Source organism: Mesorhizobium sp. M1295, assembly GCF_040318135.1.
GTDB lineage: Bacteria > Pseudomonadota > Alphaproteobacteria > Rhizobiales > Rhizobiaceae > Mesorhizobium.
Genome location: NZ_JAMYLU010000009.1, coordinates 55806 through 164060 on the forward strand (window position 1 = coordinate 55806; position 108255 = coordinate 164060).

Genomic DNA, 108255 nt, shown 5'->3' on the forward strand with positions numbered 1-108255 from the left:
TCACTGAGCACTGCCACCGTGTCGATCATCATGCGCATTCCGGGCATGCCGCCGAGATGGTCCCATACGGTCGCCGCGACCACGCCGCCCGGCCGCACGACGCGTCGCATCTCAGCGACTGCCTTGCCGGTTTCGGGCACGAAATGGAGCACGAGCAGCGCCAGGGCGCGGTCAAACGCGCCGTCCTCAAAGGGCAGGGCGCAGGCATCCGCCTGGCGGATTTTTATCCGCGGGTCGGTGTTGCGCCGGATTGCCTCCTCGACGAAAACGGCCGAAAAATCGATCGCGGCGACCTCACGGAGTTCAGCGGCCTTGACGAGCGCGAAGGTCACGCTGCCTGTGCCACAACCGACGTCGAGGATCTTTTCGCCGTCCTTAAGGCCCGCGAAGTCGATGAACAGCGGCGCGAGCTTTTGGCTCCAGCGACCCATGAGCTGCTCATAGCCGGCAGCATGGTGAACATTGAAACTTGAAGTCATCGAACCCTCCCTTAGCATAAGCTAAACCTCGACACAGCGATTGCCAAGGCGGGCGAGCATTCGTCCCACCGTGAGGCGGCTGCTGGCGAAAGCCACCTTACGGATGCCGGGGCGCGAAGACTTCGCCGGCATCGTAGATTTGATGCGGCCGGCGAGCCGACCTCGATCAGTCTGGGCCACCCATTTGGCGGGCAGTCCGCGGCGCTGGCACTGGATCTCCAACACGGAAGGCGAACGACACGACTTTCGTCGCATCCGGATCGACCTCGCAACGAAAGCTCAGAGCGTACCACTGCCCGCCGGCGCGGAACTCGGTCCTGGAGACTTGCATGATATTGCCGGCCTTCAACCTGAAGGGACGCAAGACGTCAGGAAAGTAGGGGGGCGAAGCATGGCGCAACTGTTCGCGCACTTCCCAGAAGCAGAGCTGACCGATCCGATCGGGGCGCGGCACATTTCTCATGGCGGTTGTCGCGATTGGATCACCGGTTGCTGTTTGCGAGAACAATCTTTTCGCTTCTTCAAGCTTCAGCGGCTTTTGCACCTTGGCCGCTCGCTTGGGCTTAGGCGGCGCGGATGCGCCAGGCGGCGGAGCCGGGTCTTTGCCGTCTACCGCAGTCACGGCAGGTGGCTGCGCAAGATCCTGTTTATTGGGATCTTGCGGCGCCGTCGGTTGTTCCGAACCATCCTCCGCACTGTTGCCGTCCAGAGACTTGCGAGGACCAGCGTCCTTCTCGCCGAATTGGAAGACAGGCCTCTGAGGGCCGGCTTCCGGATGCGCCGGCGTCTCGATCTTTGCTTCCGGCGGCTTTTCGGGCTTGGGCGGTTTCGCAGGAGGCGGAGGTTTGGCTTTCTCCGATGGTTTGGGCGGCGGCACCAGATCCACCCCGATGGCCTGATCCTTCTGCGGCTGCGGGGGCGACACCGGCAGCGCGGACAACAGAAGCGCCGCGGCGAGCAAATGCAGGACCGCGGAGGCAGGCAAGGCCCACCTGAACACCTGGCGCTGATCCCGTATCTCGTCCGTCATCGTGACCGGTGTGTGGAATGAAATATTGGCGGCATCAAGCACCGATGCCGCCAGACGTCGAAATAACCGGTTCATGTCGAGCTTCGACGGTTTTGCGGCGGCCGAGCAGATGCCGCCCAACGCGTTCGTTGGAACTGTCGCCGTCGCTACGAATCGCGCCATCGGCGACTGCCGCGAGGCGCGTCATTCAAATACACGAGGACAGTGGCCGAGCCTGTCCCTAGCGTGGCGTCGGCCAGAGCGCACGGTCAGGGGTGAACCCGTATTCGGGGGAGGCGAATGTTCGCTCCTTAACGGCGCTGCACGAGAGGGATATTCAGTCATGAATTTCAAAGGTTTGATCAAGCGTGCCGAGACTGTGGAGAGGGCGTTCAAGGAGCTCGAAACCGATTTGGCGGATGCGTTTAGCGAATGTCTCAACGTGGACGATCAGTCGCCGTTGAACGACGTCACTGTCCCGGATGAGACTGTGTCGGATGGGAATCTCGCGGCAATGGATGACAGCTCGCAACTTGAGGCCAATGCGGATGCCTTCGAGACCGCGCGACGGCTGACGCCCCACACGCAAACCCGGCTCGCTGCCTTAAGTGCGGTCGATGGGCTCTTTCACGACGCGCAGGAGTATCTTGGGGAGATCCATGCGAAACTGTCGGAGATCGCGACCTCGCATCATCTGACAGGCGAATTCCTGAAACTCCTCCACGGCGACATTCTTCGCGCCAACGAATTGGAGCTGGCAAATACCAGCTTGACCGCGCAACAAAGAGCACTATCCGAACAGCTCCACGATGCAACCAGAAAGCAGCGCGAGCGCGACAGCGCTATCGAGGCGCTGCAGCAGCATGAGGCGAGCCTGGTCGAGGACAAGGAAGCACTTCGCGGCGCGCTGGCTGCAGCAAGGCTGGAGCTCGTCGTGGCAGGCAATGCGAGCGCAAAACGCGAGGCCGAGTTCGGCGAGCTTGTCAAAACGCTCTCGGCCAGAGCGGTCGAGGCCAACAGACGCTCGCGCGAGAACGAGATGCTGCGGGAGAAACATGTTAGCCTGTCGATCGACCTCGACAAGGCGCTGAAACGGGAGGCCGAGGCCCGGCACAGGCTGGACGAACTCTCGACTGTCCACGCCAATGACGCCGCACAGGTTTCGGAACTGCTGGTCGCGCTTGGCAAGAGCGAGAAAGAGGAAATGCGGCTGCAGAAATCGCTCGACATGGCGCAGGCCAAGCTGTCGGAAATGACGGAAGCGGCCCGCATCAGGGACGGGGACAGGGAAGCCGAACTTGCACGCGGTGTCGCGGAGATGACCGGCTTGCGTTCTGAGATCGAGGATCTCCGATCGCGACTGGAAGCCGCCTCGAACCACAACAGCGAAGCCGTCAGCGAGATCGCCAGGCTCAAGGCTCAAGCGAGCGACGCGGTGGCCGAAAAGCAAATCGCCGAGGAAAAATTGTCTGCTCTCATGAAGGAGAGCGAAAGCGACAAGATGAACCTTTCCGCGGTCAGCGCGAATTTTTCGCAGCTTTCCCTGCAGCAGGCATCCGAACAGATACAGTTCGACGTCCAGCGGCAGGAATGCGAGGATCTGCGTGCCGAAGTCGCGTCGCTTCAAGCCCGGGTCAAGGAACTGTTGCCCTATGAGCGGCTCCACAAGGTCACCAACGCCAGACCGCGTGAAGACGGCGTGGTCGAGATCACCGCTGCGGTGGCGGAGAAGGCCCGCGCCAGCAGGCGGCGCCTTCGCCTGCGCGCGGCATCCTAGCTCAGGCGCGGCTGTCTGAATTTCGACTGGTGCGAAACCGACATCCGTCAATGGATGGCGGGTCGAGCGTGAGGCTGGCCTTCCCTGCGTCGGCCTGCAATAGTGCACGCCGGTGAAGCGGAGGGGGCTGAGCATGCGGCTATTCATAAAGCGGAACCACCTCCGTTGGAGGATGTTGGCCTTCATCGCTATCATGGTGCTTTTGCCGAAAGCGGCGTCGGCCGATACCATCCCACCCGACAGGATCGCCGCGGCCCTTGCGAAGCTCGAACTACTTGCCGAAGGCGTCGTCGCGGATGGTAGCGTGCCCGGTCTGGCCATCGGCGTCGTGCATGGCGACGAGGTGATCTTCCTCAAGGGGTTCGGGCATCGCGAAGCCGGAAAACCGGAGACCGTCGATGCGGACACGGTCTTCCAGATCGCCTCCCTCTCCAAGCCGGTCTCCGCCACCGTCGTGGCGGCGCTGGTCAGCAACGGGGTCGCTTCCTGGGATTCGAAGATCGCCGACCTCGATCCGGCTTTCCGGCTCGCCGAGCCCTATCCGACCAGCGAACTCACGGTCCGCGACCTGTTTGCGCACCGCAGCGGGCTTCCCGGCACGGCGGGCGACGACCTCGAGGACATTGGCTATGACCGCGGGGAGATCCTGCGCCGCCTGCGGTTCGTGTCGCCGTCGTCGAGCTTTCGTGCCGGCTATTCCTACAGTAATTTCGGACTGACCGAGGGTGCCGTCGCCGCCGCGAAGCCGACGGGCAAGCCCTGGGAAGAGGTCGCCGAAGAGAAGCTCTATCGTCCGCTTGGAATGGCCTCGACCAGTTCGCGTCATTCGGACTTCATCAAGCACGCCAACCGCGCCGAACTCCACGCCAAGATCGATGGCGCCTGGGCCGCGAAGGTCCAGCGCTATCCGGATGCGCAGGCGCCAGCAGGCGGCGTCAGTTCCACCGCACGCGATCTCTCTCAATGGATGCGCCTTGTGCTCGGCAACGGGGCCTACGCCGGCAAGAGACTCATTGCCGCCGATGCGCTGGACCAGACACATATTCCCTTGATGGTTCGCGGCAAGAACCCCGTCTCCGGAGGCGAGGCCTTCTACGGCCTCGGCTGGAATGTCGAATTCGGCCGGCACGGGCTGGTCTGGGGTCATGCGGGCGCCTTCAGCACCGGCGCACGCAGTCTGGTGATGCTCTTCCCCGAGGAGAAGCTTGGCATCGTCGTCATCGCCAACGCCTTTCCGACAGGCGTGCCGGAGGGACTGTCCGACAGCTTCGCCGATCTCGTCTTCGGCGGAACGCTGGGGAAAGATAAGGTAAAGGCATGGAATGATATCTATGCAGGCATGTTCGGGCCGGTGATTGCGGCGGCCAAGGCCACCTATGCCGTGCCGCCCTCTCCGGCAAGTCCGGCCGGGCCAGCCAGTGCCTATGCCGGCCGTTACTTCAACGACTTCATCGGCGATGCTATTGTGTCGGGCGAAGGAGAGGCTCTTGTCCTCAAGGTCGGGCCCGCCGGTGCGCGGTCCTATCCACTGAAGCATTTCGACCGCGACCTCTTCGTGACCTTCCCCGATGCCGAGATGCCGGACAGGCCCTCGGCCGTCAGCTTTGTCATCGACCCCGACGGCAAGGCGTCGGCCGTGACCATCGAGTTTCTCAACGACAATCATCTCGGCACGCTGCAGCGCGAGGGTGATTAGCCGTCGCGGGGCGGGCGAGCCTTTGCCGGTTCAGGATGCCGGGCCGAACTGGAGCAATTTGAAGCAATCGCCGCTGCCCGGCGTCGCTTGCGTCAGGAAGGGTTTCGACCGGTCGATCCATTCTTGGTGCGACCTGGCATCGGCTTCGATCTCATTGGCCGGTGCAAGCTTGACGAAACCGCGCCCCTTGCTGAACAGCCAGCATGCGCGGCCGAGAAACCGCCTGCTGCGCTGGCGCAGGAGGTCGGCATCATAAAAAATGTCGAGCACCTCCTGCTTGATCTTCCGCTCCTTTTCGGGATTGGCGATCGCAACCTCGATCGCCTCGCCGCCGATCGCATCCTGCAGGTCCTTGTAATCCAGGGCGATCTGAGTGGTGGCATATTTGATGTCGCTCTCGTCCCGGACGATGTTGAACCATAGCGTTGGGTTGAGCTCGTTGACGACGAACGATGCTTCGAAATCGCGTGATAAATTCAGGGTATCGAACCCCTGAACATCGACGTCGCGTTCGACCAGAAGGATCTGCGAAACCTGCTTGGCGAGCGCCGTCCCGTGGGCGCTGACCGCGGCATTGTTGCCGCCGAGTTCCGGACTGACATAGGCGCCGCCATCATCCAGCAGCGCATCGAATTCGCCAAGGGCCTCCACGACGGCGCCGCCGCGGGCAATACGCGCCGCCAGTTTGGCGAGAACCTGCTGGAGCTCCGTTTCGCGTTTACGCTGGTCCTGATAGTTCTGCTGGAAAAAGAAGATGAACAGGGACACGCCAATGCCGATCAGGATCACGCCCAGCTGCGAAAAGATGTTGCGATAATATTCCAGCAGCTTTTCACGATGGCGTACGTCGTCACGCACACTGTGCGCCACACGGAGATTGACGATCAGCGAAACGACCAGGAGCCCGGCACCGACCAGGATCAGGCCGCCGATCAGCAGGTAGCCGTAGCCAGAGTTCAAATCCATTCTTTGCCGCGCTCCCGAAACCCCAGACAGCGCAGACTAATACCGTTCGGCTTCAACACCTACGTTTTCATAGGAGCGCCGGCGAAGGATTCCCACCATTCGGCCGCTGTTCTTACAGCCAGGTCTATGCTCGCCGTCCGCCTCGTTTCGTAGCTGTCTTCTCGCAGCCGAATTCAGGCCGCGTGCTTGGAACCAATGACGGGCGAGACTGTTCAGCTATGACTTTGATACGACGCCGATGTGCCCGGTCGGCTGGGCATGCGGCGATCTTGAGGAGTTCTCATCATGAAGATTTCGTCCAGATTTCGTTCAGTCGCGGTTGCCGTCATCGCCGCCGCGGCAGTTAGCTTTGCCAGCGTCGCGCATGCCGACAGCGGTACGATCCGCTTCGCCATCTACAAGGCGGCCTTTTTCATCGGCGGCTCCGGAGGCGAGGGCACACTGACCTTCCATGGTCGCCGATATCCCATCTCGGTCGGCGGCATCTCGGGCGGCCTCGCCTTCGGCGCCTCCAAGACCTATTTCAAAGGTACCGTGCGCCACATACGCCGCGCCCGGGATGTGACGGGGGTGTACGGTGCAGCGGGCGGTGGCGGCGCGCTTGGCAAAGGAGCCCAGGTGATCGTCATGACCAATGACAAGGGTGCCCAACTCGAACTCACAGGCAGGCAGGTAGGTCTGCAAGTCAACGCCGATCTCAGCGGTATGAGCATCTCGCTGAAATAAGGGCAGTCATTGCATTCGTCATTCCCTGGATGGGCCGGATTTGGCCGCTCCAAACCGCAGCCCATCCATCAGCAGCGACACCAATCGGCGCGAGCGGTCGCGCCAGTCCTTGGTGTCCGGGGCCGAATAGATGCCGCCCAGCGCATGCAGCACGTCGGAGGCATCGACGTCGCTGCGGATCGAGCCGTTGGCGACCGCGGCATCGATCAGCCGCCGCAAAGCCAGCGTCACCCTGCCCGAAACGTCGGAGAACAGGGTGGAGTTGGTTGTGAGCAGGATGCGCAGGCTTGTCGACAGCCCGCGCTTGGTGGCGATGTAGTCGACGAAGCGCTGCATCCATTGTTCGAGCGCGACGTCGGGCACATGATCGTGGGCGAGTTCGTCGGCCGCCTGGCACAGTCCTTCCACTTCGCGCCGATAAACCACCTCGACCAGATGCTCGCGCGTTGGGAAATGCCGGTAGAGCGTGCCGATGCCGACGCCGGCCTGACGCGCAATCTCCTCCAGCGAGGCATCGACGCCATGCGCGGCAAAGGCTTTCGCCGCGACCTCGACCAGTGCGTCGCGGTTGCGCTGCGCGTCGGCGCGCAGCGGTTTTGCAGCGGCGGCTTCGGCCTTGTCTCCAGATATGACGGGCGGCTCTGCGGCCAATTTTTTCTCCAGTGTTGATCCGAATAGGGCAGGCCCCGTTTCAACAACGGAGACGCCTCCAACTTCGTTACGCCTCCGACAAATATAATCGCAAGTAAATACAATCACAGGATCGAGTCTGGGCCGGCGTTCCGCATCTTGCCTGTCCCGGTGGATGACGACGGAGGATATTTCCTGGCGCGGCCGGCACTCCTCATCTGTTCGGCCGATGCCCTGAGGCAAAAATGAGCCGACATTGAGCACGATCCCCTCAGGATCATTGGACTGTCCTGCCCCTACAGACAGTTCAGAGAGCACCACCGGCTTGGGCCGGTGGTGCTTTTTTGTCTCCAGGCATGACGGCTGGCTGCCCTGCCAATTTTCTCCAATTTTGATCATTTTCGATCCTGGGCTTGAACAGGGCCGAGCAGGTCCTTAGGTAATAAGCGGAGGCGCCTCCGATTGTGGAGCGCCTTTCTCATGTAATCACGGGATCGGGTATGTCACGTCTTTCGACCTCGCAAGCCGCAGCCTGCCCGAGGTCGCGCCAAGTCAGGCAGACCCCCTCTGCCCTGCCGGGCATTTCCCCCAAGGGGAAGATAGCCTTCACCTAGCCATAAGCTGACCTTGCCGCTCGCCGGCCGGGCACCAGATCATCCCCTCCCGCGTCAAGCAACTGGAGCCAGACGCCCCATGACAAGCAAAACCCGAACTCCAATCCAACTTCAAATCAACGGACATCGACATGAGCTGGAGGTCGAACCGCGCGTTACCCTGCTCGACGCCTTGCGCGACCATCTCGGCCTGACCGGCACCAAGAAGGGCTGCGACCAGGGCCAGTGCGGCGCCTGCACGGTGCATATCGACGGCCAGCGCGTGCTGGCCTGCCTGACGCTTGCCACTCAGGCTGAGAGCAGGGACATCACCACCATCGAAGGGCTTGCCGGGGAGGATGGCACGCTGCATGCGGTGCAGGCCGCCTTCCTCGAACAGGATGCCTTCCAGTGCGGCTATTGCACGCCGGGCCAGATCATGTCGGCGGTCGCCTGCATTCGCGAGGGCCATGCCGGTTCCGACGAGGAGATCCGCGAATACATGGCCGGCAATCTCTGCCGCTGCGGCGCCTATCCGCATATCATCGCCGCCGTGCGCCAGGCGGCCGTGGAGGCCGCGTCATGAGGGACTTTTCGTATCTCCGCGCCGGCTCCGTCGATGCAGCCCGTGAGGCAGCAGCACTTCCCGGCGCCATGCTTTTGGCCGGCGGCACGACGCTTGTCGATCTCGCGAAATGCGGCGTTGCCGAACCCGAGACCGTGGTCGACATCACCCATCTCAAGGGACTGGACACGATTGCCGTTGATGACCGGGGCGCCACGATCGGCGCGCTGGCCAGGATGAGCCGCGTCGCCGACCATGCCGATATCAAGAGTCGGTTCCCAGCCGTCTCGGAAGCATTGTGGCAGGCCGCATCGGCGCAGTTGCGCAACATGGCGACGATCGGCGGCAATTTGATGCAGCGTACGCGCTGCCCCTATTTCCGCGATCCGGCGAATTTCCCCGCTTGCAACAAGCGCTCGCCCGGCAGCGGCTGCTCGGCGATCGGCGGCGTCACCCGTGGTCATGCCGTGCTCGGCACCAGCGAAGCCTGCATCGCCACCTATCCCGGCGACCTGGCGGTTGCGCTCGTCGCCTTCGACGCGATCCTCCATCTCGGCGACCGTCAGGTCGCCGTCGATGATTTTTTCCTGCCGCCGGGCAGCACGCCCGAACGGGAACATGCGATCGAACCCGGCGAGATGATCACCGCGATCGGCATTCCCGCTTCGGCCGCCGCCCGCCGCTCGACCTATCTCAAGGTCCGCGACCGCCAGTCCTATGAATTCGCCGCGGCAAGTGCCGCGGTCGGTATCGAGTTCGAGGCCGACGGAAGGACGATCCGCGATCTGCGCGTCGCGCTTGGCGGCGTTGCCACCAAGCCATGGCGCGCCCGCGCCGTCGAAGAGGCGCTGAAAGGCAAGGTGCTCGAGCCGGAGGTCGTCAGGCAAGCCAGCCTGCTCGCCGTCGAGGGCGCCGTCGACCATGGCGCCAACCACTACAAGATCGAACTGGCGCCGCGCGTCGTCGCCCGCGCCATCCTCAAAATGGGAGAAACGGCATGACCGTTCACGAGTTGAGAACAAGACCTGGCGATGCCAAACGCGGCGACGCTTCGGACGGCGCCGTCCTCGCGGATCAGGTCGGCGGCCGGCTGTCGCGCGTCGACGGACCGGCCAAGATCACCGGTGCCGCCAAATACGCCGTCGAGCAGCAGCTCGAGGGGCTCACCTATGCGGTGCTGGTCGAGAGTACCATTGCCGCCGGCCGGGTGCAGTCGATCGACACGGCAGCGGCCGAAGCCGCGCCGGGCGTGCTGCTGGTGCTGACGCCCGACAATTTCCTGCCGCTGAGAACCGCCACGGACTGGCTGGGCACGCCGCCGCCGGCTGTTGCCTATTGCCCGCTGGCGCGCAGCATCACCTTCAGCGGCCAGCATATCGCGGCGGTGGTGGCCGAGAGCTTCGAACAGGCGGTCGCAGCCGCGGCGCTGGTCAAGATCGCCTATGACGAGGCGCCGGCGATCGTCGACCTCAGCGATCCGAAAGCCGGCGACGGCATTGCGGTCGATGCGATGACCAAGGAGTGGGGTGAGGCGGAGACCGCGTTCGCCTCGGCTCCGGTCAGGATCTGCAACGCCTACAACACGCCGCGCGAATACCAGGCGCCGATGGAGCCGCATGGCCTGATCGCAAAGTGGCAGGACGACCAACTCACGGTCTGGGAGCCGAGCCAGTGGCTCGACGGCATGGCGCGGACCTATGCCGAATGGTTCGGCGTGCCGTTCGAGAATGTGCGACTGGTCTCGCCCTATATTGGCGGCGGCTTCGGCTCCAAGGCGTTCGCCTATGGCTACGGCGCGGTGGCGGCAGTCGCCGCGAAAATGCTGGGACGGCCGGTGAAGCTGGCGGTCAGCAGGCCGCAGACCTTCACCGCCTATGGCGGACGGGCGGCGACGCGCCAGACCGTGGCGCTCGGCGCCAACGCAGAGGGTCAGATCCAGTCGATCGTGCATCGCGGCGTCAACGAGACCTCGGTCGACGGCATGTGGGTCGAGCCGCTCGGCTCGGTCACCTCGGTCATGTACGCGACGCCGAATTTCTCGTCGCGGCAGAACGTCGTGCGGGTCAACACGGTGGTGCCGGGGGCATTGCGCGCGCCGGGCGAGAACCCGAGCGCCTTCGGCATCGAAAGCGCGATCGACGAGCTCGCCTATGAGGTCGGTATCGACCCGCTGGAAATCCGTCTCAGGAACTATGCCGAGCAGGATCCGCATGCGAAGAAGCCGTGGTCGACACGGCAGCTGCGCGAGGCGTTCGCGGCCGGCGCTGAAGCCTTTGGCTGGTCGAAGCGGACGCCCCAGCCGCGTTCGATGCGCGACGGCAACCAGTTGATCGGCTGGGGCGTCGCCGCCGGCACCTACCCGGTGCGGCGCGCCTATGGCGAGGCGGTCGTGCGCATTCTCGCCGACGGCTCGGTTGAGGTCGAAAGCTCGTCGATCGACATGGGGCAGGGCACCTACACGATCTTGGCGCAGACCGCCGCCGAGGTGCTGGGCGTGCCGGCGGAAAACGTCATCGTCAAGCTCGGCGATTCCCGCTATGCCCGTGCCGGCGTCACCGGCGGTTCGCGGCTGGCCGGGGTGATGACCGGCGCCGTCCACAAGGCGGCGAGTGCCGCGCTCGACCAGTTGGTCGGGCTCGCCATCAGTGACCCGGCTTCGCCGTTCCATACGCTGCAGGCCAACACGCTCGTCGTCGCCAATGGCCGCATTTCGTCGCCGCGCGGCAACGGCCCTGAAGTTTCCATCGCCGAACTGCTCAGCAGCGTCGGGCGCCAGCATATCGAGGCCAAGGGCGACACGATGCCGGCCAATTCGACGGTCGAGGACCGCTACAAGAACTACACCACCATAGCCATGGCGCTGCCGCACACCGAGGGCGACTATTCCCGCCACAGCTGGTGCGCGCATTTCATCGAAGTGCGCGTCGACGAGGACTTTGGCACGGTTCGTGTGTCGCGCGTGGTATCGGCGCTGGATTCGGGCCGGCTCTATAACCCCAAGCTCGCCGAAAGCCAGTGGAAGGGCGGCATCATCATGGGCATCGGCCAGGCGCTGCTCGAGGAAGGCATCGTCGACCGCCGCCACGGCCGCATCGTCAACAACAACCTCGCCGACTATCTCATCGCCACCAATGCCGACATTCCCGACATCGAGGTAATCTCAGTCGGTATTCCCGACCCGCATTCCTCGGTGCTTGGCGGCAAGGGGGTCGGCGAGCTAGGCATCGTCGGCGTGGCGCCGGCGATCGCCAACGCGGTATTCCACGCCACCGGGAAACGGGTGCGGGATCTGCCGATCACGCTGGAGAAGCTGATTTAGGCGGACGCGGTGGAACTGCCAATCTCCCCCCTCGTGGGGGAGATGCCCGGCAGGGCAGAGGGGAGCGTGAAGGATCGCCAGCGTTCAGTTCAACTTTGATGAGCTGAGAACCTTACGTGGGTGCGCGAACTGCTTGATAGGCTGGAGGGACAGCGCCCCTCTCTGTCCTGCCGGACATCTCCCCCACGAGGGGGGAGATCGGCAGCTTGAACGCCCTGCCTTTTCAGGCTCACCACGACAGACTGAACGCAAGCTTGCCGAAATGCCGGCCGCCGGCCGCCATGTGGGCGTAGGCCTCGGTCGCCTGGTGCTGGCTGTAGATTGTGTCGATGACCGGATCGATACGGGCGGCGCCGATAGCGCGCGCAGCGTCGCGCAGGTCGGATACCGAACCGGTGTTGTTGCCCACTACCTTGAGCGCCTTGATGATGATCGGCAGCAGGTTCGTGGTGGCCTCGGCGCCGGTGACGAAGCCGATCGCGAACACCGTGCCGCCGGGCGCCGCGGCATTGATTGAGCGGGCGAAGGTGGCCGAGCCGCCGGTCTCGACGATCAGATCGGCGCCGAGGCCGTCGGTCAGCTCGAGCACCTTGGCGTCCCAGTCCGGTGTCTCACGATAGTTGATGAGATGATCCGCACCCAAGGCCTTGGCGCGGGCCAGCTTTTCGTCCGACGACGAGGTGATGATGACCGTGGCGCCGGCTGCCTTTGCCAGCTGCAGGGTCAAGATCGACACACCGCCGGTGCCGAGCAGGACGACGACTGATCCGGGCCCGGCATCGGCGGCGCGGATCGCGTTCCAGGCGGTGGTGCCAGCGATCGGCAGCGTTGCTGCCGCTTCGAAGGACAAGTGAGCCGGCATCGGCACGACGGCATTGGCCGGCAGCACGACATATTCGGCGAGCGAGCCGGGCAGTGTCAGCCCGCGCATCTCTCTGGTCTCATAAGGCCGCGGACGGCCGCCGATCCAACGCGGTTTTGCATGGGCGATGATGCGGTCGTTGACGGCGAGCCTCGACACGCCCTCGCCGATGCCGACGATCTCGCCGGCGCCGTCGACGACGGGAATGAGCGGAAAGCTCGGGCCTGGATAGTTGCCGCTCGCGATCGCGACGTCGACAAAGTTGAGGCTTGCGGCGCGCAGGCGGATCAGCACTTCGCCGCGCTGCGGTTCAGGCGTGGGAACGGTGGCCGCGCGAAACGCGTCCAGTCTCGGGGCAGTCAGTTCGATCGCTTTCATGTCTCACTCCGGTTGATGGGCCGATTGACGGGCCGGGATTGAGTGAAACTAGCTGCTGCGCTATTGGTATATAATCCTTGGCTTTTACATTTGAGCTCTGCGCCAGATGCAGCAATCGCACGAACCGGCAGCATTGGCCGAAATGGCCGCCTTCGCGGCAATCGCCGAAGCACGCTCCTTCACCAAGGCGGCGGCTCGCATCGGCCGCGACGCAACGATCCTGTCGCGGCGCCTTGCCTCCCTGGAAGAGCGGTTGGGCGTGCGCCTGCTGCACCGGACGACGCGAAGCGTGTCGCTGACCGAGGCGGGTTCGGAGTTCCTCGTCCGCATCCGCGCTATCCTGGCCGCCGTCGACGAAGCCGAGGCTGTCGCGTCGGCGCATGCCGGCGGCGGGCCGCGCGGCGTGCTGCGGCTGGCGCTGCCCGGCTCGTTCGGGCGCATGTGGATCGGCCCCCTGCTGCCACAGTTTCTCGCCGAATTTCCCGACGTCCGTATCGAGGCCGAGTTCTCCAACCGCTTCGTCGATCTCGTCGCCGAGAATTTCGATGTTGCCGTTCGTCTCGGCGCGCTGGAGGATTCGCGGCTGGTGGCGCGCAAGGTCGCGACACGGCGGCGGCTGCTGTGCGCCGCGCCGTCCTACCTCGCCCGCCGGGGCACGCCGGCTGCGCCGGAAGCGCTGCTGGAACACAGCTGTCTCGGCTTCTCAGGCTTCCAGACCTTTCCGGCCTGGGAGATGACCGACACCACGGGCCGCCGCGTCAGTATCGAGGTCTCCGGCCCGCTGGTCACCGACGACGCCGAGGTCCTGGTCGAAGCCGCCGTGCAAGGCGTCGGGCTGATGATGAGCACGGATTGGCTGGTCGGACGCGAGCTCGCCGACGGCCGGCTGGTGCCAGTGCTGGAGGACTGGACCCTTGCCGACGAAGGGGCCGTCTATGTCGTCATGCCTTCGGCCAAGGGGCAAGCCGCCAAGACACGTGCCTTCGCCGACTGGATCGGCAAACGCTTTGCGCCGGTCCCGCCGTGGCAGAGGTGAGGGTGCTGATCTCCCCACGAGGGAGATTATGCGCTCCTCCCTCACTTCCCGCCCTGCTTGATGAAATGACCGAGCAGATCCATTGGCACCGGAAACACGACCGTCGACGAGCGCTCGCCGGCGATGTCATGGAGAGCCTCGAAATAGCGTAGCTGCATGGCTTGCGGTGCTTCGGCCAGCATCTTGCCAGCCTCGACGAGCTTTGCCGCCGCCTGTTGTTCGCCGTCGGCATTGATCACTTTCGCACGCCGCAGCCGTTCCGCCTCGGCCTGCTTGGCGATGGCGCGGACCATGTTCTCGTTGAGGTCGACATGCTTGATCTCGACATCGGAGACCTTGATGCCCCAGGCATCGGTGCGCTGGTCGAGAATCTCCTGGATATCGCTGTTGAGCTTGTCACGTTCGGCCAGCATTTCATCGAGCTCATGCTTGCCGAGCACCGAGCGCAGCGTGGTCTGTGCCAGCTGGTTGGTGGCGGTCATGAAGTCTTCGACCTGGATCACCGCCCGCTCGGCGTCGACGATACGAAAATACAGCACCGCGTTGACCTTCACCGAGACGTTGTCGCGCGAGATCACGTCCTGCGGCGGCACGTCCTGGACCACCACTCGCAGGTCGACCTTCACCATCTGCTGCACGAAGGGGATGAGGATGATAAGGCCGGGGCCCTTGACCCCGGTGAAGCGGCCGAGCGTGAAGACCACCCCGCGTTGATATTCCCTCAGGACGCGAATGGCCGCGGATAAGAACATGACCACGACGAGCGCTGCTGCCAGATAGGCCACATAACCGATGATCATTGCCTTGCTCCATCGCTTCCCACATTGCGGCGCCGTATCGTCAGCACAAGACCCCTGACATCAGCCACCTCGACGCTGTCGCCCACCGCAAGCGGTTCGTCGGCTTTTGCCCGCCAGCGCTCGCCCCGGGCGAGCACGTGGCCCTCGCTGCCCTGCCAGTCGAGAATCTCCGCCGGCAGCCCCTGCATGGCCTGTGCGCCAACACGCGGAACGTTCTTGCGGGCCGCCCACAGATAGCTGCCGGTCAACAGCGCCAGGCCGAGCGTCAGGACGGCGGCGGTGCCGATAACGGCCCACGACATCTCGAAGCCGGGCCCCTCGATCTTGAGCAGCATGGCAGCGCCCAGCAGAAACGCAGCCACGCCTCCCAGCCCAAGGACCACTGTCGGGTTCAAGGCTTCGACGACGAGAAAGATGATGCCAAGCAGCATCAAGGCAAGGCCGGCATAGCTGATCGGCAGGAGATTGAGCGCATAGAGGCCGAGCAGAAGGCAAATCGTGCCGATCACGCCAGGCGCGACCGCGCCCGGGCTCGTGAATTCGAAGACGAGGCCATAGACGCCGACCAGCATCAGGATGACGGCGATGTTTGGGTCCGTGATGACGGCGAGAAGCCGGATGAGCCAGCCTGGTTCGAGCGTTTCAACCGGCAGCCCTTTCGTCGCCAATGCCTCTTTCTTGCCGGCGATCTCGACGGTCCGGCCGTCGGCCAGTTGAAGCAACTCGGTGGTGTCGCGGGCGACGAAGTCGATGACATGCTCCTGCAGCGCCGCGCCGGCCGACAGGCTGGCCGCCTCGCGCACGGCCTTTTCACCCCATTCGGCATTGCGCCCGCGCAATTCAGCCAGGCTGCGGATCAGGGCAACGGCGTCGTTCGTCGCCTTGGCGATCATCGCATCGCCCGCGGGTGCGTTCTTCTTGTCCTTGTCCGCCTCCGGGCCATCGTTCTTGTCGCCGGGAAACGATGGCAGCGGCCCGCCCATCTCGATCGGCGTTGCCGCGCCCAGATTGGTGCCGGGCGCCATCGCCGCTACATGGGTAGCGTAGAGGATGTAGGTTCCGGCGCTCGCCGCGTGCCCGCCGGCGGGCGCGACATAGCCGATGACGGGAACCGGCGAGGCGAGGATAGCGGCGATCATCTCGCGCATGCTGGTAACCAGCCCGCCGGGCGTGTCCATCTGCAGGATGAGAGCCTGGGCGTTTCGGTCCGCGGCCACCGCCAGCGCTTCCTCGAGCTGCCTGGCACTCGCCGGACCGATGGCGCCGTCGATCTCGACGCGCAACACAATTTTCTCCCGGCCGTTCGCCTCTCCGGTTGCGGAAGAGGGACAAACGGCCGCAGCAGCCACGAAAGCCGCGGCAAGCAGGACCGCACGCGCGAGTTTCACGCTCAAAGCTCCATATCTAGGATATGGGCTGGATTTTGCCGAAATCCATGAGAACGCTCATCAAACCGGCCTGGGTGCGGGGTGATGCTTCGCTCTGTCCTTCAGGCCCGAAGCAGCGCCAGCTCTTCGGCGGTCAGATGGCGTGTCTTGCCCTTGGCGAGGTCGCCGAGCTGCAATGGGCCGATCGCAACGCGCACCAGGCGCAGCACCTCGATATCGTGGGCGCCGAGCAGCCTTCGGATATGGCGGTTGCGGCCCTCGTCGAGCACGATCTCCAGCCAAGCGGTGCTGGTGCCGCCGCGCAGCAGCTCGATCGACCGGGCCGTCAGCAAGTCGCCATCGACTGTCGCGCCGGCGCGCAGCCGCGCCAACATGGCCTCGTCGGGCAGGGCGCCGATCTGCACGTGATAGGTCTTGGCGACATGCGAGGCGGGGTCGAGCAGGCGCTGCGCGAAGCGCGTGTCGTTGGTCATCACGAGCAGGCCCTCGCTCGCCTTGTCGAGGCGGCCGACCGGCGAGACGAAGGGCAGGTCGAGCCCTGCCAGGCAATCATAGACGGTGCCGCGGTCCTGCGGGTCGTCGCGGGTGGTGACCAGCCCGCGCGGCTTGTTGAGCATCAGATAGACCTTGCGCTCGGCAGCGACGCGGTGGCCGTCGACCTCGATGCGGTCGCGGCCGGGATCGACGCGCATCGAGCCGTTGCGCACGATCTTGCCGGCAACCCGCACGCGCCCCTCGGCAACCAGAAGCTCGGCCTGCTTACGCGAGCACAGGCCAAGCTTCGACAGGGCGCGGCACAGGCTGACGCCGGGAGGCTGGGTCCCGGGGGCAGGGCGTTGCCGGGCAATGTTCGGTCGCGGCGACATGGCGTTGCCTGTGGATTCTTGTATACGAGCATCCCACTATAGCCGGCCGCAGGCTATGTCCACGGAAGGGAACTGCATGTCTTTTGCATCGTGCGCAGCGGCTGCGAGGACTTGCATGAAAACAGCCATTCGCCTTTGCCTGCTGCTCGCCTCTCTGCCGGCATCGCCGGCGCATGCCGGCTGGCAGGCAGTCGAGAAGGTCGAGACCTATGCCGTCTCAGGGCAATCCGGGCCGGAGCTCTATGCCTCGATCGGCGGGCGCGGGCCGCTGCTCGGCGAGCGCCGCGTCATCGCGCATACCAATTTCAAGCTGACCTGGGTGAGGGACTACCAGCCGCAAGGCGACGCCTGCGTGCTGGTGTCGGCGCGGCCGAAGCTGATCATCACCTACACCTTGCCGAAGCCGGCCGCGCGGCTGCCGGGCGCCATCCAGAAGAACTGGGAGGTTTTCGCAACCGGCCTCGCCGCCCACGAGAAGGTGCACGGCGCCAGCATCATCGACATGGTGCACAAGATCGAGGCGGCCACGATCGGCCTGACCGTCCCCGACGACCGCGGCTGCAGCAAGATCAGGACGGAAGTGACGAGACGGCTCGCCGGAATTTCGCAGGCACAGCGGCAGGCGAGCCGCGATTTCGACCGGGTCGAATTCGGCCCGGGCGGCAAGCTGCGGCAGCTTGTGTTCACGCTGATGACCGGGGGATGATGCTGCGGGGCGGCGCAGGGCACCATATCTGTCGGCCAAGCTCATGCCTGCTCGGTCGGATAGAGCGTCAGGATGTTGACGTTGACCCGTGGCGGCTGCGTCACCGCATACTGGATGGCGGCGGCGATGTCCTCGCTTTCCAGCTGCTCCATGTCGCCAAGCCTTAGCTCGACCGCCTGGCGCACATCGGCGCGCATATTCTGGGTGAACTCGGTCTTGACGGCGCCAGGCTCGATGCAGGTCACGCGGATGCCGTCCTTGCCGATCTCGCGGCGAAGCGATTCCGCCATCGCGCTTACCGCGTGCTTGGTGCCGGAATAGACCACCGAAGGGTGGATATAACGGCCGGTGCCGGAAGAAACGACGACGATGTGGCCGGCGCCTTGCCGTTGCATCGACGGCAGCGCCGCATGGATCGGATAAAGCAGGCCCAGAATGTTGACGTCGACCATCCGGCGGTATTCTTCCGGCGTCGTATTGCGGAACGGCGCGGCGACGCCGACGCCGGCAACCGCAAGCAGAATGTCGAGCCGGCCGTACTCCTGCAGGACCCGTTCGACCATCGCCGTGGCTTGCGCTTCGTCGGTGACGTCGACGGCAATCGGCAGCGCGGTGCTGCCGGTCTCACGGATCCGCCTCGCCAGATCGTCCAGGCGCTCAGTGCGCCGCGCGGCAATCGCCAGCGTGGCGCCCTCGGCCGCCAGCGCCAAGGCGGTGGCCTCGCCGATGCCGGAGGAGGCGCCCGTCACCAAGGCGATCTTGCCGCTCAGTTTTCCTGTCTGCATCGTTTTCTCCTGACGCTTTGAACACGCCCTGAAGCTAGGGCGCAGACATTCTGGGAACAATGCTGGGAGTTCTTGGGCATGATACTCCGCAGCGCCGCATCCCGCGGAGTACCTCAAGGCATGCGGGACAGCGCCCTCCAGCAAGCCCATGTCTGCGCAATTTTCCTTGAGCGAACGAGCGGGGCTTGACGCGACTGGAGGTGTTGCGTCTTGATATGGGGCTGCGGGGCTTCGCATGAAAACAGCTGATCGACTATGTCTGCGGGTGGCTTGTTTGCATGCGACGCGCTTGCATGCAGCACCGCGATCCTCTGGCGACCGACCGGGCTGAGCGCAAGATGAAGGTCCTCGTCGTCTATTGCCATCCCTGCACCGACAGCTTCAACGGCGCCGTGCGCGATACGGTGCTGGAGACGCTTGCCGAAAGGGGCAATCAGGTCCACCTGCTCGATCTCCATGCGACCGGCTTCGATCCAGTCATGCGCACGCAGGAATGGCGCGGTTACCACGACAAGGCGGCGAACCTGCAACCGGTGCACGAACATGCGCAGGAGCTGATCTGGGCCGAGGCGGTCGTCTTCATTTACCCGACCTGGTGGTATGGCGTGCCGGCGATGCTGAAAGGCTGGCTGGAGCGTGTGCTGGTGCCGGGCTTCGCTTTCGAGATGCCGACCGCACGACGCGGTCCGCGGCCCAAATTGCGGCACATACGCCGGGTGGTGGCGATGACCACATGCGGTGCCACGCCGCTGATGTCGTGGATCATGGGACAGCCCGGCCGGCGAACCCTGCTGCGCGGCTTCCGCTCCGTCTGCCATCCGCTGTGCCGGACCAAATTCCTGGCGCTCTACCGGATGGACAGCGTCTCGGCCGCCGGACGCCAGGCGCATCTGCAGCGGGTCAGGAAAGCGGTTGCCGGTCTTGGCCGCGCTGATGCCATTGCCGCCACGGTGCCTGGCTGATTTGGTCGAGCGAGCCGCCGAGGGCTGCTGGCATCGCTTCGATGTGTCGGATACGATCAGTTGTACAAGTCGGCGCCGCCCCTCATCGCCCTGCCGGGCACTTCTCCCCGTATAGTGACGGGGAGAAGGGGCTGGCCGCAGCGTTGGCGTCGTTTCTGCACCGCCGATGTTTGGCGAAATCACCGATGACGAGGCCCCTCTCCCCGTCACTATACGGGGAGAGGATGCCGGCAGGCAGGTGAGGGGCAACGCAAACGCTTAGAGGGCGAATTCAAAACTGAGAGATTGCCTTGGGTCGCTGGCAGAGGCGCGTTGACTCTCTTCGCCATTTCTGGAATCCTGGAATTATGGACAAGACACTCGCCCTTTCGGCGCTTGCCGCGCTCGGCCAGGAAACCCGGCTGGACGTTTTTCGCCTTTTGGTGCGGGCTGGAGCCGACGGCGTGCCGGCGGGCGAGATCGCTTCGCGGCTCGCCGCGTTCCCGAATACGATGTCGGCCCATCTCAAGATCCTGTCGCATGCCGGCCTGGTGCGGACCGAACGGGAGGGCCGCAGCGTGCGCTATTTCGCCGATATGGCCGGCTTTCGCGATCTGCTGGCCTACCTGATGGAGGACTGCTGCAATGGCGCGCCGGAACTTTGCCAGCCTGTGATCCAGGCTGTGACCTGCAACTGCTAGAAGGGAGGTGCGCGATGAGCGAGCCATACAATGTTCTTTTTCTCTGCACCGGCAATTCGGCAAGGTCGATTCTCGCCGAGGCGATCCTGAACCGCGTCGGCGCAGGCAAGTTCAAGGCCTATTCGGCTGGATCGCATCCGAAGGGAGAGGTTCATCCTTACGCCCTTCAGCTTTTGAAAAGCCTCAACTACGACACGTCGTTCGCCCGTTCGAAAGACTGGCAAGAGTTTGCGGAGCCAGGTGCCCCAGAGATGAATTTCGTCTTCACGGTCTGCGACAATGCCGCCAACGAATCCTGTCCGGTCTGGCCCGGGCAACCGATGACGGCGCATTGGGGCGTACCTGATCCTGCAGCCGTCGAAGGCACCGAGGCGGAAAAGCATCTCGCCTTCGCCGAAGCCTACCGCATGCTCAACAACCGAATTTCGATCTTTGTCAGCCTGCCGATCAATGCGGTCGACAGACTTGCGCTGCAGAAGCGCCTCGACGAGATCGGCCGCAATCTGCCGAAGGCCGGCTGAGGTGGTTCAGCTTTCCCGGCGCCTTGTTGCCGAGGCCCTCGGCACGGCTCTGCTGGTCGCCACTGTGGTCGGTTCCGGCATCATGGCTGACAGGCTGAGCAACGATGTCGCCGTCTCGCTGCTCGGCAACACCTTGCCGACCGGGGCGATCCTGGTCGTGCTCATCACCATATTCGGGCCGATCTCCGGAGCGCACTTCAACCCGGCGGTGACGCTGGTGTTCGCGCTTCGGCGTGAAATCGAAACGAACGCAGCGCTGGCCTACGTCGCCGCCCAGATTGCCGGCGGCATCGCTGGAACGTTCCTGGCGCATGCAATGTTCGAATTGCCGATCCTGGAAGTGTCGGCGACGGTGCGGACCGGAGGCGGCCAATGGATTGCGGAGCTGGTCGCCGCCTTCGGGCTGGTCTTCACCATTCTTGCCGGCCTGCGTTCGCGCCCGGATTCTATCCCTTGGCTGGTTGGGCTCTATATCACCGCCGCCTATTGGTTCACCGCGTCGACATCCTTTGCCAACCCGGCCGTCGCCATCGCCCGCGCGTTCTCCAACACTTTTGCCGGGATCCGTCCCACCGATCTGCCGGGCTTCATCGCCGCCGAGCTTTTGGGCGCGTTGCTCGCCATGGCATTGGCAGGGTGGCTGCTCGCCCAACCGAAACCAGTCGGACAGATGAAAGCTGCGCAATGACCGTCACCATCTACCACAACCCCGATTGCGGCACCTCGCGCAACACGCTGGCCATGATCAGGCAGTCCGGCGAGGAGCCGGAGGTGATCGAGTATCTGAAAACCCCGCCGTCGCGCGAAAAGCTCGTCGAACTGATCGCAGCGATGGGCATGACGCCGCGCCAATTGCTGCGCGAAAAGGGCACGCCTTATGCCGAGCTTGGCCTGGGCGACCCGAAGTGGAGCGACGACGAGATCCTCGATTTTATGCTGGCGCATCCGATCCTGATCAACCGGCCGATCGTGGTGACGCCGCTCGGCACCATGCTCGCCCGACCCTCCGAAGCGGTGCTCGATATCCTGCTCAATCCGGATATCGGCCCCTTCACCAAGGAGGACGGCGAGGTCGTCGTCGACGCCAGCGGCAAGCGCGTCGCCTAGAGTATTTCGACATTTCTCGAAATTTGCTTTGACGCCACGACGTATCACGCCTATCTATTTCGATGAAACTCGAAATAAGAAAGCTTTGAAGCCATGAAACCAGTCGATCACGCAGGGTCCCTGCCAAACATAGATATGGAGCAACTCCCGGCAATCGATGCATCTGCGCTGTTCGATGTGGCCGCCTCGGCCCACAAGCCTCGGATCTTGATGCTCTACGGCTCCTTGCGGGAGCGTTCCTATTCCCGCATGGCCACTGAGGAAGCGGCACGTATCTTGACCTGGCTTGGCGCTGAAGTCCGTATCTTCAACCCTGCCGGTCTGCCGCTGCCGGATTCGGCGCCCGCCGATCACCCCAAGGTGAGAGAGCTGCGTGAGCTCTCGCTCTGGTCCGAAGGTCAGGTCTGGTGTTCGCCCGAACGTCACGGTTCAATGACCGGTATCATGAAATCGCAGATCGACTGGCTGCCATTGTCGTTGGGCTCGGTGCGTCCCACCCAGGGCCGGACGCTTGCCGTCATGCAGGTTTCCGGCGGCTCACAAAGCTTCAATGCCATCAACCAACTGCGTATCCTGGGCCGCTGGATGCGCATGTTTACGATCCCCAACCAATCGTCGGTGGCAAAGGCATTCAACGAATTCGATGCGGCCGGGCGCATGAAGCCCTCGCCCTACTACAACCGCATCGTCGACGTGATGGAGGAGCTGATGAAATTCACGCTTCTTCTGCGCGACCGGTCGGCCTATCTCACCAACCGATATTCCGAACGCGTCGAAAGCGCGGAAGAGCTTGCCAGACGGGTAAATCAGCGGTCGATTTGAGGCGGGCGGTTGGCGCAAACGAGACGGCGATTGTCCGGTTATTCGAGAATGTTCGAAATAAGCGTTGACGTCGTGGGCTCTCGGAGCTAAGGTGTTTCCATGATACTCGAAAAAGCAGCCTCGCAACTGGAAGCCCTCGGCAGCCCGACGCGGTTGCAGCTCTATCGGACGCTTGTGCGGGCGGGCGATGAAGGGCTGCCGGTCGGGCGCATCCAGGACAGGCTCGGCATCGCGGCCTCGACGCTGTCGCATCACCTCAAGCGGCTGGTCGACACCGGCCTGGTGACACAGGAGCGGCAGGCGACGACGCTGATCTGCCGGGCCAACTATCCCGCCATGAACGGGCTCATCGGATACCTCGCGGACGAATGCTGCGCCGACGCCACCTGTGCGCCGGCTTCGGTGGAAGCGACGGCCAAGACGGCGGCGTAATTTTTTGGCATTGTAATTCGAAACTACCGGAAGGACGGAAGATATGGAGATGATCGAAAGGCTTCCCGTCGCGGTGATCGGCGCCGGGCCGGTCGGCCTGGCGGCAGCGGTCCACCTCATCGCGCAAGGTATTCCTGTCAAAGTCTACGAAGCCGGCAATAGGGTTGCATCCAACCTCAGGGATTGGGGCCATGTCCGGGTGTTCACGCCTTGGCGCTATTGCGTCGATCAGGCGTCTAGAAGCCTGCTCGAGGCGCGTGGCTGGCGGATGCCGGAGCCTGAGGCATTCCCGACCGCGAACGACCTCGTCGCGGATTACCTCGAGCCGCTTGCAAAGCTTCCGCAATTGTCGCCGTCGATCGAAACCGGTGCCCGGGTCGTCGGCATCTCGCGCTGGGGCGCCGACAAGGTGCTGAGCAAGGAACGCGAAAACCGGCCGTTCATGCTGGTGATCGAAACCGCCAGTGGCACGCGGCGCGACAGCGCCCGCGCCGTCATCGATGCTTCGGGAACCTGGCAGATGCCGAACCCGCTCGGCGCCGGCGGAATTCATGCCGTAGGCGAAGCGCAATTTGCCGATCGCATCGCCTACGGCATCCCCGACATCCTCGGCCGCGACCGCAGCCTTTATGCCGGCAAGACGACGCTGGTCGCCGGCTCCGGCCATTCGGCCGCCAATGCCTTGCTGGATCTCGCCAGGCTGGCGGATATGGAGCCCGGCACGGCCTTCATCTGGACAACGCGCGGCACCGACCTGGTGCGCATCTATGGCGGCGGCGATGCCGACCAATTGCCGGCACGCGGCGAACTCGGCGCCGAAGTGCGCGAACTCGCCGAGAGCCGCGGCGTCAGACTGGTGACGGGCTTTGCAGCCGTTTCGATCCGCGATGCCGACGGCCGGCTGGTCGTCGAAGGCCAGACCAAGGACGGCTTGCAGCGGATTGGCCCGGTCGACCGCATCATCGCCGCGACCGGACAGCGCCCCGATCTGTCGCTGACGCGCGAGCTTCGGCTCGAACTCGATCCGTGGCTGGAAAGCGTCAAGGCGCTGGGACCGCTGATCGATCCCAACGAACATTCCTGCGGCGACGTGCCGCCGCACGGTCACCGCGAGCTCAGCCATCCCGAGCATGGGTTCTACACAGTCGGCATCAAGAGCTATGGCCGCGCGCCGACCTTCCTGCTGCTGACCGGGTATGAGCAGGTGCGCTCCGTCGCCGCGGCGATTGCCGGCGACATGGTTGCGGCCGACAATGTCCAGTTCGTGCTGCCCGAGACCGGCGTCTGCACCGTGCCGAGGATCGGCATTGTCGACAAGGGTTGCTGCGGCGGTCCGGCGCCGGCGGCTTCGGGCGCCTGCTGTGTCGCCGACGCCGAGGCGAAGGCGGTCGGCAAAAGCGGCTGCGGCTGCAGCGTCGCGGCATGAGCCTTCTGGCGCCTTCGCCCACCATCTTGCGCAGCCGCGGCGCGATCATCACCGCGCTTGGCCTGACGCAGATCATGGCGTGGGGGTCTTCCTACTATCTTCCCGCGGTCATCGCGCCGGCGGTCTCCTCCGATACCGGCTGGCCGCTGGCATGGGTTGTCGGCGGCCTGTCCCTCGGCTTGCTCACGGCAGGATTGATCTCGCCGCGCGTCGGGTCGTCGATCGAGCGGCATGGCGGCCGCAACGTTCTGGTGTTCAGCGCCGCATCCATCGGGCTCGGCCAGATCGGGCTGGCTCTCGCCCCTAATCTTGCGGCCTATATCGCAGCCTGGCTGGTCATCGGACTGGGCATGGGGGCTGGGCTCTACGATGCCGCTTTCGCGACGCTTGGGCGCCACTACGGCCACGGCGCGCGCTCCGCCATTACCACGCTGACGCTGTTCGGCGGTTTTGCCAGTACGATCTGCTGGCCGATTTCGGCCTGGCTTCTTGGGGAGGTCGGCTGGCGCGGCACCTGCCTGGCCTACGCTGTCTTTCAGCTGGTGATTGCGCTTCCGCTCTATCTCGTGATCCTGCCCCGCGAGGCGCCGCAACCGGCAGTCGGGCCAGGATTGCCGGTCGGGCCAGGATTGAAAGAGGTGACGCCGGCCGGCGAAGGCAATCCCGATCCGTCGATCATCATCGTTCTGGCCGCCACCCTTACGCTTGCGGCGGTGATCTCCTCGACGGTGTCGGTGCATCTGCTCACCATCCTGCAAGGCAGCGGCATGGCGCTGGCCGCGGCCGTCGGGCTCGGCGCGCTGGTCGGCCCGTCCCAGGTGGCGGCGCGCGCGATCGAGATGACCATCGCGCGCTACCACCATCCGATCCTGACCAAGTTCGCCTCGGTTACGTTTGTGGCGATCGGCGTTTCGGCGCTCTGGGCCGGCATGCCAATCATCCCGCTGGCGCTCGGCTTCTATGGCGCGGGCATCGGCCTGGAATCCATCGCGCGGGGGACGTTGCCGCTCGCGCTGTTCGGCTCGAACGGCTACGCGAAGCTGATGGGCCGCCTCGCCATGCCGAGCCTGATCGCCCAGGCGGCGGCACCCTCGGCCGGCGCATTGCTGCTGGAGCGCTTCGGCCCGCATGGGACGTTGGCCGCGCTTTCTGGTCTGGCGCTGGCCAACGTCATCCTCGCATGCGGCCTGGGCTGGCGGATGCTCCGCTGGCGGCAATCGCAGGTTCAAACCCGATAGGATTTCGACCCGCGTTCAGCGCCGTCAACTGGAGAGCGGGAGATCTTCCACGGGATCGACAAGGAAGGATGCGGCAATCAGATCGTCCGCATCGAGGCGCAGTGAGCCTTTGGCGCCGCCCATAATGGCGGCAACCTTTTGAAACGTCTTGATTTCGTGCTCGGTAATCTGGGCAGTTTGCATTCTGGATTTGAGGTCAGCGACGCGCAGCCCCAAACTGTGGGACATTCCGATTTTACGGTTCGACATGGTAAGATGCTCCTCCCCGGCCCATGTTTGTTTTGCCACCCGCCCTTATTCGCATATCCTCCGCCTGCCTAAATATGAGGCAGCGCGAATACAGCGCCCGAACGCCCGATGCAAGGGAAGGTTCCGGCGCGCAGCGGTCACGAAATAATAATACGAAGGAAGCACGGCCGATGGTCCGGCCGGAGGTAGGACTTAGGTAGGACGCCCCCCGGACAGAGGGCTCCGGTGGCTTATCGGCTGGCGAGGACCATGCGGTTGCCTTCGCTGTCGCGAAACTCCGCCACCGTGCGCCCCGGCTGCCACGGCGCCTCATGCGGATCGGTGATGATTTCGACGCCGCCCGCCTTCAACGCCGCGCTCATTGCCCCGACATTTTCGTCGACCAGCACCAATACGGGCTCCGCGCCGGGGGCGTCGTCGGCGCGCCTGATGAAATGCAGGTTCGTCACGGCATGCGGAAATGCCAGCTCGATCCAGCGCCAGCCGCCATCGCCCATCTTCTGGTCGGCCAGGACCTGACAGGCGAGATGCCTGGTGTAGAACGCCTTGGCGCGGTCCTGGTCGAATACCGGAAGCTCGGCAAACTGGATATGCATGATCGTCGCTCCTGCTTGATGGCTGCCGCGCAGCCGCCCACGCGGGAAAGACGATGCGGGCAACCGAAAAGATTCTTCCACAAGGAGAATCTTTTCAGCGCAGCCGGTCGTCCTTCGTTCATACCAACCAGTCAGGAGACGACAATGGACTACGCGCTCATTCGATACGGTGTGAACCAAGCCGACCTGGAAGATAACCGCGCGCTGGTCGAAAAAGTGTTCGAAGCGCTGGGCGAGGCGGCACCGCCGACGGTGCGCTATCTCGTGCTCGAGCTGGACGACGGCTCGTTCGTCCACATCGTCGGCCAGAACGGCGATTCGTCGGCGCTGACCGGGCTTGCCGCCTTCAAGGCATTTGCGGAAAACCACGCCGAACGCCGTTCGACCCCGGCAATGCGATCGCCTGTCAAAGTCATCGGCAATTACCGTATGCTGGCGGATCAGAAGGCGGGATAGCGCCTGCCATGCCGCTCGCGCAGAAACGGGATGCTATGCCGAAAATGAACAGGGCGACTTTGGAGGCGATGCTCGTCGGGTTGCGGCCAAGGCTGCATCGCTACTGCGCGCGCATGGCCGGCTCGGTGATCGACGGCGAGGACATCGTCCAGGAGATGCTGATCAACGCGCTGCAGGCGATCGACGGCGGTGCGATGGTCGAACGGCCGGAGCAATGGCTGTTTCGCATCGCCCACAATGCCGCGCAGGATCATCTGCGGCGGCGCAATCGGGAAAGGTCGCGCATGACCGAGGCCGACATGAGCGTCATCGAGGATCCCTCCGGCAGCGCCGACAGCCGGCTCGCCGCCCAGACCGGCCTGCGCTCCTTCATGCAGCTTTCGGTGCCGCAGCGCAGCGCCGTGATCCTGGTCGACGTGCTCGGCCTCAGCCTGCATGAGACCTGCGAGGTGACCGGCGCGACGCTCGCCGCCACCAAGGCCGCGCTGCATCGCGGGCGGGCGCAGCTCAAGCTGCTGGCGCTGCAGCCCGAGCAGGCGCTCGCGCCGAGGCTCGACGCCGATGACGAGCGCCGGCTGCGGCGCTATGTCGACCTGTTCAACGCGCGCGACTTCGACGCGGTCAGGGCACTGATCGCAGAGGACGTCCGGCTCGATGTCGTCAACCGCGTCCGCCTGCGCGGCAAGGCCCAGGCGTCGACCTATTTCGGCAATTACGATCGTATCAGCGACTGGACATTGTCGCTCGGCTTCGTCGACGGCAGGCCGGCGATCCTCATCCGCGACCCGCAAGCGGCCGACGGCGCCGTGCGCGGCTTCGTGCTGGTTGAATGGGCGGGCGAGGAGGTCATCCAGATCCGCGACTTCCGCTATGCACCGTGGTGCCTGGTAGATGCGGAAATCAGGGCCGTGGAGAGGTGAGGCGAGCGCTGGAAATGGTGCGGAAATGGCGCGCGGAGGCGACAGGGCCAAGGTTGCGCCACCGGCTTCGCTATTATTGAGGTGGCTTCTGGCACAGCCACCCGTTGCGGTCGCGGGTGGAACCTTCCGCTTGGGGCCTAGAGTCGACGCCGAAATCTCCGGTGAATATGTCTGCTTGCGCCGAAAGCAGACTACGCAATGGCGGTTCGAATCTCGTTTCGTGGGCCACTTACTCTGCCTCTGAAAACTGGATCGTTCGAAACTGAAGTTTTCCGCGCTACTGTCCCTTGGCTGGGAGGAGCGGGGAACGACGCGGCATCGAACCGGTCGCTTTCGATGTGGGTCAGACGATTGACCCATGAGTAATCATTCCCGCGTCACGCGCCGCCGCTATCGCAGTATTCGGAGTTCCGCCTCTGTTGATGGCCACGACAACCCGGAATCGGGCGCGCGACACAGTCAGGTAGATTTCTCGTAGTACCTGCTGCTCAAGGGCAGCTGCAAGCGGCGGGTTATTAACGACTCGTGGCGGCATAATCCCTTGCTCAAGTCCGACCAGTACCACCGCATCGAACTCCTGCCCACCAACGAAGGATGGGCGGCTAAGCACAACAAGGGGTTGGTCGGGTACAATCTTTTCCCCTCTCTGCGTTATCACATGCAGTGGGAGTTTTGACTCTGTAAAACTATCTAAAATATCTTTCCAATATGTCTCCGAATGACAGATGACGGCAATCTGTCTAACATTCTTCGAGCGAAGTTTCTGTACTGTCTTTACCAGGAATTTTGCGAAGGTCTGATCTTCATTGCGCGTCACAATGACCGGGGGGCTTGCTAGCGGGTGATCTGACGGAACAGAGGCATCATCCGTGCCCGTGAAGTCTGGGAACTCGCTACCAAAAAGGTCGGTGGTCCTTTGGATAACGAAGAAGGCGAGACTTATGATTTCTTTTGTTGAGCGATGGTTCGAGGGCAGCTTCTCGTTCTCAATGTCTGAAATTCCCAACGCGCCCAAGCCAGCGGCGGAAAGACCGAACGGCTCTTGCGCCTCGTCTAGCGCCAGCGCTATCGGAACGTGCTTTGCCGAATTGCTCGTTAAGAGCGGAAACACTCGTCTTTCGTTTTCGTTGAAGAGTTGCGCCTCGTCTACCAAAACGAGATCATACCCTTCGGAGCGCCTTTTCAACTCCCACACCGGCGTTTTAAGCCGACCAGCCAGCGACAATGCTATGTCATCAGAATCCAGCATACCGTACTGCTCAAAAACAACAGCGTGATAATTCTCAAAACAGTCAAAAACGACAGCGCGCTCCGTTTGGTTTAGGATTCTATGAAATCTACTAAAAGGGACCTCTGCGTTTATATACCGGTCCCTTTCGTCAGTTAGCCCTCTGCCTTTGATGACTGCTGATATTTCAGCAGTAACTAGGACTGCGAAGGCAATAAAAAGCTCATCTTCTTTCCATACTTGCTTTAGAAGTTCGCTTTCCTCGAAAAGCTGAGGACGAGTGTTCATAACCTTCTGCAGAGCGCTCCGCACTTGCAAAAATTGGAACTCTTTCGTTTTCTGTGCATCGCGGTCGATCACCATCTGCTCGTCTAGTTCAATACGACGGCGACCGTACTCTCCTAAAGTCGTGACGATCAATTCCTGATCAGTGCCGGTAAGGTATTCCTCGCCTCCAAGGGCCTTGAAACGATCTAACACTGTAGCAGCCATTGCCGCATTGTGGACAATATAGGCCACCTTCAAGGGCTGCCCATTGGCCCTGTGTTCATTGAGGTACCGCAACGCTATCAATTGCATCAGCAACGTCTTGCCTGAACCAGCAGGACCGATGATCCTGACTGGGTGCGAATGCAGAATGTCAACAGAAATGGCCCGACGTTGAGCCGGGTTCAGAACGCCGCTTCGTAGCCACTGATCAAAAGTCCAGTGCAGTGTTTCGTACGGATTTACGACACGATCTTCATACGTGCTCGTTGTCACGGTGATGCTGCTCAGGAACCCCGAGTCCGCATCAGCGGGCATAACAGCATTCCGAAGCTGGGCGAATTGTTCATCCTCCAGCGCCGGGCGCCTTACCTGCCGATCTACGAGCGAATTGCACTTTTCCACCAGAGATACAATCCGGAGTATTTCCGGCTCGATTCCCTTCGTCAACTCGTCGAAATCGTGCTCAGGCCCTATGCCGATAAGCGACCGCGAAGTGAGACCACTGAAGCCTGGCGCCGCTTCATAATAACAGACCGAGTAGTGCCTTGCGTCGTTACCGCGGCCGGCGAGGCAAGTATGGGATCCATTCGGCCGCGCGCGATGTATGAAGTCGCCTTCGATCATGAGCCCTTGCAGGCGCTGGCTTATAACATAGACAAAACGCTCGATTACCTGCGGGCCTATTTTGGGATGCGAAGCAATCGACAGGGCACCTTCTAAACGGAAGATGCCCCAGCTTTCGCTGCCGGTGTTCGAGAGGTACTCTGCATTCCAGATCGCAAGTATCCGACCATCCTCCGCCCCGGACAACCTCAATGGGCCTGCCGCTAAGTCGGCTCTGGCGAGTCCAGAAAGATCTCCATTCAAGAGGATATCTGCCAATGCACTTAGCGCCTCAGGATGTGTTAACAACCAAGAGCAAGTTTCTCGAGTAAGGCTGACGTATTCCATCAAATGTCCACCTGCGATGAGTAAAGATCAACTGTTTCTTTGGTGAAATCAGGCGATCCAATGCGGTTGTATAAGGCAGAGAACCGGGTGAGAAGGTCGGAAAGAAATGCCGCCTTTAATGACAGCATCTTGACCGGTCGCGCCGAAAAGAACGCGTTTTTCATCGTGCTAGACAGGTTCAGAGATTCAACGCGATCAGCCCATGCGGAGTCGCTAGTCTCTTCTGCATAGTTGAGCATCTTTACGGGTACCGTGATAGGGTAGCGGAAGAGTACAACCGAATGCTCTCGGACACCGCTGAATACCGCATTCTGACCATCATGTGGAAGAAAATGAAGAGCAGGAGAGTAACTGTTCCGTATCAATCGATCCTTTATCTTGGCCCATTCAGCACCAAAATGGACGCTTAGTTTCTCGCTTGCGATCGGGTTCAATTCTGAGTGCGTGATAGCATGCAAAATCTCAATGCCCGCCACGGTGCGGTCGATTGCCGCCAGCACCTTCGCCGGACGCTGTTGCGCTGAACGATACTGCTCCAAACCCGTCTGTAGGGACGTCAGTTCCTCGCCAGATGGGGGCACGTACGTCTGAGCTGACCACTCAGGCCGCAACTCGTACCCGATGGTCTGAAGGTTTGCGCATACCCGCTCAATAACCGCCGGTAAAGCCGCTTCCATCGAGAAGAAGGTCCGAATGGGGACAATTGGCAGGTAGGTCAGGGTGTCGGATTTCTGCCAACTAAGATCACATGCTGGAGTTATGACTATGCCAGCGCACGGGGTCTCGCCGAGCATTCCGAACGAAGGCAGGTTGCGCCAGATGTCACCACACTCGTGTCCGAGCGGCGGAAGAGTGTTGTAGTAAGATTTAGAATCAACCTTCGTGACTCTGGCCATTGCGCTGCTTGCCCCCTACCCCGGAGTATGACGACCACACGCGGATGGCAACGTCAACGCTGCGTGATGCGATCTCGACCGATTCGCCGGGCGGACATCCACTCGCGCAAACCGCTGGTCAACCGCGTCCGCCTGCGCGGCAAGGCCGAGGTGTCGACCTATTTCGGCAATTACGACCGCGCGACCGATTGGGCGCTGTCGCTGGGCTTTGTCGGCGGCCGGCCGGCGATCCTCATCCGCAACCCTGGGAGCCGGACGGCGCCGTGCGCGGCTTCATGCTGGTCGAATGGCGGGACGAGCAGGTCGTTCAGATCCGCGACTTCCGCTATGCGCCTTGGTGCCTGGTCGATGCGGAGATCAGTACGATAGAGCGGTGAGGGGGCTTGCCGAGATGGCGCGCGGAGGCGACGTGGCCAAGGGTTGCGCCACCGGACAAGTCTGCCATCGCCTCCATCACCAAGCTGAAGGGCTCCGCTGCCGATTTCGGGGAGCGGTATCGTCGCGAAGAGGATCTACGGCCTACACCCGTCATGCTCGATATAGAGCGGTGCCAGCTTTCGGATCAGGCAGCCTCCTCCTGGGTGACCCAAACGCAAATTGTCACACGGCAGCAAGTTCTTAGACTGGTTCCGGTTCTCTGGAACCGGTAACCCGCTCTAACTATCTGTTTTGCCGCATTTATGCGGACGCCAAATGATTCCATGTGGCTGCAAAATGCGCTAGCCGATACGCACGCGGCGCGTCACCTGGCCATTGCTTTCCCAGTATGTGTGTTTCTTGGCAATCAAGGGATCGTCCATCGCCGGTTGAATTTGTCCCGTGGTGCTGACCGCGCGCGAGGTCACCGTGTGTTCTCCAGGAGAGGGATTTGCCCAATCCAGGGACCAAATTTTCCAGGCGTGTTCTGCCTCCTCACTGTGGTCAATGGTCGCTGGTGCCCAAGGCCCCTGATCGATTTGCACTTCGACCCGTTCGATCGGCGCCCCCCAGCCTGCTCCAATGATGGAGTAATCTGAATCTTTCCGGGTAACCTTCGCGGGCGCGGACTTTATCAGCGCTCGCCCGACCGAAGTCTCGGCCCATACGGTCTCGCCGTTGTGGTCCTCCTCCCGGATGGTGACATAGTCACGGGCCATCAGAAGGCTCATGAACCGCGTATCGCGAACCTCGATGCGTTTTAGCCACTTGACGTTGGCGATCCCGTACCAGCCTGGAGCAATGAGCCGTACCGGGAAGCCATTGGCCGCCGGCAAGGCGGCTCCATTCATTTCATAGCAGAGGAGATTGTCGGGGTTCATCGCGTCGGCGAGCGACATGCTACGAGCGAAGTTCTGCTGCATCTTGACGTCGCGTATCGGGACCTCGCCTGTGTCGGTACCGAAAAAGACGACCTCGATGCCCTTCTCCAGAACACCGGCTTCCTCGAGGATCGGGGCGAGCGGCGTCCCTGCCCAACGGGCATTGCCGATGCCGCCGGTGAAAAAGGGAAATCCGTGGTTGCCCGAGCATTCCACTGTGAAAACGACCTCCTGCCGCGGTCGCGCCCTGATGTCGGCGAGCGTTAACTCCAAGGGCTTCTTGACCAAGCCTCCGATCTCCATCGACCATGTCTTCTCGTCGATCGTTGGTCGGTTGAAATGCGAGATGCTGAAGAACTTGTCGTTTGGCGTTATCCAGCTATCCAAATCCTCCCAGACAAGCTGCTTCTGGATACCCACCGGATCGGGATTTTTGGTCGGCTGATCCAGCCACGGAATAACTTCCTCGCTCGGCCGTGTTGGAAAAGCGTAAGCCCGACGCGAGGTATAGAGAGCAGCAATTGCGGCAAGAGCCGCGCTTCCTTGAACAAGAAGTTCTCTGCGCTGAAAATCAGGCATGTTGTTTACCTCCCAGTTGATCCGGAACGGGCTGCAACGTGCCTTAGGCCGTAGCCTGATCACGGATAGGCGACACAATGTGAGGTCTGCCCATCCGGAAGTATCCGGATAGGTCAGACAATCACCGACGCAAGTCAGGCATGTGAAGCGTTGGACGAAACTCTGGCTCGCGTTTCGCATGCCAAGAGTGCGCCTTTGAGAAGGAAGTGTCCACAACTTGGACGGGACATGATGATGATTGCGGCATTCCATGCCGATTTCCGGTCCTGCCAAATCCTTGCTGCTCGGATCGCTGCCGAACGCCCCTTCTGGGGTCATTTCCGGACCTTGGCGGGTTGCGCTCGGAAACGCTTGTTTCGACCCACGTCTGCCGTTCCGATATCGCCCCGCCATCTCCGGGGGGTATGTTCACCCAAATTCGACAAGAAACCGCATTGGCCTGCCGCCTCTTGTCGCGATCACTCTTGGCGCCACAGGATGGCGGCACGGCCGGCGCAGGTGTATGATGATGGTCTAATACTTCGCATCAGGGAGGACAGCATGACGTCTTGGGAAATCAAGGGACGGGAACTCGTCAATTGCACCTGCGAATATGGCTGCAACTGTCAATTCAATGCGCTGCCCGACAAAGGCCATTGCCATGCGGTGGCGGGCATCCAGATTGACGAAGGTCATCATGGCGAAACCGCTCTCGACGGCCTGCGGATCGCCGCGATCTTCAAATGGCCTGGCGCGATCCACGAAGGCAATGGCGAAGCCATCGCTTTCGTCGACGAGAATGCAACCGACCGGCAGCGTCAAGCGCTGCTGCGCATCATGACCGGCCAGGACACCGACCCGTTCGCGACGATGTTCGCCGTCTACGCCTCAACCGTGACAAAAATGAATGAGCCGGTTTTCACCAAGATCGATCTCGACCTCGATATCGACGGCCGCAGGGGCCGCATCTTCGTCAAGGACTACATCGAAACGGTCGGCGAACCAATTCGCAACAAGGTGACGGGCGCGGACTCGCGCGCTCAGATCGTGTTGCCGAACGGCTTCGAATATGCGGTCGCCGAGATCGGCAGCGCTTCAAGCACAACCAGCGGGCCGGTTCAGGTGAATATGAAGGACAGTTACGGCCAGTTCGCCCGGCTGCATCTCAACAATCACGGGGTGGTGCGGGCCTGACGCGCCGCATGGACGGTGGGTCGCCACTGGAACGGCTGCTCAGACGCGACCGCGTCATCACGATTGCGGGCGTGGCGGCGCTGTGCCTGCTGGGCTGGCTTTATATCGTCGCCGGTGCAGGGCTCGGCATGAATGCGTGGGAGATGACGAGGGTCGCGCTATTCCCCCACCAGCAAACCGCCGACATGACCTCCGATATGTCTGGCATGGACATGCCCGGCATGGACATGAGCGCAATGGCCACGGCGACGGAACCGCGGGTCTGGGGGGCGGCGAACTGGGCGCTGATGATCGCCATGTGGTGGGTCATGATGATCGCCATGATGTCTCCGAGCGCGGCGCCGACTGTCCTGCTCTATGCGCGCGTGCATCGCCATGCGCTCGCACAAGGGCAGATCCAGGACAAGCTCGCGCCCACCGGCGTATTCATGGCAGGCTATCTCCTGGTCTGGCTGGGGTTCTCCGTCGCGGCAGCTGCGTTGCATTGGCTGCTCGAACGCGAGGCATTCGTTACCGCGGCGACGATGAGTTCGCAGAGCCGCTGGCTTTCAGGCATCGTCCTGATCGCCGCGGGCCTGTATCAGCTCTCGCCGCTCAAGAACGCCTGCCTGTCGCATTGCAGGAAGCCGACGGCGTTCCTTTCCCGCCACTGGCGTCCCCACACACTTGGCGCGCTGCGTTTGGGCGCGCTGCACGGGGCGTTCTGTGTCGGATGCTGCTGGATGCTGATGGCGTTATTGTTCGTGGGTGGCATCATGAACCTGGTGTGGGTTGCCGGGCTCGCCATTCTGGTGCTGGTTGAAAAGGCGTTTCCTGCCGGCCAGTGGGTCGGCCGGGCAGCCGGCATCGCCCTGATCGCCTGGGGCAGCGCAACGCTTTTGGTGTGACGGCCACGTAAAGTGCATCGCACCGCCCCAGCCAGGCCGGCTCACAACGCGTCGGGGCGGACCGGCGGTGACGTCAAGCTTACGCAGGCATTCAGGCGTCAAGGAACTTTGAATCCTGGCGTCCGTTTATCCGAATGTCGGGTATGAAGGGCTCCGCCATGAATGTCGGCGACGAAAGGACTGTATCCGTTTGGGCGAGAACCGAAGTCGCGCCTGATGCGGTTCCGCTCGAGCGGAGTGAACAGGTCGATGTCGTGGTCGTCGGATCTGGCATTGTTGGACTGTCGGTCGCCTACGAACTGGCCATCGCCGGGCAAAAGGTGGCGGTGCTCGATCGCGGCCGGATCGGAAGCGGCATGACGGCCCGCACCACCGCGCACCTGTCATCGATCTGCGATGACTATTTTTCGGAACTGATCAAATTGCGCGGCGAGGAACTGGCGCGGATTTACTATCAAAGCCAGTCGGCCGCTATTGGCCGTATCCAATCGATCCTGGAGGCGGAGGGTATGGCGTGTGATTTCCGCCGCCTCGACGGTTTTCTGTTTCCGGCGTCGGGCAGGAAGGAATCCGTCATCGAGCGCGAACTGGACGCCGCTCTGAAGATCGGGGTCGACGTCGAGAAAACCGCAGGCGTGCCGTTTGCAGGCTTTTCGGATGGACCGATCCTTCGCTACGCCAATCAGGCGACATTCCACCCGCTCAAATATCTCCGCGGGCTGGCTGCCGGCATCCGCGCGCACGGCGGCGCGCTTTATGCGGAGACCATCGTCGATAAGGTCGAGGAGACCGACGGCGGCGTGCGCGTAAGCACGGTCTCGGGCTTTGCCGTGTCTGCCAGGTCGGCCGTTGTCGCCACCAACTCGCCGATCAACGATCGGGTCGCGCTCCATACCAAGCAGGCGCCGTATCGGACCTACGCCATGTCGTTCGAGATCGCGCGCGACGTTTTGCCGGATGCACTCTATTGGGACACGCTGGACCCCTATCACTACGTCCGTCTGCAGCCTGGCGAAGGCAAGACCGACTTTCTGATCGTCGGTGGTGAAGACCATAAGACAGGGCAGGCCGACGACGCCGACCACCGCTTCACGGCCCTGGCGGCCTGGATCAAAAAATTGGTGCCCGATGTCGGCGCGGAAGCCAATCGATGGTCCGGGCAGGTGATGGAGACGGTCGACTATGCCGGGTTCATCGGCCGCAATCCCGGTGATCGGCGAGTCTTCGTTGCTACCGGCGATTCCGGCCAGGGCATCACCCATGGGGTCGTGGCAGGCCTGTTGATTTCGGACCTGATTCTGAAGGGGGAAAGCCCCTGGCGGGAACTTTACGAACCCTCTCGCAAGACGGTACGGGCGATCGCCGATTATCTAGCGGAGAATGCGACAGCGATCAGGAGTTTTGCCGAGTATGTCGCGCCTGGTGAAATCGATTCCGCCGACAAGCTGCGGCCGGGGCAGGGCGCCATCGTCCGCGAAGGTCTTACCAAAGTCGCGGCCTTTCGCGACGAGGACGGCACGCTCTACAAACGCTCGGCCGCATGTACCCATGTCGGCTGCCATGTCCATTGGAACTCGCTGGAACGCTGCTGGGACTGCCCCTGCCACGGCTCGCATTTTGCCGTCGATGGCACGGCTTTGAACGGGCCGGCCGTATCGCCCCTGGCTCCTGCCGGATAATCTTTTTTCGCCCCGGCCGCGCAGCTCACAATTCCTTTTCGGCGAGCTCGCGAAACGCGTCGGGAACGGACCGCGACAGTCCGAGCGCGACCGAGGCGTAGCCGACCGCCTCCCAGCCGAAGCGGTCGCGGATCTTGTCGACGGCGCGATCTGCGGTCCAGCGCGCCGCGCCCTTCCTGGTGCCGGGGCGGCGGCGGTCGTCGGCGAGCCCGAGCGGCAGTTCCAGTTGCAGGCCGGCATGCTGCTCCAGATGCGAGACAGCGATCGCCAGCAGCGAGATTGTCTTTTCGTGCGGATGGTCGATGAGCACCTTGCGCACCAGCGCCTCGGCGATCTCGGCCAGCATGGCGGTTGCCGATATCGGCTGGTCGAGCGTGATCGAGCGCGTCACCGAGCGCAGGTCGGCAAAGCGGACGCGAACCGTCACCGTGCGGCCGGGGCGGGATTTCGCCCGCAATCTTGTGGCGACCCTATCGGCCAGATGCAGCAGCGCAGGCACGAAGACCTGCTCCTCGGCCGGTTTTCGGCCGAGCGCCGATTGCGCGCCGGCCGAGCGCGCCCGGCGCTGCGTCTCCAGCTTGCGCGGATCGCGGTTCCACGCCAGCGCGTTGAGTTTTTCTCCCGCCGCCGGCCCGAGCAGGCGCTCCAGCGCGCCATCGTTGGTCTTCGCCAGCTCGCCGATGGTGTTGACGCCGATGCCGGCCAGCCGCTCCCTGGTGACCGGGCCGACACCCCACATCAGCTCGACCGGCAGGTGGTGCAGGAACTCCAGCTCGTGGCGCGGATCGACCACCACCAGCCCGTCGGGTTTTGCGACCTGTGAGGCGATCTTGGCCAGATGCTTGGTGCGGGCTACGCCGACCGAGATCGGCAGGCCGAGCTCTGCCCGCACGCGGTGGCGGATCTTGCCGGCGATCTCGGCCGGCGAGCCGAACAGGTGGGTGCAGCCGGCGACGTCGGCAAAGGCCTCGTCGATGGAAATTCGCTCGACCACCGGCGTGAAATCGCCCAGCACCTTGATTGCCGCATCGCCCAGCCGCTGATAGTCCTTGAAATGGCCGCCGACGAAAATGAGTTGCGGGCAGAGTTCCCGCGCCCGCCGTCCCGGCATGCCGCCGCGCACGCCGAACGCCTTGGCTTCATAGGATGCGGCGAGCACTACCCCGCCGCCGACGGCAATCGGCTTGCCGCGCAAGGCCGGGTCGAGCAGTTGTTCGACCGAGGCATAGAAGGCATCCAGATCCGCGTGGAGGATGTTGGCTTCCATCCGGCCCGTTCGCCCGCGGCGGTTCGAACGCCGCCTTGTCTAGAGTTTTGATGAGAACATAAAGAGAACATTGTGGGCGGATTGTCAAGCGGCGCGGAGGGCAGGTGAAGGGCAATTGTTTCAGTTTGGCGCCCTCTGTCTGCCTGCGTTCCAGCGTTGGTGGTTGGCGAAAGTCGAAGCAACATCCAATCTCCCCCCTTGCGGGGGAGATGTCCGGCAGGACAGAGGGGGGTGGGACGGATCGCCAACTTCGACTTCAGTTGTTGCCAACTCGAATCAGCCTGAGGGTTTGGCTCCGATTGGTTGACAGGTCGGAGGGACAGCACCCCCCTCTGCCCTGCCGGGCATCTCCCCGCAAGGGGGGAGATCGGCAGCTTCGCCGACGGCGCCTGCTGCAGCGACCTACAGCGCCATCTTGTAGCCGAGATGGCTGGCGGTGAAACCGAGGCGCTCGTAGAAGGTGTGCGCTTCCCGTCGACTGTTGTCCGTGGTGAGCTGAATGAGGCTGCAGCCGCGCGAACGGCACGCTTCAATCGCCCATTCGATCATCAGCTTGCCGACGCCGCGAGAGCGCCATTGCCGGGCGACGCGAACGCCTTCGATCTGGCCGCGCCAGGCGCCTTTCCTCGAAATGCCTGGAAGGAAGCTGAGTTGCAGCGTTCCGACCAATTGCCCGGCCTCGACGGCCACGGCCAGCAACTGGTTGGGATCGGCATCGATCGCGCTGAAGGCATCGAGATAGGATGGCGCGAGCGGCGTGGACGGGTCTTCCCGGTCTGCGCCGAGCGCATCGTCGGCAAGCATTGCAACGATCGCCGGCAGGTCGGGCGCCTGGGCACGACGGAATTCGATCTCGCTCATCGCGCGGAGACATACGGCGCAGTGTTGGCGATCGCAATATTCGTTTTGACTGCAAGGGGGCGCGCGTCTTCAGGCGGCCTCCAACGCCCAGAGGCGATAGCCGTAGCGGCGGAAGAAGCGGGCGAAGAGGCGCTGCTGCCTGGCGCGGGCGAGGTCGGCGCTGCGCCTTTCCTGTCGCCAGTGCGGCATGTTGCGGAACATCGACAGGAAGCGGGCGGCGTCCTCGATCGCCTCCTCGGCCGACTGCGCCGGGCGGATCGCCGCCAGGAACAAAGCGCGGCTCGGCTTCATCCGGTCGATCGCCGCCTTGCGCTGGCGATGGCCCTGGCGCGCCGTGCGGATGCCGTCCTGGCGGATGGCCGCGAAGGCGGCAAGCATGGCCGGGCTGTCGCCGGCATAACCGCAGGCCTGGGCGAACTGGGCGAGGTCCATCGTCACTCCCTTGCATTCGGTGGACGGAGCGGCCGCGGCTGCGCCGATTCCAGCTTGCATGGCATAGAAGCATAACTCAAATAAATGAACAAGTGAAACTTTCACGTTGGTGTAAGCGGAACCGACTCGACTCCGCCTCGAAAACCGATAATGTGAACAAAGCAGGAACAACGATGGGGATGGCCATGGCATTAGCGGGCAAGGAAGCGACGATCGCCGATGTCGTCTCGATTGCCGTCGAGTGCATCGATTGCGGCCGCAACAGGTGGTGGAAGCCGGCCGAGCTCAAGCGGCATGGGGTGAGGCCGGAGACACCGCTATCAGCACTTTCCGGGCGCCTGATCTGCAAGGCCTGCCGGGCCGACGGCCTGCCGGGCGCCGCCGTTTCGATCCAGGCTGCCTTCATCGACGACCGGCAGCGAGCCCGCGCCGAGGCGCGCCTGCTCAACGGTCGAGAGCTGGAGCAATCGAGGCGGGCTTGAGGGGGAGGGCGTGCTGCTCTTCCCTTCTCCCCTTGTGGGAGAAGGTGGCCGAGCGAAGATCGGTCGGATGAGGGGTGTTGGACGGATCGCTACCTTGATGGCGTAAGTGCTTAAAATCGCGTCTACATTTCCTCCGCCGCGTTCCTTCCAGCACCCTCATCCGGCTCGGCGCTGTGCGCCGATCCACCTTCTCCCACAAGGGGAGAAGGCAACAAGCGCCCGTCAATACCCCAGCAGTTCCTTGAGCGGGATGACGCGGAAGACGTTCTTGATGGCGTAGCGGTTGAAGGTCAGCGTCTTGGGCGGATTGTATTGCTCGACGATCAGCTCGGCGGCGGTGCGCTTGACCAGCTTCTTGATGAAGGCCTTGCCGTTTTGCTCGTTCTCCTCGGGCAGCGTCTCGATCACCACATGGTCGCCGGGCACGGCCTCGCGGCCGCCGCAATAGATCATCTCGCCGGGCTCGTAGCGCGGCACCATCGAATCGCTCAGCACGTGCAGCGCAAACACGTTGCGCAGATGCCGGATCCCCGGCGGCCGCTGGACATAGCCGGCCGGCTGGCCGTTGAAGGTGAAGTCGCCATCGTCGCCGCCGACGGCGGTGCCGAGAAGCTGGATGTCCATCGGCCCGGCGGGCAGGGGGCCGGGATCGGTGACGATCTCGGCATCGGCGACCGGCCCGGCATCTTCGAGGAAGACGACCTCGCCCTTGCCGAGCGCCACCGGGTCGACGCGCAGGAAGGCGGCGGTCTTCAAAAGGTTCTCGGTCTTGGGCAGGTTGCGCCCGGTTTCCCAATTGCCGACGGCAGCGACGTCGGTGTCGTTGTGCTCGGCAATGTGGCGCATCACCAGGCCGCGCTGCTTGCGCGCCCGGCGGATCGCCGCCCCGACCTTGATCGACAGTGCAGTTTTCACCATGGCTCCATCTGAGGCACAAGATTCGGTTTCGTCTATGCAAGAATCGCTTGCATTATGGCTTAAGTTATGCTCTTATGTGGCCATGCACAAGTCGCTCCGCCAGCTTTCGGTCCTCGAATCCGCCCCCCAGCGCCAAGGAGGCGGCCGCGGTAGTCATGTGCCAACCTTTTCCCCTTCGTCCTGGCTGTCCTCCTCCCCGGCCGGGACGATGCCCGAGGCTCGCGCCTCGGATCCGGCAGCGCAAGCGGCCGGAACGGCCGGAGCCGTTCCCCTCACGGCTCCGGCCACGAATTGCCTGCCGGCCGGCAATGCGGATGCCGCGGTTTCCTGCATCCGCACCGAAGACGGCACGGTCATCGCCTTCGACAAGCGGACGGGCAAGGCAGTCTCCGGCGCAACAAGGCAGGCGGCCGGGATGAAGCTCGATCGCAGCAAGCCATGCGAGGGCTGACCGCCTTTCGAGCCTGAGGCCGGCGAAGCCGGCGCCGCACACAACCACCTTTGCAGGGAATAAAACGTCATGGCCGCCCGCTATTCCCCCTCCGAATTGGAACAAATCGAGAACTGGCTGATGAGTGGGCTGTCGGCCGCGAAGATCGCCGCCCGGCTGAGTGCGCAGCGCGGCCGCCCGGCCTCGCGCGCGGCGATCATCGGCATCGTCCACCGCACCGCCCGTCTGCACGCCATCGGCCTTGCCAGATCCAAGGGCTGGCGTAGCGGACGGTCGGGCGGCCGGCATGGAAAATCGGCGCCAGAGCCGTCGAACCCTGCCGGCCAGGCAGGGGCAGTACCGGCCGAGCATCACTGCCGCCCGGCAAGGCTGTCGGCCAGGCTGGCGCCGCCGGCCTGGCAGCCGGGTCCGGTTCGGATCACGGGGTCCGATGGCGAGCCGCTCGAAATGCCGGCGCCGCGCCCGATCGCCGCCGGCGGCCGCCAGCCGCACTTCGTCGCCATGCGCTTCATCGATTGCCTGTTCGACCGCTGCCGCGCGCCGCTCGACACGACGCCGCAGGAGGATGCGGGAAACGACGCCCCCGGCAGCCGCCCCGGTTTGGACATGCTGTGCTGCGGGCTGCGCACAAGGCCTTCGAAAAGCTACTGCGCCTATCACGCGGCGCGCTTCCTGCGCACGCTGCCGGCCAAAGCTATTTGAGCCCCGCTGGATACGGAAATTCGCCAGAGCCCGACGACAGACCAGGAGGACAGAGCCGATGAGCAACAAAACCGCCCAAAAGACCAAAGCCAGGCTACCGCGATTGCCGAAGGGCGAGGCCGAGCAGGTGCGCATCCGCAAGGAGATCGGCCATGATTTCGCGCTGCAGGACGACCGGTTCGGCCGCAAGCGGCTGGCCAAGGGAACGCAGGAGGCGGCGCGCCTCTATGAGGTTTCCAATGACGGCCACACCGCGACCGGCGGCATCGTGCGGGTGCGCAATGTCGACCCGCTGACCGGCCTCACCTCATTGTCGCGCCAGCAACGCGAGGCAGGCATGCGCTACCGCCAGGATTTCCGCAACTCGTCGGAGGCAAGCGCCAAGCCGATGGCCTGGGCCGAGCGCGTCGACGGCGGCCGCACTGGCAGCGGTGTCGCCGATCACATCCTGTCCGCCGGCCGCGACCATGCCGAGGCCACGAGGGCGCTTGCCCATTGGGAGATCGCCGGCATCGTGCAAAAGGTCTGCTGTGCCGACGCAACGGTGAAGAGCCTGGCCGAACAGGCCGGCGAGCCGCGCGACGTGGTGGTGAAACTACTCAAGATCGGGCTCGACATTTTGGCCGTGCACTACGGCATGATGCTGATGCGCAAGCCGCGGTGAGGAGCTCCACCGATCCGGCCGGCACTGCCGGCCGGATCGATCCGTCAACGACGGCAGACACGGATTCTTTCGATAACCCGGTGGTGATGACGCCAGTGCTTGACGACTTCCGTGTGGCAGCGCCGGTGATACCGGTAGCGTGGCCTGTAGTCCTCGTCATAGACGTCATAGCGGTAACGGGGGACGTACTCATCGTCGTAATCGGAATACCGATGATGGCGATAATAATAGTCGTCATCATAGCCGTTGCCGATGCCGATCGTGACACTACCGCCGGCATTGGCCGGGCCGATCACGGAAGCCGCCGAGGCGATGGCGATCACCGAGGCAAGCAGGAGCTTCTTCATAGCTACCTCCTTCTTTAACGTCCCTCTAATAGAAAAACCCCCGAGGGGCAGGCTCGTTCCACAAATTTGCAAGATGCCACGAACCGAGAGCCCCAAATTAGCGCCGGCGGGGGCGAAAACGCGTCTGGCTGTGCGCCAGGGTGGGGCCGCCGACGCAAGCCCCGAGCGGGTTGTGGTCCGCGCCCTATGTATCCCGTCAAACAGCGACAAATTGGCCAGCGCCAGTCCCGTCACCTTGCCGATCTACAGAACATGGCCCAGTTCCAGCAAAACGAAGGCGGTCGCACCCAGCACAGCGAGGGCGTAGGCCGCATAAAGAACAAGCAGCATCACCTCAAAGTCCCGGACGAAACTTGCGGCAATCCTGGTCTCCTGAGGTTCCGCTTTCTCGATGCTGTCGGTTTCCAGCTGCTCCGTTGCCACGACGAGGCAGACGATCCTGTCGTTTTCGGCCGCCTGTAATATTCGTTCGGTCAAATCGACGGCAATCACTGGATCATCGGCCAACTGATCTCGCGATAGCCAGCTTTCAGTGACAGTCTGGATTTCACGCTTTTTCACGCATGCATAATTGCGCCAACTAAATTAAGTTCCACTAAAATACATGGAATGCGTCGACCCGATCGCGATGTGATGAGGCGTGGCCCTCCTGGGCGGCGAACTGCCGCCTGAGGCCCGCATTTGCCGACCGTCGAGGCGAATCTCGATCCGCATCCTCCGATCAAAGGGCGCCGGCTTCTTCATAGGCTGCTACGGTGCGCCATTGCTGGTAGGTCGCAATGCCAAAGCAGCCAAACTCTCATATCGCGAACGCAGCGCCGACGTCTTCAGTGCCGACCGGCTATGACGAGGATCGCATGCTTACTTATATCCGGCTGCTCGACGCGTCGGCTGAAGGGACCGATTGGCGTGAGGTCGCCCGCATCGTTCTGCACATTGATCCGGAGCAGGAGCCAGACAGGGCTTTCCGGGCGTGGGCGACACACCTGGCGCGTGCACGATGGATGACCAGGAAGCGGAGCGAGTTGCGTCAATTGCATGATGAGTGGTGGGGATGAGCACCATCTAAGCGGAACTGCCGTCCCGGTCTGGCCGTTGAGGGAGGAGGCCAACATGGAAAAGCGCCCAATGACTTCTTGGCGAGCCAATACTTTCGAGCTGTGCTGCCTTCTTGCAGTTCCGCTGTCGCTTATCCTTACCGTTTTCCTCGCGGGTCTCATCCTTAGCTGACCCCGGGATGGTTGCCGTGTCGGTCAACGTGGCACCAAAGCCCACCTGAAGGATTCGGCGGGAAAGGCTGCCGGCACCGTTACTTCACAGCCGCCGCCATCACATCCGAAAACAGCGCCCGCTCCACCGCCGGCTCGAGCGTCTCGGCGAAGGGCGTTGCCAGATGGTGGCGGTCGCGGAAGGCGAGTTTGCCGTCGATGAAGACGTGGCAGGTGGTCTGGTCGCAGAAGCGGTCGGTCACGTCGATATAGCTGGCGTTGGGTGTCGAGCGCACGATGTCGCGCTCGATCGTGGCGATGTCGTCATTTGCCGCCATGATCCTCGGCGTATCGCATGTCGCGGGCGTCTGTCCCCGCCACAGCGCCCGCGCGACGCATTTGTCGGCGTAGCTTGCGTTATAGGGCACGTCCCTGATGACCGCGACCTTGATACCGGCCTGGCTGAACGCTTGAAGCGTCCAGGTCAGGCCCGTCCGCCACTGCTCTTGCCAATCGGCGTGCTTCAACTCCTCGGGCGATTCCTTGATCACATTGCCGATCGAGAATTCTGAGATCACCACCAGTTGCGGGTGGAGCGCGATGATGTCCTTGACCGACTGCTCGCGCCATTGGTCGCACTCGGTGTAGTCGCGCTTCAGCCGCCAATTCCAGGTCGTCACCCGCGAAGCCCGGCAGGAGGATTTGAGAAAGGTGACGACGCGAAAGTTGTTCTTCTCGGCCGCCTTGATCAGCGGCGTCGACCAATGGTCGGCATGCGAGTCGCCGAACAGCACGACCGAGCGCTGGGCGTCCTTGCGGCCGAACATGCAGGGTTTCGGCTTGACGGTCTCGAAATCGAGCACGCAGCCGCCGTCGCTCGCGCGCACGGTGGAGAGCTGCGCGGCGCTGTCGGCGATGACGTGCTGTTCGGGGCTGAGATTGTGCTCGGCAAAGCGCGCATTGCCGTAGGCCGCGACCACGCCGGCGCCGGTTAGGGCGACGGCGGGCACCAGCGCCCGCGCTGCTCCGGCCATCAGCCAGCCGTTGCGGCGGATCGGGTTCTCGATGAAATGATAGGTGAACATCGACAGAACCAGCGTCAGCGCCGCGCAGGCAAGCCGGTCAAGCGTGGACAGGTTGGGAACCATCATCGCCGCATAGACGATGACCGGCCAATGCCAGAGGTAGAGCGAATAGGAAAGCCGGCCCAGCCATTGCAGGGGCGCCAGCGCCAGCACGGCGCTTGGCAGGTTGCGGCCGCTGCCGCTGAGCAGCAGCAGCACGGTGCCGGCGACAGGCGCCAGCGCATTCACCCCGGGAAAGGGCGAGTCTTCGTCCAGCATCAGATAGGCCCACGCGATCAGCGCCAGCCCGAGGCATGCCTGGAGGGTGGCCAGCAGCGGCCGGTCGCGCCAGATCCTTGCTGGCGCCATGGTGGCGAGGCCGCCGGCGGCGAATTCCCAGGCCCTGAGCGGCGAGAAGTAAAAGGCCCAAGGCTGCGACACTTCGGTCAGCCAGGCGCAGGCGGCGAAGGAGGCTAGGCCTGCGACGCCGATGACGATTATAGCGGTGCGCTTGCCTGGGCGCAGCCATGCGGCGGCAAGAAGCAGCGCCGGCCATGCCAGGTAGAACTGTTCCTCGACCGAGAGCGACCAGAAGTGGATGAAAGGGTTGTTGGTGGCGTCGGCGGCGAAATAGTCAAACGACCAGCGGATCAGCCAGAGGTTGATCATGTAGGCGGAGGCGAACATGGCGCCTTTCGAATAGAGCGCCTGTTCCTCCGGCGACAGGATGAAATAACCCGCGAACAGCGTGGCGAGGATGACGAACAGTGCCGCCGGCAACAGGCGCCGGGCGCGCCGGGCGTAGAAGCGCCAGAGATTCAGCCGCCCGGTTTCGGTGATTTCCGTAACCAGGTGTTTTGTAATCAGGTAGCCGGAGATGACGAAGAAGATGTCGACGCCGGCAAAGCCGCCGGGCAGACCGGAGAGACCAAAATGAAAGGCAATGACACCCGCCACCGCCAGCGCGCGCAGCCCTTCGATGTCAGGCCGAAATGATGCCGACACAGTCACCTCGTGCAAGGAATACCCACCTCGCAGAGGCTCGACCCGATGCGCCGATATTGCAATGCAACAAATCTAACGCAGTGCAACATAGGGGGAGGGCGCGGCTCCTCCAGCTTCTGGCGTGGGCGGTTCACTCACATGAGCGATTCAGTGATGAGAGCGATTGATATTGAAGCGAAACGAAGGGTGCCGAGGCACTCACGCCTTTTTCAAAAACTCGGTCATCAGCACCAGGCCCTTTACCTGCCTGGTGCTGCATTCGATCTCGCCGGGATTGCCGGTGAGGCGAATGTTCTTCACCAGCGTGCCGCGCTTGATCGTCTCCGAGGTGCCTTTGACCTTGAGATCCTTGATCAGGGTCACGGAGTCGCCCTCGTGCAGCGCCGTGCCATTGCTGTCTCGTACGATCGCGTCGGTCATGGCAGGTCTTTCGTAGGCTTCGGTGGGGGATGGTTGGGCCAGTCCCGGCCTATCCCACGGTTGGCGGCGAGGTCAAGCGTGCTGGGTCAAGCCGCGTTGCCGGGGTCAGGTGCATCAGCTATTGACCGGCAGCCATTCCGGCACAATTCAAGACGGAGCCGACCATGACAGACAAGACCATCCTCAAATTCGGCGCCGTCGAGAACGCCGAGACCGGCGATCTCGCGGGATGGGTCGTGGTCGAAGGCGAGCCGACCATGAAGACCGCCGTCCAGCACATTACCGAGGACGGCAAGGTCATGTCGGGAACCTGGCAGGCGAGCCCGGGCACCTATCACGCAACCTACAGCGACTATGAGTTCGTGCACATGATAGCCGGCCGTATCGTCATCACGCCGGATGGCGGCGCGCCTGTCGAAGTCGGCCCCGGCGATGCCTTCGTGGTGGAAGCCGATTTCAAGGGGACGTGGAAGATCATCGAGCCGGTGACCAAGCACTTTGTCGTCAGGATCGGCTGACGCCGAATAGTGCGATTGACGCTTGCGCCCGACTGAACCGAGGGTCCCAAAACGAAGATGGCGGGCATCTCTGCCCGCCACTGCGATTGTGCTGAACCGACGTGCCTAGTTGGCGCCGCCGAGTTGCTTGGTCATCTTGCAGAAATCGTCATGCTCCTTGGCAATGGCCTCGTCGCCGCATTCCTTCATCATCATCGCCTGGTCCTCTTTGGACATGGCCATCCATGCGGTCTTGAATTCGGCTGCCGGCTTCATGGTCTTCATGCCGGCATCGGTAAAGAACGGCGACATTTTCTGCGGATCGTCGAGCGCCGAAGTGCCAGTGGCACCGGCGGCAAGCGCTGCGCCGGTCATCATTGAAAGCGCCATCGCGCCCATGCAAAGCATCTTGATGTTCATGATCATTCCTCCTGAGCTGCTGCTTTGAGGTTGTCCATCAGCGATCTACGAAGGAACGGCGTTTTGACCCAAAAGTTCCAGGTTCTGGCGCAAGCATGGAACAGGATTGCTGGTGCCGCCATTTATGCAAAAAATTCTACCGTGACGGAGCTGCCGCGCTGCCGGCAGCAAGCCAAACGACGGCAAATCAAAGCTTCGCTGTAGGAGAGGCTGCGAAGTTGCACGCCGGCTCAATATGCCCGATCATGGCAATGGCGGGGCGGAGGTATCAAGTGGCGGCAAATAGTCGAAACGGCGCGCACCTGTCGGAGACCCGGCGGGCGAGCATTGTTTCCGCGGCCAGGGCGCTTCCGCGCACATCGTTGCCCAGCGTAGCGTCGGTCGTGACGGCCGTCGCGGCGCTCTATTTCGGGCGCGAGGTCTTTCTGCCGATCGCAATCGCCCTGCTGCTTACCTTTGCGCTTGTGCCGATGGTGTCGGCACTCAAGCGAGCCGGCATTCCGCGTCTTCCTGCCGTGATCGCCAGCGTGCTCGGCGCATTCACGGCGCTGGCGCTGTTCTCCTTCATAGTCGCCACACAGGTCAGTGAACTGGCGCAGAACATCCCGCTTTACCAGGCGAATATCCTGACCAAGGTCCGGTCGCTCAAGGAAACCGGCGTCGGCGGAGGCATCGTTTCCAGATTGAGCCGGGTGATCGAACGCGTCGGCCAGGAACTCGACAGACCGGAACCCGCGCAACCCGCCGCCGATCAGCCTCCGCGGGAGCCGATCCCGGTCGAAATCGTCGCGCGCGAACGACCGCTCGAGGTTCTCCAGAATCTGATCGGCCCGCTGCTGAGCCCGCTGGCATCGGCCGGACTGATCGTCGTGGTGGTCATATTCATGCTGCTCGAGCGGGAGGACCTGCGCGATCGCTTCATACGCCTCGTCGGCTACGGCGATCTGCATCGAACCACCGAGGCGCTGCAGGATGCCGGCAAGCGCGTCGGCCGCTATCTGCTCATGCAATTGGTCGTGAACATCGTCTATGCCGTTCCGATTGCAATCGGACTTTGGCTGCTGGGCATACCCAATCCATTGCTGTGGGGTTTGCTGGCGCTGGCGCTGCGCTTCGTTCCCTATATCGGCCCGGTTATCGCGACGCTGCTGCCTCTGTTCCTGGCGCTGGCCGTGGCGCCCGGCTGGTCGCTCGTGCTATGGACCGCCGGGCTTTTCGCGGTGGTGGAACTGATCACCGGCAACGTGATCGAACCCTGGCTCTACGGCTCGCGCACCGGGCTGTCGCCGTTGGCTATTATCGTTGCGGCGATCTTCTGGACCTGGCTCTGGGGGCCATTGGGCCTCGTTCTGTCGACGCCGCTCACGGTCTGCCTCGTCGTGCTCGGCCGACATGTGCCGCAGTTCGAATTCCTCGACGTTCTGTTCGGCAACGAACCGGTGCTCGAACCGCACGCCCGGCTTTACCAGCGGCTGCTGGCCGGCGATCCCGAGGAAGCGACGGACCATGCCGAGGAGATGCTGGAGGAAGAATATCTCGTCGAGTTCTACGACAAGGTCGCGATTCCCGCACTTCTGCTCGGCGAGCAGGACCGTGTGCGTGGTGTGTTGAGCGATGAGCAAAGACAGCAGGTCGCGGGCAGCGCGCTGACGATGGTGGCGAACCTCGACGACAGCGCGCAGGAGGAGGCGGAAGCGGGCGACACTGCCGCGGCCGAGGACAACGGCTCACACGAGGACAAGCAGGTTCAGGGGGAGGTTCAGGGCGGGGACGACACCGAACTACCGGATGGCACGGGCATGTCGGTGCTGTGCGCCGGAGGGCGCGGCGAACTCGACGACGCGGCTGCCGCCATGCTCGCACAGGTGCTCGAAGTCCAGGGCGCCACGGTGTTGAGAGCGAGCTTCGCCGATATGGAACCGGGGAGCATTCGCCGCCTTGAGCTCGACGCTATCGATACCGCCGTCGTCGGATTTTTGAACCGGAATTCCGTCAAGCACGGCCGGTTCCTGGTCCGTCGGCTGAAACGCGCCAAACCAAGGTTGCGGGTGGGTATCGTGTTGTGGTCGGAACCCGACAGTGACAACCAGGAGGCAGCCGCCAAATTGGCCAATGAGATCAACGCTGATTTCGTCGCACACGGAATGGTCGGTGCGGTGCTCGGTGCGTTGTCCAGCAATCCGCCGGTGGCGCTGAAGACCACCGCCAAACGCCGCATGCGCCGCCTGGCGCCGGCGCGCAAGAAAGAGCCGCTCGCCGCGGCAAAATGAGCGCGGCCAACGACCGCGGCAGTGGTGTTATTACCGTTTTCGCGAAAACGGTAATTAGCGAAACGGATCAGGTGTCTTCGCAAGGATTGCGCTGAACCGTCCGGACGGTGCCGCGGCAAACGGCGCCAACCCTCATACTGTCCAGAAATAGCGCACGGTATGGAAGAACACCGGGGCGGCGAAGACCAGGCTGTCGGCACGGTCCATCATGCCGCCATGGCCTTCGATCAGGTGGCCCCAGTCCTTGACGCCCTGATCGCGCTTGATGGCGGAGGCGACCAGCCCGCCGAAGAATCCCATCAGGCAGGCGACCAGAGCGACGCCGGCCGCCTGCAGCGGCGAAAACGGCGTCAGGAACGACAGCAGCGCGCCGAGCAGGCTCGACGCCGCCAGCCCGCCGACCAGTCCCTCCCAGGTCTTCGACGGCGAGACCGTCGGCGCCAGGAGGTGGCGGCCGAACAGTTTGCCGAAGATATATTGCAGCACGTCGCTGCCTTGCACGGTGACGATCAGGAAGGCGATCAGCAACAGGTTGCGGCCTTCGAAACCGGGTACTTCGAGTGTTAGCAGCGCCGGCACGTGGCTGACGCAGTAGACCGAGATCATGACCGCCCATTGCTGCGCCGAGACGCGCTCGAGAAAGCGTTCGGTGTCGCCGTGCAGTGCGGTGATCGCCGGCATCAGCAGGAAGCAGTAGACCGGGATGAAGATGGTGAAGAGCCCGTACCAGGCGGTCCACACCAGCCAGTACTGGAACGGGATGACGATGCCGAACATGCCGAGCAGCACCCAGTGGTCGCTGCGGCGGCTGTGTGTCAGCGTCACGAATTCGCGCAGGGCGGCGAAGGAAATCAGCGCGAACAGGATGGTCATGCCGGGGCGGCCGAAGAAGAAGGCAACGGTGATCGCCACCACCATCACCCACCAGGCATTGATGCGCTGGGTGAGGTTGACCAGCGTCGGCGACAACGGTTTTGGCGCGCGCCATGACAAGACGCCGGCGACGACGCTGGCGCTGATCAGCACCGCCAGCAGGCCGACAATCAGAATGAGGGTTTCGTGCATCATCGGCAGCATTTTGCCTTGGTTCTCAATCGTCTCGCTGCGGCCGGGGGTTCAGCGCCAGCAGCGTTTCGCGGGCGCGGTCGAGAAAGGCGCGGCGTTCCTCACCCGGTTGAATAGCGATCGGCGCGCCGAAGACGACACGGCAAAGCAGCGGCACCGGCACGAATTGCCCCTTGGGCAGCACCCGCGACATGTTCTCAATCCAGCACGGGATGAGTTCGACATCGGGCCGCGCCATCGACAGATTGTAGAGGCCGGAGCGGAACGGCAGCAGCGGTTCGTCAGTCATGTTGCGCGTGCCTTCGGGAAACAGGATCAGCGAATGGCCCTGATCGAGCACTGACAGCATGATCGAGATCGGGTGCTGCGTTTCATCCGTCCACTGCCGGTGGATCAGCACGGAAGACAGCATGTCCTCGGCAATGAAACGGCGCAGCCGCGTCTTGCCCCAATAATCGGCGGCGGCCACCGCATGGGTACGGGCGCGCTCCTTCTCGCTGAGGCAGGCCGACAGCAGGATGAAATCGCCGTGGCTGGCATGGTTGGCGAAGTAGATGCGCTGCCGGTCCGATGGCTGGCTGCCGTTCCAGATCGGCCGCACGCCGGTGACCGCCCAGGCCAGCGCCGACAGGCCGACCGAGGTCACCGTCTGCAGCAGGGTATAGGTGCTGACACGAAGCTTTGTCATCGACGGGCTCAAAAGAATGCCGCGACGACCGAGGCCGCCGCGAACAGGCCGAAGGCGATGCGCTGCTTGGCAAGCAGGCGGCGCGTGCCGGCTATCCGCTGGTCGAGCGAGCGGCCGCCGGCCGCCGTGGGTTTCAGCCGCATGCGCGCCAGCACATCGTCGACCGCGGCACCGCCGCCTGCCTCGCTGGCGTGGCTGGCCATCAGCCGGAACAGCAGCGCGTCGAACAAAAGCAGGGCCGAGAGAATGATTGTGGCTATGGCACCCGCTGCGGCGATCAGCCAGGCTACCGCCGACAGCGACGATGTTTGCGGCACTGCCGCCAGGCCGACGACCGGCGCCGCCAGCAAGGCAGCGGCAACCAGCAGCAGCGGCCATGCCACCTGCACCATCAGCCCGGCGGCGAACGTCTCGGCCCTATCTCGAAAGGCGGTCATGCCGGTGCGTCCACGCCAAGATGCACCGGCCGGCCCGCGGCGGCGAGCTTGCCTCGCGCCTGAGCCGGCGTGTCGGCCCGGCCGCTGGCGACCAGCCATTCGGCGACGACGGCGGCGCTGCGCTGGAAGCCAAGCGCACAGCAGACCAGCACCGTGCCCTGGCCCCGCGCCGTCTCGATCGCCGCCACCGCTTGCGCACGCGCCTCGCGAGACGGCGGCAAAAGGTCGACCATGGGCAGGCTTACCCAGCGGATCGAGGCGCCACGCGGCCTTTCCAATTCGCCGGCAAGATCGACCACCGTGCCGAAGGCGTCGGCCTCGGCGGCGGTCGGAAAACGGCCGAGGCAAACACCGTCGGCGATGACGATCTGCGCTGGAAGCTTTCGCGTCCACGCCCACACATTGACCCTGGCAACAAGGCGGTAGGGCCAAAGCAGGAGACGGCTGGCCAGCGACACGCGGCCATCAGCTGTTTTCTGGAACACTTTGGCGCCGGCGCCGGCATAGGCGAAAGCGACGATGGCCAGCGCCAGTGCCGGCCACAACAGGATGAGCCACAGCGCCGAGACCAACGCGCCGGCAGCGGCACTGGCCAGCGCAAGGCTTGCGCCGAGCGCATAGAACAGCGCCAGCCGCCGCGCTTTCGGGTCAACGCTCAGGCGGAAGCCGTCGAATGGCAGCTCGCCGTCGCGCGGAAACAGCCACAGAGCGAAAAGGCCGAGCAGCGCGCCGGTCGGAATGTCGATGAAATGGTGCTGCCACGTCGTCAGCACCGAGGCGCCGATCAGGAAACACCAGACATGCCAGGCGGCGCCGGCGATGCCGGTCAACCTGTGACGCCAATGGTCCCAGATGATGACCAGTAGTGCGATGTGCAGCGACGGCGCCTGGTTGAAGGGCTTGTCGAAGCCGCCGAGCACGGCGAACATGAAACCGGGCAGGCCGCTTGTCTGCGGACGCACGAAGGTCGCCGTCAGCGGGAACAGGATAAAGCAGGCGACGGCGATGATCTGCGCCGTCAGATAGCGGCCGGCGAGGCGGTCGACGCCGTTCTTCGAATTGTTCAACAGCAGCGACAGGCCGTAGAATAGATTGATCGACCAGTAGGGCACGATCGTCCAGGCAAGGAACGGGATGCCATGCTCCCAGCCGAAGACGATGCTGCCGACATCGTCGCGCCGCGACGCCAGCCAGTTGGCGAAGCCGTAGGTGGAGTAGAAGAACGGCGCCAGAAATGCCAGCCACAGCGCGGCGCGCAGGACTATCCCGGGATACGGCTCGCGCGGCAAGGCCGGAAGGGCAGGGGCATCGCGAGGCAAGGCAGAGGCAGGCAAGTCCATGCTCAGACGCGCCGGGCGATCGAAACGGTGAAGATGCCCCACTGGTCGATGCGCTGGTCGAGCTTCTCGAATCCGGCGCCCGCCACCAGCTGGTCCATCTCGGCCTGCGTGCGCCGGCGCATCACCCAGGCCTGGCCGCCGCGATGCGAGGTCAGGCTGCGCGCGATCATCTCGAGCTGCGGATGCCAGGGCTGGTTGGTGTAGACGAGCAGGCTTCCGGGCTGCATGGCGCCGGCCAGTCCACCGAGCGAGCGGGCGATCATGGCATTGTCGGAAAACAATTCGTAGAGCCCCGAGACGATGGCGAGATCCGGCGCCGGGTCGAGGCCGGCCAGCATCGTGGCGTCGAAGGCGTCACCTTGATGGAACGAGACGCTCGCCGGCAGCTTGCGCTCGGCGATCAGCTTGCGGCCGAGCGAGATGTTGAGCTCGGAGAAATCCTGCAGCCGCACGCTGGCCGGCGGCTCGGCGCATTTCTGCACAGCATCGAGCACGTAGCGGCCATGGCCGGCGGCGATATCGACGATATGGACCGGCCGGCCGGCGGCCTTCAGCGTCTCAGCGGCACTGCCGATCAGCTCTTCCAGATGCAGCTTGCGCTGGCGGATGCCGCGCCAGCCAATAGCATCGAGAAAGGTGCGGTCGATCATGCGGCCGCCGGGGCCGATGCCCCGCGCATCGTTCTCGTAGACATAGTCGAGCGTCGAGCCGGAATCGAAGCCGGTGGCAATCCCGGTCTTCATGCCGGACGACAGCCATGCGCCCATGCGGATCGAGGCGCGGCTCATTGCCCAGTAGAGACCTTTGGGTGACAGTAGCGGCAGCGGCGAGGCCAGCCGGTCGGCCTCGTCGCGTGTGTAGCCGGCGCGGTCGGCCCCGGTCAGGTCGAGCGGCTTTTCCGGCGCCGCGAACTGCTTTTCGAGGAAAGGCCTGATCAGGTCGAGTGCCTTGTGGCGGTCGCGCTCGCCCAAAGTGTCGTGGAAGAAGCCGGGCAGCACATGCCGCTCCTTGGCCGGGCTCGCCAGATTGACGAAAAACTCGTGCTGCGGTCCATGCCGCACCACCCAGTCGCTGCCGGAGATCAGAAGCTGTGTCGGCACGGTGATGGCGCGGGCATCGGCGACGATGCGCGCTGCGTGGTCGTAGAGTTCGACCAGGATGTTGGAGGCGATCGGCCGGGTGATCAGTGGGTCGGCGTCGAAGGAGGCGATGCGCTCGGGATCATGCGTCAGGAATTTCGCCTTGACGTAGGAATTGACGAAGAAACGGCCCTTCAGCTTCTGCCACAACGCAATGCCTTGCTTGGCGAAGGGCACGTAGAGCTTGACCGAGAAGGCCGGCGAGGCCAGCACCAGGGCGCGAATGTCAGGCGCATAGTCGTGCACCCAGGCGGCGGCAAGCACGGCGCCGAAGGATTGCGCGATCAACGCTATATCGCGCCGGGCAAAGCCGTCACTGCCGATCTCGCGCACGAAGCAATCGATGTCGCGCACCAGCGCGGCAAACGACGGCGCATAGCCGCGCTCGCCGGCGGAGCGGCCATTGCCACGCGCGTCCCAGGCATAGAAGGCGTGGTCGGGCATCTGGAGCTCGTCGACCAGATGCGCCATGCGGCCGCCATGCTCGTGGCCGCGATGGAACAGCAGGATGGCACCCTTGCGGTGTTCCGACGGCGCCGGCCAATAGCGATAGAAGATCTCGGTGCCGTCATGGCTCTTGAAGCTGCGCTCCTGCGCCACCCGCTCGATGTTGGCTGGAGCCACGGCGGCAACCGTCTGTTGGTGAAGCATGTTGTTCTCCCTGGCGAGACCGGAATTCAGCTGCCGCTCCCGTTAAGGCCGCCGCGTATCCGGTTGATGGCGGTCACCAGCGAGAGTGTAGCCATGGCTGGAAACACGAGCGGCGTGAGCGCCGGGACCCACAGGCCGGACGCGATAAGCACCGCGAGGATGCCAAGCGCCAGCGCCCGATCGCTTTTGCCGAAGGGGCCGGCATAGTTGCGCCCCGCTCCGGCCGCGATGCCGAGCACGCCGGCGAATTCCGCAATCACCGCCGCGATAGCGAATGCAACGACGCCCCAGGCAGGAAAAATGACGGCAAAGGCCAGGATCAAAGCGAGATCGGAGACAACATCGCAGAGCTCGTTGAGATACATGCCGAGCTTCGAGGCCTGGCCATGTTCCCTTGCCAGCATGCCGTCGATGGCATTCAGCGCCATTCGCGTAAACAGCACGAGCGGCATCAGCAGAAAGACCATGCGGTGGCCGGCAAGGGCTGCCACCACAAGGCCGGTGAAGAGCGAGAGGGCAGCGGCCAGCAGCGTGATCTGGTTGGCGGTGACGCCGGCCCTGGCCAGTCCGTCGGCAAGCGGCCGCAACCTGGCCTGAAAGGCCGGTTTCAGCGCATAAAGCGTCGGCATATGCGAACCCCCCGGCCGCGGTGCAAATAATGTTGGCGAGGATGGTCAATTGGCGCGCAAGACGCAAGGGCGTCGCCCTGCCACTTTTCGACATCCGGATGTGTCGGCGCTAGCTTTCGCTGTTGACATTGTCGCCCGGGAACAGTGCGGGCAAGCTTTGTTCGGCCGCCGCCCAGGCGCGACTGTGGTAACGCCGTAGGATGAGAATGCATGCGGCGAAGACCAGCAGCCCGCAAATCACGCCGAGCGTCATGCCCCCGCCAAACGCGGACTTTACAACGATGCCGGTGAAGACGCCGGCGATGGCGCCATTGATCGTGCCCACCATCCCCGCGGTGGTCATGAAATATTGCAGCGGTGAGGGCCTGAGGCCCTTGTCGACCAGCACCGCCGAGGGATCGTCATGGGTGGAATTGACAAGGTATCTTTGCAGGACGGGCGTCAGCTCGACGAAATAGTGGCGGATCCTGGCCATGCCGCGGGCATGCACCATGTCCTCGATGGCAACCTGCACCGCGCGCGCGAAGGTGACCAGGCCGATGAAGAAAAGGCAAGGCAGCAAGATCAGGCTGAACAGTACGAACGGCCTGCCCATCTCCGTGACCTGCGCGACGAAGGACAAGGCAATGGTTGCGCTCGAGACCGAGGTCAGGAACAGATCGGCTCGCTGGTTCGCTTCCTGAATGGTCGCGGCGCGAGCATTTTGCAGCACGAAATGCTCGGTCGTCAGGCACTGCAGGGCTTGCTGCGCCTGGTCAGGCGGAACCGGAGCGTCGGGAGAACGGGTCATCGACAGTTGCCCCCTCTGCCCGCCGGAACCGGCAGGGCAGAAGGGAGGGTCGTCGTCCTGATGCGAGCCATCAGGACTTGCCGTTGCCGTCGTTGATGGCGATACGCTTGGCCTTGGCCTGGGCGCGCTCCGTCTTCTGCAGCGTCACGCTGAGCACTCCGTTCCGGAACGCGGCGTTCACCTTGCCTTCGTCGACTTCGTAGCCGAGCGGGATACGCCGCTCGAAACGGCCATAGAAGCGTTCGGAGAACTGCCTGTCCTTGTCCTCGGTCTCTTCACGCTTCTCGCCGCGCAGCGTCAGTACGCCGTCATCGAGCAGCAGCTCGATGTCCTTCTCGTCCATGCCGGGGATCTCGGCGGTGACGCGGATCTCCTTTTCGCCATCGGAGATTTCGACACTGGGCCAGCTGGCGCGGGCAGCGGAGAAGCCACCGAGCGACGGCAGCCGCGTGTCGAAGCCGCGGAACGCCTCGTCGAACAAGCGGTTCATCTCGCGATGCAGCGTCAGGAAGGGATCGCGATCGCCGTCGCGGAACAGGCTGGGGGCCTGATTGTTCTCCCGGCCCCAGGGAATGAGATCACGAATAGCCATTGCATAGTCTCCTTTCTCGACTGGTGCATTCAGGCAGCCTGCTTGTTTGCTTCGTCTTGCGCGACCTTCGGCCCGGTCTTCGGCGAGGCGACATCGGTCGCGATGGCGATGCGCCGAGGCTTCATCTCCTCGGGCACCTCACGTACCAGATCGATGCTGAGCAGGCCGTTGTCGAGCGTGGCGCCCGCGACCTTGACGTGATCAGCAAGCTCGAAACGGCGGGTAAAGGGCCGTGCGGCGAGGCCATGATGCAGATACTCCGCGTTATCCGGCTCCTTGTGCTGGCCGGAGACAATCAGGAGGTTGGGTTCATGGGTGATTTCGAGGTCGTCCTCGGAAAAGCCAGCGACGGCGATGGTGACGCGGTAGTTGTTCTCGCCGCTGCGCGCGATGTCATAGGGCGGCCACGCGTCGAAAGCCTGCGGGGCATTTTCCAGCAGGTTGAAGACGCGGTCGAAGCCGATGCTCGACCGATAGAGCGGGGAAAAGTCGAATGCGGTTCTCATAGCTACATCCTCCATCGAGCAACATAGATACGAGGAGCGCCAAAGAGCTGGCGCTCCCTGGTTTCGCCGGCCCCATTTCGGCGACCGGTGCCATCGATCTGGTTATTGTCCGCCGCAAGTCAAGACCCGGCGGCTTTCGCGTTGCCGGTTTTTCGGTCGGTTCGGCGAGGCTGCCAATCTCCCTATCTGCGGCGAGATGTCCGGCAGGAGATTGCCTGTTTGCCAGCTGGCTTCAATCGCCAACGCCGAGTTCCCCGGCGGGTTATTGTCTGCCGCAGGTCAAGACCCAGATTCCTCTGTTGCCGGGGCTCCGTTCCCGGCAATCGCAGATGGAGCTGACCATGACACGCGACGAGATCATTTCTGTGGTGGGCCCGGTCGACGACGCCGTTATCGCCGACATTGCGGCGACAGACGGGACGGTCCAAGAATTGCGTGAGGCCCTGGCCTGGATCGCCGCCGACGAGGCGCTGGTGAACGAGGGCCGACCGCTGCCGACGGCAAGAGTAGCGATGCTGATCGAACTGCTGCAAGGGCCGGACGAGGAGGAATAACCGGCCATTTCCGCGATGCTCTTGAACCGCGCAGAGAGACGAACCATGTCCTTCAGCGGCGCCGGCCGGCCGCCGGCGCCCGCCAGCATGACGTTGCTGCTCAAACAAGAAGACGATCACAAGACACGGAGGAAGTGATGGACGACGTCCGCTTTGCCGAGCCGATCACGTTGAAATTCCAATCCAGCGAGCGCAAGGTCGCCAGCAGTTGGGAAGCCATCGAATGCATGCGCCAGCAGTGGCCGGACTGTGCACGCGGCCGGAGTTGGCGCGCTGCCTATCGGACCTGCCGGGACGCGCTCGACGGTTGGCACACCGCGCGTGATGCGCGCAAGGCCTTCGCCAGGGCGGCGCGCAAGGCCGGGTTGCTCGCATCGGCCCGCAAGCCTGTCGACCACGCCGGCTAGTCCGGACCCCTCCGATATTGTGAGATCCAAAACAAGTGGGGAGAGGCAGCTGCCTTTCCCCCACTCCGGAGACTTTGTCCGCTGTCTAGTGGTACCCACCTGACTTGTACCCACTGACATAAGAGTCCGGCTCGGGATTTCCCTTGGCTACACGCGAAGGAGCGGGATTTTGCTTGGGCCAACTCAGTTAGTCACCGTCGTGAAAAGTTCGAGTACCAATTCCATTCCCACGTTCTGCCTGCATCAGCGGAGAACGCACGGCTGTAAATCGGGGTTTGCGGGTTGCGCTTATCCCAGTGGAATTTTACGATAACGTCCTTGCCGGCCACAACCTCACGGCCGAAGAATTCGCCTTCGTCGCCATTGAACGAGCCCACCTTTCCGTCGTCGAGTTTGCCCGCGTTGCTGTCGGCCCAGTAGATCGTCCAGAGACGCGTCTTTGGATCGAACAATCGCACGGTGAGGCCCTCGAACGGCTTTCCTCCCAACTCCGTACGAAAAATGTCGAAGTTGCCCAAACCCACCAGGATTTGGCGGAACTCTTGGGTCGCGTCGAATTCCTCCCACTCGTCGCTGCCGGCCAGCGGTTCCTTCAACGTACGGTTCCTGATGTTCCAGTTGCCCACCAAATAGTCGAAGTCATTTTTGGACGACGTCTGGCTCGCCGTTATCGCAAGTTTCCCGTCCGATGAAAGAGAGAACGCACTCATCTACTTTCCTTTGGATCGACGTCGTGCCAGCACTGCCATCGCCGCGGACATGACGAATGTATGGGCGTTTCTGCGATGACTTCGGCGCGCTTCGCATGTCCAATCGCGGCAACAAGTGGATGGGACCCAACCGCGCGTCGTGAGGCACGCCCGCCGTCGCCTCCATGTTGCAACGCGTAAGCCGAAGACCCGTTCCGGACACGATCCGCTTCGGTTAGCTCCGCCACTCCGTCGCGAAGTCGCGTTGCTCCGCGCTCCACACAGGATTTGCTAACCGCCTTGAACCCCTGAACCGACCGCCCAACCGGATACCAAGTGTCAGATTCTGACCACTAGCGGCTGATCGGCTTGCTCTTCAGTGGACGGTGATGATGCCGTTTACGGCCCGCCATTCGGAGGGCTGGATCAGGTGATGATGGGCGACGCGCACCGAATGCAACGGGCCTTCGATCTCGCGCTCCCAGAAATCAAGGAAATGCTTCAGCGTCGGGAAATCAGGGGCGATATCGTATTCCTGCCAGATATAGAGCTGCAGCAGGCTTCGATGATCGGGTAGGCGGTAATGGATCTCCGCCGTGGTGAGGCCAAACCCTTGCATCTGGAGCTGAAAGTCCCTGCTGGTCATGCAATCTTCCTTCCGTTGAAATCTCCGTCCGCGAAAACGCCTCTTGTTCCACATAGGTTCCAGTCGCGTTCGGGAGAGCGACGAATGTGCAAGCAATTACAGTACATTGGCACTCTCATTGGTCGAGTGCTAAAATTTTTGCGTGACCCTCTTGAAAGCAGAAAAAAGCGCGACTAGTTCGTATGCACGCGATGCCTGATGAAGGGGTCGCGCACCCCGTGCCGGGCCGATATTGCCGGTCCGGTCAGGAGGATCTTCGAAAATCTGTTTGTCCCGAGAGGAGAACGACATGACGTTCCGTCCATTGCACGACCGTATCCTGGTCCGCCGTATCGAGGTCGACGAGAAGACCGCCGGCGGCATCATCATCCCCGACACTGCCAAGGAGAAGCCGCAGGAGGGCGAGGTCATTGCCGCCGGCCCCGGTGCGCGCGACGACAGCGGCCAATTGCAGCCGCTCGATGTCAAGGTCGGCGACCGCATCCTGTTTGGCAAATGGTCCGGCACCGAGATCAAGCTCAATGGCGAGGATCTGCTCATCATGAAAGAGAGCGACGTGCTGGGCGTTATCGAGGGCGCCGGCGAGATGAAGAGGGCTGCCTGAGGGGGGCCTGAACAAGCATTCCAGTCAACGAAAAGCTGCCTATTCGAAGGAGTGATCCAATGGCTGCCAAAGATGTGAAATTTCATACCGAAGCCCGCGAGAAAATGCTGCGCGGCGTCGATATTCTCGCCAATGCGGTGAAGGTAACGCTCGGTCCAAAGGGCCGCAATGTCGTCTTCGATAAGTCGTTCGGCGCGCCGCGCATCACCAAGGACGGCGTGACTGTCGCCAAAGAAATCGAGCTCGAGGACAAGTTCGAGAACATGGGCGCGCAGATGGTGCGCGAGGTCGCCTCGAAGACCAGCGACACCGCAGGCGATGGCACCACGACCGCGACGATTCTTGCTCAGGCCATCGTCAGGGAAGGGGCCAAGGCGGTCGCTGCCGGCATGAACCCGATGGATTTGAAGCGCGGCATCGACAAGGCGGTCGACGCCGTCGTCGCCGACCTGAAATCCAATGCCCGCAAGGTGACCAGGAACGACGAGATCGCCCAGGTCGCCGCCATCTCTGCCAATGGCGATGCCGAGATCGGCCGCTTCCTCGCAGAGGCGATGGAAAGGGTTGGCAATGAGGGTGTCATCACTGTCGAGGAAGCCAAGACCGCTGAGACTGAGTTGGAAGTGGTCGAAGGCATGCAGTTCGACCGTGGCTACCTCTCGCCCTATTTCATCACCAACCAGGATAAGATGCGCGTCGAACTCGAAGAACCCTATGTGCTGATCCACGAGAAGAAGCTGTCCAACCTGCAGGCCATGCTTCCTGTGCTCGAAGCCGCCGTGCAATCCGGCAAGCCGCTGTTGATCATCGCCGAGGACGTCGAAGGCGAGGCGCTGGCGACGCTGGTCGTCAACAAATTGCGCGGCGGCCTGAAGGTTGCGGCCGTCAAGGCGCCGGGCTTCGGTGACCGCCGTAAGGCCATGCTCGAAGACATCGCCATCCTGACCGGCGGCACGGCGATCTCGGAAGACCTCGGCATCAAGCTCGAGAACGTCACGCTGGAGATGCTCGGCCGCGCCAAGAAGGTGCTGATCGAGAAGGAGAACACCACCATCGTCGACGGTGCCGGCCGCAAGGATGAAATCCAGGCGCGCATCAGCCAAATCAAGGCGCAGATCGAGGAAACCACCTCCGACTACGACCGCGAGAAGCTGCAGGAGCGGTTAGCCAAGCTCGCTGGCGGTGTCGCCGTCATCCGCGTCGGAGGCTCGACCGAGATCGAGGTCAAGGAGCGCAAGGATCGCGTCGACGACGCCATGCATGCCACACGCGCGGCGGTCGAGGAGGGTATCCTGCCCGGCGGCGGCGTGGCGCTGCTGAGGGCGGCGAAGGCGCTCGATAACGTTGTCGTCGACAATCCCGATCAGAAGACCGGTGTCGACATCGTGCGTCGCGCCATCGAAGCGCCGGTGCGCCAGATCGCCGAGAACGCCGGTGCGGAAGGTTCGATCATCGTCGGCAAGCTGCGCGAGACGACCGACTTCGGCTATGGCTGGAACGCCCAGACCAACGAGTTCGGCGACCTGTACGGGCAGGGCGTCATCGATCCGGCCAAGGTCGTTCGCACTGCGCTGCAGGGTGCCGCCTCTGTTGCCGGCCTGCTGGTGACGACCGAGGCGATGGTGGCCGAGAAGCCGAAGAAGGAAACGCCCATGCCTCCGATGCCCGGCGGTGGCGGCATGGACTTCTAAGATCAGGCTTTCAAAGCGAGATTTCGAAACGGCAGATGGGCCGTGTCCGCCAACGCGGGCACGGGCTTGCCGGTTCGGGTCGAATGCTGAGCAGGTGTTGCCATGGATATGACGGACAGTTTTGGGAAGATCGCGGCGCCGACCCGCCCGAAGAACGATTTCAACTATGAAACCGATTGCAGGGCGGCGCTGGCGCCTTTGGTCGACGGCCTGCTGGATATGGCCGAGTCGGCCGGCTGGGACCGCCGCAAGGCTGCCTACACGCTGATGTTTTTGTCGGCTCAACGCGTGGGAGCCGGCAAGGAAAGAGCGTAAATGATCGCGGCGCGGATGCGCGATTGCCTGCTCTAGTGGGGAAATTGGCAGCTTCGCCGACAGCGCTCTAAGCCATCGGTAGTAACCGGCGCATAATCAGCGAGGCGTGGCCGCCCACCCCGTGTGCAGCCGGCCGGCGCTCGACCACTTCGAAACCGTGCTTGCGATAAAAGGCGATTGCCCGGTCGTTGCCCTCGATCACCTCCAGCGCGATGCTGGGAATCCCCGCATGCGCTGCAAGAACCGCGTGCAAAAGATCGGCCGCCAGCCCGGTGCCGTACTCGCTTTTGTCGATATGGAGCCGCTCGAGCATGACATCGCCCTTGTTGCCCATCGCGGCCATCGCGTAGCCGGCGAGCGAGCCGTCCGCCCGCTCGGCCACGAACCACATCTTGCTGTCGTCCCCGAGCTCGGTCACCAGCCGCTCCGGCGCGTGCTTCTCATCCGACAGCCGTGCCGTGGTCTCGGCACCCAGGATTGGCGAATAGGTGTGGCGCCAGGATTGGCCCAGCAGCCGCGATACCGAGGGCACGTCCTGTTCGGTCATGGTTCTTATTTGGGTCATTGGCACCTCGCCTCAGAAACCTGCCCCTTTTGAGCGGAGATGTTCGGCAGGACAGAGAGGTGCTGTCCCGCCGATCCTGCACGGCCGAGTTCAGCGCACATCCGCGCCGGCCGTCATGACTATGTGCTGGCAGACATTGTCGATATCGCGAATGACGTCGTCGTTCCAGAAGCGCAGGATAGTCCAGCCCAGCGCTTCAAGGCTCGCGCTTCTTGCTGCATCCGATGCCGAAGCTTCGGCCTCAGCATGCTGAGAGCCGTCCAACTCGACAATGAGTTTTTTGTCCGAACAGGCAAAATCGACGATAAAGCCGGCGATGGGCATCTGGCGCCGAAATGGCAGTCCCATGAGACGATGCGCCCGGACCTCATTCCAGAGCTTCAGCTCGGCATCCGTCATGGCCTTGCGCATCTTGCGCGCATTGCCGCGACTACGGGGAGGTACGGGATAGTGGTTCACTACTTCTGTTCCTCAGCGCGAAACTTGCCTATCCCTCTCCGCTGCGCTTGAACACCCCCCTCTGTCCTGCCGGACATCTCCCCCTCAAGTGGGGAGATTGGCAGCTTCGCCGAAAGCGCGCTTCTTTGGAGAGTGGCGAAAGCTGGAGCGACATCCGATCTCCCCCCTTGAGGGGGAGATGTCCGGCAGGACAGAGGGGGGTGCTGTCCCGCCGACCTGACCTGGATCACCGCCTTACCCGCGATTTCAGCCAGCGGTCGAAGGCGACGGCGAGGATGAGGATCAGGCCGATGACGATGCTTTGCGTGTATGACGAGACGTTGTTGAATTGCAGCCCGTTCTGCAGGACGCCGATCAGCCCTGCACCGACCACCGTGCCGCCGACGCTGCCGATGCCGCCGAACAGCGAGGTGCCGCCGATGACGACCGCCGAGATCACCGTCAGCTCGTAGCCGATGCCGGCGACGGCTTCGGAGGAGTTGAGCCGCGCCGACAAAACGAAGGCGGCAAGGCCGGCGAAGAAGCCGACGATGATGTAGACCGAGATCAGGATGCGGTCGACGCGCAGGCCGGAGAGCCGCGCGGCCTCGGCATTGCCGCCGACGGCGTAGACGGCGCGACCGTAGCGCGTGTAGCGCAGCACGATGTGGCACAGGATTGCGGCAATCGCGAAGATGATCGCCGGCACCGGCACCGGGCCGATCAGGCCGGTACCGAACCAGCGCATCGAGGCGTCGAAGCCGGAGATCGGGCCGCCATTGGAGATCGTCAGCGTTAGGCCGCGAAACACGGTGAGGCCGCCGAGCGTGACGACGAAGGGCGGTACTTTCAGCCTGGTGATGGCAAAGCCCTGGACACCGCCGGCCACGGCGCCGACGACGACGGCGGCGAGAAGGGCGGCGAACCAGCCATAGCCCAGCGTGCCCGTTGTCGACAGCGACAGCGTGTTGGCGGTGCCGCCCTTGGCCACCACCGCCGCGACCATGCCGCAGAAGGCGAGCAGCGAGCCGACCGACAGGTCGATGCCGGCGGTGAGGATAACGAAGGTCATGCCTAGCGCGATCAGGCCGGTGATCGAGATCTGGCGCATGATGTTGAACAGGTTGATCGGGTCGATGAAGCTCGGCTTCAGCACGGTGAAGACGACGATCAGCACCGCCAGGAACATCAGCGGGCCGAAGCTCATCAGCAGGCGCGCAAGATTGACGCCGCCGCGCTGGCTCCGTTCGGTCGTGCTGGTCATTGCGTTGCTTCCTGATTCTGGGCTTCCTGCTTCTGGTCGAGCGCCATCAGTTCCATCAGTTTCTCCTCGGTCGCCTCGATGCCAGGCATCTCGCCGGTGATGCGCCCGCGCCGCATGGTGACGATCCTGTCCGACACGGCAAGCACTTCGGGCAGCTCGGACGAGATCATCATGATGGCGATGCCGCGCGCGGCGAGCTCTACCAGGATCTGATGAACCTCCGCCTTGGCGCCGACGTCGACGCCGCGCGTCGGTTCATCGACGATCAGCACCTTGGGATCGCGTGCCAGCCAGCGGGCAAGGATGACCTTCTGCTGATTGCCACCGGACAGTCCCTCGATCGCCTGCTCGGGCGAGGCCATGCGGATCGACAGCATCTTCCTGTAGTTCGCCAGCGCTTCTCGCTCGCGCCGCTCGGCCATGAAACCGACATTGGAGTAGCGGTCGAGCGCGGCGATCGAGAAATTGGTGAGGATGGCGAGTGCGGCGAAGATCGCCTGGTGCTTGCGGTCTTCCGGCACCAGGCCGATGCCGAGCTCGATGGCATCGGCGGGTGAGGCCGGCGCGATCGGCCTGCCATCGAGCCTGATGGTGCCGGCGGCAATGCGGTCGGCGCCGAAGATGGCGCGGGCGAGCTCGGTGCGGCCGGAACCGACGAGCCCGGCGACGCCGAGGATTTCGCCCGCCTTGAGGTCGAGATCGACGCCTTCGAGCACGATGGCGTGCGGCGCCTGCGGATCGCGCACCGTGCGCAGGCCGCGCACCGAGAGCCGGACGTCGCCGGCGACATCGCGCTGCGTCGGCCTCGCATAGAGCTCGGAAGCGGCGCGGCCGACCATCTTCTCGATGATCTTCGGCAGTTTGATCGGCCCACCTTCGCGGTCGAGATGGCCGGCCAGCCTGCCGTCGCGCAGCACCGTCATACGGTCGCAGATTGCCGATGCCTCCTCCAGCCGGTGGGTGACGAACATGATGGCGACGCCGTCTTTGCGCAGCCGGCCCATAATCGCCATCAGCTTCTGCACTTCGGTTTCGGTCAGCGCCGAGGTCGGCTCGTCCATGATGATCAAGCGGCTCTTCAGCGATAGCGCGCGGGCGATCTCGACCAGCTGCTGTTCGGCCACCGACAGTGCGGAAACCGGCGTCGCCGGGTCGAGATCGAGGCCGACACGAGCGATGATCGCGCGGGAATCTTCCTCCATTCGCCGCCAACTGACCAGCCCGAACCGGCCGAGCGGTGCGCGGCCGATGAAAATATTCTCCGCCACGGTCAGCGTCGGGATCAGGCTCAGTTCCTGGTAGATGGTAACGATGCCGTGGCGTTTCGCATCCTGCGGATTGTGCGGATTGAATTCGACGCCGTCGAAGACGATGCGACCGCTGGACGGCGGCATCACGCCGGACAGGATCTTGAGCAGCGTCGATTTGCCGGCGCCGTTCTCGCCGAGCAGGCCGAGTATCTCGCCGGGGCGGACTTCGAGCGAAACGTCGTTAAGCGCGGTGACGCCGGCAAAGCGCTTGGTCACGCCCTCGACGGTGAGCAGGGCGGGGGAGGGCACAATAGCGGCTGCCTTGGGCAAAGTTTGCTCCTCGATCATTCGGTTGTACGCAAGGCTGGCGGGACAGCACCCCCCCTCTGTCCTGCCGGCCATCTCCCCCTCAAGTGGGGAGATTGGCAGCCTCGTTGGCCTCGCTTCTTCTGCAAGATCGAAAATTAGCGAAAGCCCGGGTAACATCCAATCTCCCCCTTGAAGGGGGAGATGGCCGGCAGGCCAGAGGGGGGTGCTGTCCCGCCGGCTTCGCCTACTTCGTCTCGCCCAGCCTCTCCGCCTTGTCGAGATTGTCCTTGCCGATGACGATCGGCGTCAAAAGCACCAGCTTTTCCTTCGGCTCGGTCTTGTCCCTGGCGTAGGCGACCGCGATCTGCACGGCGGTGCGCGACTGCTCGCCGGGGAATTGCTCGACCGTGCCGGCCAGCTTGCCGTCGCGCACAGCGACCAACGCTTCGGGAAGCGCGTCGAAGCCGTAGATCTTGACGTCGGTGAAGTTGCGCGCCGCGCAGGCTTCAACCGCGCCAAGCGCCATGTCGTCATTGGCGCAGATGATCGCGTCGGGCTTGCCGTTGGCGGCAAGGCCGGCCTCGGTGACGGACAGCGCCTCGGCGCGGGCGAAGTTGGCGGTCTGCTCGAAGATGATCTGGTACTTGTCCTTCATGGGATCAAGGACGTTGTGCACACCCTTGTTGCGGTCGATCGCCGGGCCGGCACCGGGCTGGCCCTGCAGATGGAAGATCTTGGCGCCGTTCGGGAACGCCGCCACCATGGCCTGTGCTTCGGCCTCGCCGCCCTTGACATTGTCGGCGCCGACATGGGCGAGGATGCCTTCGACGCCCTCGACGCGGCGGTCGATAGTGACGACGGGAACGCCGGCCTTCACCGCTTCCTCGATGGCTGGGGCCAGCGCGTTGACGTCGAGCGGCGAGATGACGATGGCGTTGACCTTTTGCACCAGTGCCGCCTCGATGTCGGCGGTCTGCTTGGGCGCCGAATTCTGGCCGTCGCTCTCGACCAGGTTGACGCCTTGCGCCTGCGCCTCAGCCTTGATCTGGTTCAGCATGTGCACGAAGAACGGAAAGCCGAGGCTCGGCACCGAACCGAGGATGGTCAGCTTGTCCTGGGCGAAAGCCAATTGCGGAGCGGCCAGCGCCAAGGCGCCCATCGCCGCGGTCGACAGCAGGAATTCACGTCTGTTGATCAATTTAGTCTCCTCCCAGATGAGCGCACGACCCCGAAACCGGAATGGGTTTTCCGGAAGGTTCCTTGCGTCGATTCAAAAATGGAGTGTCCTTCGAGCGCCCAACTCGTGTTTGAAGGGACGCAACGGCGCTCCAGCCGGTCCACCGCGACGTTCTCCTCCGCTCGGTGCCTGCCGGCGGATGCTAGCCAAGGCCGGAGCTTTGCGCAAGAACGGGAGAAGGCAAGACCTACCGATCGATCATCACCATGGTGCGCTCGCCGTAGCGCGGACCGGCGACCTTGCCCGGCGCCAGCGCGTCGTCGAGCACCTGCATCTCGGCGGCGTCGAGCCTGATCGAAGCCGCGGCGACGTTCTCCTCGAGATATTTTCTGCGCTTGGTGCCGGGGATCGGCACGATGTCGATGCCGAAGTCGCTCCCCTTGTGGAGCAGCCAGGCCAGCGCGATCTGGCCTGGCTTGACGCGCTTGGCCGCGGCGATGTCGAGTACCGTGGCTGCCGCCTGCATGTTGGCGTCATAGTTGGCGCCCTGGTAGCGCGGATCGCCGCGCCGGTAATCGCCCTCTGGATAGTCTTCGGCGCGCCTGACATCGCCGGTGAGAAAACCGCGGCCGAGCGGCGAGAACGGCACCAGGCCGATGCCGAGCTCCTTCAGCAGGGGAATGATTTCCGGCTCGAGATTGCGCTCCCACAGCGAGTATTCGCTCTGCACTGCCGACACCGGATGCACGGCATGCGCCCGGCGGATATTGGCGGCGCCGGCCTCCGAGAGGCCGAAGAAGCGGACCTTGCCCTGAGCAATCAGCTCGCCGACAGCACCCGCCACCTCCTCGATCGGTACCGCCGGATCGACGCGGTGCTGATAGAGGAGGTCGACGTGGTCGCTGGCTAGCCTCCTCAGCGAACCTTCGACAGCCTCGCGGATATGCTCCGGCCGGCTGTCGCGCTCGGTGCCGACTTGCTTGCCGTTTTCGATGCGAAAGCCGAATTTCGTCGCGATCGTCACCTCATCGCGCCGGCCCTGCAGCGCGCGGCCGAGCAGTTCCTCGTTAGCGTGCGGCCCATAGACTTCCGCAGTGTCGAGGAAGGTGCAGCCGAGTTCGATGGCGCGGTGCAGCGTGGCGGTCGATTCCGCCTCGTCGGCCGGGCCGTAGGACTGGCTCATGCCCATGCAGCCGAGGCCGATCATGGAAACCTGCAGCCCCTGGCCGCCGAGTTTGCGTGTCGTCAACGTCATGTGAAGTTCTCCAGGTCAGCATCGCGTTCCAAGCCGCCACGTTCAATATAGCGCGCCGGCTCGGTTTCCACAGAGCGAGAGACGCCACCGCGCGAGGGCTCGCAGCGGCCGCCAAATTGACAGCCGACCCGCTCTCGGCCATCCTTAGGCATGCCGCCTTGCGGCTTTGTGCGTGAGTAACCAGCATGGCCAGTTCCGTCACCAGCCAGAAATCCAAGCGCGCCGCGGTGCGCAAGGCGCTCGACCGCCACAAGGTCTACATCACCGCGCAGCGTTTTTCCGCCGGCGGCTACAGTGCGCGAGTGCTGGTCGACGGCGAGGCCTATTGGGTCGACGAATTCCGGCTCAGCCAGCTGCAGCAGGGCCTGTCGCCGGCCGAGCTCGAATTGACGCCGGCCACCGACGATTGAGCGGCGTGACCTCCCATCCTTCGTCATCCCAGGGCGGAGCAGGAGCGAAGCGACGTCGCGGAGAGCCTGGGATCCATGCCGTGACATTGGAGCGCCGCTGCGATGGGATTTTGATGCTGCGCTCGTTGCTTTTGCCCACCACCTACGCCTAGTCCATGCCAGCTCCTTCGAAGCTCAAGGCCTATCGCGCCAAGCGCGAGTTCACGAGGACGCCGGAACCGGCCGGTGGCCTGGCTGCCGGTGAAGGCAACCGCTTCGTTGTCCACAAGCACCACGCCACCGCCGATCACTATGATTTGCGCTTGCAGGTCGGCGACGTGCTGAAGAGCTGGGCGGTGCCGCGCGGCCCGTCGCTCAACCCGGCCGACAAAAGGCTGGCGGTCGAGACCGAAGACCATCCGCTCGAATATATCGATTTCGAGGGCGTCATTCCCGAAGGCGAATATGGCGGCGGACCGATGATCGTCTGGGACACCGGCGTGTGGGCGCCGATGGACGATGTCGAAAAGAGCCTGCGCACCGGCTCCTTCAAGTTCCGGCTCGCCGGCGAGAAGCTCAATGGCGGCTGGATGCTGACGCGGCTGAAACCGAAGCCCGGCGAGGATGAGGGCAAGAAGAACTGGCTGCTGTTCAAGGAGCGCGATCTCGCCGCCGATGCCACGCTCGACATACTGGAAGCCCGGCCGGAAAGCGTCAAATCCGGCCGTCGCATCGAGGAACTGGTGGCACCGCCGAAGCCGGCCGCCAAACCTGTCAGGCCGGTGGTGCTGAAACCCGGCGCTTTGCCGGGCGCCGTCAAGGCGCCGCCGCCTTCCCGGATCGAGCCGCAGCTGGCGACCTCCGTGGCCAAGCCGCCGGGCGGTGAGGATACTGGAGAGGAATGGCTGCACGAGATCAAGTTCGACGGCTACCGCACCATGGCGCACCTGGCCGACGGTGCGGTCAGGCTGATCACCCGCGCCGGCCTCGACTGGACGAAGCGCTATGGCGACCTGCCGCTTGCCTTCGCCAGGCTGCCGTGCCGGGAGGCGATCATCGACGGCGAGGTCGTCGCGCTCGACGCCAAGGGCATCAGCCGCTTTGCGCTTTTGCAGGACGCGCTGGCCGAAGGCGCCGGCAACAAGCTCCACTTCTACGCTTTCGACCTCGTCTATCTCGACGGCTGGGACCTGACAAAAGCGCCGCTTCGGCGGCGCAAGGCGCTGCTTTCGCAACTTCTGTCCGGTCTCGGCGCCAACTCCGCCATCCAGCTCAGCGATCATGTCGAAGGCGACGGCCAGGCGCTCTATGACCAGGCATCCGAGATGGGGCTGGAGGGTGTGGTGTCGAAACGCGCCACGGCGATCTACCAGAGCGGCCGCACCAAAACCTGGACCAAGACCAAGGCGCTCCAGACCGGCGACTTTGTCATCGCTGGCTACACCGTCTCCGACGCGGCCGAGGGACTCGCTGCACTTGGCCTCGGCGAATTCGAAGACGGCGAGCTGCACTATCGCGGCAAGGTCGGCACCGGCTTCGATGCCGCGACCGCAGGCGAATTGCTGGCGCGGCTGGAGCCGTTGCGGGCCGGTGCATCCGCGCCCGAGGGCGTTCCGCGCGAGATCATGCGCGAGATGAACTGGGTGCGGCCGCTGCTTTCGGCGCATATCCATTACGCCAACCGGACCACCGACAATGCGCTGCGCCATGCCGTGTTCCGCGGCCTGCGTGACGTCGGCCTGTCGACGCCGGTTTCGGCCAAGCGCAAGCGGCTGATCGCCGAGGCCGACCTCGCCACAATCTGGGTGACCAACCCGACGCGGCGGCTGTTCGGCAAGACCGGCCCGACCAAGCTCGACATCGCCGTCTATTACGCGCTGGTCGGCGATTTCATGCTGCCGCACATTCTCGGCCGGCCGGTCTCGCTGGTGCGCTGCCCGACCGGCAAGCCGCAGGACTGTTTCTTCCAGCGCCACGCCTTCACCGGCATGCCTTCCTCGGTGGCGACCTTCGAGGCGACGAATTCGGAGGGCGAGACCAAATCCTATCTCTCGGTGGAAGACGCCAAGGGCTATCTGGCTCTGGCGCAGTTCGGCGTCGTCGAGTTCCACACTTGGGGCACCCATCGCACGCGGCTCGACAAGCCGGACCTGATCGTTTTTGACCTCGACCCGGGCGAAGGGATCGCCTGGCGCGAGGTGGTTGAGGCGGCGGTGCACATTAAGGGCGAGCTGGAAGCGCTAGGGTTGGTGCCGTTCGCCAAGACCTCCGGGGGGCACGGCATCCACATCACCGTGCCGGTGACGCAAAAGCAGAACTGGAAGAAACTGCACCAGGCGACCAGCGCCATCTCCACGCATCTTGCCGCCACCGCGCCCGACACTTTCACCACCACCATGGGCAAGGACAACCGCAAGCGGCGCATCTTCATCGATTTTCACCGCAATGCGCGCGGCCACACCTCGGCGGCTCCCTATTCACTGCGCGCCCGCACCAATTTGCCGGCCTCGACGCCGGTCAGCTGGAGCGATCTGGAATCCATCGATGCTCCGCAGGATCTGAATTATTCCTCGCTGCCGGGCCTTCTGGCGACGTCAGGCGACCCTTGGGCCGACATGGAAGATTTCGCCAGGGATTTGCCGGCGATAGGCACCGCGACGTAGTTCTGCGAGCGCGGCCCAGACTCCATCGACGCTCCGGAAAATTTGAATTATTCTTCGCCACGGACCTCTTGCCTGCAGGCGGCTCCCAGCGGAGGAAGATTTCGCTAGGGATTTGCCGGTATTGTAAGGGGCAATGTAGGATTTCGGCAGCCGCATTCGTCCTCCGGACGAAACAGCGCTGCGAACAGTTCGACAGCACAAGGCCGCGTAGGAGTATTTCATGGCGCCCAGGGCAAGTTGGAAAGGTTACCTCAAGCTCAGTCTGGTCAGCTGTCCGGTCCGGCTCTATCCGGCGACCAGTGCCAGCGAGCGCATCAGCTTCAACCAGCTGCACAAGAAGACGCACAACCGCATCAACATGAAGCCGGTCGACCCTGAACTCGGGTTGGTCGAGCGTTCGGACCTGGTCAAGGGCTACGAATACGAGGACAAGCAATACATCATCATCGACGATACCGATCTCGACGCGGTGCGCATCGAATCCAACCATACGATGAACATCGAGGCCTTTGTCGACGAGCGTTCGGTCGACGTCATCTACCAGGACGCGCCCTATTACCTGGCGCCGGATGGCGCAATGGCCGAGGAGACCTTTGCCGTGTTGCGCGAAGCGATGCGCAAATCCGGCAAGCTGGCGATCGCCCGCCTCGTGCTGTCCAGCCGCGAGCGCGTGGTGACGATCGGCGCGCGCGAGAACGGCATGTTCGTCTGCACCTTGAGGAATCCGAACGAAGTGCGTGGCACGGCTGAATATTTCGGCAATATCCCGGCCGGAAACCCCGATCCGGAAATGCTGCAATTAGCCGAAGCGCTGATCAAGCAGAAGGAAACCACCTTCGACCCGAAGAATTACGAGGACCGCTACGAGATCGCGTTGATGACGATGATCCGCGAGAAGCTCAAGGGCCACAAGCCTATCATCGCGGCGGCACCTGAGCGCGGCAACGTCATCAATCTCATGGATGCGCTGAAGGCGAGCCTGTCGCAGTCGGCCAAGCCACCGGCCAAGTCGAAGAGCAAGGCCGATGAAACAGCCAAGCCTGCGGCGAAATCCGCCAAGGCCGGCGCTGGCGCGGCCAAGGAAAACCCGCTCAAGGACAACCTTCTCAAAGCCGTCGGCAAGAGCAAGGCGTGACGGCTCTTGCCGGCACGGTCTTCGGCATCGTCGGCGCGCTGGCGGCCTTTCCGCTCAGGCTGGCGGCGCGCGAGGTCGCGCGCCAGCACGGCCAGTTGCGGCGCGGCGTCACTCGGCGCACCACGCATGTCGTGTTGGGCCGCATGTTGCTCGCCAGGGCCGGCGACATCGAGATCGAGCGCCGCGTCGCTGCGGAACGTGCAGCCGGGCGCAGGCTGGTCAGCGAGAACGGCTTCCTGCGGCTGCTCGGGTTGATGAAGGCACCGGAAGCCTCGACGCTGTCGCGGCAGTCGCTGATCGATCAGTCGCGGCTGACCGGCGCCGATCTCGACCTTTTGTCGCTGTTCGACGCCTTCGAGCATGATTGCGAACCGTATTCCTTCCGCGACCTGATCCTCGCCCGCAAATATGCCGGGCTGGTCGCCGGCGGCGCCTCATGGGGGGCGATCGTGCGGTCGGTGCATCGCTCCGGCCCGATCGCCTCGCTCACCGCCAAATCGCTGAATGTCGGCTCGCAGCACGGGCGGGCCGACGCGATCTATCTCGAGGGCGGCCAGAGCGAAGTCAACGGCCAGCTGCTGTTCGATCTGGGAACGCAGGATGACGACACGCTGGAAGAGCTGTTCGCCGATGCCGAGGCGGCGGAAGAGGCTGAAGACCACGAGCAGGCCGCGGCACTCTACCAGCGCTGCCTAGCCATCGACCCGAGCGATGCCATCGCCGCCTTCAACCGCGCCAACTGCCTGCGCGCCTCCGGCCACGCGGCCGAGGCGGCGCACGACTATGCCCGCGCCATCAAGTGCGACCCGGTGTTCGTCGAGGCATGGTTCAATCTGGCCGGGCTGATGAGCGAAGAGGGGCGGGTGGCGTCGGCTCGGCGGCATCTGCTGAAGGCGATTTCGCTAGATGCGAAGTACGCCGATGCGGTGTTCAACCTTGCGAGGCTGGAGTTCGACGCCGGCAATCTAGCCGAAGCGCGGCGGAACTGGGCGCGCTACCTCGAACTCGACGCGGATTCCGAATGGGCACGTATGGCGGCCAAGGGTATCCAGTTCGTCGATTTGCAGCTGGCGCGGATGTCGGCGGGTTAGGGCTTCATTTGGTCGCGCTTGAACACCCCCCTCTGTCCTGCCGGACATCTCCCCCGCAAGGGGGGAGATCGGCAGCTTCTCCTTACCGCCCGCCTTCCAACGTTGGTGATTGGCGAAAGCGATGGCGACCTCCAATCTCCCCCCTTGCGGGGGAGATGGCCGGCGGGACAGAGGGGGGTGCGAAGGAACTCGGCCTTCATCTGCGGGCCACCCCATGACGACCTTCCTCTTCGATGGCCCCGACACTGCCCCAATCACCATCTTGCTCGCCCACGGCGCCGGGGCGCCGATGGACTCTGCCTCGATGACCGCGACGGCAAAAGCGCTGGCCGAGGCCGGCTTCCGCGTTGCGCGCTTCGAGTTCCACTACATGGCGGCCCGCCGCTACGGCCATCGCAAGCCGCCGCCGCGCGCCGAGACGGTTAACCCGGAATATATCAAGGCAATCGCCGATCTCAGGGCGAAGGGCGTGAAGGGTCCGCTCATCATCGGCGGCAAGTCGATGGGCGGACGCGTCGCTTCGATGATCGCCGACGAGATGTTTTCAAAGGGCGAGATTTCAGGGCTGCTGTGTCTCGGCTATCCCTTCCATCCGCCGGACAAACCGACGCAGCTTCGGACAAAACACCTCGCCGACCTCAAGACGCCGACATTGGTCTTCCAGGGCACGCGCGACGAGTTCGGGACCAAAGACGAGGTCGCGACCTATGCTCTGTCCGACGCAATCGAGATCTTCTGGCTGGAAGACGGCGACCATGATCTGAAGCCGCGCAAAAACATCTCCGGCTTCTCCACCGCCGATCATCTGAAGACGCTGGCTGATGCAGTGAAGGCGTGGACCGAACGGATCGTGCGCTGAAGCAGGCCGATGAAGATCGCCACCTTCAACGTCAACAACATCAACGGCCGGCTGCCAAACCTGCTCGCATGGCTGGCCGCCGCCAAACCCGACATCGCCTGCCTGCAGGAGCTCAAGGCCAGGCAGACGCAGTTTCCGCGCACCGCGCTTGCGGCGGCCGGCTACGGGGCGGTGTGGGTCGGGCAGCCGACCTGGAACGGCGTCGCCATCCTTTCGCGTGGCTCGGAGCCGGTGCTGACCCGCGAGGCGCTGCCCGGCGACGACGGCGACCAGCAGGCGCGCTACATCGAAGCGGCGGTCAACGGCATCGTCGTCGCCTGCCTCTACGCGCCGAACGGCAATCCGCAGCCCGGCCCGAAATTCCAGTACAAGCTGGCCTGGCACGAAAGGCTGGAGACGCATGCGGCGCAGTTGCTCGACACCGGCCTGCCGGTGGTGCTGGCCGGCGACTACAACATCGTGCCCGAGCCGCGCGACATCTACCCGACCCGCTCCTATGACGACAACGCGCTGGTGCAGCCGGAAAGCCGGGCATCGTTCCAGCGGCTGCTCGACCAGGGCTGGCTTGATGCGCTGCGCAAGAAGCACCCGACGGAGACGCTCTACACATTCTGGGACTATCGCCGCAATCGCTGGCCGCGCGATGCCGGCCTGCGCCTCGACCATATCTTGCTCAGCAAGAAGCTGTCGCGCCGGCTGGTAGCGGCGGGCATCGACCGCGACGTGCGCGGCGAGGTCGGCGCCAGCGACCACGCGCCGGTCTGGCTGGAGTTGAAGTGAGGCACGAAAGCTGGCGCCGCCTTTCCGGGCGGCAACCAGTCAGGTTGGCCGCGCCGCTTCGCGGGCGAACGCCTCGATCAAAGGGGCGTATCCCTCAAGGTCGGGCTGAGTAGCGAAACTGTAGGTAGCGGCGGTCGAAGCCCAGGGCAGCTTTTCCGAAGTGAAGACTTCGACGAAGGGCACGTACCAATGGTGCTCGTCCAGCATGGTCGCGCGCACGTTGACAAGGAAATCCAGGCCATGCGGACGCGTGAACATCCAGTTCTTGCAGTGCGGGCAATAGAGCTGCCGGTGCGGGCCGTGCAGGCCGCCGACCACCGGCTCGCCTTGCGTTATGGCGAAACCGTCGCTGGGCACGGCGATGGTCAGGGAATACGCGCTGGCGCTCAGCTTCTGGCAGCCGGTGCAGTGACACGCCGTCGTCAGCAAGGGCGGCGCGCTGATGCGAAAGCGTATTCCACCGCACAAGCAACCGCCGTCCCAAGGTAGCTTCCAATCGTCCATCGCTGGCCTCGCCTTAGCCTCTGCCAGCGATCTAGCGCGCGACCGCCAAGCTGCAATCTCACCCTTGAGGGTCCCAGAAGGGAGGAGATCGGCAGCTTCACGTCCTTCCCCCAGGAATCGTGAACACCACGTCGGCGCGGCCGTAGCCGCCATCGGCGACCTCCTCGATCAGCACCATCGTGTAGGGGCGCACGCCTTCGCCGAACATCTCGACGAACAGGGCTGTGGTCTTGTGGACGAGGTCCTCCTTCTGTCCGGCGGACAGCGCGCGCTCAGGCACCTTGAAATTTGCAAACGGCATGATGTCGGTTTCCTGTTGGTTGTTGGAGGTAAAGTCAGACCGTGCCACCATTGGCGCGCAGCACCTGGCCGTTGACCCAGCCGCTGTCCGGTCCGGCGAGGAACGACACCACGCCGGCGATGTCGGCGGGCTGGCCGAGCCGCCCGAGCGGGATCATCCTGGTGATCGTCTCGACCAGTGCCTCGGACTTGCCGCCGAGGAACAGATCGGTGGCCACCGGCCCCGGCGCCACGACATTGACGGTGATGCCGCGCGGCCCGAGTTCCTTGGCCAGCACATGCGTCATCGCCTCGACGCCGGCCTTGGTGGCAGCGTAGACACCGTAGCTCGGCTGGTAGAGCCCGACCACGCTGGACGAGAAGCTGATGATGCGGCCGCCCTCGCGCAGCCGCCTTGCGGCCTCGCGCATGCCGCGGAAGACGCCGCCGAGGTTCACCGCGATCTGCTGCTCGAAACCGGCGTCGTCCGTCTGCGCGATCGGCGCGAGCTTCATGATGCCGGCATTGTTGACCAGCACGTCGAGGCCACCAAAGGCCTGCTCGGCTGCGTCGAACAAATGCGCCATCCCCTTGGGATCGCCGACATCGGCTTGAACTGCGATCGCCGTGCCGCCTGCCGCCTCGATCGCGCGCACCACGCCTTCGGCGGCTTCTGCGCCCCTGGCATAGTTGACGACGACCGAAAAGCCGTCGCGCGCCAGCCGCCTGGCAATTTCGGCACCGATGCCCTTCGAGGCGCCGGTTACCAGTGCCACCTTTCCATTCCGCGTAATCATGTCAGCTCTCCAAAATTTTTGTCGACTGAAAATAGGTGATAAATCTTGCGGGATAATCGCCCGGGACTTGCCAACACCATTCGGATATGGCGAACAATGGCGATGGACAGTCTCGACCGGATGCGCCTGCTTGCCCGTGTGATCGAGCGCGGCAGCTTCACCGCGGCGGCCGCCGATCTGTCGATGTCGCGATCGACCGCCACCGAGGCGATCAAGGACCTAGAGGCGCGGCTGGGGGTGAGGCTGCTCGAACGCACCACGCGCCATGTCACCCCGACGTTGGACGGCCAGGCCTATTACCAGCGCTGCCTCGCCATCCTTGCCGATGTCGAGGATGCCGAGGCCGGCTTTCAATCGGCGCAGCCGCAGGGCCTTTTGAGGATCGACGTGCACGGCTTCATGGCCCGTCATTTCATCCTGCCGCGGCTCTCCGAGTTCCTCGACCGCTACCCCGGGATCGACCTGCATATCGGCGACGGCGACCGGCTGGTCGATCTGGTGCGCGAGGGCATCGACTGCGTGCTGCGTTCCGGCGAACAGGCCGACAGCGGCATGATCGTTCGGCGGGTGGCAACATTGCGCGAAGTCACATGCGCCAGCCCCGCCTATCTCGAAAAGCACGGCATGCCGGCAACCCCCGACGGTCTCGAAGGCCATCTTATGGTCGGCTTCCGCTCGTCGCGAACCGGTGAGGTCATGCCGCTCGAATTCACCGTCGGCGGCGCGTTGCGCTATGTCGGCCTGCCCAACCGGGTGACGGTCAACGGCTCCGACACGATGGCGGAGCTGGCGCGCCTTGGCTTCGGCCTGGTGCAGGCGCCGCATTACCGCTTCGCCGGGGATTTCGCACGCGGCACGCTTGTCGAAGTGCTGCCGGAGTACCCGCCGTCGCCGACACCGCTGTCGGCGCTCTACCCGCAGAACCGCCAGCTCGCGCCGCGGGTACGCGTGTTCATCGACTGGGTGACCGGGATTTTTGGCGAGGATGGGACATCGGGCCGGGTGTGAAATGCACCGGGGCCGCCGGGCTACTTTGCGAAGGGCCGCGATACTTCACGCCCCCCTCTGTCCTGCCGGACATCTCCCCCACGAGGGGGGAGATCGGCGGCTTCAACGGCGGCGCCGAGCATCCTTGACCCACCTACCACCCACGCTATGCTCGCATCCATGTCAGGGACCAGCCCCGCGGCCACCGCACCGCTCATCGTGATCGACCTTCAGACCGGCATGTTCGACGGCGTTGCCGAGCCGCCGATCCATGATGCCGACGGCATGGTTGCCCGGACCCGCGCGCTGATCGAATGGGCACGGCGCAGCGGGCGCAAGGTCGCTTTCATCAGGCACGACGGCCCGCAGGGCGATCCTCTGGCGCCGGGTGAGCCGGGCTGGCCGGTGTGGCCGGCGCTTGGCCAGGCCGAGGACGAGCCGACTTTCGCCAAGCGTGTCGGCGATGCGTTCAGCAATGCAGCCCTTGCAGAATGGGTGGCCGGGCAGGGCGCCGGCGAGGTCGTTCTCATCGGCGCGCAGACCGATTTCTGCGTGGCGGCCACGGTGAAGGGCGCCTTTGCAGCGGGCCTGGGCGTCACGGTGGTTTCCGACGCCCACAGCACGCTCGACGCCGCCAGCGAGACGGCCGCGGAGATCATCGCCCGGCACAATGCGGCATTTGCCGCCACCGGGGTTAAACTGGTGACGACAAAAGCCCTGACCGATAGCTGATCCGCCGGCTCATCCCTACGCCGTCAAAGCCTGATCCAGCCGGGAAGAAACTGGCGGGTTCAGACAATTTGGCGCGGGGCACCTCACCACTTGCGGGCTTCCGCAAGCGCGGCCTATCGCGTATTGGCGCGGGAACGCTCCTTTGGCCTTTCCCGGAAAACCATGATTCGTCTCGAAAGCATCAGCAAGCAGAACGGCAGGCAGATCGTCTTCATCGAAGCTTCGGCCGCCTTGCAGAAAGGCGAGAAGGTCGGGCTGGTCGGTCCCAACGGCGCCGGCAAGACGACGCTGTTTCGCATGATCGACGGCGAGGAGCAGCCTGACGAAGGCCAGGTCTCGGTCGATCGCGGCGTCACCATCGGCTATTTCAGCCAGGATGTCGGCGACATGTCCGGCCGCAGCGCCGTCGCCGAAGTGATGGACGGCGCCGGGCCGGTGAGCGAAGTGGCGGCCGAGATGCGCGAGCTCGAGCACGCCATGGGCGACCCTGACCAGGCCGACCAAATGGACGAGATCATCGCCCGTTACGGCGAGGCGCAGCATCGTTTCGAGGAGCTCGACGGCTATGCGCTGGATGGGCGCGCCCGCGAAGTGCTGGACGGGCTCGGCTTCAGCCAGGAGATGATGGACGGCGATGTCGGCAAGCTGTCCGGCGGCTGGAAAATGCGCGTGGCGCTGGCCAGGATCCTTTTGATGCGGCCCGACGCCATGCTGCTCGACGAGCCGAGCAACCATCTCGACCTCGAAAGTCTGATCTGGCTGGAGCAGTTCCTGAAGAACTATGACGGCGCGCTGCTGATGACCTCGCACGACCGCGAGTTCATGAACCGCATCGTCAACAAGGTGGTCGAGATCGACGGCGGCTCGCTGACCGCTTACTCCGGCAACTACGAATTCTACCAGCAGCAGCGGGCGATTGCCGACCGGCAGCAGCAGGCGCAGTTCGAGCGCCAGCAGGCGATGCTGGCCAAGGAGATCGCCTTCATCGAGCGCTTCAAGGCGCGGGCGTCACATGCCGCCCAGGTGCAGAGCCGGGTGAAGAAGCTGGACAAGATCGACCGTGTCGAGCCGCCCAAGCGCCGCCAGAAAGTGTCGTTCGACTTCCAGCCGGCGCCGCGCTGCGGCGAGGACGTGGTGACGCTGAAGAACATCCACAAAAGCTATGGCAGCCGCTCGATCTACGAGGGGCTGGATTTTCAGGTGCGTCGCCGCGAGCGCTGGTGCGTGATGGGCATCAACGGCGCCGGCAAGTCGACGCTGCTGAAGCTGGTGGCTGGCGCTTCCGAGCCGGATAATGGCACGGTGGCGCGCGGCCCGAGCGTCAAGATGGGCTATTTCGCCCAGCACGCCATGGAAGTGCTGGAGGGCGAGCGCACCGTGTTCCAGACGCTGGAAGACGCGTTTCCGCAGGCCGGCCAGGCGCCGCTCAGGGCGCTGGCCGGCTGCTTCGGCTTTTCCGGCGACGAGATCGAGAAGAAATGCCGCGTGCTGTCGGGCGGCGAGAAGGCGCGGCTGGTGATGGCACTGATGCTGTTCGATCCGCCCAATTTGCTGGTGCTGGACGAGCCGACCAACCACCTCGACATCGCCACCAAGGAGATGCTGATCACGGCACTGTCGCAGTACGAGGGGACCATGCTGTTCGTCTCGCATGACCGGCATTTCCTGGCGGCGCTGTCGAACCGGGTGCTGGAACTGACGCCCGAGGGGATTCATACCTATGGCGGCGGCTATACGGAGTATGTCGAGCGCACCGGGCAGGAGGCGCCGGGGTTGAGGAGCTGAGGCGCGGACCCAGCTCTGCCGCTCGATTCCTGAGGCTAAGCACGAGCTGTTCAGCCGTGTATCGCAATTTCGCGCAGCGGATCGCCGCCGTCGATGAACAGCCGGCCTTGCGCGGTCAACACAGCGCCGAGCCGTTGCAGGGCGATTTTTCCCGCTTCGGAATGACGACCGTCCAGCGCGCCGACGCGCACCGCAACGGCAATGTCGAAGCGCTTCTCGTCGGCCTCCAACTCGAAATCTTCGATCGCGACCTGGCGAAGACTCAACCGGCCTGCCGCAATCTCGGCGCGCGAGGCGGCTCCGGCCTGTGCGATGGCCTTGGCGGAGCGATCGCTCGCCAGCACATGCCCGCCGCCGATCCGGCGCGCGATCTCGCGCGCCGCAGCACCTGGTCCGCACCCGATCTCCAGCACGCGCATGCCCGGCCGCAAAGGCAGCGCGTTGATGATCGCCAAAAGCCTTGGCGACAAGTCGTTCGCCATTCCCTGTTCTCCAGCTTTTTCGCGATCCGAGATTAGCGACCGCGGCCGGCGACGGGAAGAGACGCGGACATCGCCGATGCATTCACCCAGCTGCCGGGTCGAGGAGGGACATGATCAACATCGAAGAGAACTGGTCGGTCGCCTCAATTGCGGCGGCCGAGCGGCCCGGCGTCGTTGACCTGAGGGGTAGGGAGGGACTGGCGCCGAGCCTAACCGGTGGGGGGTAGATTACCGGCCGTTTATGTGTATACGCTCAAGCTAATATAAGAGCAAGCTAATGTTATGCGTCAGCGGGCGGGACGTTGGTTTCTGATCAGTGGACGGCCGCCGCCTCCTGGCCGCGCACTCCAACCGGCCCAACACCGCTTATTGCCTTCAAGTCGTGGCTCCAATGCTGTACCCAGCCCGAATTCAAGGAGCCTCCATGACCTCACATCCCGACATCCCCGACGCCAGCATGGCCGTCGATGCGGCCGGCATGACAGCCGATGACGAGCGTGCCGACGAGGCGGATGCCGCATGGCAGGACGATGTTCGCGAGGGCGTGCGGCACATAGGCGATCTGGATTCCCTGCCGCTGTCGCCTGCCGAGCGCGCGGCGGCCGAAGCCGCGGCCACGCGTCACAAGGTTCGCATTCCCAAGGCCTATCTCGACCTGATCGACTGGAGCGACCCGGCCGATCCGATACGGCTTCAGGTCATCCCGTCGCCCAATGAACTGACGGAGCAGGAGGGCGAGTTCGACGATCCGATCGCCGACCACGCCTTCAGTCCGGTGCCGAGATTGACGCATCGCCATGCCGACCGGGTTCTGCTGTTCCCGACCTATCAATGCGCGGTCTATTGCCGGTTCTGCTTTCGCAAGGAGTCGCTGACCTCGATCGGCCGGGGTTTTTCGCGCGAGGCGCTGGAGCCGGCGTTCGCCTACATCGAGTCCCATCCGGAAATCCGCGAGGTGATTCTGACCGGCGGCGATCCGCTCTCCCTGCCGGACAAGGCGCTGACGGAAATCCGCGCCCGCGTCGAGGCGATCCAGCATGTGCGGCTGTTGCGCATCCACACCCGCGTGCCCGTGGCGCTGCCCTCGCGCGTCACCGGCGGGCTGGTTCAAGCCTTGCAGGGCCGGCTGATGGTCACGGTCGTCACCCATTTCAACCATCCGCGCGAGATCACCGAGGCGACCGAGCGGGCCTGCCGTACTTTAAGGCAGGGCGGCTTCGTGCTGCTGAACCAGAGCGTTCTGCTGAAAGGCGTGAACGACACGGTCGAGGTGCTGGAAGAGCTGTGCCGCGAGCTGATGTACCGCCTTGGCGTCAAACCCTATTACCTGCACCACGGCGATCTCGCGCGCGGCATGGCGCACCGGCGCACCACGATCGCCGAGGGCCAGGCGCTGGTCAGCGCCTTGCGTGCGCGCCTGTCGGGCATCTGCAACCCCGTCTATGTGCTGGACCTGCCGGACGGCGGAGGGAAAGTGCCGCTCGGCCGGTCCTATCTCAAGGCGCGGGACGGGGAGACGTGGCAGATACGTGGGCTTGATGGGGTTGTGAGGGCGTACAGGGAGGTTGCTGGGGAGTAGGGGACGCGGAGCCACCGAACCGTCGAGGTCGCGTTCAGCTTATGTAGTAATGTCCCATATAGATATCATGGTCTAGACAGGACATGTTCGGTTCTGGGAATGTGCATTGGACGTTCCGCTAGTTTAGTCAACTAATATATATCGCCCAACTCATATCGTCGGTTTTGGGCTAGCGGGAAAACCTGCCTCCTGCTTGTACGACGGTGCCTGAGGCCACACTTTACAACCGGCTGGCAAAGCTCCCTTTTGTTGATGTCAGCCTAAATCCGGCTGGTGTTTCGATGCGGCGTTGAGGCTATAAAGCCGTTCAACCGGGCGGCCTTGAGATGCATTTCGGTCGGTCGAGAGGGGGTATGGTGATCGACGGAACGCCAAACGTGATTCTGCTGATCGGCAGCGCCCCCGATGTGGTGCGCTGCGCGGCCTGGCCCAAGCAGGCCTTCGGCAAGATCGTCGCCATCAACAATGCCTGGCGCGTGCGCCCCGACTGGGATTTCCTCGTCCATGCCGGCGATTTCCCGGCGGAGCGGATGCCGCAAGGCGATCCCCTGCAGCAGGCGCAGATCTTCAGCGCCTCGCATTACGCTCCGGCGCAAAACAGCTTTGGCGGCTTCGTCTATGCCGGCGGCACCATGTCGATGACGGCGGCCTACTGGACGATCCACAGCCAGAAGCCCGACGTGCTGGCATTCCTTGGCTGCGACATGATCTACGACCAGCCCGGCAACACGCATTTTTACGGCGTCGGCCGCGCCGACCCTTTGCGCAACGACGTCACGCTGCGCAACCTCGAGGCGAAGTCGGCCCGCCTGCTCACCCATGCGCTCCGGCGCGGGTGCCTGTGCGTCAACCTATCCGACCTGCCGCGCAGCCGGCTGATCTTCCCGCGGCTGACGCTCGACGAGCTCGGCGCGCTGTCTTCCTCGCAGCTTTCGGAAATGAAGGCGGAGATGCTTGCCGGCCTGCAACTCGATCAGGCGGAGGAGGCCGACAGGATCGAGAAGGAACTCGGCTATTTCTTCGAGGACGGCATGTACTGGAAGCACCTCGACAAGCTCGACGAGAAATTCCTGGCCGATATCGACCGGCTGTGGATGGCGGCGGTGGAGGCGAGCCAGCCGAAGCTGCCAATCTCCCCCACGAGGGGGGAGATCGGCGTGGCATCCGCTTAGCTTTTGGCCGCCTCGAGCTTGTCTTGCGTCTTCGTCTCGAAATCGCTGGCGTCATGGCGCTCGTGCAGCTGCATCGAAGGCTCGCCGAAGGTGCGATTGACCATGCGGCCGCGCTTGATCGCCGGCCGGGCGTCGATGGCGTCGGCCCAGCGCTGCACGTTCTTGTACTCTTCCACCTGCAGGAACTCGCCGGAATCATCATACATGCGGCCCTTGGCCAGGCCGCCATACCAGGGCCACACCGCGATGTCGGCAATCGTGTAGTCGCTGCCGCCTAAATACTCGCTTTCGGCCAGGCGCCGGTCAAGCACGTCCATCTGCCGCTTGGTCTCCATGGCGAAGCGGTCGATGGCATATTCGATCTTCATCGGCGCATAGGCATAGAAATGGCCGAAGCCGCCGCCGAGATAGGGCGCCGACCCCATCTGCCAGAACAGCCATGACAGGGTTTCGGCACGAGCCGGCTGCTCTGTCGGCAGGAATTCGCCGAATTTTTCGGCGAGATAGAGCAGGATCGAACCGGATTCGAAGATGCGGATCGGCTTTTCGCCGCTGCGGTCCATCATGGCCGGGATCTTGGAGTTGGGGTTGACCTTGACGAAGCCGCTGCCGAACTGGTCGCCGTCATTGATCCTGATCGGCCAGGCGTCGTATTCGGCGCCGCTGTGGCCGAGCGCCAGAAGCTCCTCCAGCATGATCGTCACCTTGACGCCGTTCGGCGTCGCCAGCGAATAAAGCTGCAGCGGATGCTTGCCGACCGGCAGTTCCTTGTCATGCGTCGGGCCGGCGATCGGCCGGTTGATGCTGGCGAAAGCGCCGCCATTTGGCTTGTTCCAGGTCCAGACTTTTGGCGGCGTATATTGGTCCGTTGTGTAGTCGTTCATGTCGGGAGGCCTTTGGATTGGAAGGATTGGGGATTGGAAGGATTGGGGAGGATCTCAGGGTATCAACTTGGGTGATGGAGGAGGAACTTTGCATAGGACAGCTTCGGATAGCCGTAGGTACAGATAGGGCGGCCGGCGCTGTTGCAAAACCCCGGCGCCAACGGCGAGGCGCCGGTCCACACCAAAGCCGGCGCCGCCTCTTGCGCCTGGTCACCTGCGCCATACCTATAGCCCATATCGGCCTGCGAACCTCATATCAGCCTGCGAACATTGCCAGGAACCAAAGCATGAATATCGAGCCCCTTTTGCGATCCATCGTGGCCGTCCGCGCCACCGTCCCCGAAGACGCCTTCACGGCAGACGCGCTGGGCACCCGCCGCGAAGGCAGCGGCGTCGTCATCCGCGGCGACGGGTTGGTGCTCACCATCGGCTATCTCATCACCGAGGCCGAGGAGGTCTGGCTGGCCGACCAGGACGGCCGCGTGGTGCCCGCCCATGCGCTCGCCTACGATCAGGAATCGGGCTTCGGCCTGGTGCAGGCGCTGGCGCCGCTCGGACTGCCCGCCATTGCGCTCGGTGATGCGTCCAGGGCGAAGATCGGCGATCCCGTCGTGCTCGCCGACGGCGTCGGCCGCTCGGTGCGGGCGCAGATCGTCACCAAGCAGGAATTCGCCGGCTATTGGGAATATCTGCTCGACGAAGCGATCTTCACGGCGCCGGCCCACCCCTCATGGGGCGGCGCCGGCCTCATCGGCGCTGATGGCAGGCTGCTCGGCATCGGTTCGCTGCGCCTGCAGATGAGCCGCAACGGTGAGGTCGCCGACATCAACATGGTGGTGCCGATCGATCTGCTGCCGCCTATCCTCGACGATCTCCTGACGCGCGGCCAGGTCGCCAGGCCGCCGCGGCCGTGGCTCGGCGCCTTCTCGGCCGAGAGCGACGGCAAGGTCGTGGTGATGAGCGTCGCCGAGGGCGGCCCGGCCGCCCAGGCGGGCCTGCGCCAGGGCGACGTCATCTCGGATGTCCGCGACGCGGCGGTCGACGGGCTCGCCGATTTTTATCGCAAGCTGTGGAAGAGCGGCCCGGCGGGCGCCGAGATCCCGATCCGCGTGCTGCGCGACGGCCGCGAAACCTGGCTGCGCGTCAAATCCGCCGATCGCAACAGCCTGCTGTGGAAGCCGCCGCTGCAGTGAGGCAACCGAAACCTCTCACGCTCCGCAAGCGCTGAAGCCAGTGCCTGGGGTCCACTCCGCGAACGGGATGACCTTGCCTTCGACCGATACGGTCGCGCGCCTGGTGGTGCCGTCCGCCAGCTTCTTGCTGCTTTTGCCCTTGCCGGTCAGCACATTGTAGTCGCAGTCGCCGGCAACATTGTCGTCCATGTAATCCCAATATTCGTAGGCGAAACCGGCGACGACGAACGTGCCGTTGCGCCAGGCGAGCGTCAGCGTCTTGTTGGTCCGCTCGCTGCCGATCTCCATCGCCGGAATATAGAGCTTGATCGAGCCGTTGGGGAGCGCGGTGAGTTCGGGCTCGGCGTCGGATGTGGCGGGGCCTGGCCGGTCGTAGTCCTTCCATTCCGCGTAAATCTGTTCATGCACGACCCCGGCAGGCCTGAGAAAATTGCCGTCGCGGTCCCTGAGGAACAAATGCAGGTCCATGGAATAGCCGGGCTCGGTCTCGACGATCATCGCCAGATCGGCGGCGCCATCGCCGTTCCAGTCGCCGGTCGCCGCCGTGATGATCTTCTGGGTCTCGATCGGCTCCGCCAGGGCGGCGGCCGGCAGCAACAGGACCAGACCGAATATTGTCGATCGCATGTAAATCCCCCGAGCTTGGGCAGGCCTGAGACGCACGCGCTTCTCAGGAGGCCCGGCTCTGCCGCGTCTCGGAACGGCTCGTCTCGTTGAGCAGCCGGCAGAGCGAAACCGCTTCACGACGGCTCAGGCCGATCAGCGCGATCTGCGAAAATTGCGCCGGCAGATCGTGAACGATGTCCCACACCATCCATCGTCCGTTCGGCTCCAAGACACATTCGTAGCGCAATAGTTGTTCCTGCATCCGACCCCCCGGCTTTGCTCACCGGACTGGTACAGTGTCGAGGTAAATGAGTTGTTGCGCCGCGAGAGTATTCCACGGCTATCAAAACCAGGCGTTGAATCCCGCAGCGGCGAGCCTGACACACAGCAGGCCGCCCGGCGGGGCGGATCTCGACAAGGCGGCAGGGCAGGGACGCTTCTGGCGTGAGCGGCGCCGGCCGCCAACGTGGATCAGGCGTTGCGGCTCGCCATATGCGCGTCGAGCTTCCTCCTCGAGGGGCCGTAGCGCTTGATAATGGTCGCGGCCTCGCTTTGCGGTATGCCGTATTTGCGGGCAAACGCAGCGACCTCGTATGGCTCTTCGCCGGAGACCAGTTTGCGATCCTGCTTGGTCTTGGATTTGTCGTCGGCCATGGCGTCCTCCATCACATCTGGTCGTTATAGGGCTCCTTGGTCCGGCCGACCATCCTGGCCAGTTCGGCAAAGGACGGCACGCCGGTTTCGCCCTGGGCATTGTTGGCCGCCTGCAGCAGCCTGAGCGGAAAGCAGACGGCGTCGCGGTTGGACGGCGACATGTCTTCATAGAGACGCTCGTCGCTGGTCATCGCCGCCTCGGCCCGGCGCAACGCCATGTCGACTTCGTCGACCGATAACAGGCCCTTGTGGACCAGCGCGTTGTTGACGGCCGCGATTGCCATCATCAGTCCTTCGAGCTGGAGATTGGCGACGTTCATCGTCTTGCATCCTTGCCGGGCTTCTTGACGGTAGCCTTGCCGTCTGGACGGATCGCTGCGCGCGGCGGGTTCTGGCCCTCCGAATGCCGGGTCTTGTCGTCGAAATCGTCAGCCGGCCTGGTCAATCCCATGCCGCCGGGAGGTGGCTTGTTGCCGGCCGCATCTGCGAGAATTCGTCGGCCGCGTCGGGGCTCGTCTTTGCCGGATATTTCCTCGCTCCGGTCTCGTAGCGGTTCTGGTCGTCGGCCATGTCCTGTGCTCCGGTTGCAATGAGCAGATAACTTTCATGCGACGGCAGCGGTTCCGTGGCGAAATCGACCTTGCCGGTGCCGCAGCCTTAGCAATCTGTCGGGTTTTCGTGCATTCTTGTGCATGCCAACGATGCTTCGCTCCGACGCGCCGGCAAAATGCTGCTCCTACTGCGGTGGGCGCGACCACAATTACGAGGATTGCCCGAAGCGCAAAAGCGATGCCGAACGGCAGAAGGACGCGTCAGGCAACGCCTACCAGCGCGACGCTGCGGCTGGAGTGGAAGTCCGCTAAAGCGGTTCCAGAAAAGTGTCGGCGGTTTTCCGTCCGAAACTGCGTCAAACAGACAAACGGTTTTCAAAGCCAATCTCCATTGTCCGCCTAGCCTGATGGCGAGCTACCAATCGCTACCTTGCATAAACAGGTAGCATGTTATATACAGCCATTGAATTGGAAGTTACGCATGACCGACTCGATCCAGGTGCAGTTGCGAAAAGGCGCTCTCGAGTTGTGCGTCCTGGCCGTGCTGTCGCGGGGCGAAAGCTATGGCTACGAGATCGCCAGCACGCTGGTCGCCGCTGTGAACATGGGAGAAGGCACGATCTATCCGCTGATGCGGCGGATGCAGAATGACGGCCTCGTCGCCACCCGCATCGTCGAGTCGAGCAGCGGGCCGCCGCGCAAATATTACCGGCTCACGCCGCTCGGCCAGCAGGCTTTCGAAGCTCATCGCCGCGACTGGCGCTCGCTCGCGGGCGCAGTCGACAAACTTCTTGAGGATTTGCCATGACCAGGGATGCCTTCCTGCGAAAATTGAGACTGGGGCTCGCCGGCCTGCCAACTCAGGAGATCGAGGATATTATTGGCGACTACGCCGCCCATTTCGCCGATGCCTCGGGCCGCAGCGAAGCGGAGGTCGCGGCGGCCCTGGGTGACCCGGCCAGGCTTGCCCGCGAACTCCGCGCCGAAGCTGGGCTGCGCCGTTTTGAAACTCATTGGAGCGTGTCGAACATGTTGGCGGCGACGTTCGCGCTTGCCGGCCTTGCCTTCGTCGACATCGTCTTCCTGCTGCCGCTGCTCATCACCGCGGTCGTGCTTGCGCTCGGCCTTGGCATCACGCTTGTCGCCATCGGTGCGCTGGGCATCAAGATCATTCTGACCACGCTGCTGTTCGAGCCCGGCGGCACGCTCACGGCGATGCTTGGCCGCGTCTTCATCGGCGCCGGACTGGTGTGCGGGTTCCTCGGCGGCGGCGCCCTGCTGTTGCTGGGGTCGAGCGCCGGCATACAGGTCTTCGGGCGCTATGCCCGGATGCATTCCCGTCTGACCCACCCGGACCGCAACCAGGCTTGAGCGGTGCCAAGATCGCAATTTGTCATCACGTTGAAGGAAACGGACCATGACTGGAAAACTGGCATTCGTCGCAGCGGCGGGACTGGCCGGCGCCGCGCTCTTCCTGGCCGTCGGCATCGGGCTGGCCGGGCCGGACTGGATCAACGCCGGGGGTTCATGGATTGGCGGACAATCCACCTGCGGAGCAACCACATCGACCAGAAAAGAGGTCACGCTGCCGTTCCGCAACGACGGCAGTTTCACGATCGCTTTGCCGGCTTCAGTCCGTTATCAGCCGGGTGACAAGGCCGAGGCCGCCGTCAGCGGCGAGTCGACCCTGATCGACCATGTGCGGATGGAAGGCAGCAGGCTCACCTTGGATTGCGAACCGGGCTGGTTCGCGTCCCGGTTCGATGTCAGCGTGTCGGGGCCGGCAATTTCAGACTGGAAAGTGGTCGGCAGCGGCGACCTTGCCCTGTCGCAGATCAATCAGCCCGGGCTGCAGCTGAACATCCGCGGCAGCGGCAGCGTTACCGCAACCGGAACCGCCCAGACGGTCGATCTGGATATCCGCGGTTCGGGCACCGGCCGGCTCAGGAACCTTATCGCCCAATCCGCGCGGATCGAGATCCGCGGCAGCGGCGATGCGGAGATTACCGCACAAGCGTATGCGGACGTCACGATTTCCGGCAGCGGTGACGTCGACGTCTATGGGCACCCGACCATGCGGCGTTCGGAGGTCAGAGGCAGCGGCAGCATTACGCAGGTGCCGTAAAGCAATTTCGGCGTAGGGAATTGTCCTGGCCGGCCCGAACCACCCGGCCGGTCCGACCGGCCGGCGCGAACATCCTTCCATGTCCAGAGGATTGCAATGCCGCCACTATTGTGGGCAAAACCAGCACGGGCAATCAAGTTGGGGTGGGGCAATGACCGATACGCAAGGCAATTCGGGCCGTCCGCAGGGCAAGCCGGGGACGGCGTCGATCGGTTCCGGCCTGATCGCCCTCGTCATCGTGGCGCTCGGCGTCTTTGCGCTCCTGGGATCCTGGTACACGATCGACCAGGGCGACCGCGGCGTGCTCTTGACCAACGGGGCGCTGAGCTCGGTCGTCGATCCCGGGCTGCATTTCAAGCTGCCATGGCTGCAGCGCGTCGAGAAGATCAGCCTGCGCCAGCAGGTGCTCAAATGGGGCTGCGAGAACCAGAACGATTGCAGCGGCCTGCCGGCCATGCAGGCCTATTCGCGCGACCAGCAGCCGGCGGACATGCGCGTCACCGTCAATTTCCACGTGCCGGCCGCCGAAGTCAGCAACGTCTACACCAATTACGGGTCGATCGAGGCACTGGCCGACCGTGTCATCGCCAGGAAAGCACCGCAGGAAATCAAGACGGTGTTCGGCCAGTACGACGCGGTGTCGGTGATCCAGAACCGGGCGAAGTTCAACAAGGACGTCGCCGAGGCCATTGCGGCGGTAACCGATGGCCCGGTGATGATCGACAGCGTGCAGGTCGAGAACATCGACTTCTCCGACGCCTACGAGCAGGCGGTCGAAGCCAGGATGACGGCGCAGGTCGAGGTGCAGAAGCAGGAACAAAACCTGCAGCAGGAAAAGATCAAGGCCGACATCGCCGTCACCCAGGCCAAGGGCCGCGCCGACAGCGTCAAGGCCGAAGCCGAAGCCAGCGCCTACAAGACCAGGATCGAAGGCGAGGCGACCGCGGAAGCCATCAAGGCCCGCGCCGCCGCAATCGCCAACAATCCGCTGCTGGTCGAACTGACCAAGGCGGAGAGATGGAACGGGGAATTGCCGAAGTCGATGATCCCGGGCTCAACCGTACCGTTCCTCGAACTCAGCTCGCCGGCCGCAGCATCGAACTGAGGCGCGGCATCGCGGCGCAACCAGGTCAGGGCGGCGGCGCGGTAGCCGTCCTGATGCGGTCACGGCTGAAGCACGGCGCCTCGGGCGCTTGCTTGCGTTTGCCCGAGAAAAGCCGTCAGCAGCTCCATTCCCGCCGGCCAGTCGCCGAGCCCGCTGTCGCCATTGATGTGGCCAAGCGGTCCGGCGATATGGAGATCGCTGCCCCAGCGCTCGGATTTTGCCCGGACATAGTCCAGCGAGCCGTAGGGATCGTTGGTGCTGGCGACAATCAGCGAGGGAAAGCGAAGCCGTTGTTGCGGTGTCTCGGCGAAGGCGCGGGCGGAGGAGGGGAAGGCCGGCGACGCAGAGTCCGGAACCGCAACCAGCAACGCGCCGCCGACCTCGCGGGGCGAGATCCGCTGCCAGTGCGCGACCAGCAGGCAGCCGAGGCTATGGGCGACGAGCACCGGTGGTGTCCTTGCCAGGCCTACGGCGGCTTCCAGCGCAGCCACCCAGTCGTCGAAGTCCGGCGCGTCCCAACTCGCCGGGCTGAACCGCCGCATCGCCAGGTCCGCCTGTTGCCAACGTGTCTGCCAGTGGGCTTTGCCCGATCCGCCGATGCCCGGCACAATGATGAATTCGGTCATGCGAAGCCCTTCTCTCCTGATGCAACGCGCGCAATTCTAGGTCTTCTCCCAGGCGGCGGAATGAGAGATCATCGGAAAGCAGCGAAGAAATCCGATGGATTAAAGGTGATCATGCGGAACGGCGATTATCGGCCAAGGCTCGATCCCACCGATCTGGCGATCATCGAGATCATGCAGGAGGATGGCCGCATCGGCATCTCCGAGCTTGGCCGCCGCGTCGGCCTGTCCCAGCCCGCCGCTTCGGAACGGGTGAAGCGGCTGGAGGAGCGCGGCGTCATCACCGGTTACAAGGCGGTGATCAATTCGGCAGCGCTCGGGCTCGGCACCATGGCGGTCATCCGCTTGCGCACCACGCATGAGCATATCCAGGCCTGCCTGAAGAAGTTCGCCCAGTTGCCGGAGGTGATCGAGGTACTGCGGGTGACCGGCGAGGACTGTTTTCTGGTCAAGGTCGTGGTCCCGTCACCGCCCGACCTTGAAAGCATCGTCGACAGCATCGGCCACTACGGCACGGTGACGACAAATGTGGTTCTGCGCGCCGAGCCACCGAAGCGGCTGGGGCGCGAATTGGTGACGAGGGCCTGACCGGGGCGCCGCCCCGCCGCCCGTCTATCGCTTTGTCTGCGTATGCCCGACGGCATTGGCGAACGAAATGCCGCCCTTGATCTCGCGCATCGCCATCGAGGTGATCGTGCGCCGCACGCCGGGTAACCGGCTGAGCTCCTCGCGGAGCATCCTGTCGAGCGCCATCATGTCGACGGTGACGATCTGCAGGAGATAGTCGGCCTCGCCTGTCGTGGCGTGGCAGCGGCGGATCAGCGGATGCTTCTGCACCGCCGCCTCGAAGGCGTCCGACAGCTCGAAATCGATCGACACCTGGATAAAGGCTTCGATGCCGAAGCCGAGCTTGGCCGGGTCGATGCGGGTCGAGTAGCCGCGGATGACGCCGGCGTCCTCCAGCGCCTTGACCCGCTTCCAGCACGGCGTCTTGCTCAGGCCAACCTCGTCGGCGAGCGCGGCAAAGGAGATGCGGGCATCGCGTTCGAGCGCCGCGACGATCTTCCGGTCGACCGCATCCAGCAGCATTCGTTCTTTCCTTCCGCTTCAGATGCAGTTTTTGTCCTTTGTTTCCCGCCAGCCGAATAACAGAAAGGGACAATGTTCGGCAAGAAAGCGATTAGACTCGGGGACCGGGACCCAACAAGCGCCTGCGGCCCGACGGCCGGGGCAAGGAGCATGGCCATGGACAAGCAGGACTATTATGCCCGCATCGAAACGCCTGAGATGCGCGACTATGGCGTCTACCTCAACTGCGACAGGCTGCTCGCCTGCCAGAAGCCGCTGGCCGAGATGGTCAATGCCGACGAGCTGCAGTTCCAGATCGTGCATCAGGTCGAGGAACTGTGGATGAAGCTCATCGCCTATACGCTGGTCGACGTCGTCGATTTCCTGGAAAAGCAGGACACGCATCGCATCGTCACGCTGATGGGGCGCGTGCACCGGCTGATGCGCATGATGACGGCGCAGCTCGACCTGCTCGAAACCATGTCGCCCAAGGAATACCAGCAGATCCGGTTGCAGCTCGGCAATGGCAGCGGCCAGGAATCGCCGGGCTTCAAGCAGCTGCTGCGGCTGCCGCCCGATCTGTGGCGGGCCTTCAAGGCGTCCTACCTCGATGGCCGCGGGCTCTCGGTCGAGGACGTCTACGATGCCGGCTACGATCACGGCGACAGCTATGTCGTTGCCGAAGCGCTGGTCGAGTTCGACGAGCTGTTCCAGAAATTCCGCGCCAACCACCTCTACCTCATCCACCGCACGATCGGCCTCGGCGCGAAATCGCTGAAGGGCCGGCCGGTCGAATTGCTGGAAGCCGGCGCCCGCCACCGCTTCTTCCCGGAGCTCTGGGACATACGCTGGGCGATGACCGACCGCTGGGGCAGCCAGTATGGAACGATACGGGAGCCGATCAGCAAGCCGGGGGCCAAGGTGGGGTAGTCCTGAACCTGGTTCCTCGCCCTAGTAAAGGCAGGCAATCGATAGGGAGTCCCCCTCATCCGGCCGCGGAGCCTGTCCTCGGGCTTGCCGGAGGCAAGACCCGTGGGCGGCCACCTTCTCCCCGCTGGGGAGAAGAGGCTGGCATCAACGCAGGCGACCTCCTCTCCCCTCGGGGAGAGGTCGGATTGCCCCGAATTGCACTTAGCAATTCGGTTGGCAAACCTGGTGAGGGGGCACTTGCCCATATGCGCCCTGCCTCCATTGGGCGAGGAACCAGGTTCTGCAATGTCTGGCCCGCTACGCGCTTGTATCCTGCAGGTTTTTCGGGGGATGATGTCGGGCTTGCGGCTGGTGGTGCGTCCTTGGGGCGAAACCGTCGCAACTCTTGGGAGGACATCATGACCTTGGAAACCACTCAATCATCCGTTCAGTCGCCGTGGCAGACCGCGGCAATCCTTGTCGCCCGCCTGATCTTTGCCGCCGTCTTCCTGATGGCCGTGACCTTCAAATTCATCGATATCGGCGCCACCGCCGGCTATATCGCGGCGGCCGGATTTCCGTTCCCGCTGTTCCTGGCCTGGTGCGCAGCCCTGCTCGAGGTCGTCCTCGTCCTATGCTTCCTGACCGGCGCCTTCTTCTCCTGGGCAGCACTCGTCGCTGGCGCCTATGTGCTGTTCCTGGGCTTCGCCTTCCACGGGCCGTCGCACTGGGCCGGCAACCAGGCGGAGTTCGGCTTCTTCGTCGACCATTTCACCTTCCTGGCCGGGCTGCTGTTTGCCGCCGTGCACGGGCCAGGCCGCGTCCTGGCGCTGAAGCTTGGCAGGAGGTGATGCCGGAATTTCGGATCCGGCGTCTCGATCCGCACCAGCATCGTCGTGACATCGAGCACGGCCGGGTCCCGTCATTCAGGCCATCGCAGGTCGAGTGCAATAAAAGCGACAGCTAAAGTAACGGGCGTTCTAGGTTTATGCTTTTTGTAGAGGCGCCTGCATTCCCTCTGTACTTCCAACTTTCGACGGGCTAAGCAAGACACGGGTCTTGAGGGGGAATTCATGAACATCGCCACGCGTTTTGCTGCCGCCATGATCGGCGCGTCACTGCTTGCCGGCTGCACCACGTTGACCGAAGGCGAATTCAACACGATGCATGCCACGCTTGAAGGCAGCCCTGCCGTGAAGCGCCTGGTCATCAAGGACTGCATTGCAAGAGAGAAATCCACGTCGCTCGGCGAAAAGAAGACTTACGCTGCGTTCATGAATGTGAGCGTGGCGAAGTACGAGACGGCCCTGTGCAGCCGTATCAGCAATGCCATTGCCAGTGGCAGACTGACCTACGCCGACTATGTGAAGCTGCATTCGCCAACCGCCGACAACAGCAAGGTCATCAGGATCATGCAGGGCCGCTAGCAGTCGCCGCCAGCCCGGCACGGCAGCCGTTATCGCTGTGTCAACTCCGATCGCGGCGCCAGTTATGATCGCCGCGTCACATCTGGTCGTTGTAAGGTTCCTTGATCTGACCGACCATGCGCGCCAGTTTCGAGAAGGACGGCATGTCCGTCTCCGGCTGACACTGATTGGCCAACTCCAGCAGTCGGATCGGGAAGTTGACGGCGTCGCGGCTCGACGCCGACATGCCTTCGGACCTTTCCTCGTTGGTCTCGCTGGCTTCGGCCTTGCGCAAGGCGATGTCTATCTCCTCGACAGAGAGCACGCCCTTGCGGACCAGGACCTGATTGATCGATGCGATGGCCATAAGCAGGCCTTCGAGTTGCAGATTGGCGACGTTCATGGCTTTTGCTCCCATTGGCTAAGCTTCAAACGCGCGAATGCCTGTTCTGATCCGGACGGTGGCGTCTCGCCGGCCGGTGTGCTTCGCCCACCACCTCGCATTTTTTGCCGCCGCAACGTATTTTGTTCTTGCTTTGTGCCGGCAGCTATGCTACTAATCTGGGTATGGTGCTAATTGGCTCCAACGACCCGCCCGCCGAGGCGGGTTTTTTGTTTCAGGCCGGTTTGGAGACGATCACGGCGAGCGAGGCGAGCTTTCCGTCGCTCAGGCTTCGGATGTAGTTGCGGCGGCGCTGCAGGAATTCCGCGCCCATGACGATTTCATTTGCCTGCTGCTGCGCCGGCGAGGGCACGATGCCGGAATTGGCTCTCTGCAGCGCCAGCTCAACATGTTCGCCGGTTTCGTCGACGATCTCGTCGATGCGAAACCCGGCATCTGCAAACAGGGTTTTCAATTTTTCCCGATCGGCGAGGTGACTGGTCGCCGGCGAAACCGCCCAGGGCATGGGGTAGTACGGCTCGCCGCCGGCGAGCACGGCCTCGGTCCAGATCAGCCTGCCTCGCGGTTTCAGCACGCGCCAGGCCTCGTCGATGACCGCGGCCTTATTCTCGATGTTCATGCCGACATAGAAGCAGATCGCCGCATTGAACGTGCTGTCGCCAAAAGGCAATTTCGTCGCGTCGGCCTGATGGAAGCGAACCTTGTCGGACAATCCGCTGAGTGCGGTCAGTCGGCTCGACGCGGCGACAAAGGCCGGCGTCAGGTCGATGCCGTCGACCTGGCAGCCATAGGTCGAGGCCAGAAATCTTGCCGGCCCGCCAATGCCGCTGCCGATATCCAAGATCCGATCTATCGGCGAAGGCGCAAGACGGGCAGCATGCTCCCGCGTGGCGATCAGTTCGCGGCCATGGAGCTGATCGAATGGATAGAGTTGCGCGGCGGCGAGTTTGCCGGCCGGGTCGGCGTCCGGGATCGCGGCCAATATGCGATCGACGATGCCGTCGCTGCCGTAGTGACTGGTGACATTGCCCATGACGCGTTCCCCTCAAGCGCAAACACCATCCCATCAACGCAAGTCTCACGCAATGCCCCGCCTTTCTCGCCAAAGAACCCCTCTTTCCAGCCGTCCACCGATGAAGGGTGCGAGGTCGTCAGTGCATTTTTTTCCGCTGATGCCACATTTTGTTCTTGCTTTGTGCCGGCAGCTATGCTACTAATTTGGGTATGGTGCCAATTGGCTCCAACGACCCGCCCGCCGAGGCGGGTTTTTTGTTTCAGGCTTCCTTTTCGACCAAACGTTACGTGAGCTGCCAGCTGTGGGGCCGGCAGGACAGGGGCGCGAAGGAACGCGACCTGACGATCGTCGGAACCGCGAAATCACCAACCATGAATCCCGCAACGCGCTCGTGCGCCCACCCCAGAGAACATCCCCATGTCCAACCGTTACGCCACCATCATCACCGACGATGACGGCCACGAGGTCGTCAGCGCCATTGGCGAGTTCGCCGGCGCCGCACCCTGTGCACGCATCGGCCGCTTCGAACTGGTCGCCGCCGGCGTGCGGATCGGTATGCTGCGTGGCGGTACCGTCGATGCGGTCGGCGGCTTCGGCTTCCCGTCGGAAGCACTCGACGGCAAGGCGGTGGCAATTCTCAGGGCACGGCTGAATGCCTTGCCTGACGCCGGTGCGATGAAGCCCGGCACGCTGACTGATGCGAAGCCGGCGAGCCAGCCGCACAAGCCGAAGTCGGCACGCGCCGGCAAGAAGGCCAAGCCGCGCAAGCGCATTGTGCGGCCAGCCAACAAGAAGCCGGCGATCTCCGCCGGGACGGCAGAGTAGGGCATGGCCAAGGCTCCTTCCACCGGCGATCCCCAGCCGCACGATCAAGCACCCGGCAAGCGAACCAAGCGGGCGAAGAAGACGCTGGCCGACGGCTTCCTCGAAGCGATCCGCGCCGATTTCCGCGCCCATGGCGCCGGCGTCATCGCCGAGGTGCGCGCCGAAAAGCCCGATCAGTATCTGAAGCTCGTGCTGTCGGTGCTGCCCAAGGATCTTAGTGTCAACATCAACAATCTGGATGCATTGAGCGATGACGAAATCAGGCAGCGCATCCGCGGCCTCGAAGCCGTCCTTAGGCCGTTCCTCGAGAAGCCGGACTTCGCAAAAGGCTTCGCCCAGCCGGGCGGCAAGGAAGGAATATCTCAGCCTGCTGGCGGAGCTGGACCGGAGGCGCCGCACTAACCAGCTTGCCGCCTATCGGCCTTATCCCCGACAGGCCGAATTTCACGCAGCCGGCGCGACCAATCGCGAGCGCCTGTTCATGGCCGGCAACCAGCTCGGCAAGACCAGGGCGGGCGGCGCCGAGTGGGCGATGCACCTCACCGGCCGCTATCCCGATTGGTGGCAAGGCAAGGTTTTCGATTGTGCGGTACGGATGTGGGCGGCCGGCGTCACCGGTGAAAGCACGCGCGACAACCCGCAGCGCATCCTGATCGGCCCGCCGCAGCAGCAGGCGGCCTGGGGCACCGGGATGATCCCGGCCGACGCGATCGTCAGCACGATGGCGGGACGGGCGCCGGGCGCGCTCGACAGCATCGTGGTGCGCTGGGGCGGCGGTGGCGATGTCCAGGCCGACGAATCGGTGCTGTCGTTCAAGAGCTACGAGAAAGGCCGCGAGAAATGGCAGGGCGAAACGCTGCACGGCGTCTGGTTCGACGAGGAGCCGCCGCTCGACATCTATTCCGAGGGACTGACCCGCACCAACGCCACCGGCGGCATCACCATCGTCACCTTCACGCCGCTGCTCGGCATGTCGGACGTGGTGCTGCTGTTTTTGTCCGCGGAGCAGGTGGGAGGGATGGGGAGGGGATGACAGGGCTGCGAAATCGCGCAACTCGCGTTCCTTCGCGCCCCCCTCTGTCCTGCCGGACATCTCCCCCTCTAGTGGGGAGATTGGATGTCGCATTGGCTTTCGCCAATCTCCAATGCTTGCGGATAAGCGAGACGCTGAAGCTGCCATCTCCCCCCTTGAGGGGGAGATGTCCGGCAGGACAGAGGGGGGCGCTGTCCCGCCATCATGAAAACATCTTACCGAACAGCAGCATACGTCCAACACCTGCCACCATGATTCAATGCCGCGAGGGTGAAAACAATGACCCGTCACGTCACCTTCATGACCATCGACGATGCCGAGCATTATACGCCGCAGCAGCGCGCCGAGATCATTGCCGCCTATCCGGCGCATGAGCGTGAGGCGCGGGCCAAAGGCATTCCGGTGCTCGGCTCCGGCCGCATATTTCCGGTGGCCGAGGAGCTGATCGCCTGTGAGCCGTTCCCGCTGCCGCGCTATTGGCCGCGGCTCGGCGCACTCGATTTCGGCTGGGACCATCCCTCGGCGGCGGTCGAGCTCGCCTGGGATACGGAGGCCGACGTCGTCTATGTCACAAAGGCCTGCCGCGCTTCGCAGCAGACTCCCGCCATGCAGGCGCTGACTCTGAAACCGTGGGGCGAATGGCTGCCATGGGCATGGCCGCGCGACGGCCGCCGCGAGACACTGGAGGGTGCCGGCACCGCGCTTGCCAAGCAATATTCGGCACATGGGCTGAACATGCTCGCCAGCCATGCGCAGTTCGCCGACGGTTCGGTATCGGTCGAGGCCGGGCTGATGGACATGCTCGATCGCATGCAATCAGGCCGCTTCAAGGTGTTTTCGACGCTTTTGCCGTGGTTCGAGGAGTTCCGGCTCTATCACCGCCGGGATGGCCAGGTGGTGAAGTTGCGCGACGATTTGATGGCGGCGACCCGCTATGGCGTGATGATGCTGAGGGAAGCGGTGGTCGACCCGGCGGTGTTCAAAGCCGCGCGGCGGAAGGCGGGGCAGGCCGATCCGCTGGGGGCGTTTCGGTGACCATCCGCATCATCCCCGCCACACTGCGCGATCTCTCCTATATCGCCGCCAACCTGCGGCCGGAGGACCGAGCCGAGATCGACTGCCAGTTCGACGAGTGGTCGCCGGCTTTGCTGGCGCTGACGGCGCTGCAGGGGTTTGCCTATGTTGCCGAGCTCGACGGCAATCCGGAGGCCGGCTTCGGCGCCGCCGAACAGCGCAGCGGGCTGTGGATCGCCTGGAGCTGGGGCACGCGCCGCATGAGGCGCTGCGTGCCTGGGATCACGGAATTCTTTCACGCCGTGCTCGGGCCGCAGGTTGCGGCGCACGGCGCCTGGCGGGTCGAGGCGCGAGCGCTGGCCGCCAATGAATTGGCGCTGCGCTGGCTGGCCCGGCTTGGTGCCACGCAACGCTGCCGCCTGCCGGGCTACGGCCGGAACGGCGAGGATTTTCTGCTCTACGACTGGACGAGAATCTCTCACTTTGGAGAAAACCATGTGCCTTTTTCAAAAGCCGCCGGCGCTGAAGCCGTTGCCGCCGACACCGACCATTGCCGACAAGGACGTGCAGGCGCGCGAGGCCGCGTTGCGGGCCCAGCTGGCGGCCAATGATGGGACCGCGGGAACGGTGAAGACCGATTTGTCGCCCAGTGAGCTCACCGGCCAGCGCCGCGTGCTGCTGGGGGTTTGACATGGGCGCGATGAGAAGAGTGTTCCGCAACCGCGTGCTGGCGTGGTGGTACTGGCGCCGGCACGCAAGGTTGGTGAAGAAGAGAGGCGGGTGATGCTGCCGATCTCCCCCCTCGTGGGGGAGATGCCCGGCAGGGCAGAGGGGGGCACTGTCCCGCCGGCCTTGGTGATCAATTTGTAAGTTGCCGCCATCGGCTCATTCCGGCGGGAAACGAAAACAGAGGCTGGCGTTCCTTCGCGCCCCCCTCTGGCCTGCCGGCCATCTCCCCCCTCGAGGGGGGAGATCGCAGCTTCCGCGTTTTCCGTAACAACCGAGCGCAAATCGTGTTCCTTCCGCACGGTTGACATTCTTCCCTCAGCCGCCATGCTGCATTGCAACATGGCTATCGAGAAGTTCGGCATGACGGAAACATCGCGCATCGAGTGCCTGGACGGGCTTCGGGCGCTCGCCGCGATCTGGGTGCTTATCGGGCACTGCCTGCTGTTGACCGGCTGGCAGGTTCCTATCCTCGGCGAACCGGACCTCGGCGTCGATCTGTTCATCATGCTGTCCGGCTTCCTGATGGTGTTCCATTACCAGCTGCGCCAGGACAAGGAGCCCTGGCAAAGGCCGGAAACCTGGCTGAAATTCTGGACCCGCCGCTACTTCAGGATAGCGCCGCTGTTCTACATCATGCTGTTCGCTGCCCTGGCGCTTGGCCCCTATCTCTACCAGTCGAGGATGGTCATCGACGAGTTCCTGCTGAGGTCGCCGCAGGCGCCCGAGCGTTATCTCGACAGCGGCCTGAAGAATATTGGCGCCCATCTGCTGTTCCTGTTCGGCCTGGTGCCGAATTTCGCCTATCGCACGCCGCTGCCGGACTGGAGCCTCGGGCTGGAGATGCAGTTCTATGCGGTGTTTCCGGCGATCATGCTGCTGGTGCGCAGGCTTGACTGGGTATGGAGCGCCATTCTGGTCGCGGCCACCGGCAGCGCGATCGTGTTGTTGATGGGGCAATTGTCGGTGCATTTTCCGATGCCGTCGTTCCTGCCGCTGAAGATGCAGATTTTCCTGTGCGGGATGCTGCTGGCGGGCGTCGTCCATCAAAGGCAAAAGCGGCCCTTCGCATATCTGGCGTTGGCCATGGCTCTGGCCGCGCTGCCCTTCGGCGGCGGCTATGGGCTTGGCAAGCTTTTGATGCGGGAAGCGCTCGTATTGGGTTTCTTTGCCCTGGTTCTCTACCGGATGCTGCCGGGAATGATGGGCATCGTGGCCAGAAAGATCGCCATGACGCTCGCCAACAGGTTCTTTCATCTGATGGGTGAGCTTTCCTTCAGCATCTATTTGATCCATCTGCTGGTTCTCCAGCCGGTCGCGGCCCTGGTCATCACCCAGTTCGGCCACGAATTGTCGGCGCCGCTGCGCTTTGCGGTCGTCACTGTCGTCGTTCTGCCGGTGGTGTGCCTGCTGTCCTGGATCACCTACACGCTGATCGAAGTGCCCGGCCAGAAGATGGGACGTTTCGTGGTGCAGCGTTTTGGGCGGAGCCCGGCGCTCGAGGGCAGCGCATGATCAGCTGAAACTGCCGATCTCCCCCCTCGTGGGGGAGATGCCCGGCAGGGCAGAGGGGGGCGCTGTCCCGCCGGCTTGTGGATCATTTGTAACGCGACGTTAGGCGAATTCCGGTTGGGCGAATCCGGTCGGAAAAACATAAAAAACGCAGGCTTGCGATCCTTCGCGCCCCCCTCTGTCCTGCCGGACATCTCCCCCACAAGGGGGAGGTCGGCAGCTTCGGCGTCCCGCCGCTTCTTTTCAATCAAATCCATCAAGCGAGGCTGACCATGAGCGATTCCCGTGCTCGCGATATTCTGTCGCGACAGGCAGAACTGGAGAGCGAACGCAGCCAGTACGAGCATGTCTGGGAGGCGGTGTCCGAATTCTGCGACCCCGATGCGCCCGATATGTGGAGCGGCCGCCGCCAGGCCGGCACGGATTCGCAGGCCGAACGGCAGGAGCGGCGCGGTGCGCGCGTCTACGCCAACACCATCAACTCGGCCGCCAACCGGCTGGCCGCCGGGCTGGAAAGCCTGATCATCCCGCAGTCAGAGAAATGGCATGGGCTGTCGACCGCGGCAATCAACGACGAGGAAACCGACGAGGAAAAGGAATGGGCGGAAGCGCTGCGCGATTTCCTGTTTTCGCTGCGCTACTCCGCCAATTCGAACTTCGTGCCGGCAACACAGGCATGCCTGCGCAATGTCGTGCGCTACGGCCCAGCCTATCTCTACGCCGAGGAGGGTTTTGGCGGCACGCTGATCCGCTATGCCTCGATCCCCGTGGTCGAGGGCTATCTCTCGCGCAACCGCTGGGGCCAGGTCGATATTTTCCACCGCCGCTACGAGCGCACGGCGCGGCAGGCGGCGCAACTGCTCGGCTATGAAAAGCTGCCGGTGCGGATCAAGGTTCTGGTCGACGACCCCTCGAAATGCGAGACGAAGATCTCGCTGATCCAGTGCATCCAGCCGCGCGACGAGCGCAAGATGTACAGTCTGAGCGGCACCTATCAGTATCTCGATACGGCGTTCGCTTCCTATCACGTCATCGAGGACGAGGAGGTGATCGTCAGGGAAAGCGGTTTTCGCTCGTTCCCGGTATCGTGCTTCAACTGGCGCCGCTACGAGGGCGATCCCTACGGCATCTCGCCGACCATCGAGGCGCTGACGACGGTGCGCGAGGAGAACGCCGTGCGGCGCTCCGGCCTGCGCGCCCTGCAGCAGATCACCGATCCGGCGACCGCGTCCAAGGCGCGGCTCGACTATGTGCCGGTGCTCAATCCCGGCGAGAATTATCCGGGCCTGATCGACGATGCCGGCCGGCCGCTGATCGCGCCCATCGCCACCGGCCAGAACCCGACCTATGCGTTCAATTATGCCGACAGCCGGGCCGAGGAGATCCGGGACATGATGTTCGTCAACCTGTTCCAGACGCTGGTGCAGAACCCGCAGATGACGGCGACCGAGGCCTTGATCCGGCAGGAGGAGAAGGGCGCGCTGCTCGGGCCGTCCGGCTCGATCATCCAGGCCGGCTTTGCCAGCAATCTCGACCGCGAGCTGGGTATTCTGGAAGACAAAGGACTTTACGAGGAAGACAGCCGCTTCCTGCCGCCGGCGAGCCTCGCCGGCAAGGCGCTGCGGCCGACCTTCACCGGCCCGCTCGACGTGCTGCGCCGCTCGGCCGAAGCCCGCGACACCATCCAGGTGGTGACGACGGCCATGCAGATGGCGCAATTCGATCCCGGCATCATGGACAATATCGACGGCGATGAAGCACTGAAGATCGTGCAGGGCGCGGGCCGCAGCCCGCAGCGCATCTTTCGCCGCCAGGACGAGGTGGCCGGTATTCGCGATGCTCGTGCCAAGGCCCAGCAGGAACAGGCCGGCATGGCGGCGGTCGCCACCGCCGGCAAGGTCGCCAGGGATGCCGTGCCCGCCGCAGTGCAGGCGCGCGACAGCGGCCTGCTCGATGGGCTCGGCGGGCTGATGCCGCAGGGTGTGCAAGATGCTTCGGGCGGGCAGCGCGCATGAGCGGCAAACGCTTCGCCCATTCCAGCCAGGCCGGCGGCCCGGCCAAGGCGCGGGATGCGCTGGCCAAGGCCTATCTCAGGGTGTTCTCAGGCCAGGACGGCGAAATGGTGCTGGCCGACCTGACGGCCGCGACCGGCTATTATCGCCGGCCATCCTATGGCGAGTGGCTGGCCAAGACGAAAACTCCGAACGGCTTCGAGCTGCACAGCGCGCTGAGCAACGCCCGCGCCGAGGTGGTGCAGCACATCATGGGGTTCCTGACGCTGGACGAAGCGCAACTGGCGGCACTGGAGAAGGCGGCGAGGGCGGAGGGGAGGTAGGGTTTGGGGCTACAGGATATCTGAACGCGAATAGCCATCGGTTCTGCGGTGCATCAATTCTGCAAGGCGCAGTCCAAATACCACGTGTTCAGATATGTTGGAGTTTGCAGCGTGACCCGCGCCTTGGTCGGAGGACCTTCAACATCTGCTGTCCTCATAACGAACGTGTCGAGCATGAATGTCGTGCTATCAAATGCAGCGACCTGATACACGCTGCGTTGGAAGATATCGTATTTCGTTGAGGATGGTTTGAACGTGCTCGATTTGCTGGTTACAATGAAGTGATCGGCAAATTCTTGGATATCGAATTTCCTGGCCTTGTTATTTGCGACGAATTCCGGGCTACCAGATGACGGTATGTCGGACCACGTGCGGAAGTCGCTCACCGTACATAAGAAGACGTCGCCGTCTTTCGAGTTTGCCGGCTCCATCGCAAACAAGCAAGCCAGCAAAAGGATTACGAGGCGGAGGATCACCGGCCTCGAAGTTGCAATAGCCCGCATCGCTCGTCCCCCTTGGTAGGGAAGATAGCGCTGACCTCTAATCAGCGGAAGGACCAAATCAGGGAAAAGGATGCGCCGAGGCTGAAGCTGCTTCCCTCTCCCCGTTTTACGGGGAGAGGATGCCGGCAGGCAGGTGAGGGGCGGTGCCGGCATTTCAGAAGTTTGCGCTGCCCCTCATCCCCCTGCCGGGACCTTCTCCCCGCAGAACGGGGAGAAGGGGGCACGCTCAATAATCGCCGTTATAATAGCGGTCGTCACAGGGGGCGGTGTAGATGCGGCCGCTGTTGCGATCCTGATAACGGCAAAGCTGTTCGCCGCGCGGCTGCGGCGTGGTGGCGTTGCCAACCACGGCACCCAGAAGGGCGCCGGCGCCCGCGCCGATGACCGTGCTCTTGGTGTTGCCGCCGATCGCCTGGCCGGCGAGAGCGCCGGCGCCGGCACCGAGCAGCGCACCGGTGCTGGTTCTCTGCTGTGCTTCGGTCTGCGCGCAGCCTGCCAATGCGGCAGTCACAAGCATGGCGGCAATGGCTTTGTACATGGTCATCATCTGGTACTCCCTTGAAGCCTATGAACTAATACGCTGGCTGATTTTGCCAAGTGCGGTGGCATTTGCGGCGGAACATAGGCACTGAGCCTCACGAAATAAGACATGGTTGTTTTAGTCTGACAGCTCGGTTTCGGAAAGAAATGTAACCGAACAAGACGACGGAGCTTCATCTCAAATCGACCTTCGAGGGGCTACGCTGCCTCGATCTGCATCACCTTTTTTGCCGCAGCGGTCAGAAATCCGGATCGGCTGTAGCCGTGGCGCTCTGCATATCGATCGATCTGATCGAGGATATCTTCCGGAATGGTGACATTGACGCGCACGACTTTCGCCGCTTCGGCTTTCAAGGGAACCAGGATGGCGACACCGCTCAGATTGTCCTTGTCCGACATCACTTCCTCCAGGGACGACGGCTCGGGAATTGCTTCGCCATCCTCGACCAGCCCCTCGACATGAAAGGCCAGTGCTTCCTCGGCCATGGCGCGGGCATCATCCAGATTGACGCCTGCTGTCACCAGGCCCGGAAAATCGGGGAAGGAGACGCCGAAGTCGCTGTCCGCTTGCTTGTGGATCAGTCCGATGTAGTTCCGCATTTCTCTACCTCAGCTTCAAGCCGGATTGTTTTTCAATGCTCTTCAGAGTGCCGATCGGGATGTCGCGCTTGGGATGCGGAACTGTCACGCGGCCCGGCTTGGCTTTGTGCTTGAACTGGGCGTGACTTCCTTTTCGAGCCACTTCGTACCAGCCATCCGCCAGCAGCCTATGAATGACATCGGCGCTCTTCATGTTGTGTATAGATACACACAGAAGGCCTAAATGTCCATGAGATTTGCGGCAGATTACGTGCCGCGGTCCAGTTGAACCTTCCTCAAATCCCCAAAAAATGGAGATACCAGATGACCCGAGGTCTTCCCCGGACGCTTTCGCGTGCCGCCGCCAGAGAAGCCGGCCTTGCCCCGCCCAAGGCGGGGCTTACCGCCAGGACGACCGGGCAGGGCGGCGCCTACCGCACCGTCTTCTCCTTCAATGCCATGCCGGTGCCGGTCACCGATGCACTGGCCTATGCCAGTCAGAAGCTGTTCGATTTCATCGATGGCAAGATCCGTATCAAGGGCGGCACGGCAAGATTGCAGTTCGCGGTGCTGACTACCCGCGCGTCGACCATCAACGACAATGCCGCGCTAACCTGGTCGCTCGGCTCGACGGCGGCGTCGAGTGCTGCGCTCGCCGGCACCATGGTCAATGTGCTGGGCGCGACCGGCCGTACGCTGGATGGCGCGGGTGCCGCGCTGTCGAGCGCATCGATTGCCGATGTTGCCGCAGCCGCTACGCTCGACGGCACCGTGACGCCGGTCGACCTCTATCTCAACCTGGCGTTTGCCACCGGCACGGATATCGACGCTGACGGCACGGTTGCCGTCACCGGCACTATCACGCTGCTCTGGGAGAACTGGGGCGACAATATCTAGGTTCCCTCCAGATATGGGTGATTGGCGAAAGCGGAAGTGACGGCCAATCTCCCCCCGCGTGGGGGAGATGCCCGGCAGGGCAGAGGGGGGCGCTGTCCCGCCGGCTTATCCAGCTGATTCGTGCTTGCAATCTTTCCCGGGGCGTTGGTGACGAAGTGCACCGGATCCTCGCGTTCCTTCGCGCCCCCCTCTGTCCTGCCGGACATCTCCCCCACGAGGGGGGAGATTGGCAGCTTCGCCGCTGGCTCTCTCTAAACCTCAACATAAGGAATCTTTTCATGACAGATCTGGCAGACGCCGGGTCCGTGGTGGCGGCGCCACCGGCGGGCAACCTTGCACGGCCACCGGCCAACGGGGACAACGGGTCCGCCCTGCCTGCGGCCACAAGCTGGTTTGACGGTCTTTCCGAAGGCAACCGCAAGCTCGCTGAAACCAAGGGCTGGACCAAGCCTGAAAGCCTCGATCGGGTTTTCACCTCTTATGCGGAGCTGGAGCGGCAGCAGGGTGAGAGCCTGCGCGTTCCGGCAGCCGATGCAGCCGCGGAAGACTGGGACAGGTTCCATGCCCGACTGCCCGAGGCGATGCGTCCGCTGACCTCGCCCGACAAGGTCGAGTACAGGCGCCCCGACGGGCTCCCCGAAAACTTCGCCTATTCGGACGAGCTCGCCAATGCGTCCAGGGCCTGGGCAGTCGAGGCAGGTGCTACCCCGAAGGTCGCGCAGGCCTATCACGACCGCTTCGTCGGCTACATGGCCGAGCAGGCCAAGGCACAGCAAATCGCCGTTGCCCGCTCGGTCGAGACGACCCACGACGACCTTGTGCGGGATTGGGGACCGACCGGCAGCGATGGCTTTCGCAAGAAGCTCGAGGTCGCCAACAGGGCGATGAAGAAGCTCGGCCTGGTCAATGCCTATAAGGCGAAGGGCATCCTTCTGCCGGATGGCGCCTTGACCGACCCGCAGATCGCCAAGGCGTTCCACGCCATCGGCGAGGCGATGTTCCGCGAAGACACGATCGACGGCGGCGCGGCCTTGAGTGGAGGCAATCCCTTCAAGCGCAATGCCGCCGGCGAGCGCAACCTGACTGGCATCTCAGCCCTGGTCAAAAGCGACCCCGCCCGCGCCCGGCGGCTGGCACGCGAGGCCGGCGAAAACCCCGATCTGTGGATGCCCAATAATCCTCTCTGAAATTGGACCATGATCTTTTCCGAAACCGGTTTCCACTTTTCTGGATCATGGTCCGCCAATCCCCACAAACCTGAAGGAAGACAAAAATGGCAGACGCCTATACCCGCATCGCGGACGCGATCGTTCCGTCCGTCTATGCGCAATACTCG

126 protein-coding genes (2 of these 126 running past the window's edge) are annotated in these 108255 nt (G+C 63.5%); 67 read left to right on the top strand and 59 right to left on the bottom strand.

Annotated features, from left to right (window positions below; genetic code table 11):
• Together NKH29_RS14605 and NKH29_RS14610 are read right to left on the bottom strand one after the other, a co-directional pair.
• Positions 1-479, bottom strand: the 5' portion of a protein-coding gene (locus NKH29_RS14605) for a class I SAM-dependent methyltransferase (RefSeq protein ID WP_352999983.1). The gene continues 322 nt to the left of window position 1, outside the view; only the first 479 of its 801 coding nucleotides appear in the window; the start codon lies at positions 477-479; its stop codon lies beyond the left edge, outside the window.
• A gap of 166 nt (positions 480-645) precedes the next feature.
• Positions 646-1671, bottom strand: a complete 1026-nt coding sequence (locus NKH29_RS14610) for a DUF930 domain-containing protein (RefSeq protein WP_352895126.1) — start codon at positions 1669-1671, stop codon at positions 646-648.
• Positions 1672-1831: 160 nt separating this feature from the next.
• Here NKH29_RS14610 and NKH29_RS14615 point away from each other — a divergent pair, with 160 nt between their 5' ends.
• Together NKH29_RS14615 and NKH29_RS14620 are read left to right on the top strand one after the other, a co-directional pair.
• A complete protein-coding gene (locus NKH29_RS14615) occupies positions 1832-3265 on the top strand; it encodes a coiled-coil domain-containing protein (RefSeq protein WP_023722355.1) in 1434 nt (477 codons plus the stop codon).
• Positions 3266-3437: 172 nt separating this feature from the next.
• Positions 3438-4961 (top strand): serine hydrolase, encoded by a 1524-nt coding sequence (locus tag NKH29_RS14620; protein WP_502911258.1) that lies wholly within the window; start codon positions 3438-3440, stop codon positions 4959-4961.
• Between the two features lie 30 nt (positions 4962-4991).
• Here the strand turns inward: NKH29_RS14620 and NKH29_RS14625 are convergent, their stop codons facing one another.
• On the bottom strand, positions 4992-5927 hold the full coding sequence (locus NKH29_RS14625; protein WP_023722353.1) for a hypothetical protein: 936 nt from the start codon (positions 5925-5927) through the stop codon (positions 4992-4994).
• Positions 5928-6212: 285 nt separating this feature from the next.
• Between NKH29_RS14625 and NKH29_RS14630 the strand changes: the two genes are divergently transcribed.
• The gene (locus NKH29_RS14630; protein ID WP_023677323.1) at positions 6213-6653 is read left to right on the top strand and encodes a lipid-binding SYLF domain-containing protein; all 441 of its coding nucleotides are present in this window, start codon (positions 6213-6215) and stop codon (positions 6651-6653) included.
• A gap of 18 nt (positions 6654-6671) precedes the next feature.
• Here the strand turns inward: NKH29_RS14630 and NKH29_RS14635 are convergent, their stop codons facing one another.
• Positions 6672-7304, bottom strand: a complete 633-nt coding sequence (locus NKH29_RS14635) for a TetR/AcrR family transcriptional regulator (protein WP_023722352.1) — start codon at positions 7302-7304, stop codon at positions 6672-6674.
• Between the two features lie 672 nt (positions 7305-7976).
• On the opposite strand from NKH29_RS14635, the gene NKH29_RS14640 reads away from it, so the two are divergent.
• Genes NKH29_RS14640 through NKH29_RS14650 form a run of 3 tightly spaced genes read left to right on the top strand, consistent with a single transcriptional unit; the run spans position 7977 to position 11760 of the window.
• The gene (locus tag NKH29_RS14640; protein ID WP_023722351.1) at positions 7977-8462 is read left to right on the top strand and encodes a (2Fe-2S)-binding protein; all 486 of its coding nucleotides are present in this window, start codon (positions 7977-7979) and stop codon (positions 8460-8462) included.
• On the top strand, positions 8459-9442 hold the full coding sequence (locus tag NKH29_RS14645) for an FAD binding domain-containing protein (RefSeq protein ID WP_031195083.1): 984 nt from the start codon (positions 8459-8461) through the stop codon (positions 9440-9442). Before NKH29_RS14640 ends, NKH29_RS14645 begins: the two co-directional genes overlap by 4 nt.
• Positions 9439-11760, top strand: coding sequence for a xanthine dehydrogenase family protein molybdopterin-binding subunit (locus NKH29_RS14650; protein WP_023722349.1), 2322 nt, complete (start codon positions 9439-9441; stop codon positions 11758-11760). Before NKH29_RS14645 ends, NKH29_RS14650 begins: the two co-directional genes overlap by 4 nt.
• Positions 11761-11989: 229 nt before the next feature.
• Here the strand turns inward: NKH29_RS14650 and NKH29_RS14655 are convergent, their stop codons facing one another.
• A complete protein-coding gene (locus NKH29_RS14655; protein WP_023722348.1) occupies positions 11990-13000 on the bottom strand; it encodes a zinc-dependent alcohol dehydrogenase family protein in 1011 nt (336 codons plus the stop codon).
• A gap of 106 nt (positions 13001-13106) precedes the next feature.
• Between NKH29_RS14655 and NKH29_RS14660 the strand changes: the two genes are divergently transcribed.
• Positions 13107-14036, top strand: coding sequence for a LysR family transcriptional regulator (locus tag NKH29_RS14660; protein ID WP_352549412.1), 930 nt, complete (start codon positions 13107-13109; stop codon positions 14034-14036).
• A 41-nt stretch (positions 14037-14077) separates the two neighbouring features.
• Here NKH29_RS14660 and NKH29_RS14665 read toward each other — a convergent pair whose 3' ends face one another.
• The 3 genes from NKH29_RS14665 to NKH29_RS14675 all read right to left on the bottom strand — a co-directional run bounded on the left by NKH29_RS14665 (position 14078) and on the right by NKH29_RS14675 (position 17090).
• Positions 14078-14836 (bottom strand): slipin family protein, encoded by a 759-nt coding sequence (locus tag NKH29_RS14665; protein ID WP_023722913.1) that lies wholly within the window; start codon positions 14834-14836, stop codon positions 14078-14080.
• A complete protein-coding gene (locus NKH29_RS14670) occupies positions 14833-16224 on the bottom strand; it encodes an NfeD family protein (protein ID WP_352788185.1) in 1392 nt (463 codons plus the stop codon). Before NKH29_RS14670 ends, NKH29_RS14665 begins: the two co-directional genes overlap by 4 nt.
• 101 nt (positions 16225-16325) lie before the next feature.
• Positions 16326-17090, bottom strand: coding sequence for a pseudouridine synthase (locus NKH29_RS14675; protein WP_352640973.1), 765 nt, complete (start codon positions 17088-17090; stop codon positions 16326-16328).
• Positions 17091-17205: 115 nt separating this feature from the next.
• Here NKH29_RS14675 and NKH29_RS14680 point away from each other — a divergent pair, with 115 nt between their 5' ends.
• Positions 17206-17796 carry a DUF922 domain-containing Zn-dependent protease gene (locus NKH29_RS14680; RefSeq protein WP_023722916.1) on the top strand — a complete coding sequence of 197 codons (591 nt, stop codon included), beginning with the start codon at positions 17206-17208 and terminating at the stop codon, positions 17794-17796.
• Positions 17797-17837: 41 nt separating this feature from the next.
• Here the strand turns inward: NKH29_RS14680 and NKH29_RS14685 are convergent, their stop codons facing one another.
• Complete coding sequence (locus NKH29_RS14685; protein ID WP_023722917.1) at positions 17838-18581, bottom strand: SDR family oxidoreductase; 744 nt, start codon at positions 18579-18581, stop codon at positions 17838-17840.
• A 293-nt stretch (positions 18582-18874) separates the two neighbouring features.
• On the opposite strand from NKH29_RS14685, the gene NKH29_RS14690 reads away from it, so the two are divergent.
• The 9 genes from NKH29_RS14690 (at position 18875) to NKH29_RS14730 (ending at position 25769) form a co-directional block, all read left to right on the top strand.
• Entirely contained in the window at positions 18875-19543 is a 669-nt protein-coding gene (locus NKH29_RS14690) for an NAD(P)H-dependent oxidoreductase (protein WP_352999986.1), read from the top strand.
• A 347-nt stretch (positions 19544-19890) separates the two neighbouring features.
• Positions 19891-20223 (top strand): ArsR/SmtB family transcription factor, encoded by a 333-nt coding sequence (locus tag NKH29_RS14695; protein WP_023722919.1) that lies wholly within the window; start codon positions 19891-19893, stop codon positions 20221-20223.
• A 14-nt stretch (positions 20224-20237) separates the two neighbouring features.
• The gene (locus tag NKH29_RS14700; protein WP_352494408.1) at positions 20238-20744 is read left to right on the top strand and encodes an arsenate reductase ArsC; all 507 of its coding nucleotides are present in this window, start codon (positions 20238-20240) and stop codon (positions 20742-20744) included.
• A 1-nt stretch (position 20745) separates the two neighbouring features.
• Positions 20746-21432 (top strand): aquaporin, encoded by a 687-nt coding sequence (locus tag NKH29_RS14705; protein ID WP_352494407.1) that lies wholly within the window; start codon positions 20746-20748, stop codon positions 21430-21432.
• Positions 21429-21851 carry an arsenate reductase (glutaredoxin) gene (arsC, locus tag NKH29_RS14710; protein ID WP_352999988.1) on the top strand — a complete coding sequence of 141 codons (423 nt, stop codon included), beginning with the start codon at positions 21429-21431 and terminating at the stop codon, positions 21849-21851. Before NKH29_RS14705 ends, arsC begins: the two co-directional genes overlap by 4 nt.
• A 93-nt stretch (positions 21852-21944) precedes the next feature.
• A complete protein-coding gene (arsH, locus tag NKH29_RS14715) occupies positions 21945-22673 on the top strand; it encodes an arsenical resistance protein ArsH (RefSeq protein WP_502896916.1) in 729 nt (242 codons plus the stop codon).
• Between the two features lie 99 nt (positions 22674-22772).
• On the top strand, positions 22773-23105 hold the full coding sequence (locus NKH29_RS14720; protein WP_023722924.1) for an ArsR/SmtB family transcription factor: 333 nt from the start codon (positions 22773-22775) through the stop codon (positions 23103-23105).
• Positions 23106-23148: 43 nt separating this feature from the next.
• Entirely contained in the window at positions 23149-24531 is a 1383-nt protein-coding gene (locus NKH29_RS14725; RefSeq protein ID WP_502911259.1) for an FAD-dependent oxidoreductase, read from the top strand.
• Positions 24528-25769, top strand: coding sequence for an MFS transporter (locus tag NKH29_RS14730; RefSeq protein WP_352999990.1), 1242 nt, complete (start codon positions 24528-24530; stop codon positions 25767-25769). The genes NKH29_RS14725 and NKH29_RS14730 overlap by 4 nt, the downstream gene beginning before the upstream one ends.
• A 24-nt stretch (positions 25770-25793) precedes the next feature.
• Here NKH29_RS14730 and NKH29_RS14735 read toward each other — a convergent pair whose 3' ends face one another.
• Together NKH29_RS14735 and NKH29_RS14740 are read right to left on the bottom strand one after the other, a co-directional pair.
• Positions 25794-26018 carry a hypothetical protein gene (locus tag NKH29_RS14735; protein ID WP_031195360.1) on the bottom strand — a complete coding sequence of 75 codons (225 nt, stop codon included), beginning with the start codon at positions 26016-26018 and terminating at the stop codon, positions 25794-25796.
• Between the two features lie 230 nt (positions 26019-26248).
• Complete coding sequence (locus tag NKH29_RS14740) at positions 26249-26614, bottom strand: VOC family protein (RefSeq protein ID WP_023722928.1); 366 nt, start codon at positions 26612-26614, stop codon at positions 26249-26251.
• A 144-nt stretch (positions 26615-26758) separates the two neighbouring features.
• On the opposite strand from NKH29_RS14740, the gene NKH29_RS14745 reads away from it, so the two are divergent.
• Together NKH29_RS14745 and NKH29_RS14750 are read left to right on the top strand one after the other, a co-directional pair.
• On the top strand, positions 26759-27070 hold the full coding sequence (locus tag NKH29_RS14745) for a hypothetical protein (protein WP_352999992.1): 312 nt from the start codon (positions 26759-26761) through the stop codon (positions 27068-27070).
• 44 nt (positions 27071-27114) lie between these two features.
• Positions 27115-27990, top strand: coding sequence for a sigma-70 family RNA polymerase sigma factor (locus tag NKH29_RS14750; protein ID WP_031195362.1), 876 nt, complete (start codon positions 27115-27117; stop codon positions 27988-27990).
• A 343-nt stretch (positions 27991-28333) separates the two neighbouring features.
• Here the strand turns inward: NKH29_RS14750 and NKH29_RS14755 are convergent, their stop codons facing one another.
• Both NKH29_RS14755 and NKH29_RS14760 read right to left on the bottom strand, forming a co-directional pair.
• Positions 28334-30658, bottom strand: coding sequence for a UvrD-helicase domain-containing protein (locus tag NKH29_RS14755; RefSeq protein WP_352860798.1), 2325 nt, complete (start codon positions 30656-30658; stop codon positions 28334-28336).
• The gene (locus NKH29_RS14760; RefSeq protein ID WP_352860799.1) at positions 30658-31554 is read right to left on the bottom strand and encodes a hypothetical protein; all 897 of its coding nucleotides are present in this window, start codon (positions 31552-31554) and stop codon (positions 30658-30660) included. The genes NKH29_RS14755 and NKH29_RS14760 overlap by 1 nt, the downstream gene beginning before the upstream one ends.
• Positions 31555-31742: 188 nt before the next feature.
• On the opposite strand from NKH29_RS14760, the gene NKH29_RS14765 reads away from it, so the two are divergent.
• Positions 31743-31931, top strand: coding sequence for a hypothetical protein (locus tag NKH29_RS14765; protein WP_352860801.1), 189 nt, complete (start codon positions 31743-31745; stop codon positions 31929-31931).
• A gap of 342 nt (positions 31932-32273) precedes the next feature.
• Here NKH29_RS14765 and NKH29_RS14770 read toward each other — a convergent pair whose 3' ends face one another.
• A complete protein-coding gene (locus NKH29_RS14770) occupies positions 32274-33431 on the bottom strand; it encodes a sulfite oxidase (RefSeq protein ID WP_352592728.1) in 1158 nt (385 codons plus the stop codon).
• A gap of 540 nt (positions 33432-33971) precedes the next feature.
• Between NKH29_RS14770 and NKH29_RS14775 the strand changes: the two genes are divergently transcribed.
• The 3 genes from NKH29_RS14775 to NKH29_RS14785 all read left to right on the top strand — a co-directional run bounded on the left by NKH29_RS14775 (position 33972) and on the right by NKH29_RS14785 (position 37170).
• Positions 33972-34604 carry a DUF1326 domain-containing protein gene (locus NKH29_RS14775; RefSeq protein WP_029351172.1) on the top strand — a complete coding sequence of 211 codons (633 nt, stop codon included), beginning with the start codon at positions 33972-33974 and terminating at the stop codon, positions 34602-34604.
• 8 nt (positions 34605-34612) lie between these two features.
• Positions 34613-35491: a DUF2182 domain-containing protein gene (locus tag NKH29_RS14780; RefSeq protein WP_023722934.1), complete on the top strand. Its 879-nt coding sequence runs from the start codon at positions 34613-34615 to the stop codon at positions 35489-35491.
• Between the two features lie 158 nt (positions 35492-35649).
• Positions 35650-37170 (top strand): FAD-dependent oxidoreductase, encoded by a 1521-nt coding sequence (locus NKH29_RS14785; protein WP_353000071.1) that lies wholly within the window; start codon positions 35650-35652, stop codon positions 37168-37170.
• A 25-nt stretch (positions 37171-37195) separates the two neighbouring features.
• Here NKH29_RS14785 and dinB read toward each other — a convergent pair whose 3' ends face one another.
• From dinB to NKH29_RS14800, 3 genes are all read right to left on the bottom strand, one after another.
• A complete protein-coding gene (gene dinB, locus NKH29_RS14790; RefSeq protein WP_352494403.1) occupies positions 37196-38437 on the bottom strand; it encodes a DNA polymerase IV in 1242 nt (413 codons plus the stop codon).
• Positions 38438-38839: 402 nt separating this feature from the next.
• Complete coding sequence (locus tag NKH29_RS14795; protein ID WP_023722937.1) at positions 38840-39298, bottom strand: GNAT family N-acetyltransferase; 459 nt, start codon at positions 39296-39298, stop codon at positions 38840-38842.
• Positions 39299-39367: 69 nt separating this feature from the next.
• Positions 39368-39730: a hypothetical protein gene (locus tag NKH29_RS14800; protein ID WP_031195368.1), complete on the bottom strand. Its 363-nt coding sequence runs from the start codon at positions 39728-39730 to the stop codon at positions 39368-39370.
• 185 nt (positions 39731-39915) lie between these two features.
• On the opposite strand from NKH29_RS14800, the gene NKH29_RS14805 reads away from it, so the two are divergent.
• Positions 39916-40212 carry a hypothetical protein gene (locus NKH29_RS14805; RefSeq protein ID WP_031195369.1) on the top strand — a complete coding sequence of 99 codons (297 nt, stop codon included), beginning with the start codon at positions 39916-39918 and terminating at the stop codon, positions 40210-40212.
• Between the two features lie 222 nt (positions 40213-40434).
• Here the strand turns inward: NKH29_RS14805 and NKH29_RS14810 are convergent, their stop codons facing one another.
• On the bottom strand, positions 40435-41130 hold the full coding sequence (locus NKH29_RS14810) for an XRE family transcriptional regulator (protein WP_023722940.1): 696 nt from the start codon (positions 41128-41130) through the stop codon (positions 40435-40437).
• A gap of 208 nt (positions 41131-41338) precedes the next feature.
• On the opposite strand from NKH29_RS14810, the gene NKH29_RS14815 reads away from it, so the two are divergent.
• The 3 genes from NKH29_RS14815 to NKH29_RS14825 all read left to right on the top strand — a co-directional run bounded on the left by NKH29_RS14815 (position 41339) and on the right by NKH29_RS14825 (position 42947).
• Positions 41339-41581 carry a hypothetical protein gene (locus NKH29_RS14815; protein WP_352592740.1) on the top strand — a complete coding sequence of 81 codons (243 nt, stop codon included), beginning with the start codon at positions 41339-41341 and terminating at the stop codon, positions 41579-41581.
• 69 nt (positions 41582-41650) lie between these two features.
• A complete protein-coding gene (locus NKH29_RS14820; RefSeq protein ID WP_352592743.1) occupies positions 41651-42283 on the top strand; it encodes a GcrA cell cycle regulator in 633 nt (210 codons plus the stop codon).
• 58 nt (positions 42284-42341) lie between these two features.
• Positions 42342-42947 (top strand): DUF6456 domain-containing protein, encoded by a 606-nt coding sequence (locus NKH29_RS14825; protein ID WP_352592746.1) that lies wholly within the window; start codon positions 42342-42344, stop codon positions 42945-42947.
• Positions 42948-42991: 44 nt separating this feature from the next.
• Here NKH29_RS14825 and NKH29_RS14830 read toward each other — a convergent pair whose 3' ends face one another.
• Together NKH29_RS14830 and NKH29_RS14835 are read right to left on the bottom strand one after the other, a co-directional pair.
• Positions 42992-43294: a hypothetical protein gene (locus NKH29_RS14830; RefSeq protein WP_352457316.1), complete on the bottom strand. Its 303-nt coding sequence runs from the start codon at positions 43292-43294 to the stop codon at positions 42992-42994.
• 243 nt (positions 43295-43537) lie between these two features.
• A complete protein-coding gene (locus tag NKH29_RS14835; protein WP_352481649.1) occupies positions 43538-43855 on the bottom strand; it encodes a hypothetical protein in 318 nt (105 codons plus the stop codon).
• A 218-nt stretch (positions 43856-44073) separates the two neighbouring features.
• Between NKH29_RS14835 and NKH29_RS14840 the strand changes: the two genes are divergently transcribed.
• Positions 44074-44352, top strand: coding sequence for a DUF2285 domain-containing protein (locus NKH29_RS14840; RefSeq protein ID WP_352592749.1), 279 nt, complete (start codon positions 44074-44076; stop codon positions 44350-44352).
• Between the two features lie 251 nt (positions 44353-44603).
• On the opposite strand, the gene NKH29_RS14845 is transcribed toward NKH29_RS14840, so the two are convergent.
• Positions 44604-46571 carry an acyltransferase family protein gene (locus tag NKH29_RS14845; protein WP_352999995.1) on the bottom strand — a complete coding sequence of 656 codons (1968 nt, stop codon included), beginning with the start codon at positions 46569-46571 and terminating at the stop codon, positions 44604-44606.
• Between the two features lie 198 nt (positions 46572-46769).
• Complete coding sequence (locus NKH29_RS14850; protein ID WP_352965183.1) at positions 46770-46991, bottom strand: alkylphosphonate utilization protein; 222 nt, start codon at positions 46989-46991, stop codon at positions 46770-46772.
• 164 nt (positions 46992-47155) lie between these two features.
• Between NKH29_RS14850 and NKH29_RS14855 the strand changes: the two genes are divergently transcribed.
• Complete coding sequence (locus tag NKH29_RS14855) at positions 47156-47509, top strand: cupin domain-containing protein (protein WP_023722949.1); 354 nt, start codon at positions 47156-47158, stop codon at positions 47507-47509.
• Between the two features lie 105 nt (positions 47510-47614).
• Here the strand turns inward: NKH29_RS14855 and NKH29_RS14860 are convergent, their stop codons facing one another.
• A complete protein-coding gene (locus tag NKH29_RS14860) occupies positions 47615-47908 on the bottom strand; it encodes a hypothetical protein (RefSeq protein ID WP_352481646.1) in 294 nt (97 codons plus the stop codon).
• 272 nt (positions 47909-48180) lie between these two features.
• On the opposite strand from NKH29_RS14860, the gene NKH29_RS14865 reads away from it, so the two are divergent.
• The gene (locus tag NKH29_RS14865) at positions 48181-50178 is read left to right on the top strand and encodes an AI-2E family transporter (protein ID WP_502904631.1); all 1998 of its coding nucleotides are present in this window, start codon (positions 48181-48183) and stop codon (positions 50176-50178) included.
• Between the two features lie 132 nt (positions 50179-50310).
• On the opposite strand, the gene NKH29_RS14870 is transcribed toward NKH29_RS14865, so the two are convergent.
• The 9 genes from NKH29_RS14870 to NKH29_RS14910 form a co-directional block, all read right to left on the bottom strand.
• Entirely contained in the window at positions 50311-51246 is a 936-nt protein-coding gene (locus tag NKH29_RS14870; RefSeq protein ID WP_352481711.1) for a phosphatidate cytidylyltransferase, read from the bottom strand.
• 22 nt (positions 51247-51268) lie between these two features.
• Positions 51269-51931: a lysophospholipid acyltransferase family protein gene (locus NKH29_RS14875; protein WP_352895137.1), complete on the bottom strand. Its 663-nt coding sequence runs from the start codon at positions 51929-51931 to the stop codon at positions 51269-51271.
• 8 nt (positions 51932-51939) lie between these two features.
• Complete coding sequence (locus tag NKH29_RS14880; protein WP_352788212.1) at positions 51940-52368, bottom strand: hypothetical protein; 429 nt, start codon at positions 52366-52368, stop codon at positions 51940-51942.
• Positions 52365-53708: a phosphatase PAP2/dual specificity phosphatase family protein gene (locus tag NKH29_RS14885; protein ID WP_352481644.1), complete on the bottom strand. Its 1344-nt coding sequence runs from the start codon at positions 53706-53708 to the stop codon at positions 52365-52367. Before NKH29_RS14885 ends, NKH29_RS14880 begins: the two co-directional genes overlap by 4 nt.
• A 2-nt stretch (positions 53709-53710) precedes the next feature.
• Complete coding sequence (locus tag NKH29_RS14890; RefSeq protein WP_352816534.1) at positions 53711-55498, bottom strand: bifunctional alpha/beta hydrolase/class I SAM-dependent methyltransferase; 1788 nt, start codon at positions 55496-55498, stop codon at positions 53711-53713.
• Positions 55499-55524: 26 nt separating this feature from the next.
• Positions 55525-56127 (bottom strand): CDP-alcohol phosphatidyltransferase family protein, encoded by a 603-nt coding sequence (locus tag NKH29_RS14895; protein WP_352816537.1) that lies wholly within the window; start codon positions 56125-56127, stop codon positions 55525-55527.
• 109 nt (positions 56128-56236) lie between these two features.
• Entirely contained in the window at positions 56237-56917 is a 681-nt protein-coding gene (locus NKH29_RS14900) for a hypothetical protein (RefSeq protein WP_352640930.1), read from the bottom strand.
• 70 nt (positions 56918-56987) lie between these two features.
• Positions 56988-57509, bottom strand: a complete 522-nt coding sequence (locus NKH29_RS14905; protein ID WP_352999997.1) for an Hsp20/alpha crystallin family protein — start codon at positions 57507-57509, stop codon at positions 56988-56990.
• Positions 57510-57538: 29 nt separating this feature from the next.
• Entirely contained in the window at positions 57539-58015 is a 477-nt protein-coding gene (locus NKH29_RS14910) for an Hsp20 family protein (protein WP_023718098.1), read from the bottom strand.
• 341 nt (positions 58016-58356) lie between these two features.
• Between NKH29_RS14910 and NKH29_RS14915 the strand changes: the two genes are divergently transcribed.
• Positions 58357-58569 carry a hypothetical protein gene (locus NKH29_RS14915; protein WP_245278542.1) on the top strand — a complete coding sequence of 71 codons (213 nt, stop codon included), beginning with the start codon at positions 58357-58359 and terminating at the stop codon, positions 58567-58569.
• A gap of 137 nt (positions 58570-58706) precedes the next feature.
• On the top strand, positions 58707-58976 hold the full coding sequence (locus NKH29_RS14920) for a DUF982 domain-containing protein (protein WP_352999999.1): 270 nt from the start codon (positions 58707-58709) through the stop codon (positions 58974-58976).
• A gap of 191 nt (positions 58977-59167) precedes the next feature.
• Here NKH29_RS14920 and NKH29_RS14925 read toward each other — a convergent pair whose 3' ends face one another.
• Together NKH29_RS14925 and NKH29_RS14930 are read right to left on the bottom strand one after the other, a co-directional pair.
• On the bottom strand, positions 59168-59686 hold the full coding sequence (locus NKH29_RS14925) for a hypothetical protein (RefSeq protein WP_352592758.1): 519 nt from the start codon (positions 59684-59686) through the stop codon (positions 59168-59170).
• 355 nt (positions 59687-60041) lie between these two features.
• The gene (locus tag NKH29_RS14930) at positions 60042-60311 is read right to left on the bottom strand and encodes an usg protein (protein WP_023718102.1); all 270 of its coding nucleotides are present in this window, start codon (positions 60309-60311) and stop codon (positions 60042-60044) included.
• Between the two features lie 289 nt (positions 60312-60600).
• Between NKH29_RS14930 and NKH29_RS14935 the strand changes: the two genes are divergently transcribed.
• The 3 genes from NKH29_RS14935 to NKH29_RS14945 all read left to right on the top strand — a co-directional run bounded on the left by NKH29_RS14935 (position 60601) and on the right by NKH29_RS14945 (position 62921).
• The gene (locus NKH29_RS14935; RefSeq protein ID WP_023718103.1) at positions 60601-60915 is read left to right on the top strand and encodes a co-chaperone GroES; all 315 of its coding nucleotides are present in this window, start codon (positions 60601-60603) and stop codon (positions 60913-60915) included.
• Between the two features lie 59 nt (positions 60916-60974).
• Entirely contained in the window at positions 60975-62606 is a 1632-nt protein-coding gene (groL, locus tag NKH29_RS14940) for a chaperonin GroEL (protein ID WP_023718104.1), read from the top strand.
• A gap of 102 nt (positions 62607-62708) precedes the next feature.
• Complete coding sequence (locus tag NKH29_RS14945) at positions 62709-62921, top strand: hypothetical protein (protein ID WP_352643628.1); 213 nt, start codon at positions 62709-62711, stop codon at positions 62919-62921.
• Between the two features lie 67 nt (positions 62922-62988).
• Here the strand turns inward: NKH29_RS14945 and NKH29_RS14950 are convergent, their stop codons facing one another.
• From NKH29_RS14950 to NKH29_RS14975, 6 genes are all read right to left on the bottom strand, one after another.
• Positions 62989-63468 (bottom strand): GNAT family N-acetyltransferase, encoded by a 480-nt coding sequence (locus NKH29_RS14950; RefSeq protein WP_023718106.1) that lies wholly within the window; start codon positions 63466-63468, stop codon positions 62989-62991.
• Between the two features lie 108 nt (positions 63469-63576).
• Entirely contained in the window at positions 63577-63945 is a 369-nt protein-coding gene (locus tag NKH29_RS14955; RefSeq protein WP_502911260.1) for an endonuclease domain-containing protein, read from the bottom strand.
• Between the two features lie 226 nt (positions 63946-64171).
• On the bottom strand, positions 64172-65188 hold the full coding sequence (locus NKH29_RS14960) for an ABC transporter permease (protein ID WP_023718108.1): 1017 nt from the start codon (positions 65186-65188) through the stop codon (positions 64172-64174).
• Positions 65185-66768 carry a sugar ABC transporter ATP-binding protein gene (locus tag NKH29_RS14965; RefSeq protein ID WP_023718109.1) on the bottom strand — a complete coding sequence of 528 codons (1584 nt, stop codon included), beginning with the start codon at positions 66766-66768 and terminating at the stop codon, positions 65185-65187. The genes NKH29_RS14960 and NKH29_RS14965 overlap by 4 nt, the downstream gene beginning before the upstream one ends.
• Before the next feature lie 223 nt (positions 66769-66991).
• Positions 66992-67942, bottom strand: a complete 951-nt coding sequence (locus NKH29_RS14970) for a substrate-binding domain-containing protein (protein WP_023718110.1) — start codon at positions 67940-67942, stop codon at positions 66992-66994.
• Between the two features lie 229 nt (positions 67943-68171).
• A complete protein-coding gene (locus tag NKH29_RS14975) occupies positions 68172-69179 on the bottom strand; it encodes an aldo/keto reductase (RefSeq protein WP_023718111.1) in 1008 nt (335 codons plus the stop codon).
• A gap of 185 nt (positions 69180-69364) precedes the next feature.
• Here NKH29_RS14975 and NKH29_RS14980 point away from each other — a divergent pair, with 185 nt between their 5' ends.
• The 6 genes from NKH29_RS14980 (at position 69365) to NKH29_RS15005 (ending at position 76096) form a co-directional block, all read left to right on the top strand.
• Positions 69365-69589 carry a hypothetical protein gene (locus tag NKH29_RS14980; RefSeq protein ID WP_023718112.1) on the top strand — a complete coding sequence of 75 codons (225 nt, stop codon included), beginning with the start codon at positions 69365-69367 and terminating at the stop codon, positions 69587-69589.
• A gap of 155 nt (positions 69590-69744) precedes the next feature.
• Positions 69745-72231 (top strand): DNA ligase D, encoded by a 2487-nt coding sequence (ligD, locus tag NKH29_RS14985; protein WP_353000003.1) that lies wholly within the window; start codon positions 69745-69747, stop codon positions 72229-72231.
• Between the two features lie 220 nt (positions 72232-72451).
• Entirely contained in the window at positions 72452-73366 is a 915-nt protein-coding gene (gene ku / locus NKH29_RS14990) for a non-homologous end joining protein Ku (protein WP_353000005.1), read from the top strand.
• A complete protein-coding gene (locus tag NKH29_RS14995; protein ID WP_352481636.1) occupies positions 73363-74457 on the top strand; it encodes a tetratricopeptide repeat protein in 1095 nt (364 codons plus the stop codon). Before ku ends, NKH29_RS14995 begins: the two co-directional genes overlap by 4 nt.
• A gap of 214 nt (positions 74458-74671) precedes the next feature.
• Positions 74672-75316 (top strand): alpha/beta hydrolase family protein, encoded by a 645-nt coding sequence (locus tag NKH29_RS15000; RefSeq protein ID WP_352844587.1) that lies wholly within the window; start codon positions 74672-74674, stop codon positions 75314-75316.
• A 9-nt stretch (positions 75317-75325) separates the two neighbouring features.
• Positions 75326-76096, top strand: a complete 771-nt coding sequence (locus NKH29_RS15005; protein WP_352496062.1) for an exodeoxyribonuclease III — start codon at positions 75326-75328, stop codon at positions 76094-76096.
• 39 nt (positions 76097-76135) lie between these two features.
• Here the strand turns inward: NKH29_RS15005 and NKH29_RS15010 are convergent, their stop codons facing one another.
• The 3 genes from NKH29_RS15010 to NKH29_RS15020 all read right to left on the bottom strand — a co-directional run bounded on the left by NKH29_RS15010 (position 76136) and on the right by NKH29_RS15020 (position 77676).
• Positions 76136-76600: a GFA family protein gene (locus tag NKH29_RS15010; protein ID WP_352481634.1), complete on the bottom strand. Its 465-nt coding sequence runs from the start codon at positions 76598-76600 to the stop codon at positions 76136-76138.
• A 97-nt stretch (positions 76601-76697) separates the two neighbouring features.
• On the bottom strand, positions 76698-76901 hold the full coding sequence (locus tag NKH29_RS15015; RefSeq protein WP_292656388.1) for a tautomerase family protein: 204 nt from the start codon (positions 76899-76901) through the stop codon (positions 76698-76700).
• A 34-nt stretch (positions 76902-76935) separates the two neighbouring features.
• A complete protein-coding gene (locus NKH29_RS15020; protein ID WP_352965372.1) occupies positions 76936-77676 on the bottom strand; it encodes an SDR family oxidoreductase in 741 nt (246 codons plus the stop codon).
• Between the two features lie 102 nt (positions 77677-77778).
• On the opposite strand from NKH29_RS15020, the gene NKH29_RS15025 reads away from it, so the two are divergent.
• The 3 genes from NKH29_RS15025 (at position 77779) to NKH29_RS15035 (ending at position 81180) form a co-directional block, all read left to right on the top strand.
• Positions 77779-78684, top strand: coding sequence for a LysR family transcriptional regulator (locus NKH29_RS15025; protein WP_352788736.1), 906 nt, complete (start codon positions 77779-77781; stop codon positions 78682-78684).
• A gap of 159 nt (positions 78685-78843) precedes the next feature.
• A complete protein-coding gene (locus NKH29_RS15030) occupies positions 78844-79395 on the top strand; it encodes an isochorismatase family protein (RefSeq protein ID WP_352481631.1) in 552 nt (183 codons plus the stop codon).
• 162 nt (positions 79396-79557) lie between these two features.
• Entirely contained in the window at positions 79558-81180 is a 1623-nt protein-coding gene (locus NKH29_RS15035; RefSeq protein WP_352643612.1) for an ABC-F family ATP-binding cassette domain-containing protein, read from the top strand.
• Between the two features lie 50 nt (positions 81181-81230).
• On the opposite strand, the gene NKH29_RS15040 is transcribed toward NKH29_RS15035, so the two are convergent.
• Positions 81231-81662 (bottom strand): SAM-dependent methyltransferase, encoded by a 432-nt coding sequence (locus NKH29_RS15040; RefSeq protein ID WP_352965374.1) that lies wholly within the window; start codon positions 81660-81662, stop codon positions 81231-81233.
• Positions 81663-82086: 424 nt separating this feature from the next.
• On the opposite strand from NKH29_RS15040, the gene NKH29_RS15045 reads away from it, so the two are divergent.
• Together NKH29_RS15045 and NKH29_RS15050 are read left to right on the top strand one after the other, a co-directional pair.
• On the top strand, positions 82087-83241 hold the full coding sequence (locus tag NKH29_RS15045) for a KamA family radical SAM protein (protein WP_502911262.1): 1155 nt from the start codon (positions 82087-82089) through the stop codon (positions 83239-83241).
• Positions 83242-83618: 377 nt separating this feature from the next.
• The gene (locus NKH29_RS15050) at positions 83619-84413 is read left to right on the top strand and encodes a hypothetical protein (protein WP_353000008.1); all 795 of its coding nucleotides are present in this window, start codon (positions 83619-83621) and stop codon (positions 84411-84413) included.
• Here NKH29_RS15050 and yghU read toward each other — a convergent pair.
• On the bottom strand, positions 84410-85297 hold the full coding sequence (yghU, locus tag NKH29_RS15055) for a glutathione-dependent disulfide-bond oxidoreductase (protein ID WP_023718126.1): 888 nt from the start codon (positions 85295-85297) through the stop codon (positions 84410-84412). The two genes, NKH29_RS15050 and yghU, sit on opposite strands and share 4 nt — an antisense overlap.
• A 287-nt stretch (positions 85298-85584) precedes the next feature.
• Here yghU and NKH29_RS15060 point away from each other — a divergent pair, with 287 nt between their 5' ends.
• A complete protein-coding gene (locus NKH29_RS15060) occupies positions 85585-86490 on the top strand; it encodes a S1C family serine protease (protein WP_023718127.1) in 906 nt (301 codons plus the stop codon).
• A gap of 15 nt (positions 86491-86505) precedes the next feature.
• On the opposite strand, the gene NKH29_RS15065 is transcribed toward NKH29_RS15060, so the two are convergent.
• The 6 genes from NKH29_RS15065 to NKH29_RS15090 all read right to left on the bottom strand — a co-directional run bounded on the left by NKH29_RS15065 (position 86506) and on the right by NKH29_RS15090 (position 88320).
• Positions 86506-87117 (bottom strand): hypothetical protein, encoded by a 612-nt coding sequence (locus NKH29_RS15065; protein ID WP_353000010.1) that lies wholly within the window; start codon positions 87115-87117, stop codon positions 86506-86508.
• Positions 87118-87160: 43 nt separating this feature from the next.
• Positions 87161-87358 (bottom strand): hypothetical protein, encoded by a 198-nt coding sequence (locus NKH29_RS15070; protein ID WP_031193725.1) that lies wholly within the window; start codon positions 87356-87358, stop codon positions 87161-87163.
• Between the two features lie 209 nt (positions 87359-87567).
• Positions 87568-87750 carry a DUF3606 domain-containing protein gene (locus NKH29_RS15075; protein WP_023675702.1) on the bottom strand — a complete coding sequence of 61 codons (183 nt, stop codon included), beginning with the start codon at positions 87748-87750 and terminating at the stop codon, positions 87568-87570.
• Between the two features lie 11 nt (positions 87751-87761).
• Complete coding sequence (locus NKH29_RS15080; protein WP_023675703.1) at positions 87762-88070, bottom strand: hypothetical protein; 309 nt, start codon at positions 88068-88070, stop codon at positions 87762-87764.
• Positions 88067-88195 (bottom strand): hypothetical protein, encoded by a 129-nt coding sequence (locus tag NKH29_RS15085; RefSeq protein ID WP_353000012.1) that lies wholly within the window; start codon positions 88193-88195, stop codon positions 88067-88069. Before NKH29_RS15085 ends, NKH29_RS15080 begins: the two co-directional genes overlap by 4 nt.
• Positions 88192-88320: a hypothetical protein gene (locus tag NKH29_RS15090; protein ID WP_353000014.1), complete on the bottom strand. Its 129-nt coding sequence runs from the start codon at positions 88318-88320 to the stop codon at positions 88192-88194. The genes NKH29_RS15085 and NKH29_RS15090 overlap by 4 nt, the downstream gene beginning before the upstream one ends.
• Before the next feature lie 122 nt (positions 88321-88442).
• On the opposite strand from NKH29_RS15090, the gene NKH29_RS15095 reads away from it, so the two are divergent.
• The 5 genes from NKH29_RS15095 to NKH29_RS15115 all read left to right on the top strand — a co-directional run bounded on the left by NKH29_RS15095 (position 88443) and on the right by NKH29_RS15115 (position 91531).
• Positions 88443-88613 (top strand): hypothetical protein, encoded by a 171-nt coding sequence (locus NKH29_RS15095; protein ID WP_023718131.1) that lies wholly within the window; start codon positions 88443-88445, stop codon positions 88611-88613.
• A 169-nt stretch (positions 88614-88782) separates the two neighbouring features.
• The gene (locus NKH29_RS15100; RefSeq protein WP_023718132.1) at positions 88783-89109 is read left to right on the top strand and encodes a PadR family transcriptional regulator; all 327 of its coding nucleotides are present in this window, start codon (positions 88783-88785) and stop codon (positions 89107-89109) included.
• Positions 89106-89672 carry a DUF1700 domain-containing protein gene (locus NKH29_RS15105; protein ID WP_023718133.1) on the top strand — a complete coding sequence of 189 codons (567 nt, stop codon included), beginning with the start codon at positions 89106-89108 and terminating at the stop codon, positions 89670-89672. The genes NKH29_RS15100 and NKH29_RS15105 overlap by 4 nt, the downstream gene beginning before the upstream one ends.
• 46 nt (positions 89673-89718) lie before the next feature.
• Positions 89719-90426 carry a GIN domain-containing protein gene (locus NKH29_RS15110; RefSeq protein WP_353000016.1) on the top strand — a complete coding sequence of 236 codons (708 nt, stop codon included), beginning with the start codon at positions 89719-89721 and terminating at the stop codon, positions 90424-90426.
• A gap of 151 nt (positions 90427-90577) precedes the next feature.
• The gene (locus NKH29_RS15115; protein WP_023718135.1) at positions 90578-91531 is read left to right on the top strand and encodes a prohibitin family protein; all 954 of its coding nucleotides are present in this window, start codon (positions 90578-90580) and stop codon (positions 91529-91531) included.
• 59 nt (positions 91532-91590) lie between these two features.
• On the opposite strand, the gene NKH29_RS15120 is transcribed toward NKH29_RS15115, so the two are convergent.
• On the bottom strand, positions 91591-92157 hold the full coding sequence (locus NKH29_RS15120; protein WP_353000019.1) for an RBBP9/YdeN family alpha/beta hydrolase: 567 nt from the start codon (positions 92155-92157) through the stop codon (positions 91591-91593).
• Positions 92158-92268: 111 nt separating this feature from the next.
• Between NKH29_RS15120 and NKH29_RS15125 the strand changes: the two genes are divergently transcribed.
• Positions 92269-92742: an Lrp/AsnC family transcriptional regulator gene (locus NKH29_RS15125; RefSeq protein WP_023718137.1), complete on the top strand. Its 474-nt coding sequence runs from the start codon at positions 92269-92271 to the stop codon at positions 92740-92742.
• Positions 92743-92766: 24 nt separating this feature from the next.
• Here the strand turns inward: NKH29_RS15125 and NKH29_RS15130 are convergent, their stop codons facing one another.
• Entirely contained in the window at positions 92767-93243 is a 477-nt protein-coding gene (locus NKH29_RS15130) for an Lrp/AsnC family transcriptional regulator (RefSeq protein WP_031193729.1), read from the bottom strand.
• A 156-nt stretch (positions 93244-93399) separates the two neighbouring features.
• Between NKH29_RS15130 and NKH29_RS15135 the strand changes: the two genes are divergently transcribed.
• The 3 genes from NKH29_RS15135 to NKH29_RS15145 all read left to right on the top strand — a co-directional run bounded on the left by NKH29_RS15135 (position 93400) and on the right by NKH29_RS15145 (position 95558).
• Positions 93400-94152 carry a tryptophan 2,3-dioxygenase family protein gene (locus NKH29_RS15135; RefSeq protein ID WP_353000021.1) on the top strand — a complete coding sequence of 251 codons (753 nt, stop codon included), beginning with the start codon at positions 93400-93402 and terminating at the stop codon, positions 94150-94152.
• Between the two features lie 398 nt (positions 94153-94550).
• Positions 94551-94982 (top strand): DoxX family protein, encoded by a 432-nt coding sequence (locus tag NKH29_RS15140; RefSeq protein ID WP_352937690.1) that lies wholly within the window; start codon positions 94551-94553, stop codon positions 94980-94982.
• 222 nt (positions 94983-95204) lie between these two features.
• A complete protein-coding gene (locus NKH29_RS15145) occupies positions 95205-95558 on the top strand; it encodes a hypothetical protein (protein WP_023718140.1) in 354 nt (117 codons plus the stop codon).
• 76 nt (positions 95559-95634) lie between these two features.
• On the opposite strand, the gene NKH29_RS15150 is transcribed toward NKH29_RS15145, so the two are convergent.
• Positions 95635-95940 (bottom strand): hypothetical protein, encoded by a 306-nt coding sequence (locus tag NKH29_RS15150; RefSeq protein ID WP_023675713.1) that lies wholly within the window; start codon positions 95938-95940, stop codon positions 95635-95637.
• A gap of 214 nt (positions 95941-96154) precedes the next feature.
• Entirely contained in the window at positions 96155-96973 is an 819-nt protein-coding gene (locus tag NKH29_RS15155; protein ID WP_352937692.1) for a class I SAM-dependent methyltransferase, read from the bottom strand.
• Between the two features lie 399 nt (positions 96974-97372).
• On the opposite strand from NKH29_RS15155, the gene NKH29_RS15160 reads away from it, so the two are divergent.
• The 8 genes from NKH29_RS15160 to NKH29_RS15195 all read left to right on the top strand — a co-directional run bounded on the left by NKH29_RS15160 (position 97373) and on the right by NKH29_RS15195 (position 104400).
• Positions 97373-97780, top strand: a complete 408-nt coding sequence (locus NKH29_RS15160) for a hypothetical protein (protein ID WP_352937694.1) — start codon at positions 97373-97375, stop codon at positions 97778-97780.
• Between the two features lie 3 nt (positions 97781-97783).
• Complete coding sequence (locus NKH29_RS15165; RefSeq protein ID WP_023718144.1) at positions 97784-98182, top strand: hypothetical protein; 399 nt, start codon at positions 97784-97786, stop codon at positions 98180-98182.
• 79 nt (positions 98183-98261) lie between these two features.
• Positions 98262-98813, top strand: a complete 552-nt coding sequence (locus tag NKH29_RS15170) for a terminase large subunit domain-containing protein (protein ID WP_352642931.1) — start codon at positions 98262-98264, stop codon at positions 98811-98813.
• Positions 98814-99092: 279 nt separating this feature from the next.
• Positions 99093-99848: a phage terminase large subunit family protein gene (locus NKH29_RS15175; protein ID WP_051409635.1), complete on the top strand. Its 756-nt coding sequence runs from the start codon at positions 99093-99095 to the stop codon at positions 99846-99848.
• Complete coding sequence (locus NKH29_RS15180) at positions 99845-100438, top strand: hypothetical protein (RefSeq protein ID WP_352496074.1); 594 nt, start codon at positions 99845-99847, stop codon at positions 100436-100438. The genes NKH29_RS15175 and NKH29_RS15180 overlap by 4 nt, the downstream gene beginning before the upstream one ends.
• A 478-nt stretch (positions 100439-100916) precedes the next feature.
• Positions 100917-102068, top strand: a complete 1152-nt coding sequence (locus NKH29_RS15185) for an acyltransferase family protein (protein ID WP_352516075.1) — start codon at positions 100917-100919, stop codon at positions 102066-102068.
• 269 nt (positions 102069-102337) lie between these two features.
• A complete protein-coding gene (locus NKH29_RS15190) occupies positions 102338-104080 on the top strand; it encodes a portal protein (RefSeq protein ID WP_352496015.1) in 1743 nt (580 codons plus the stop codon).
• Entirely contained in the window at positions 104077-104400 is a 324-nt protein-coding gene (locus tag NKH29_RS15195) for a Bbp19 family protein (RefSeq protein WP_023718149.1), read from the top strand. The genes NKH29_RS15190 and NKH29_RS15195 overlap by 4 nt, the downstream gene beginning before the upstream one ends.
• Before the next feature lie 53 nt (positions 104401-104453).
• On the opposite strand, the gene NKH29_RS15200 is transcribed toward NKH29_RS15195, so the two are convergent.
• The 4 genes from NKH29_RS15200 to NKH29_RS15215 form a co-directional block, all read right to left on the bottom strand.
• Positions 104454-105056, bottom strand: a complete 603-nt coding sequence (locus NKH29_RS15200) for a hypothetical protein (RefSeq protein WP_156948043.1) — start codon at positions 105054-105056, stop codon at positions 104454-104456.
• A gap of 73 nt (positions 105057-105129) precedes the next feature.
• Positions 105130-105447, bottom strand: a complete 318-nt coding sequence (locus tag NKH29_RS15205; protein ID WP_352524211.1) for a YMGG-like glycine zipper-containing protein — start codon at positions 105445-105447, stop codon at positions 105130-105132.
• Between the two features lie 194 nt (positions 105448-105641).
• Positions 105642-106043 carry a type II toxin-antitoxin system HicB family antitoxin gene (locus tag NKH29_RS15210; RefSeq protein WP_023718152.1) on the bottom strand — a complete coding sequence of 134 codons (402 nt, stop codon included), beginning with the start codon at positions 106041-106043 and terminating at the stop codon, positions 105642-105644.
• Between the two features lie 4 nt (positions 106044-106047).
• Complete coding sequence (locus NKH29_RS15215; protein WP_352496017.1) at positions 106048-106236, bottom strand: type II toxin-antitoxin system HicA family toxin; 189 nt, start codon at positions 106234-106236, stop codon at positions 106048-106050.
• A gap of 110 nt (positions 106237-106346) precedes the next feature.
• Here NKH29_RS15215 and NKH29_RS15220 point away from each other — a divergent pair, with 110 nt between their 5' ends.
• The 3 genes from NKH29_RS15220 to NKH29_RS15230 all read left to right on the top strand — a co-directional run.
• A complete protein-coding gene (locus NKH29_RS15220) occupies positions 106347-106919 on the top strand; it encodes a hypothetical protein (protein ID WP_352844574.1) in 573 nt (190 codons plus the stop codon).
• Positions 106920-107197: 278 nt separating this feature from the next.
• Positions 107198-108106 (top strand): hypothetical protein, encoded by a 909-nt coding sequence (locus NKH29_RS15225; protein ID WP_353000022.1) that lies wholly within the window; start codon positions 107198-107200, stop codon positions 108104-108106.
• Between the two features lie 86 nt (positions 108107-108192).
• A protein-coding gene (locus NKH29_RS15230) for a hypothetical protein (RefSeq protein WP_023718156.1) crosses the window boundary here: on the top strand, positions 108193-108255 show its 5' portion. It continues 927 nt past the right edge of the window; the window shows 63 of its 990 coding nt (coding positions 1-63); its start codon is at positions 108193-108195; its stop codon lies off the right edge, out of view.

Coding starts and splice junctions, on each gene's coding strand:
- NKH29_RS14610 (WP_352895126.1), bottom strand. CDS start 1,671: ATGGCGCGATTCGTAGCGACGGCGACAGTTCCAACGAACGCGTTGGGC.
- NKH29_RS14615 (WP_023722355.1), top strand. CDS start 1,832: ATGAATTTCAAAGGTTTGATCAAGCGTGCCGAGACTGTGGAGAGGGCG.
- NKH29_RS14620 (WP_502911258.1), top strand. CDS start 3,438: ATGTTGGCCTTCATCGCTATCATGGTGCTTTTGCCGAAAGCGGCGTCG.
- NKH29_RS14625 (WP_023722353.1), bottom strand. CDS start 5,927: ATGGATTTGAACTCTGGCTACGGCTACCTGCTGATCGGCGGCCTGATC.
- NKH29_RS14630 (WP_023677323.1), top strand. CDS start 6,213: ATGAAGATTTCGTCCAGATTTCGTTCAGTCGCGGTTGCCGTCATCGCC.
- NKH29_RS14640 (WP_023722351.1), top strand. CDS start 7,977: ATGACAAGCAAAACCCGAACTCCAATCCAACTTCAAATCAACGGACAT.
- NKH29_RS14645 (WP_031195083.1), top strand. CDS start 8,459: ATGAGGGACTTTTCGTATCTCCGCGCCGGCTCCGTCGATGCAGCCCGT.
- NKH29_RS14650 (WP_023722349.1), top strand. CDS start 9,439: ATGACCGTTCACGAGTTGAGAACAAGACCTGGCGATGCCAAACGCGGC.
- NKH29_RS14655 (WP_023722348.1), bottom strand. CDS start 13,000: ATGAAAGCGATCGAACTGACTGCCCCGAGACTGGACGCGTTTCGCGCG.
- NKH29_RS14660 (WP_352549412.1), top strand. CDS start 13,107: ATGCAGCAATCGCACGAACCGGCAGCATTGGCCGAAATGGCCGCCTTC.
- NKH29_RS14665 (WP_023722913.1), bottom strand. CDS start 14,836: ATGATCATCGGTTATGTGGCCTATCTGGCAGCAGCGCTCGTCGTGGTC.
- NKH29_RS14675 (WP_352640973.1), bottom strand. CDS start 17,090: ATGTCGCCGCGACCGAACATTGCCCGGCAACGCCCTGCCCCCGGGACC.
- NKH29_RS14680 (WP_023722916.1), top strand. CDS start 17,206: ATGAAAACAGCCATTCGCCTTTGCCTGCTGCTCGCCTCTCTGCCGGCA.
- NKH29_RS14685 (WP_023722917.1), bottom strand. CDS start 18,581: ATGCAGACAGGAAAACTGAGCGGCAAGATCGCCTTGGTGACGGGCGCC.
- NKH29_RS14690 (WP_352999986.1), top strand. CDS start 18,875: ATGCAGCACCGCGATCCTCTGGCGACCGACCGGGCTGAGCGCAAGATG.
- NKH29_RS14695 (WP_023722919.1), top strand. CDS start 19,891: ATGGACAAGACACTCGCCCTTTCGGCGCTTGCCGCGCTCGGCCAGGAA.
- NKH29_RS14700 (WP_352494408.1), top strand. CDS start 20,238: ATGAGCGAGCCATACAATGTTCTTTTTCTCTGCACCGGCAATTCGGCA.
- arsC (WP_352999988.1), top strand. CDS start 21,429: ATGACCGTCACCATCTACCACAACCCCGATTGCGGCACCTCGCGCAAC.
- arsH (WP_502896916.1), top strand. CDS start 21,945: ATGAAACCAGTCGATCACGCAGGGTCCCTGCCAAACATAGATATGGAG.
- NKH29_RS14720 (WP_023722924.1), top strand. CDS start 22,773: ATGATACTCGAAAAAGCAGCCTCGCAACTGGAAGCCCTCGGCAGCCCG.
- NKH29_RS14725 (WP_502911259.1), top strand. CDS start 23,149: ATGGAGATGATCGAAAGGCTTCCCGTCGCGGTGATCGGCGCCGGGCCG.
- NKH29_RS14730 (WP_352999990.1), top strand. CDS start 24,528: ATGAGCCTTCTGGCGCCTTCGCCCACCATCTTGCGCAGCCGCGGCGCG.
- NKH29_RS14735 (WP_031195360.1), bottom strand. CDS start 26,018: ATGTCGAACCGTAAAATCGGAATGTCCCACAGTTTGGGGCTGCGCGTC.
- NKH29_RS14740 (WP_023722928.1), bottom strand. CDS start 26,614: ATGCATATCCAGTTTGCCGAGCTTCCGGTATTCGACCAGGACCGCGCC.
- NKH29_RS14745 (WP_352999992.1), top strand. CDS start 26,759: ATGGACTACGCGCTCATTCGATACGGTGTGAACCAAGCCGACCTGGAA.
- NKH29_RS14750 (WP_031195362.1), top strand. CDS start 27,115: ATGAACAGGGCGACTTTGGAGGCGATGCTCGTCGGGTTGCGGCCAAGG.
- NKH29_RS14755 (WP_352860798.1), bottom strand. CDS start 30,658: ATGGAATACGTCAGCCTTACTCGAGAAACTTGCTCTTGGTTGTTAACA.
- NKH29_RS14760 (WP_352860799.1), bottom strand. CDS start 31,554: ATGGCCAGAGTCACGAAGGTTGATTCTAAATCTTACTACAACACTCTT.
- NKH29_RS14770 (WP_352592728.1), bottom strand. CDS start 33,431: ATGCCTGATTTTCAGCGCAGAGAACTTCTTGTTCAAGGAAGCGCGGCT.
- NKH29_RS14775 (WP_029351172.1), top strand. CDS start 33,972: ATGACGTCTTGGGAAATCAAGGGACGGGAACTCGTCAATTGCACCTGC.
- NKH29_RS14780 (WP_023722934.1), top strand. CDS start 34,613: ATGGACGGTGGGTCGCCACTGGAACGGCTGCTCAGACGCGACCGCGTC.
- NKH29_RS14785 (WP_353000071.1), top strand. CDS start 35,650: ATGAATGTCGGCGACGAAAGGACTGTATCCGTTTGGGCGAGAACCGAA.
- dinB (WP_352494403.1), bottom strand. CDS start 38,437: ATGGAAGCCAACATCCTCCACGCGGATCTGGATGCCTTCTATGCCTCG.
- NKH29_RS14795 (WP_023722937.1), bottom strand. CDS start 39,298: ATGAGCGAGATCGAATTCCGTCGTGCCCAGGCGCCCGACCTGCCGGCG.
- NKH29_RS14800 (WP_031195368.1), bottom strand. CDS start 39,730: ATGGACCTCGCCCAGTTCGCCCAGGCCTGCGGTTATGCCGGCGACAGC.
- NKH29_RS14805 (WP_031195369.1), top strand. CDS start 39,916: ATGGCATTAGCGGGCAAGGAAGCGACGATCGCCGATGTCGTCTCGATT.
- NKH29_RS14810 (WP_023722940.1), bottom strand. CDS start 41,130: ATGGTGAAAACTGCACTGTCGATCAAGGTCGGGGCGGCGATCCGCCGG.
- NKH29_RS14815 (WP_352592740.1), top strand. CDS start 41,339: ATGCCCGAGGCTCGCGCCTCGGATCCGGCAGCGCAAGCGGCCGGAACG.
- NKH29_RS14820 (WP_352592743.1), top strand. CDS start 41,651: ATGGCCGCCCGCTATTCCCCCTCCGAATTGGAACAAATCGAGAACTGG.
- NKH29_RS14825 (WP_352592746.1), top strand. CDS start 42,342: ATGAGCAACAAAACCGCCCAAAAGACCAAAGCCAGGCTACCGCGATTG.
- NKH29_RS14830 (WP_352457316.1), bottom strand. CDS start 43,294: ATGAAGAAGCTCCTGCTTGCCTCGGTGATCGCCATCGCCTCGGCGGCT.
- NKH29_RS14840 (WP_352592749.1), top strand. CDS start 44,074: ATGCCAAAGCAGCCAAACTCTCATATCGCGAACGCAGCGCCGACGTCT.
- NKH29_RS14850 (WP_352965183.1), bottom strand. CDS start 46,991: ATGACCGACGCGATCGTACGAGACAGCAATGGCACGGCGCTGCACGAG.
- NKH29_RS14855 (WP_023722949.1), top strand. CDS start 47,156: ATGACAGACAAGACCATCCTCAAATTCGGCGCCGTCGAGAACGCCGAG.
- NKH29_RS14860 (WP_352481646.1), bottom strand. CDS start 47,908: ATGAACATCAAGATGCTTTGCATGGGCGCGATGGCGCTTTCAATGATG.
- NKH29_RS14870 (WP_352481711.1), bottom strand. CDS start 51,246: ATGATGCACGAAACCCTCATTCTGATTGTCGGCCTGCTGGCGGTGCTG.
- NKH29_RS14875 (WP_352895137.1), bottom strand. CDS start 51,931: ATGACAAAGCTTCGTGTCAGCACCTATACCCTGCTGCAGACGGTGACC.
- NKH29_RS14880 (WP_352788212.1), bottom strand. CDS start 52,368: ATGACCGCCTTTCGAGATAGGGCCGAGACGTTCGCCGCCGGGCTGATG.
- NKH29_RS14885 (WP_352481644.1), bottom strand. CDS start 53,708: ATGGACTTGCCTGCCTCTGCCTTGCCTCGCGATGCCCCTGCCCTTCCG.
- NKH29_RS14890 (WP_352816534.1), bottom strand. CDS start 55,498: ATGCTTCACCAACAGACGGTTGCCGCCGTGGCTCCAGCCAACATCGAG.
- NKH29_RS14895 (WP_352816537.1), bottom strand. CDS start 56,127: ATGCCGACGCTTTATGCGCTGAAACCGGCCTTTCAGGCCAGGTTGCGG.
- NKH29_RS14900 (WP_352640930.1), bottom strand. CDS start 56,917: ATGACCCGTTCTCCCGACGCTCCGGTTCCGCCTGACCAGGCGCAGCAA.
- NKH29_RS14905 (WP_352999997.1), bottom strand. CDS start 57,509: ATGGCTATTCGTGATCTCATTCCCTGGGGCCGGGAGAACAATCAGGCC.
- NKH29_RS14910 (WP_023718098.1), bottom strand. CDS start 58,015: ATGAGAACCGCATTCGACTTTTCCCCGCTCTATCGGTCGAGCATCGGC.
- NKH29_RS14915 (WP_245278542.1), top strand. CDS start 58,357: ATGACACGCGACGAGATCATTTCTGTGGTGGGCCCGGTCGACGACGCC.
- NKH29_RS14920 (WP_352999999.1), top strand. CDS start 58,707: ATGGACGACGTCCGCTTTGCCGAGCCGATCACGTTGAAATTCCAATCC.
- NKH29_RS14925 (WP_352592758.1), bottom strand. CDS start 59,686: ATGAGTGCGTTCTCTCTTTCATCGGACGGGAAACTTGCGATAACGGCG.
- NKH29_RS14930 (WP_023718102.1), bottom strand. CDS start 60,311: ATGACCAGCAGGGACTTTCAGCTCCAGATGCAAGGGTTTGGCCTCACC.
- NKH29_RS14935 (WP_023718103.1), top strand. CDS start 60,601: ATGACGTTCCGTCCATTGCACGACCGTATCCTGGTCCGCCGTATCGAG.
- groL (WP_023718104.1), top strand. CDS start 60,975: ATGGCTGCCAAAGATGTGAAATTTCATACCGAAGCCCGCGAGAAAATG.
- NKH29_RS14945 (WP_352643628.1), top strand. CDS start 62,709: ATGGATATGACGGACAGTTTTGGGAAGATCGCGGCGCCGACCCGCCCG.
- NKH29_RS14950 (WP_023718106.1), bottom strand. CDS start 63,468: ATGACCGAACAGGACGTGCCCTCGGTATCGCGGCTGCTGGGCCAATCC.
- NKH29_RS14960 (WP_023718108.1), bottom strand. CDS start 65,188: ATGACCAGCACGACCGAACGGAGCCAGCGCGGCGGCGTCAATCTTGCG.
- NKH29_RS14975 (WP_023718111.1), bottom strand. CDS start 69,179: ATGACGTTGACGACACGCAAACTCGGCGGCCAGGGGCTGCAGGTTTCC.
- NKH29_RS14980 (WP_023718112.1), top strand. CDS start 69,365: ATGGCCAGTTCCGTCACCAGCCAGAAATCCAAGCGCGCCGCGGTGCGC.
- ligD (WP_353000003.1), top strand. CDS start 69,745: ATGCCAGCTCCTTCGAAGCTCAAGGCCTATCGCGCCAAGCGCGAGTTC.
- ku (WP_353000005.1), top strand. CDS start 72,452: ATGGCGCCCAGGGCAAGTTGGAAAGGTTACCTCAAGCTCAGTCTGGTC.
- NKH29_RS15000 (WP_352844587.1), top strand. CDS start 74,672: ATGACGACCTTCCTCTTCGATGGCCCCGACACTGCCCCAATCACCATC.
- NKH29_RS15005 (WP_352496062.1), top strand. CDS start 75,326: ATGAAGATCGCCACCTTCAACGTCAACAACATCAACGGCCGGCTGCCA.
- NKH29_RS15010 (WP_352481634.1), bottom strand. CDS start 76,600: ATGGACGATTGGAAGCTACCTTGGGACGGCGGTTGCTTGTGCGGTGGA.
- NKH29_RS15015 (WP_292656388.1), bottom strand. CDS start 76,901: ATGCCGTTTGCAAATTTCAAGGTGCCTGAGCGCGCGCTGTCCGCCGGA.
- NKH29_RS15020 (WP_352965372.1), bottom strand. CDS start 77,676: ATGATTACGCGGAATGGAAAGGTGGCACTGGTAACCGGCGCCTCGAAG.
- NKH29_RS15025 (WP_352788736.1), top strand. CDS start 77,779: ATGGACAGTCTCGACCGGATGCGCCTGCTTGCCCGTGTGATCGAGCGC.
- NKH29_RS15030 (WP_352481631.1), top strand. CDS start 78,844: ATGTCAGGGACCAGCCCCGCGGCCACCGCACCGCTCATCGTGATCGAC.
- NKH29_RS15035 (WP_352643612.1), top strand. CDS start 79,558: ATGATTCGTCTCGAAAGCATCAGCAAGCAGAACGGCAGGCAGATCGTC.
- NKH29_RS15040 (WP_352965374.1), bottom strand. CDS start 81,662: ATGGCGAACGACTTGTCGCCAAGGCTTTTGGCGATCATCAACGCGCTG.
- NKH29_RS15045 (WP_502911262.1), top strand. CDS start 82,087: ATGACCTCACATCCCGACATCCCCGACGCCAGCATGGCCGTCGATGCG.
- yghU (WP_023718126.1), bottom strand. CDS start 85,297: ATGAACGACTACACAACGGACCAATATACGCCGCCAAAAGTCTGGACC.
- NKH29_RS15060 (WP_023718127.1), top strand. CDS start 85,585: ATGAATATCGAGCCCCTTTTGCGATCCATCGTGGCCGTCCGCGCCACC.
- NKH29_RS15065 (WP_353000010.1), bottom strand. CDS start 87,117: ATGCGATCGACAATATTCGGTCTGGTCCTGTTGCTGCCGGCCGCCGCC.
- NKH29_RS15070 (WP_031193725.1), bottom strand. CDS start 87,358: ATGCAGGAACAACTATTGCGCTACGAATGTGTCTTGGAGCCGAACGGA.
- NKH29_RS15075 (WP_023675702.1), bottom strand. CDS start 87,750: ATGGCCGACGACAAATCCAAGACCAAGCAGGATCGCAAACTGGTCTCC.
- NKH29_RS15080 (WP_023675703.1), bottom strand. CDS start 88,070: ATGAACGTCGCCAATCTCCAGCTCGAAGGACTGATGATGGCAATCGCG.
- NKH29_RS15090 (WP_353000014.1), bottom strand. CDS start 88,320: ATGGCCGACGACCAGAACCGCTACGAGACCGGAGCGAGGAAATATCCG.
- NKH29_RS15095 (WP_023718131.1), top strand. CDS start 88,443: ATGCCAACGATGCTTCGCTCCGACGCGCCGGCAAAATGCTGCTCCTAC.
- NKH29_RS15100 (WP_023718132.1), top strand. CDS start 88,783: ATGACCGACTCGATCCAGGTGCAGTTGCGAAAAGGCGCTCTCGAGTTG.
- NKH29_RS15105 (WP_023718133.1), top strand. CDS start 89,106: ATGACCAGGGATGCCTTCCTGCGAAAATTGAGACTGGGGCTCGCCGGC.
- NKH29_RS15110 (WP_353000016.1), top strand. CDS start 89,719: ATGACTGGAAAACTGGCATTCGTCGCAGCGGCGGGACTGGCCGGCGCC.
- NKH29_RS15115 (WP_023718135.1), top strand. CDS start 90,578: ATGACCGATACGCAAGGCAATTCGGGCCGTCCGCAGGGCAAGCCGGGG.
- NKH29_RS15120 (WP_353000019.1), bottom strand. CDS start 92,157: ATGACCGAATTCATCATTGTGCCGGGCATCGGCGGATCGGGCAAAGCC.
- NKH29_RS15125 (WP_023718137.1), top strand. CDS start 92,269: ATGCGGAACGGCGATTATCGGCCAAGGCTCGATCCCACCGATCTGGCG.
- NKH29_RS15130 (WP_031193729.1), bottom strand. CDS start 93,243: ATGCTGCTGGATGCGGTCGACCGGAAGATCGTCGCGGCGCTCGAACGC.
- NKH29_RS15135 (WP_353000021.1), top strand. CDS start 93,400: ATGGACAAGCAGGACTATTATGCCCGCATCGAAACGCCTGAGATGCGC.
- NKH29_RS15140 (WP_352937690.1), top strand. CDS start 94,551: ATGACCTTGGAAACCACTCAATCATCCGTTCAGTCGCCGTGGCAGACC.
- NKH29_RS15145 (WP_023718140.1), top strand. CDS start 95,205: ATGAACATCGCCACGCGTTTTGCTGCCGCCATGATCGGCGCGTCACTG.
- NKH29_RS15150 (WP_023675713.1), bottom strand. CDS start 95,940: ATGAACGTCGCCAATCTGCAACTCGAAGGCCTGCTTATGGCCATCGCA.
- NKH29_RS15155 (WP_352937692.1), bottom strand. CDS start 96,973: ATGGGCAATGTCACCAGTCACTACGGCAGCGACGGCATCGTCGATCGC.
- NKH29_RS15160 (WP_352937694.1), top strand. CDS start 97,373: ATGTCCAACCGTTACGCCACCATCATCACCGACGATGACGGCCACGAG.
- NKH29_RS15165 (WP_023718144.1), top strand. CDS start 97,784: ATGGCCAAGGCTCCTTCCACCGGCGATCCCCAGCCGCACGATCAAGCA.
- NKH29_RS15170 (WP_352642931.1), top strand. CDS start 98,262: ATGGCCGGCAACCAGCTCGGCAAGACCAGGGCGGGCGGCGCCGAGTGG.
- NKH29_RS15175 (WP_051409635.1), top strand. CDS start 99,093: ATGACCCGTCACGTCACCTTCATGACCATCGACGATGCCGAGCATTAT.
- NKH29_RS15185 (WP_352516075.1), top strand. CDS start 100,917: ATGACGGAAACATCGCGCATCGAGTGCCTGGACGGGCTTCGGGCGCTC.
- NKH29_RS15190 (WP_352496015.1), top strand. CDS start 102,338: ATGAGCGATTCCCGTGCTCGCGATATTCTGTCGCGACAGGCAGAACTG.
- NKH29_RS15195 (WP_023718149.1), top strand. CDS start 104,077: ATGAGCGGCAAACGCTTCGCCCATTCCAGCCAGGCCGGCGGCCCGGCC.
- NKH29_RS15200 (WP_156948043.1), bottom strand. CDS start 105,056: ATGCCGGCACCGCCCCTCACCTGCCTGCCGGCATCCTCTCCCCGTAAA.
- NKH29_RS15205 (WP_352524211.1), bottom strand. CDS start 105,447: ATGACCATGTACAAAGCCATTGCCGCCATGCTTGTGACTGCCGCATTG.
- NKH29_RS15210 (WP_023718152.1), bottom strand. CDS start 106,043: ATGCGGAACTACATCGGACTGATCCACAAGCAAGCGGACAGCGACTTC.
- NKH29_RS15215 (WP_352496017.1), bottom strand. CDS start 106,236: ATGAAGAGCGCCGATGTCATTCATAGGCTGCTGGCGGATGGCTGGTAC.
- NKH29_RS15220 (WP_352844574.1), top strand. CDS start 106,347: ATGACCCGAGGTCTTCCCCGGACGCTTTCGCGTGCCGCCGCCAGAGAA.
- NKH29_RS15225 (WP_353000022.1), top strand. CDS start 107,198: ATGACAGATCTGGCAGACGCCGGGTCCGTGGTGGCGGCGCCACCGGCG.